Consider the following 114,199-nt stretch of genomic DNA (forward strand, 5'->3'; position numbering starts at 1 on the left):
GGACCGCCGCTCGTCACAAAGGACGGATGGCCGTCCCCCGGACGTGGCCGAACGCCCCCACCCCCCTGGCCCGCCGACGTTCGGGATGCGACGCCGGGCTTCCGATCAGTCTTCATGGACCTGCCCCTTGTCGTCCACCGCCCCTGTACCTGCCCCGTCATCCCGCCGCCATGACCTCGACTGGATCCGCGTCGGGGCCTTCTTCCTGCTGATCTTCTATCACGTGGGGATGCTTTATGTGTCGTGGGACTTCCACGTGAAGAGCCCGCGCATTGTCGAGGCCGTTCAGCCGGTCATGATGCTGACCAATCCTTGGCGGCTCACCCTTCTGTTCCTCGTGTCGGGGGCCGCGACGCGGTTCATGGCAGACCGCTTCGCGGCCGACGGCGGTCGGCCCGGTGCGCGGCTGGCCGGATCGCGAGTCCTGCGACTGGCCCCGGCGCTCGTGTTCGGCATGCTGGTGATCGTGCCCCCCCAGAGCTATTTCGAGATCTGGCATGGGCTGGCGGCTCTTGGCGTTGCCGATCCTGCTGCGTCCCCCGTGCTCCACGATTTCTGGATCCGATATGCCACCGGCTCGGGTGCCTGGTGCGACGCCGAGGGTTGCCTGACCACGCCGACCTGGAACCACCTCTGGTTCATTGCCTATCTGCTGCCTTACGGGCTGATCGTCGCCGCCCTGATCGCGCTCGCCGGCCCGGCCCTGAAGGGCCTGGAGAGGAGGATGGAAACGGTCCTGTCGGGATGGGGCCTGCTGATCTGGCCGGTCCTGTGGTTCGCGGTGCTGCGCTTCACCCTGGCCCCCCTGTTCGAGATCACCCATGCCCTGACCTACGACTGGTACAATCACGCCCTGTCGTTCAGCGCCTATCTGTTCGGCTTCCTGACGGCGCGCTCCGAGATCATGAAGGCCGCCTATGTGCGCCTGCGCCGGCCAGCCCTCGTCCTCGCCATCCTGAGCTGGGCCGGCTGGGCGACCTATGCCTGGATCTATCGCGCGGACGGCGCCGTGCCGCCGGATGCCCTGCGGCTTGCGATGCGCATGGTCTATGCCGTCAACCAATGGACCTGCATGGCCGCCATCCTGGGCTTCGCGGCCCGCCATCTGACGCGCGGAGGGCCGGTTCTGAGATACCTCAGCGTCGGGGTGTTTCCGTTCTACATCGTCCACCAGACGATCATCATCGCTGCGGCCCACTGGCTGATGCCCCTGTCCCTTCCCCTGGCCACAGAGGCGATCGCCATCCTCGGCGTGACCCTGGCATGCTGCTGGCTGACCTATGAAATCGCCCGGCGGCTTGGCTGGCTGGGCCTGTTCCTTGGCGTCAAAGCGCGCTCGCCGAAGAAGCGGTCGCCCGCATGACGACTTGCCACGATCCATGAATGAATCCAGTGTGATGTCGGTCAGGAGGGGTCGTGATGTCCAGAAAGCCTACCGCGTCGACGCTCCGCCTGCTGGTCGGGGTCATGATCGGCGCATCCCTGACACTGATCGGCATCTCCGTCTGGATGATCGCCAATGATGAGGGCTCGCCCGTCTTCGTCGCGCTCGGAGGGTCGATGCTGGGAGCGTTTGCGGCCATCATTGCGTCCCAGAGCAAGACGAAAACCTAGGACAGGCCATGAGCGATGGACCCCCCACCCTGAAGCGCCCCGATGTGCCCGGCGGAGCGGACGACCCCGCGGCGAGCGTGGGACTGGCCGAACCGGCGCTCGCCTATGACTATTTCAAGAGCATGGTCTCCCTCAGCGTGGCGACCCTGGGCGGCATCCTGACCCTGGCCGGCACCGTCTTCGGCGCACGGATCTCGCCTTTGCAGATGGGAATGGCGGCCCTGCCGGTCGCCATCTCGGGCCTGCTCGCGCTGCAGGGCCAGACCGACATCGTGCAACTGTGCCAGGGCGTCAAACCCCGGCTCAACAGTTCGCGGGCCGCCCTTCGGCTGGTGCCCTCGTTGTACGGGTTGGGCATAGGCATCTTCCTCGCATTCCTGCTTGTGTCCTATGTCGCGCCGGAGCTGGGCTGAGGACCGAGCGCGTTCCGGTCCGGGGCTTTGACGCACGCCGCAGGATCAGCGACCGATACGGCCGCTGCACGGGCGTCTGATCGAGCCTCGGCTTCGGGCCGATCTGCGACCAACGGATACTACGGAGAACCGGGGATCACCGGGGCGTCGCTCGCGATCCGGTGCCTTGCCCCCGGCGCTGAATCACCGCGTTATCGTCAGGCCTCGTGTCTCCGTGGATCGACGTTTGATTAAGCGTCTGCGAGGTACGCTGAGGAAACGGGGAGGCTTGCGGTGCTGGAAAAGACCCAATCGCATCCCGAGTATCCGCCAACTCGCGTTCAATCCGGCGGTCTGCCGGGGTCTGACCGAGCCGCTGCGACCGACACCGGAGCGGCACCCCCTCTTGAAGCCGACCGCCTGAACGACGTCCTGGATGCGGCGCGTCTGGGTGCGTGGGAGTGGAACATCCAGACCGGCGATTTGAGGCTGAACGCGCGCTGGGCCGAGATGCTGGGATACACGCTGGCCGAACTTCAGCCGATCTCCATCGAGACCTGTGCACGCCTGCGGCACCCGGCGGATCAGGCGGCCGCGCTCGTGAAGGCCGAAGCGCATCTCTCAGGCAAGGAACCCTATTTCGAAGCCGAAGTCAGGATGCGGCACAAGGCGGGCCACTGGGTCTGGATCCTGGATCGTGCCCGTCTCGTATCGCGCTCCGCAGACGGCCGGCCGCTCATCATGGTCGGGGCTCATCAGGACATCACCGCCCGCAAGGTCTTCGAAGCCGAACTCGCCCGGACATCGGAAAGACTTCGGCTGTGCATGGACCTCGCTGGTATCGGGGTGTGGGAGATGGATTTTTCCGAGGACGGCGGCTTCAGCTTCGATAACCGCGTGCGTGAAATCTATGGTTTTCAGGTTGATGGCGAATGGATTGCGCGCGAGCGCGCCATGGATCACGTCCATCCTGACGACCGCAAAAGCCTGCGCGCCGATGGCCAGCGGTCCCTGGAGACCGGGCTGCCCGTCCAGTCCTTCTTCCGGATCCAGCGAAACGACGGGACGGTACGCCATGTCAAGGCCCATGCCCTGGCCTCGAGGAATGCCGAGGGCCGATCCGTTCTGGTCGGTCTCAATCGCGACATCAGCGAGGACGTCGCCAGAACGGCCGAACTGGAGACCAAACGGGTCGAGGCTGAAGCCGCCGCGGTCGCCAAGGGCCAGTTCCTGGCCACGATGAGCCACGAGATCCGGACGCCGATGAACGGCGTCATCGGGATGCTGACCGTCCTGCAGCGTTCCAAACTGGCTCCGATGCATCAGGAGCATGCCGAAATCGCGCTGAAGTCTGCCACCCACCTGCTTCACATCCTCGACGATATCCTCGAGGTCTCGCGGCTGGAGGCGGGACAGGTCAGTCTTGTGCTTCGTGATTTCGACCCTCGCATCATGGCCAGGGAAGTCACCGACCTGTTTTCCCGAGGGGCCGTGCGGCCAGGCGTCGACCTCAAACTCGACATCGCGACCGACGTGCCGTCATGGGTGCGTGCGGACGAAGACAGGGTGCGCCAGATCCTGACCAATTTCGTCGGCAACGCGGTCAAGTTCACCGAGGCCGGCCGGATCGATGTCGAGATCGGTTACCGAACCGGGGACGGATGCCTGCTGATCGCCGTCAAGGACACGGGGATCGGGATTTCTCCGGAAACCTGCAAGCGCCTGTTCGGGCGCTTCATCCAGGCCGACGCATCGACGACCCGACGTTTTGGCGGGACCGGGCTCGGCCTGTCGATCTGCCGACAGTACGCCGACCTGATGGGCGGCCGTATCGGGGTTGAAAGTGAGGCGGACAGGGGAAGCCGCTTCTGGCTCGAAGTGCCGGCACCGACAGGAGACGGTGCCAGCCCCACGCCCGGTGAGCCGGAAATGGCGGATGGCCGCTGTCTGAGGCTGCTGGTCGCGGAAGACAACCTGACCAATCAGCGGGTCATCGCCGCCCTGCTCGACAGCTTCGGCCACAGCTTCACCATCGTTCCGGACGGAGAACAGGCCGTGGCGGCGGTATCGAGCGGCGATTTCGATGCCATCCTGATGGACATCCAGATGCCGGTCATGGATGGCCCGACGGCGACCCGCCACATCCGCGCCCTCGGCGGCCGGGCCAGCATGTTGCCGATCATCGCGCTGACCGCCAACGCCATGCCGGGTCAGAGGGCCGAATATCTGGCCGCCGGCATGACGGACTATGTGGCCAAGCCGATCGATCTGCGCGCGCTCCACGCAGCCCTGTTGAAGGTCGCGCAGTTCTAGCGTTCGACTGAGCGAGAGAGCGGCTGACCGACTACACCGAAAGCAGGCGGCCTGTACTCTAAGGCAGATCGGACAGGGTCTGGTGTCGGGGCCGATGCCAGGTCGCAGTCCGTCGCAGACCGGACGTCGCGGAAGCCGCCGAAAAGGTGTGTGCCGTCTCCCACCTTTCGCGACGAGCATATCCGCTCTCTTGCAGGCTGACGCGGCGCTGGTGCGTCAAAGAACCTTCGACTAGCGTATGCAATCAAAAGGAGAACGCGTCATGCCCCATGTCTCGGGACCTGCTCTGGCAGCGGCTTTCACACTGATCGCATCAGCGGCGGTCGCGCAGACTGTGCCACCCACCCCGACAATCGTTGTGCTGGGTCAGGGGCGCGCCGAGCGATTGCCCGACGCCTTCTTCATAGCCGGCCGCATTCGAGGCGATGGGCCAGATCAGATTGCTGCCCTTCGGGCGCTCGCCGAAACCCAGGGTTCGCTGAACCAGGCACTGACGCGGCTCGATGATCTGACGGGAGCACGGCTTCGGACAGACTCCGTGTCGGTCGAACCGGTCTATTCCGGCAATTGCAGGGACGAAGGCTCAGATCGCGATAGTGAAGGCGACGGCTGCAATATCAGCGGTTACGTCGCCAGCGTGCGGTTTCAGTTCAGGGGTGCGCCTGCCAACCTGGCCGGGAATGCCGTGTCTCTGGCCGCAGAGTTGGGGGCTCGCGATGTGGCGACGTCGGGGGTCGACATCGAAGACCGCGCCGCGCTCAAGACGGAAGCGAACCGTCTGGCGTTTGCCGATGCCTCCGCTCAGGCCGAGGCCCTTGCTGTAGCGAGCGGGCGGCGGATCGTGCGTATCCTTCGCGTCCAGGACGTCAACGCCCGCGGAACGGAATCTGAACTCGCCGTTGTCGATGACATTGTCGTCACCGGATCACGTATTCGTCCAAGCGTCGCCATTTCAGTCGATCTGCCTCCGGTGGTTGTCGAGGCACGTCTCAATGTGGTGTTCGAGATCGAATGAGCCAGACGGATTCTGGTTGAGCGGCGGGACCCGTTGAGGGCCTGCTTTTCGAACTCAACGCTGCGACCGATCTCGACGCGTTGCAGACGGCAACGGGCTTGGTCCGCAGGCGAAAGACAATGATCGCCCGAACCCGCAGAACGGCGGGGCCGATTTCATGCTCGGAACCGATCCAGACCTGACATTCCACACGTCCGCTTCCCGCCCTCGCCCGTCCAGGCTAGTCACTCCCGCATGAAGTCCGCTCGTCCTTCGATTCCCAAGGCCTTCCCGACCCTCGCGCTCGAGACCCTGGCCGCAGAGGCCTGCGGCGGGCAGCCGGTCTGTGGCGTGGACGAGGCCGGGCGCGGACCTTGGGCGGGTCCCGTGTCGGCGGCGGCGGTGATCCTGGATCCCGCCCGGCTGCCGCCCGGCATCGATGACTCCAAGGCCCTCAGCGCCGCCGCCCGCGAGCGGCTGGAGGCCGAGATCAAGATCCATGCGGTGGCCTGGGCCGTCGGGTTCGCCTCGGTCGAGGAGATCGACGATCTCAACATCCTTCATGCCACGGGGCTGGCCATGTGCCGGGCGATCGAGGGGCTGGCGGTGACCCCGGCCGTGGCCCTGGTGGACGGCAACTACCGCTTCAAACTGCCATGCGAGGTGACCACCGTGGTGGGGGGCGACGGTCTGTCGCTGTCGATCGCTGCGGCCTCGATCCTGGCCAAGACCGCCCGCGACCGGCGGATGGTGGCCCTGGACGCCGAGCATCCAGGGTACGGCTTTGCCGGCCACAAGGGCTATCATGCCCCCAGCCATGTGGCCGGCCTGGCTCGCCTTGGACCCTGTGCTGCCCACCGCCGCAGCTGGGCCCCGATCCGTGCGCTTCTGGAGGGGGCCGACAACGGTTGAGTTTTCGTGCTAGACTCGCCATCTGCCAGTCCTCCCCGTCGTCGAGCCGCCCTGTATGTACGAGACCCCCGAGCTGGATACCGAGACCTTCACCCGGTCCAGCGCCATTCGCATCTATCAGTCCGAAGCCTTCGAAGGCATGCGCGCTGCGGGCCGGCTGGTCGCCGATGCGCTGGACATGATCGCCCCGCATGTGGTGCCCGGCATCACGACCCAGGAGATCGACGACCGCATCCGGGACTTCACGACCGAGCGCGGCGGGCTGCCTGCCTGCCTGGGTTACAAGGGCTATATGAAGACCGTCTGCACCTCGATCAATCACGTGGTCTGCCACGGGATTCCGGGCGATCGGGTGCTGAAGGACGGCGACATCGTCAACATCGATCACACGGTCATCGTCGACGGCTGGCATGGCGACTCCAGCCGCATGTATGCGGTCGGCGAGATCAATGCCCGGTCCCGCAAGCTGATCGATGTCACCTATGAGTCGCTGGCGCTCGGTCTGGCCCAGGTGAAGCCCGGCAACACGTTCGGCGACATCGGCTTTGCCATCCAGCGCCACGTCGAGGCCGCCCGGATGAGCGTCGTGCGCGACTTCTGCGGCCACGGCATCGGCCGGCTGTTCCACGACAGCCCCAATGTCCTGCACTACGGCCGCAAGGGCGAAGGTGCGGTGCTGAAGCCCGGAATGTTCTTCACGATCGAACCGATGGTCAACATCGGCAAGCCGCATGTGAAGGTCCTTTCCGACGGCTGGACCGCCGTGACCCGCGACAAGTCCCTGTCGGCCCAGTGCGAGCACACCGTCGGCGTGACCGAGGACGGGGTGGAAATCTTCACCGCCAGCCCGGCCGGCCTGTTCCGCCCGAACTGATCCACCCATGATCGCCGCAGCGGCCCTGGCTCTTGCTCTGACCGCAAGCCCAGACCCGGCTTTCGTCCTGACCGGCGCGGGACGCTATGCCGTGTTGGCCGATGTGGCCTCGATCGCGCGTCAGGGAGACACCGTCCGGATGCGGGCCTTCCAGGCCGTCGAACCGGACTTTTCCGCCGGCGGCGAGGCCTACTGGGGTGGGTGGTCCTGGTGGGCGTTCGACTGCAGCACGCGGATGGCGGACCGGCTCGATTTCGCCTCGGTCCGCGAGGGCGGGCGAGAGGGCCCCTCGACCCCCGACCGCTCGCCCGCCTATCCCGCCGCGCCCGGCGGCGATGCGGCGGAACTGCTGGCCGTCGCCTGTTCCCCGCCCGTCACGATCGACGCCACGACGCTGGAGGACGCGGTCAGGCTTGGACGTGCGGCGCTGGCGCAATAGGCTGGGCATTGCGATCGGTCGCATACCGGTCGCGTGGCAAGGCCTCCGGACACTGGTCCCGCATGAAGGCCAGCATCTTCTCGCGGATCTCGCAACGCAGGTCGAAGGCCACCGGTGCCGACCGGGCACTGGCCAGGCACCGGACCTGGGCGACGCGGTCGGTGATGTCGGTGACCTGCAGATTGACCACATCCCCGTCCCACAGGGCCGAGGCGCGGCAGATCCGCTCCAGTTCGTCCCGCAACCGGTCCATCGGTGCGGCGTAGTCGACATACAGCATGGACGTGCCGATCAGGCGGCTGGTCTCGCGGGTCCAGTTCTGGAACGGCTTGGTGATGAAATAGGTCAGCGGCAGCACCATCCGCCGCCAATCCCACAGCTTGACCACCACATAGGTCGAGGTGATTTCCTCGATCGTGCCCCATTCGCCCTCGACAATGACGGCATCGTCCAGACGGATCGGCTGGGCGGTCGCGATCTGGATGCCCGCCACCATATTGGTCAGGAAGGGCTGCAGGGCCAAGCCGGCGACGATGCCCACCACGCCAGCCGAGGCCAGCAGCGACAGGCCCCACTGCCGCACGGCGCCGATCGTCATGAGCGCCAGCCCCAGGGTCACGACCCCGATCAGCAGGGTCGCCACCCGCTGCAGGATCCGCGCCTGGGTCACATGTTTGCGGGCCAGCAGATTGTCTTCGGCTGCCATGTTGAACCGGCGCAGATAGACCACGGCCCACATCTCGACCGCGCCATTGATGATCCAGCCGATGGTCAGGATGAAGCCGACCAGCAGGGCCTGGCGGATGACCAGCGACGGCTCGGGAGCCAGGGGCGAGACGGTCACGGCCAGGGCCATGGCAATGATCATGACCGCGATGCGAAGCTTCAGCCGTGCCCGGGCGACAACGCCCCGCCAGAAGACGTCCTTCTTGCGCACCGCGATCTTCAGCAGGCTGAAGACGATCTGGTTGGCGGCCCAGCCCACGAAGACGAACCCTGCGACGATGACCGTGATGACCACCCATTCAGGCAGCCACTGGAACTCGCGCCAGATGCGGTAGATCTCTCGGGTCAGGTCGGTGACAAAGCTTGGCATGACCGGTGCTAACGCGCAGGTCGCCGCATGGCTTCAATGCAGGCGGCTCACCAACCCCTTCGGGCCTTAACCCCTGAGGCCGAAACGTGACCCCCAAGCAGTCCACAGCCTGTTAATACTTGCAGTGTTCCGTGTATGTTCTCATCAACACTGGTGATTTGCCACGACGATTGACAAGACTTGGTTAAAAAGCGGCAACAGTTCCCATTGAGACCCACTCAATCCCATGCTATCCCACGACATCGAAACCGGGCGTACGCGGCGGGGGCCCTACCGGAGGCCGTAAAAGTCAGGGAGCGGGCCGAAGGGCTCGATGGGATCAGGCGTGTTTCTCTCGACCTACGAGAAACAGTTGGACGGCAAGCGCCGTCTCCTGATCCCTCAGGAATTCCGCACGGCCGAAAACGGCGCCGAGCATGGCGTATTCTGCTTTCCATCGATCGAGGCGGACTGCCTGGAGGCAGGCGGCGACGCCCTTTTCGCCGAATACCGCGCCGTCATCGAAAGCCTGCCCTTCGGCGATCCCTACCGCTCTGCCCTGGAAGCCTCGATCTTCGGCGAGCAGAAGCCCCTCGCCTATGACAGCGGCGGCCGGATCACCCTGCCCGAACACCTGTGCGAGGAAGTCGAGCTGGCCGACACCGTCGTCATCTATGGCGTCGGCGAACGGTTCCAGATCTGGAACAAGGCCAAATGGTCGGCCCACCGCGCCGAACAGCGCCGCGTCGCCCGCGACGGTCTGGCCAAGTTCGGAGAGATGCGCCGCGCCGCAGCGTCGGGAGGGGCCGCATGACCTCGCCCCACGCTCCTGTCCTGCTGGCCGAGGTGATCGAGGCCCTGTCGCCCGGCCCCGGCGACGTGATCATCGACGCGACCTTCGGTGCCGGCGGATACAGCCGCGCCATCCTTGAGACGGGTGCCAGCGTCATCGCCCTGGACCGCGACCCGACGGTCCAGCCCCATGCCGACGCCCTGGCCGCCGAGTATCCCGACCGCTTCCGGCTGGTTCACGCCGCCTTTTCCGACCTGTCGCAGGTCTTTGCCGCCAATGAGCATTCGGCCCTGCACGGCGTCGTCTTCGATATCGGCGTATCGTCCATGCAGCTGGACCAGGCCGAGCGCGGCTTCTCCTTCATGCGCGACGGACCGCTGGACATGCGGATGTCGGGCGAGGGCGACAGTGCTGCCGACATCGTCAACACCTGGGATCACGGCCCGCTGGCCCACATCCTGAAACAGTATGGCGACGAGCGGCAGTCCGGCCGGATTGCGACCGCCATCCTGCGTCGCCGGATCGAAACACCCTTTACCCGCACCCTCGACCTCGCCGCCGTGGTCGAGAAGGCGCTGGGCGGCCGGCGGGGCGAGAAGGTTCATCCCGCAACCCGGACCTTCCAAGCCCTGCGGATCGCGGTCAATGACGAGCTGGGCGAGCTGCAGTCCGGACTGGCCGCCGCCGAGGCCACCCTGTCGCCCGGCGGACGTCTGGTCGTCGTGACCTTCCACTCGCTGGAGGACCGGATCGTCAAGGCCTTCCTGACCGAGCGGACCGGCAATACGCCGGCGGGTTCGCGCCACGCCCCCCTCGCCATTGACAGCCGCAAGCCCAGCTTCGACCTGGTGTTCAAGGGCGCGCGAGAGGCCGGCGAGGCCGAGCTGGCGGTCAATCCCCGGTCGCGCTCGGCCAAGCTGCGTGCCGCCGTTCGCACCGAGGCCCCGGCCTGGGGGAGGATCGCGGCATGAATGCCCCCGTGGTCGTCAAACGCCTGTTTGACTGGAAGGTCCGCGGCTTCCGCTGGGTCGAGATCATCGGCGTCGTCATGGTCGCGGCCATGGTCTTCTCCGTCTATGTCGCCAAGGCTGGTGCCGCCCGCGAAAGCGCCCGGATCGGTGAGCTGGAGCGCCAGATCGCCGACAACCGCCAGCGCGTCCGCCTGCTGCGCGCCGAGTCCACACGCCTGGAACAACCCGGCCGTCTGGAGGCCCTGTCACGCGCCGCCGGCCTGGCCCCAGTCGATGTCGAGCGTCAGGCCGAGGCCGGTGCGCTGAACGGACTCAAGGCCGTGGATGCGCCGACCGAGGTGACGCCACGCGCCGTCTATGTCGCGCCGGCTCCGGTCGAGGACGAGCCGCCTGCCCTTCCGAACATGGAGGTCGCGCAATGAGCGTGCACGATCACCGCATGTATCGCCCGGCTCCGGGCTCGGGACGGGCTCCCCTGACCTCGACCGTCTCGCCCTGGCTGCGCTGGCTGACCGAGGCCGTCTGGTTCGTCGAACACGCCTTCGAGCGCGCCCGGACCGAAGGCAAGGCCGAGGAAGACACTCGCGTCCGCATCTTCGTCATCATGGCGGTCTTCTCCGGCGTGTTTGTCTGCCTTGCGCTCGGGGCGGCCTATGCAGCGCTGTTCGCCGATCATGGCCGGTTCCGCGGCGGCAGCACGGTCCATGCACTGGAGCGGGCCGATCTCGTCGATCGCAATGGCCTTCTGCTGGCGACCAATATCACCCACTACGGCCTCTATATCGATCCGAACGAGGTCTGGGATCGCGACGCCGCCTTCCGCCAGATCAAGTCGGTCCTGCCGTCGATCTCCGAGAAGCGGCTGCGGCGCGTTCTCGACGGTGACCGCCGACTGATCGCCCAGCCCGGCCTGACGCCGGCCGAGAAGGCTGCCGTGCACGGCCTGGCGCTTGGCGGCATCTCGTTTGAGCCCGAGGACCGCCGCGTCTATCCGCTGAACGGCTCGGCGGTTCACCTGATCGGCACGGCAGACACCGGCGGACAGGGCGTGTCCGGCACCGAACTGGCCTTCAACGACGAGATCCGTGCCGCCGGCCAGGCGGGCGAGGATTTCCAGATTTCGATCGACCTGCGCGTGCAGGGCGTGCTGGAAAACGAGCTTGCTGCCGCCGCCATGGAGAATGGCTCGAAAGGCGCGGTCGGGATCATCACCGACGTCCAGACGGGCGAGATCCTGGGGATGGCCAGCTATCCGAGCTATGACCCCAACCGACGCGGCGGGGTTCCGGACGGAGCCACCCTGAACCGCGCGACCTCGGCCCACTACGAGATGGGGTCGGTGTTCAAGACTTTCACCGTTGCCGCCGGGATCGACACCGGCCGGGCCGACATGGCCACCGTCTTCGACGCCAGTGTTCCCTTCATGATCGGCAATCGCCGCATCACCGACTTCCATGCCCAGAACCGCGCCATGACGCTGGAGGAGGTCTATCTGCACTCGTCCAACATCGGCACCTCGCGACTGGCGGTCGAGATGGGCGGCGATGTGATGCGCGACTATTTCAAGCGCATGGGCCTGCTGGACGCCGCCCCGATCGAGCTCAAGGAATCCGCCAAACCCATCGTCCCGCGCGAGTGGAGCGACACCACCCTGGCCTCGCTGTCGTTCGGCTACGGCATCTCGATCACCCCGGTGCAGATGGCCGCCGCCATGGGGGCCCTGACCAATGGCGGACGCTACATCCCGCTCAGCCTGCGCAAGGGCGGTGCCCCCCGCACGACCGAGCCGCGTCGCGTGGTCTCGGAACAGACATCGCTGACCCTTCTGGACCTGATGCGTCGCAACGTCGTGCGCGGCTCCGGCACCCGGGCGGATGCTCCCGGCCTGCGCGTCGGCGGCAAGACCGGATCGGCCAACAAGCTCGTCGGCGGCCGCTACAGCCCGGCCGCGGCGCTGGGCACCTTCGCTGCGGTCTTCCCGGCGGATGGTCCGGTGACGGCGCGCCGCTATTCCATCCTGATCCTGATGGACGAGCCGCAGACCTATCCCAAGACCGGCGGGTTCGTCTCGGCGCCTGCCGTCGGCCGCATCGCCGACCGTATCGCTCCCTTCCTGAACATCCCGCGCCGGGCCGATCGCTGGGCCACGGCGACGGGTGAGAAGATCCCGCAACCGGACGAGGTTGTGGAATGAGCGTGGTCCGTCTGTCCGACCTCCTGCGCCGCGACGTCCCCTCCGACCCCGTCATCACCGGCGTCACGGCCGACAGCCGCCGCGTCGCCCCGGGATCCTTGTTCGTGGCCCTGCCCGGCACGGCTGCGGATGGACGCGCCTTCATCTCCCAGGCCCTGGCGATGGGCGCGGCCGCCGTCCTGGCCCCGGCCGACACGCCCGACGGCGCCGCACCCGTGCTGGTCACCTCCGGCGATGTCCGTCGCGCCTATGCCCTGGCCGCCCGGACCTTCTACGGCACCCAGCCCAAGACCTGCGTCGCCGTCACCGGCACCAATGGCAAGACGTCCGTCGCTGCCTTCTGTCGCCAGATCTGGGCGACGCTGGGCCATCATTCCGCGAGCATGGGAACGCTGGGCGTGGTCGCCCAGCGCAGGACGCCATCGGGTAACCTTAACGAGGCCCTGACTCCTCCCGGCCTGACCAGCCCCGATGCCGGCGATGCGGCGCGTCTGCTGACCGATCTGGCCGTCCGCGGCGTCTCCCACCTGGCTCTGGAAGCCTCGTCGCACGGGATCGACCAGCGCCGGCTGGACGGGGTCACGCTGAAGGCTGCCGCCTTCACCAACCTCAGCCAGGACCACCTGGATTATCACGGCAGCATGGATGCCTATCGCGCGGCCAAGCTGCGCCTGTTCGAGACCCTGCTGCCGCGCGGTCGGACAGCCGTCCTGAATGCCGACTCCGACGCCTATTCCAGCTTCGCCGCCGCCAGCATCATGTCCGGCCTGTCGATCCTGGGTGTCGGCGAGCGCGGTCGCGATCTCAGCCTGATCGGGCGGGTCGCGACGCCCGAGGGGCAGCGGCTGACGATCGATGCGCGCGGCACCCAGCACGAGATCCTGCTGCCCCTCGCCGGAGCCTTCCAGGCCTCCAATGCCCTTGTCGCCGCCGGCCTTTGCATCGCCGGTGGCGAGAGCCCCGACCGGGTGCTGGCGGCCCTTGAGCGGATCGAGGGGGCCCAGGGCCGGCTGCAGCGGATCGCCGGGTCCCGTCGTGGCGAGGTCTATGTCGACTATGCCCACACCCCCGATGGTCTGGAGACGGTCCTGTCGGCGCTGCGGCCCCACGCGACGGGCCGCCTGATCGTGGTCTTCGGCGCGGGTGGCGACCGCGACCGGGGCAAGCGGCCCCTGATGGGCGAGATCGCCGGCCGACTGGCCGACGTCGCCATCGTCACCGACGACAATCCCCGCTCCGAGGACGCCGCCGCCATTCGCGCCCAGGTTCGCCAGGGGGTGCCGACGGCGCTCGACATCGGCGACCGCCGCGCCGCCATCCATCACGCCATCCGCCAGATGCGCGACGGAGATGTGGTCGTCATCGCCGGAAAAGGGCATGAACAGGGCCAGATCGTCGGAGGAATCACGCATCCCTTCGATGACGCCACCATCGCCACCGAGGCCCTGCGTATCGATGCCTGATCAAACGAAGCCGCTCTGGACTGCCGGGGCCGTCGCCCGGGCGGTGGGCGGGCGTCTGATCGGAGCCGATGCAGACATCTGCGGCCTGACCTACAACAGCCGCGAGATCGGACCCCACGACCTGTTCCTGGCGCTGAAAGGCGCGCGCGACGGACATGATTTCGCAAGTGCCGCCTTTGAGGCCGGCGCAGCCTGTGCACTCGTCGAACACGCGGTCGAGGGCGGGCCCTGTATCGTCGTCGAGGATACACTGGAGGCCCTCGAGGCGCTGGGTGTGGCGGCCCGCGAACGCGCGTCGCAGGTGCGTCGCGGGGCCGTGACCGGCAGTGTCGGCAAGACCAGCGTCACCCAGGCCATCCGCGCCGGACTGGACCTCGCCGGCCCGGCCCATGGCTCGATCAAGAGCTACAACAACCACATCGGCGTGCCCCTGACCCTTGCGCGCATGCCCGCAGGCGTCGAACGGGCGGTGTTCGAGATCGGCATGAACGCGCCCGGCGAGATCGCACCGCTGTCGCGGTTCGTCGCCCCGCACGCGGCCTGTGTCACGACCGTCGGACCGGTCCATATCGAGGGCTTTGTCGACGGCGAAACCGGGGTCGCGCGGGAAAAGGCTGCGATCTTCGAGGGTCTGGTGCCCGGCGGTCTGGCGGTCATCAATGGCGACATCGTCTGGGCCAACCTGCTGGTCGGCGCTGCCCGGGACGCGGGTGCCGAACCCGTCCTGTTCGGCTCGGCATCCGGTCATGACGCCCGTCTGGTCGACTTCCGCCCCGATTCCGAGGGGGCCACCGTCGTCGCCGACATCCGTGGTAACCGCCAGACCTTCCGTCTTGCCCAGTCCGGCCATCACTGGGGCCTGAACAGCCTGGCCGTCATCCTGATGCTCGAGGCGCTGGACGTGCCCCTGGACACTGCCCTTCACGCCCTGGCGGCCTTCCAGCCGCTCGCCGGCCGGGGACAGGAGCGCACCATTGCCGTGCCGGGCGGGGCCTTCACCCTGATCGACGAGAGCTACAACGCCAATCCCCTGTCGATGGCCGCAGGTTTCCGCAGCCTCGGGGCGCGGCCGGTCGCGGCCGGCGGCCGGCGGGTCGTGGTCCTGACCGACATGCTGGAGCTCGGCGACCAGTCCCAGGCCCTGCACGTCGGTCTGTCCGAAGCCATCGAGGCGGCAGGACTGGACATGGTCCACACCGCGGGGCCGCAGATGAAGCTGCTGAACGACACCCTGCCCGCCTCCCGCAAGGGCCTGTGGCGCGAGACCGCCAGCGAACTTGCCGCCGAGGCCGCCATGCTGGCCGGCCCGGGCGACATCGTGATGGTCAAGGGCTCCAACGGATCGAAGGCGTCGCTGATCGCGGCCGCCCTCGCCGAACTGAACACCGCTCCCAACGGGACCCCCTAGATGTTCTATCTGCTGTACCTTTACTACGCCGATGTGGCGCAGGATTACCCGCTGCTCAATCTGGTCCAGTACCAGACCGTGCGGGTGGCGCTGGCCATGGCGACGGCGATGATCGTGGCCGTGGCCATGGGCAGCCGGTTCATCAACTGGATCCGCGCCAAACAGGGCAAGGGCCAGCCGATCCGCTCCGACGGCCCGGTGTCCCACCTGTCCAAGGTCGGCACCCCGACCATGGGCGGACTGATGATCCTGGCGGGTATCGCCGCGGGCGTCTTCCTCTGGGGCGATCTGACCAACCCCTACATCTGGATCGTTTCGGGGGTCACCGCAGCCTTCGGTGTCCTCGGTTTTGTCGACGACTACGCCAAGGTGACGAAACAGACCTCGGCCGGCCTGACCTCGAAACAGAAACTGCTGGCCCAGGTCGTGGTGGCGGTCATCGCCGGGATCCTGACGGTGCTGTGGATGTGGCGCTCGCCAACCTCGCCCTTCCTCGAGACCTCGATCGCCTTCCCGTTCTTCAAGGACGTTCTGCTCAACATCGGCTGGTTCTACGTCGCGTTCGCGGCCTTCACCATTGTCGGCTTCTCCAATGCGGTGAACCTGACCGACGGTCTGGATGGCCTGGCGGTCGTGCCCGTGATGATGGCGGCTGCTGCGTTCGGGATCATCAGCTATCTGGTCGGAAACTTCGTCTTCTCGGACTATCTGCAGGTCCACCACGTGCCCGGTTCGGGCGAATTGGCCATCTTCTGCGCGGCCATGATCGGCGGGGGCACCGGCTTCCTCTGGTACAATGCGCCCCCTGCCAAGATCTTCATGGGCGACACCGGCTCGCTGGCCCTCGGCGGGGCTCTGGGTGCCATTGCCGTGGCCACCAAGCATGAACTCGTGCTCGGCATCGTCGGAGGCCTGTTCGTGGTCGAGGCGGCCTCGGTCATGATCCAGGTCGGCTACTTCAAGGCCACCGGGAAGCGGGTCTTCCTGATGGCCCCGGTACACCATCATTTCGAGAAGATGGGCTGGCCGGAATCGACCGTGGTCATCCGCTTCTGGATCGTCGCGGCCATGCTGGCGCTGGTCGGTCTCTCGACGTTGAAACTGCGGTGATCCGATCCCTTCCCTTGAAATCTCTTTTTCCTTCCGCTCATCCCGGCGCAACCCGGGACCCAGTGCTTTCACTAGAGCAGGTTGAACGAGATCAACGGACGACCTCTGGTCGTGCATCCATTGTCACAAAGCACTGGGTCCCGGCTTTCGCCGGGATGAGCGGTGAATTGGGATGATCCCCGTCCCCGGCTTTGAGGGCAAGCGGGTTGCGGTGTTCGGGCTTGGCCGATCGGGCATCACGGCGGCGCGTGCGCTGAAGGCTGGCGGGGCTCGCCCCGTACTCTGGGACGACGGCGTCTCGGGCCGCATGCAGGCCGAGGCCGAGGGGTTCCTGGTCGAGGACCTGACCGTCGCGGACTGGTCGGACTTTGCCGCCCTCGTCCTTTCGCCCGGCGCACCCCTGACTCACCCCCGTCCGCACTGGACGGTGGACCGTGCACGCGAAGCCAATGTGCCGGTCCTCGGCGATGTGGAACTGTTCGCCCGCGCACTCGAGGCCCTGCCCACGGAGGCTCGACCGGCCGTCATCGCCATCACCGGCACCAACGGCAAGTCCACGACCACCGCCCTGATCGGCTGGGTGCTGAAACAGGCGGGCCTGAAGGTCCACATCGGCGGCAATATCGGCATCGGCGTCCTGGCCCTGCCGGAGCCGACGGCTGGAGCCGTCTATGTGATCGAGGTGTCGAGCTATCAGCTGGACCTGACGACAAGCTTCGCGCCCGACGTCGCCATCCTGACCAATATCAGCCCCGACCATCTGGACCGTCACGGCGACATGGAGGGTTATGTCGCGGCCAAGATGCGGCTGTTCGCCCGGATGGAGCCCCAGCGACTGGCCCTGATCGGCGTCGATGACGACTGGGGCTGGCAGGCGGTCAATAAGCTGAACGCGAGGGGACTGCGCATCAGCACCATCACGACCCGCACCCCGCCTGAATACATCGATCCGACCGGCGGCGTGCCGGCTGACGATCTGGAGCAGACCCGACCGGATCAGTTTCCAGCCTTCGACCAGGGCCGGTTCATCATCGTCGATGCCACGGGCGGGCGGCTGGTGGCGGATGGGGTGGCCATCGCGGACCTGACCCGGGCCCGCTCCCTGCCCGGCCGGCACAATGCCCAGAACGCGGCCTTCGCCTATGCCGCTGCGCGCGCCGTTGGCATCGCTCACCAGCCTGCCGTCGAGGGTCTGATGACCTTCCCCGGCCTGGCGCACCGGATGGAGACCGTGGGCCATCTCGGCCCCGTCCGGTTCGTCAACGACTCCAAGGCCACCAACGCCGATGCGGCGCGACAGGCCCTGATGAGCTATCCGACCAGCTTCTGGATCGCGGGCGGCCGGGCCAAGGACGGCGGCATTGCCGAACTGGCCGACCTGTTTCCGCGCGTGACCCGCGCCTATCTGATCGGAGAAGCAGCCCCGGATTTTGCCGCTGCTCTCGGCACCACGCCCCACGTCGTCTGCGGCACGATGGAAGCCGCCGTCCAGGCAGCGGGGGCCGATGCCATGTCGACCGGCGGCGACGCCGTGGTTCTGTTGTCGCCGGCCTGCGCCAGTTTCGACCAGTATCCGGACTTCGAGGCCCGGGGCGAGGCCTTCCGCGCTGCCGTTCTTAACCTCGGAGCCATATCTGCCCGTCAGGATGGTTAGCGAATCATGACCGCGCCCACCTACAGCCATCCCTTCTCCCGCAACGACCAGGGAGCCATCGCCCAGTGGTTCTGGACGGTCGATCGCGGCCTGCTGGGCGCGGCGCTGGCGCTCGTCGGCCTTGGCGTGGCCCTCAGCTTCGCCTCGTCACCGGCGGCCATCCTTGCCGATGAGTCGATCAGCGACCCGTTCCATTACTCCTGGCGGATGATCGCCTTCGCGAGCGTGGGTGTCACGACCATGCTGGTGGCGTCGCTGCTGTCGCCCCGGGGGGTCCGCCGGATCGCCCTGCTGGCCCTCGTCGGAGCGATCGGTGTCATGGCCCTGCTTCCCTTCATCGGCGACGAGGTGAAGGGGGCGGCGCGCTGGATCAATCTCGGACCCTTCAGCCTCCAGCCCTCGGAATTCGCCAAGCCCGGCCTGATCGTCTTCGCTGCCTGGATGTTTGCGGAGGGACAGAAGGGTCAGGGCGTGCCGGGGGTCTCGATCGCCTTTGCCGCCTATCTGCTCAGCGTCGCCCTGCTGGTGATCCAGCCGGACATCGGCCAGACCCTGTTGATCACCACCACCTTCATGGCCGTCTTCTTCATGGCGGGCGTGCCGCTGAAATGGATGGCCGTCCTGGCCGGTCTGGTGGTCGCGGGGGTCACCTCGATCTATTTCCTGTTCGATCACGTGCAGTCGCGCGTCGCCAAATTCCTGTCGCCGGGCGCCGAGGATACCCATCAGATCGACCGCGCCTCCGAAGCCATCCGCGCCGGCGGTCTGGTCGGGCGCGGTGTCGGCGAGGGCGTCATGAAACGTTCGGTCCCCGACCTGCACACCGACTTCATCTATTCCGTCGGGGCCGAGGAGTTCGGCCTGGTCCTCAGCCTGATCCTGATCGGCCTGTATGCCTTCATCGTTATCCGCGGCATGAGCCGGGCCATGAAGCTGAACGACCCTTTCGAACAAACGGCAGCCGCCGGGCTGTTCATGCTGATCGGGCTTCAGGCCTGTATCAATGTGGCGGTGAACCTGAACCTGATCCCGACCAAGGGCATGACCCTGCCCTTCATCAGCTATGGCGGGTCGTCCATGGTGGCGATGGGTCTGACGATGGGATTTGCCCTCGCCCTGACCCGCCGACGCCCTGGGGCCTATGAGCCCGGAGCCAGTCTGCCCCAGCGACGGATACTGCGGTAACCACCTCTTGCGGTAGAAACACTTGCCCGCATCGGGCAAACAGCCTCCATGAAGAAGCTTTGTGTCGTCGCCGCCGGTGGAACCGGCGGTCACATGTTCCCGGCCGAGGCCCTGGCCCGGGAGATGACTGCGCGCGGCTGGCGCGTCGTGCTGGCGACGGACCGTCGAGGCGAACAGTATGCCCAGGCCTTTCCGGCCGAAGAGCGGCTGGCGCTGGACGCCGCGACCGGCTCGGGACCGGTCGCCCTGCTGAAGGCCGGCCTGACGATCCTGAAAGGCGTGCAGCAGGCGGGCTCGGCCTTCAACCGGCTGAAGGCGGACGTCGTCGTCGGATTCGGCGGCTACCCGTCGGCTCCGGCCCTGGTCGCGGCCCTGCTCCAGGGCCGCCCGACCGTCATCCATGAGCAGAACGCGGTCCTCGGTCGCACCAACCGCATGCTCAGCAGCCGGGTCCGGGCTGTCGCCTCATCCTTCCCCACGCTGGCGCACGCATCAGCCGCGGTGAAGGCCGGGACCAAGGTCGTCGGCGCCCCGGTGCGGGCCGATATCCGGGCCCTGTTCGACCGTGTCTATGCCTCGCCCAATGGCGGGCCGATCCGGGTGCTGGTCACGGGCGGCAGCCAGGGGGCCCGCATCCTGTCCGAGACCGCGCCCCGCGCGCTTGCGGCCCTGCCCGTCGACCTGCGGGCGCGGCTGCAGGTCCAGCAGCAGTCCCGGCCCGAGACTCTCGCAGCGGCCGAGGCCATCTATCGCGAGGCCGGGATCACTGCCGAGGTCGCGCCCTTCTTCAGCGACATGGCCGAGCGTCTGTCGGCGGCGCATCTGGTCATCGGACGGGCCGGAGCCTCGACCTGCGCCGAACTCGCCGTCGCATCCATGCCGTCGATCCTGATCCCGCTGAAGATCGCCACCGACGACCATCAGCGGCTGAATGCAAAACTGCTGACCGACGTCGGCGCGGCCGAAGTCATCCTGGAAAATGCCCTGACCGTCGACCGTCTGCGCGATGTCCTGGCGACGATCCTGAATGATCCGGCCCGCCTGCCCGCCATGAGCCGCGCCGCACGCTCCGTCGCCATCCCCGACGCCACCCAGCGCCTCGCCGACCTCGTCGAAGCCACGGCGCGGTAACGCAACACTGCGGCTGAAGAAGCCAGAAGGGCGGTAGCCACAAAAAACCTGGCTCAAGCAGCCCGAAGGGCGATAGCCACAAAAAACCTGGCTCAAGCAGCCCGAAGGGCGATAGCCACAGATAAAATGCCAGACGGTCTGTAAGCCGGGTTCTGTCCGCCCGAAGACGGTGACGATCATTCCTCTGGACCGCCCATTGCTGGACGGTTCTCGCGACCTACCCGGACGCCTCGGGCGGTGAACCCTGCGGAGCGAGCCCCGCGCGACGTCCCTATTCGGTCTTGCTCCAGGCGGGGCTTGCCATGCCGTCGCTGTTACCAGAGACGCGGTGGGCTCTTACCCCACCCTTTCACCCTTCCCCGCGTCGAGACGCGGGAGGTTTGCTTTCTGTGGCGCTATCCCTCGGGTCACCCCGGGCGGGCGTTACCCGCCGCCTTTTCACCGTGGAGCCCGGACTTTCCTCGACAGGAGCATAACCCCCGCCGCGACCGTCCGACCGTCTGGCGCGGGCGTGATGCGCGTTTGACAGGCCGGCGTCAACGCGGAGATGCGCAAGGGAAGTTTCGAAGCCTTCCGGAACGGCACGTGGCCCTAGTTGAGGACCCCGGTCACGCTCTCGACCGTTGCCAGTTGCAGCACCCCCATCAGCGTCGCCCGCGTCTCGCCATCCGCGATGCCGTCGACCTTCGACGGCCGCCAGTGGCGCTGGAAGGCTTCGACGGTGATGCGGGTGGTCTCGTCATACTGGCCCGTCGGTTGCGGCTCATAGCCCAGCCGGTGAAGCCCGGCCTGCAGCACATGTACCCCCAGGCCGTGATCCCCGATCCCCAGCGGTGGTCCCAGCGCTGCGATCCGCTCCTGCGCCGGCTCGAACCACAGTCCCTGGCGATGCTCCGCCAGCCGCTTCCACGGAAACCGCTCGCCGGGATCGGTCTTGCGGGTTGGAGCCACATCGGAATGACCGAGGATCCGCGCATCGGTCACCGACCAGCGCATCCGGATATCGTCGATCAGCGCGATGACCGAGGCGATCTGCGAATCGGGGAAATCTCGATATCCGAACTCATGGCCCGGATTGACGATCTCGATGCCGATCGAGACGGCATTGATGTCGGTCTCGCCGCGCCAGAAGCTGAGACCTGCATGCCAGGCCCGCCGCTCTTCCGGTACCAGACGCAGGATCGATCCGTCCTCGTCCACGACATAGTGGCTGGACACCTTGGCGGCCGGATCACGCAGGCGCGCAACTGCGGCCTCGCCGGTCTGCATTCCGGTGTAGTGCAGCAGAATCAGATCGGGCGGGCTACGCCGGGAATCGAAGTTCGGCGACGGTGCCTCGGTGAGGATCAGGCTCATGCCGCAGTCAGCGACCCGGCCGCTCCCAGCCATAGGTGACCCAGGTGTTGCCGACCTTGCGGGCCTCGATCACGTCGCCGTCGCGCTGTGCCTTGACCGAGACCGTCCCGCGAGCCCGCATGGCCAGACCCGCAAAGAACACCAGAACGCCGGCAAACAGGGCGATGAACGCCACAGCCGCTGCCGTGAACACGGCCAGGACGGCACCGACGGTCAGCGCCACGGCCGTCGCAATCATCCCGCCAAGCCACATGAGGGGTGCGAGCAGGCCCTGTGGCCGGCGACCCTGATGGCCGATAGGGGCGAAGCGGTCGTTGGTCATCGATCATCCTTCAAGGCGTCCATGACGAACGCACAATGTCCAATGTCGGTCCATAAGCATGAACCGTCAATGTACGGCAGCGTCACAGGGGCGTGATGGCCCTTATCGCAGGGGCTGGTCGGCCAGGACCGTCGCGCCCTGTCCGCGCATCCGCTCGGCCTGCACCTGGCGCATGACGGACTGGGCCTGCGGATCGCTCATGACGCCGCCGACCATGACCAGGGCCCGCGCGGCCTCGCTGGAAACCCCGAAGATATCCGACAGGGCCTCGAACGGGTTCTGCGGCGCAGGATAGCGCTTGAAGCGCACGCTGGTATCGGCAGGGATCTCGGCGAGGGCCTTGGCCTTGTTCACGGCCTCGTTCAGCCCGCCCAGCTGGTCGACCAGCCCCAGTCCCCTTGCCTGGGCCCCGGTCCAGACACGCCCACGCGCGATCTCGCGGACCCGCTCGACCGGCAGCTTGCGGCCCCGGGCGACACGGGTGACGAACTCCTCGTAGGTCTGGTCCATCGATGCCGCAAAGGTCGCCCGCTGTTCCGGCGTAAAGGGCTCGACGGGCGAATAGGCATTGGCGAACTCCCCGCCCACCGAGATCTCGCGCATGTCGACCCCGAACCTGCCCAGCGCATCCGACAGGACGAATTTCCCGCCGAACACGCCGATCGAACCGGTGATGGTCGACGGCTGGGCCACGATCCAGTCCGCTTCCGAACTGATCCAGTAACCGCCCGAGGCTGCATAATCGCCCATCGACACCACGACCGGCTTGCCCGCAGCCTTGGCTGCCCGCACGGCCGCCAGGATCTGCTCCGAAGCTGTCGGGGACCCGCCCGGCGAGGAGACGCGGAACACGATGGCCTTAACGCCATCGTCCTCGATGGCATCATAAAGGGCTTCGGCCGTCGCATCGGACGCGATGGCAGCCCCTGAACCGAAGCCCGTGTCCCCGGCTCCGGTCAGGATAGCGCCCTCCCCGCCGACGATGGCGATGGCGCCGCTGCCGGAGCCGTTCCGCTCTCCCTTGGTCGAGGCATAGTCGCTGAACGACACGATCTCGGCGTTGTCGCCTGCCAGTCGCTTCGCCTCGGCTTCGGCCTGTTCGACCTCGCCGATCTTGTCGATCAGCTTCAGCGAGAGGGCCTGCTGGGCCGAATAGGGCCCCGCCTCCAGCGTCGTCTTCAGCACTGCGGGCTGGATCCGTCGATCGCGTGCGATGTTTCCGACGGCACTGTCGTGCACCGAAAGCATCCACGCCGTCGCCGCCTCACGGTGGGCGGCCGTATAGTCGCTCTGGGTGTACTGGTTGACGGCGTTCTTGAACTCGTAGCGCTGCTCGAACTCGGGATCGACGCCGAAGCGTTCGAAGGCGCGGCCCAGGAACAGCGTCTCGCTGGACAGGCCCGTCGCCTCGAACCGTGCCGTCCCCTGCATCCAGAGTTCGCTGGCCGCCCCGCCGACCATATAGGTCGAGATGACCGCACCGACCGGGTTCAGGCCCTGGGAATGCGCGATCACACGCTTGTTGAAAGTCTTGAATCTCTGGACCGCCTGGCGGATCTCGTCGGCTGCGGCGGGTGTCATGCCGCCCTCCGGCAGGCGCAGCAGCAGCACCTTGACCGCATCGTCCTCCTGCGCCTGAGCCAGGGTGTCGACGATCTGGATGGTGGACAGGCCCGAGCCGCCGAACGACGCGAACGGATTGCTCGGCGTCTGGTCGGTGAGGCCCGCGCGCAGGTCCAGTTCCAGCACCGTATTGGACGGTGTCACCGGCTTGGACCCGACGGATGCCGCGACGATCATGATCAGCACAAAGGGGATCACGACGAAGAACAGCATCAGGCCGGCAAAGACCCCGGCCACGGTGATGAAGAACTGTTTCATGATCCCGCCCTACAAGGCGCGGCAAGCCTCGGTCAAATGAAGGCCCTGTAAGGGACGTTCGGCCGCAACCTCGTCCGAGCTTTCGCAGCTGCAGCAATACGATTGAAGGCTGCGACAGAAATCCCTATATCAGCGCCCTGCGAGCGGGGGCCGATTGCCCCGCGTGTGTTTAAGGACCGGGCTCATGCTGGTCACCCTGATGAAGGCCAAGCTTCACCGCGCCACGGTGACCCAGGCCGATCTGGACTATGAAGGCTCGATCGCGATTGACGGTGATCTGCTGGATGCAGCCGGAATTTTTCCGCACGAACAGGTGGATGTGCTGAACATTACCAACGGCGCTCGCTTCACGACCTACGCCATCGAGGCTCCGCGCGGCTCGAAGGTCATTGGCGTGAACGGCGCTGCCGCTCGGCTGGTGCAGAAGAATGACAAGGTCATCGTCGTGACCTACGGCCAGCTCCCGCAGGAGGAAGCCCGGCAGTGGTCGCCTACCGTCGTGCTGCTGGACGAGGGCAACGCGGTCAAGAAGGCCGCCTAGGCCCGTTATCACGTTCGACCATCACGCCTTGTAACAACCGCACTCGCCTTTCTCGGCGACGCGCGTTAGTCAGTACGCAATCGCGAGCGGGACCACCCGCCGCACTGCCTTCAAGACCAACTGGCTTTCTCAGGACGAATACATGACGCAGTGGGTGTACGGCTTCGGCGGAGGGTCCGCCGACGGCGACGCGTCGATGAAGAATCTTCTCGGGGGCAAGGGCGCGAACCTTGCCGAGATGTCGTCTCTGGGTCTCCCGGTGCCGCCCGGCTTCACCGTCACGACAGATGCCTGCGTCCACTACTATTCGAACGGCCAGCAATACCCCGACGGTCTGCGCGATCAGGTCGCCGCCGGTCTGGCCCGGGTCGAGGGCGTGGTCGGCAAGACGTTCGGTGATCCCTCCAACCCCCTGCTGGTCAGCGTCCGCTCCGGGGCTCGCGCCTCCATGCCGGGCATGATGGACACGGTGCTGAACCTCGGCCTCAACGATCAGACGGTCGAGGGCCTGGCAACACTGTCGGGGGACCGTCGCTTTGCCTTCGACAGCTACCGCCGCTTCATCACCATGTATTCCAGCGTCGTCCTGGGCCTGTCCCACGACGATTTCGAGGAGGTCCTGGACGATCACAAGGATCGTCTGGGCGTCACCGTCGACACCGACCTGGCCGCCGCGGACTGGGAAAAGGTCGTCGTCGAATACAAGGCCGTGGTCGAGCGCGAGCTGGGCACGCCCTTCCCCCAGGACCCTCACGAACAGCTGTGGGGCGCCATGTCGGCGGTCTTTGCCAGCTGGATGAACGACCGGGCCAAATTCTATCGCCGCATGCACGACATCCCCGAAAGCTGGGGCACGGCGGTCAATGTCCAGTCGATGGTCTTCGGCAACATGGGCGAGACCTCGGCCACGGGCGTGGCCTTCACCCGCAACCCCTCGACCGGCGAAGCCCGCCTGTATGGCGAGTTCCTGATCAATGCCCAGGGCGAGGACGTCGTCGCCGGCATCCGCACGCCGCAGTCCCTGACCCGCGCCGGGCGCGAGGAGATGGGCGAAACCGCGCCGTCGATGGAAGAGGCGATGCCGGTGGTGTTCGCCCAGTTCGTCGACGTGGTCGGCAAGCTCGAGACCCACTATTGCGACATGCAGGACATCGAGTTCACGGTCGAACAGGACCGGCTCTGGATGCTGCAGACCCGCAACGGCAAGCGCACCGCCAAGTCCGCGTTGAAGATCGCCGTCGATCTCGCCGCCGAAGGCGTGATCTCCCAGGAAGAAGCCATCAGCCGCGTGGAGCCCTCTGCGCTGGACCAGCTGCTGCATCCCACCCTCGACCCGTCGGCGACGCGGAGTGTCGTCGCTGCCGGCCTGCCCGCCTCGCCCGGTGCCGCTACCGGCAAGATCTGTTTCGACGCCGATGAGGCCGAGCGCCTGAATCAGCTGGGTGATGCGGTCATCCTGGTGCGCGAGGAGACCTCGCCCGAGGATATCCACGGCATGCATGCAGCACGCGGCATCGTCACCGCGCGCGGCGGCATGACCAGCCACGCCGCCGTCGTGGCGCGTGGCATGGGCCGCCCCTGCGTGTCCGGAGCCGGCGAGATCCATATCTCCGAAAAAGCCCAGACCTTCACCGCCCGCGGCCGGACCTTCAAAGCCGGGGAAATCATCACCATCGACGGGTCGAAGGGCGAGGTTCTGGACGGAGCCGTGGCCATGATCGAGCCCGAGCTGACTGGCGACTTCCAGACCCTGATGGCATGGGCCGATGCCGTGCGCCGGCTCAAGGTCCGCGCCAATGCCGAGACCCCGCTGGACGCCCGCACCGCCCGCGGGTTCGGGGCCGAAGGCATCGGCCTGTGCCGCACCGAACACATGTTCTTCGACGAGGCCCGCATCGCCGCCGTGCGCGAGATGATCCTGGCCGACGACGAGGCCGGTCGCCGCGCGGCGCTGGCCAAGATCGCCCCGTTCCAGAAGTCGGACTTCGTCGAACTGTTCACCATCATGGCCGGCCTGCCGGTGACGGTGCGCCTGCTCGACCCGCCGCTGCACGAGTTCATCCCGCACGACGAGGCCGACATCGACGCCCTGGCCGCGACCTCGGGTCTGGATGCCGAAAAGCTGAAGCGTCGGGCCAAGGAACTGCACGAGACCAACCCGATGCTCGGACACCGCGGCTGCCGCCTTGGCGTCGCCTATCCCGAGATCTACGAGATGCAGGTCCGTGCCATCATCGAGGCCGCCCTGCAGGTCAAGAAGACTGCCGCTGAGGCCCCCATCCCCGAGATCATGCACCCGCTGGTCGCCATGGGTCTGGAGATGAAATATCTCCGCGAACTCACCGATCGGACGGCCGAGGCCGTCTTCGCAGAAGCCGGCGACCGGGTCGACTATCTGGTCGGCACCATGATCGAACTGCCCCGCGCCGCCCTGCGCGCCGGGGACTTGGCCGAGCATGCCGAGTTCTTCAGCTTCGGCACCAACGACCTGACCCAGACCACCTTCGGCATCTCGCGCGATGACTCCGGTCGCTTCCTCCAGGCCTATATGGACAAGGGCATCTTCGAGACGGACCCCTTCGTCCGCCTCGATCAGGAAGGCGTGGGCGACCTGATCCGCATCGCCGCCGAACGGGGCGGCGCCGTGCGTCCCGAGATGAAGATGGGCATTTGCGGCGAGCATGGGGGCGACCCTGCGTCGATCGCCTTCTGCGAAACCGTCGGCCTGGACTACGTCAGCTGCTCGCCCTACCGCGTTCCCATCGCACGCCTGGCCGCAGCCCAGGCGGCTCTGGTCTCGCGTGGCGGCGCGGCCCGCGAGAAGGATCGCTAAACTGTCATAAAGTCGCCCGACTTGGGCTAACGCCGTCTGTGCCTGTAAGTGCACAGTTGCGGCCATGTATTCGCATGGCCTTGGAACGGCCTCATGGCCTGCCCATTTGAACGCTGCTGGATGGGGCCGGTGACTGATCCAGTCACCGCATCTAGGAGTATAAGAAACAATGCGTAATATTCTTTTGACGACCGCTGCTCTTGCTTTGCTGGCAGCGCCCGCGATGGCGCAATCGGTGCAGTCACCGACCTACTACGGCACGCTGGGCTACAGCCAGCTGGACGCCTCCGACGGCGACCTCGGCGCCATCACGGGCCGGGCCGGTGCCAGGCTGCATCCCAATTTTGGTGCCGAGGGTGAAGTCTCGGTCGGCGTGCGCGACGACGAATTCGACTTCGGCGGCGTGCCGGTGAAGATCGAGCACGAGTATGACGTCGCGGCCTATGCCGTCGGCTATCTTCCGGTGACGGAGCAGTTCGAACTGTTCGGCCGCGTCGGCTATGGCACGACCCAGATCAAGGCCTCGGCCGCAGGCGTATCCGACACCGAAGATGGCGAAAGCGTCAACTACGGCGCGGGTGCCAACTACTTCTTCGACGCACAGAACGGCGTGCGCGGGGACTGGACGCGTCGCGACTTCACCGATGACAACGGTGGCGAAGTGGACGTCTATTCGGTGAACTACGTCCGTCGCTTCTAGGACGTCTGACCTGGAGGCGGGGCCGCTCGGCGGTCCCGCCTACCGGATACGAAAACGGCGCGCTCCGCGAGGAGCGCGCCGTTTTTCCGTTCCGGATCGGATGGGGATCAGGCCGCGCCGGGAGCCAGCGCCCAGCGCATCGAACCTTCGCCGAATGGCCGGAAAAAGAGGTCGCGATAGCGTTCGAACACCTCGACGATCCGCGCCGCCAGATCGCCGGCAACGCTTTCACCCCGTTGGCGCTTCAGTGCCGCCACGCAATCGACGACGACAGCCTGATGCGCCGAACCGCCCATGCTCTTCAGCACGGCCGCCACGTCCTGCGCCAACTGTTCCAGAGGATCGTTTTTACGAACCGACCAGGGATTACGGGTCTGAGCCATGCCATCGCTCACTGTTCTTGACGGCCAAAGCCTCGCAAAACTGAGGCCTTGGCGCAACCCTCGAAGTGAAATCAGTGTTCGAGACTAAATCGTGGAACCAAACACAGTGTTAACAAAACAACGCGATGTCGGAGGCGTCATGGCATCGCTTCCTCACATCGGGCCGTCAGGCACGCTTCCTCACGAAGACCGTTCCGGCAGAATAGCCTGCACCAAAGCTGCAGATCAGCCCTGTATCCCCTGCACCCAGGCCCTGCTGGTGCAGATGAAAGGCAATGATCGATCCGGCCGATGAAGTGTTGGCATAGTCGTCCAGAATGATGACATTCTCTTCCGGCGACGGGTCGCGGCCCAGAACCTTGCGGCCGATCATGGCATTCATGTTGATATTGGCCTGGTGGAGCCAAAGCCGCTTGAGGCCGGTCGCTTCCAGCCCAAGGTCACCGGCATGATCGACAATCATGTCCGACACCATCGGCACCACGTCCTTGAACACCTTGCGGCCCTGCTGGACGAACAGCTTGTCAGCCGCCCCGATCCCGTCGGGCGCCGCATTGTTCAGGAAGCCGAAATTGTTGCGGATATTGTTCGAGAACACCGTCTTCAGCCGCGTCCCGAGCACATCCCAGCCCCCCGGCCCGGCGGTGTCCGAGGACTCGACGATTACGGCCGTGGCGACATCGCCAAAGATGAAATGGCTGTCGCGGTCCTTGAAGTTCAGGTGCGCCGAGCAGACCTCGGGGTTGACCATCAGCACGGCCTTGACCGAGCCACCGGTGACGAAGTCCGCCGCCGTCTTGATCCCGAAGGTTGCCGACGAACAGGCGACGTTCATGTCGAACGCAAAGCCCTCGATCCCAAGCGCCTGCTGCACCTCGATGGCCAGCGCCGGATAGGGCCGCGGCATGTTCGAAGCGGCACACAGGACCGCGCCGATCTCCGAGACGTCCTTGCCCCAGGCGGCGATGGCCTGACGGGCGGCGGCCACCGCCATCTCGGCCATGGTCGACAGGTCGTCGTTGCTGCGCTCGGGGATGTTCGGGGCCATCCGGGCGGGGTCGAGGATCCCGGCCTTGTCCAGGACGAACCGGCTCTTGATGCCCGAGGCCTTCTCGATGAACTCGACCGACGACGGCGTCAGGGCGGCGACATCGCCCTCGGCGATCTGCCCCGCGTGATCGGCGTTCCACTGCTCGGCCCAGGCATTGTAGGCCTCCACCAGCTCGGCGTTGGAGATCGACTGATCGGGAGTGAACAGTCCGGTGGCAGCAATGACGGCGTGGGGCACGAAGAGGTCCGTTTCGACTGGGGACGAACCTAATAGGCCGGTGGAGGCGTCCGGTCGAGACTGGCCATCATGCCTCGCCACCATCTGTTGATCCGGCCGCGCGGCGCGGCGGGCAAGGGCGTGTCCCGCGCCGCGATCAGCGCCTCGACCAGGTCCTCGGCCTCGCAGGGCCAGCCGTTCGGCATGACATAGATCGGATAGTCAATCAGCGCCCCGTGGACCACGGCATCCAGGCTGGCGGGACGCGTGCGCCGCTCGAACGGGCCGGTCCGGTCGTCGGTCAGCCCCCATCCGGCATAGAAGGGCCGGCCATAGGTCGTGACCGCCTTGCCCCGCATCAGGGCCTCGAACCCCGACAGCGACGTCAGGGTCGCCAGCCGGTCGCAGGCATTCAGGCAGTCGATGATGTCCAGGTCGTCGGCGACCGCATCGACCGCCTGCATTGCCCCCGCATCCAGCCGTCCCGGCCGGTTGCCGGCCATCACGTCCGGATGGTTGCGATAGATCAGGAAGGCGTCCGGAAAGTCCCGCCGCGCCGCCTCGACCAGCCCCGAGTTGGTGCGGATGTCGGTGCAGCCCAGGGCGATCGACTTGTCGTTCTCGACCTGTCCGACGACCAGCAGTCGCTCGCGATCGGTCGGCCAGCCTGCGGGGGGCTGGCCTTTCAGATTATATTTCGACAGCCCGGCCTCGACTATCCGCGACCGCAGCCGCCCGGCCCGCGCCAGCGCCTCGGGGGCCAGCTTGGACGTCCCGATCAGGGTCTCCAGCCGGCTCGGCCGGGTCGCGTCATAATAGACCCCCTGATCATCCAGCGCGACCGACAGGGCCCCGAAGAAGTCCGAGCCGAGCCCCCGCGACCGGATAAAGCCGTCCTCCATCCGCACGGTGGGGCCATGGAAATCCGCCGCCGCCACCCGGATCGGCTCGCTCTCCTTGCCGGCCCACCAGATCAGTCGCCCGCCCTTTTCGGCGGCTGCACGGGCGGCGTTCCTGGCAAACCAGAAATACCGCACCTCGCCTTTCGGGCTGTTCAGCAATCGCCGGATCGGGGGCCGCTTGGCGGGTGCAAATCCGGCCGCCCCCCAGAAGCCGCCCAGCCGCTCCGACCGGTCGCGCAGATGCACCAGCCGCTCCAGCGCCGCCTCGGCGTCGCAGGCCTGGCCCGTCACCGGATCGACATAGCGGCTGTAGGCGATCAGGGCGGCACCAGCGACCTGTTCGATCGACCGCGCCTGCCCCCGGCGCTCGACCGCCACCGCATCGGTGGTCAGCCCCCAGCCGGCATAGAAGGGGGCTCCGAAACACCGCACCGGCAGCCCGCGCAACAGGGCTTCGAACCCAAGGGCACTGGTCACCACATAGACCGCATCGACCACCGCCAGCAGATCGGCAGGCCGCACATCGGTGTCGATCAGGGTCACGCCCGCCAGGTCGGTGATACAGCCCTGCTTTCGCCCCGCGGCCACCGCCGGATGGCGCTTGACGATCAGTTGCGCCTCCGGCTCGTCCCGCCGCGCCGCCGCGATCATGGCGTCGAAGCTCTGTTCTATCGCCAGCCCATGCCGGATCGAGGCATCGCCGTGGGTCTGGTCCACGATCAGCACCCGCCGCCCGGGCTTCAGCACCGACGCATCCAGCGGCCCGCCCATATTCGTCTTGGACAGCCCCGTCGCCACGATCCGGTCGATCAGACGCCGCGCCTGCCCGGTCATCGCCGCATCGCACCAGTCCGGCGCCGTCGCGATCCACTGCTCCAGCCGCGAGGGCCGGGTCGCGTCGTAATAGATGCCCAGGTCGTCGACCACGACGCTCAGCGAAGTCGCCCCCGCCTCCCCCAGACCCACCGACCTCAGGAAGCCGTCCTCGAGCGCGATATACGGTTTGCCGTGACGGGCCGCCCACCGCCGCCCTGTCGCCGCCGTGGGCTTGAGCCCCCAGCCGATCACGGCCTCGACCTCTGATCCCGGCAGCGCGCGCAGATCATGTTCGGGAAGAAAGGCCGCCAGATGGGGCACCTTCAGGACCCCCGGCGCACAGACCCACGACACCGTCCGGGTCACGGCAGTCCCTGTTCGAGCGCATATCGCGCCAGCAGAGCCCTTGCCGCTTCCAGATGCAGCCGCTCGACCATGGCCCCGTTCAGCCGGATCGCCCCGCGTCCCTCGGCATCCGGATGGGCAAAGGCCCGGACGATGTCCTCGGCCTGACGGGCCGCATCTTCGGTGATGCCGAAGACGGCGTTTGCCACCTCGATCTGGGAGGGATGGATCAGGCTCTTGCCGTCAAACCCGTACAGCCGCCCCTGACGGCACTCGGCCCCCAGCCCGACACGATCGTCGATCCGGTTGTAGACCCCGTCCAGCGCCAGCAGCCCACAGGTCCGCGCCACCGCCACCGTCGCCGCCAGCCAGGGCTTCAGCGGCTCGCGATCGTCCGACGGCCCGGTCCCCAGCCCCGTCGCCAGGTCGTTGACCCCCAGCATCAGCCCCTTCAGTGGCCCACCGGCCCCGGCAATGGCCTCCATCCGGATCACGGCTGCCGGCGTTTCGATCATGGCCCAAAGCTCGGTCGCGCCGCGCATCCGGGCGGCGATCGCATGGACGGTAGCGGCGCCCTCGACCTTCGGCGCAACGATCAGGGAGACCCCGCTGTCGCCCAGGGCCGCCAGGTCTGCCGCCCCCCACTCGGTGTCCAGTGCATTGATCCGCACGCCCAGCCGGGGCCCGAACCCGCCCTCGCGCACAGCGGTCACGGCTGCGGCGCGCGCCGAGGCCTTGAGTTCCGGCGCGACGGCGTCCTCCAGATCCAGAACCGCCACATCGCAATCCAGTCCGCGCGCCTTCTCGATCGCCCGGGCATTGGACGCGGGCAGATACAGGACACTGCGGACAGGCCGGCTCACGCCGCCGAAACCCCGCTCGCGAACACCCGACCCAGCAGGCGCTCCAGCGCCTCCGCATCCACGGCATCGAAGGCGGCGGGCGTCGTGGCATCGACATCGAAGACAGCGATCAGATCTCCGGCGCTGTCCAGCACGGGCACCACGATCTCGCTGGCCGACCGGCCGTCGCAGGCGATATGGCCGGGAAAGGCATGGACGTCCTCGACGACCTGGGTCTGCCGCGTCGCCGCCGCTGTCCCGCAGACGCCGCGTCCGAACGGGATACGAAGACAGCCAAGGGTCCCCTGATAGGGCCCGACGACGAGCTCATCGCCCCTTGATGCATCGACGACATAGAAGCCGGTCCAGAAATAGGCCTCGAACGCATCGGCCAGCATCGATGCCACCGTGGCCATCCGCGCGACCCGGTCTGGCTCTCCATCCAGCACGGCCAGGATCTCGGCCTCGACCTCGGCATAGGCCGCAGCCTTGTCGGTCGGACGGTCGGGGCGGGGAACGTAGGCCATGGCGATTTCCGTATGCGGTGCCGCGATATAGGCGCGATCCGGGCGATCCGCCAACGCTCGCTGCGGCGATTCAGCAACAGTTTCAGGTCTGATTGGCAACGGCTGCGCATCCTTTGCCGCCTTGCCACGTAGTTGCTGTTCGTCGCGTCCGTAAGCGTACTTAACCGGAAAGAACCACCATGAAAACACGTACCTATCTGGCCCTGACCGTGGCCGCAGCCGTCCTTGGCGGTGCCGGTGCCGCGTCGGCACAGGACTGGCAAGGCTTCTATGCCGGCGGCTTCGCCGGCTACTCCAAGATCCAGGGCCAGGATGACGAGCGCGTCCTGTTCGACACCAATCTGGATGGCAATTTCGACGATACGGTCCGCGCGATGAACGCCACGACCGGTCCGGACGCCTTCTCCCCCGGTTTCTGCGACGGCTCGCCCAACGCGAACAACGCCGGCGCCGGCTGTTCGGACGACAAGGATGACGGTGGCGAGCTGGGTGGCCGCGTCGGCTACGACTTCCAGGCCGGCAATTTCGTGATCGGTGCCCTGGCCGAGTTCGGCCGTCCCGAAGGCGAAGACAGCGTCAGCGCCTTCAGCACCACCCCGGCCAACTACAGCTTCGAGCAGCAGCTCGACTACCTGGCCGCAGCCCGTGTGCGCCTCGGCTATGCCGTGGGCCGCTTCCTGCCCTACGTCACCGGCGGCTATGCCAGCGGCAACGTCAGCTCGACCTTCTCGAGCAGCAACACGGCCAACAGCTTCGATCCGATGAAGCGCGACGACACGGCCGAAGGCTTCCAGGTCGGCGGCGGCATCGAGACCAAGGTCGCGTCCAACATCAGCGTGGGTCTGGAATACATCTACACCGACCTGGACGTCGATGCGCACATCGTGCGCACGGGCCCGGGCACGGCACCCGCGACCAACCCCTTCCTGCTGCGCAACCCGCTCGGCACGGACCAGCGCCGCTCGGGCGACAGCCTGGAACTGCATTCGTTCCGCCTGACCGCCGCCCTGCGCTTCTAGAAACCGGCATCCGTTCCGACGGAAACAGGGGCCCCGGCGCACGTCGCCGGGGCCCTTATTGCTGAAGTCGTGTGTCGCTCCCGAGGAGGCGCAATCGCGGATGAAGGTCGGCCTCCACAACGACCGTATCGATCACGCCGCCGAACCCGCCGCTGCCCGCTCCCGAGGACTGCCGACGACACGGTGGAAAAGGCCGGCGGTCATTCGACCGTTGAGCGGATACGCTGAGTGTCCGCCACGGGTGGCAGGCGGACACGCCTCAAATGCAAATCTCTTAGGTCAGCAGCCACACAAAAGGAGAGCGGCGGGCTTGCGGGCATACACGCAGCGATGGCATGCGTATTATCCTATACACGGAGCCTCTGATACGATGCGCAACCTCATGATCGGTGCCACGGCTCTCCTATGCTGTGGCGGTGCGACTGCAGAGCGGGACGTTAGGCAGTGTTCCTCTTCAATCGACGGATACAACAACACCGTTAGCGGTGTTCGCTCGCAGTTGGTCGTCTTCAGCGCTTGCCTAAATGAAAGCCAAGGCAAGGATGATTGCACGTCAGAGTTTCGCAGCCTTCGGCGAGCGCAGTCCGATTTGGTGTTGGCGGTCTCAAACATTGAAGCTAACTGCGGAAAGCGCCTTTGATCACCAACGCTCTGGCAATCCAAATATATCTTCGCGATGCCAATGGGGTCCATTGTCCGCTATACCTGTGACGGGGAGCGTTTACGCGTCAATGCGGCCTCTGAAGCGGGTCTTTGATCTGCCCGGGCCTGCGAAGGCGACTTCGCCGGGTGCCCGGAAATCGACCTCAAGGGCGACGGGATCGTGTTAACTGAATGGGCGAGTTGAGCTGCGGCTTGCCGCCTGAAAACGGACATTCCGAACCGCCGCTACGCGTGGGAGCGGACTATAGCCCGCTCGTGGGATGATGCTCGGTTCCGGGCGAAGTGATGGCCACCCACGAATGCATGCCGTGTTCGTAGATCGAATAGGACGGTGCAGGCAGCGCCATTTCGGCTAACAGCCCAAGGGGAATGGCCAGGACCCCGGGCCAGGCATCGATCGCGTAAGCCACGTTCGTCCCGCACGTCGGACAGAACCGGTAGCTGACGCGGCGCCCGCTATCCGCTGTTCTCTCGAAGGTGCGGAAGTCGCCGTCGATCCGTACCGCCTCCGCCGGAAAGCGCGCCTGAGCAGAAAAGGCGCTACCGGTTCTGCGCTGACACGCAGAACAGTGACAGACCGAGACGCGAATGGGCGTGCCGGAACAGTGGGCACTCAGGGCACCACATCGGCATGCGGCTATTGGCAGGTCAGACCTTCCGAGGCCGGAGACCTTTCAGCGAGCAATCCCAGCACATAGGCCTGCACGTCCTCGGGCCAGTCCTGCATGTGTGTGGAGAGTCCAGAGGCATCCGAGCGATAAACCGCCCTCAAGGCCTCCTCATAGCCGGCCATATCTCCGCAAAGCGCCTGCATGAAACGGTAGGCGGCGTCCTGTCGATCGCGCAGTGTCCGTCCCTTCGCGCGGGCCTCGTCCACCAGCCGCCTCAGCGACGCTGACGCACCGCCACTCTGTTGACCGAGCCATTCCCAGTGACGCGGGAGAAGCGTCACTTCTCGCGCCTGAACCCCGAGCTTGGGGCGTCCTACGCCGCGCGGTGCCCCACTTTCGGGCGAGCTGAAGTCGAAGTCGGTAACGCGCCCCGTTTCGTCCGCGAAGATCAGCACGGATCCCTGTTCGCGTGGCGAGAGGCGCAGGACGTATTCCGCGATCCGCTCGCGAGGTCCGCTTGCGACCTGCCGGTGATTCAGAAAGGCCGTAAAAGTCGACATGATGTCCATCTCCGCGACCTCATTACGCCCGGGTAAAATCCATGTCAATCTACCCGGGTAGAATTATCGGCTCCTCGTGCTGAATGGCCTATACGGGCCGCTTCACGAAACCCAGGCACTTCAGATAGCGGAGCGCAACCGTCCCTCCCCGGTCAATTCAGGCTGCTCATGTCGATGACACAGCGGAACCGGGTCTCGCCATTCTCGACCTTCGTGTAGGTCTCGTTGACGTCCTTGATGTCGATCAGTTCGATCTCGGGGGCGATACCGTGCTCGGCGCACAGATCCAGGACTTCCTGGGTGTCCGCCAGGTTGCCGATCAGCGAACCCGCGATCCCCTGGCGGTGACCGGCCATCTGCATGTTGTCGACCCCGTCTAGAACATCCAGGTTGCCCACGACGATCAGCATCCGGTCACGCTTCAGCAGCGTCAGCATCGCCGTGACCTCGTGCTTGTCCGGGATTGTCGAGATGATGAAGTCAAAGCTGGAGGCCAGAGGCGCGAGTGCCGTCTTGTCGGTTTCGATATAGGCCGCGTCGGCACCGATCTTCTTCGCCTCGTCGATCTTCTCCGGTGTGGATGTGAAGACGGTGACCTCGGCCCCCAGGGCCTTGGCGATCTTGACCGCCATGTGGCCCAGCCCGCCGAGCCCCAGGACTCCCACCCTGTCGCCGGCCTTCACGTCCCAGTGCTTCATCGGCGAATAGACGGTGACACCGGCGCACAGGATCGGTGCCGCCGCCTTGATGTCGAGCGTTTCCGGGATGGACAGGCAGAAGTCCTCGGCAACGACCAGCGTGTCGGAATAGCCGCCGAAGGTGTTGTCCCGCCCGTAGGTGTTGACGCCGTCATCGGTCATGGCGGCGGGTTTCATGGGACCGTTGTAGGTGGCCAGCCAGCTGTTGTGGCCCTCGCAATAGTTCTGGTCGCCGCTCTGGCAGGGCTCGCAGGCGCGGCAGGAGTCGATCATGCAGCCAACGCCGACGATGTCGCCTTCCTTGAAGCGTCCGCCGTCCACGGCCTTCACGATCCGGCCCACAACCTCATGGCCAGGCACGCACGGATAGACAGTGTTCTTCCACTCGTTCTTCACCTGATGGATGTCGGAGTGGCAGACGCCCGTATACAGGACCTCGATCTGCACCTCGTTGGCCTTTGGCTCTTCGCGCTCGATCTCCATCCGCTCCAGCTTGGACGCGGCGGACTTGGCACCATAGGCGATGGACGAGATCATGGGACGCTCCTGCAGACTGAGCCCATGAAAGCCCGCCGCCGCCCGGGGGGTTCCGCCTGCCGAGGCCTATTGGGTCATGAGGGACAGGAAACAGGGTCTCGACCCTCGACAGGCAAGGCGACGAAACGAAGAAGATTTTCGTGCCGATGGACCGCCAGGCGCGGGCAGTCCCGTGACGATGAGATCGCCAAGGGCGGCTGCGCGTCAATAACGGACAGGGGTGCCAAGAGATTGCGCCCACCTGCCCTGTCCTTCCAACCCTGCGCAGAACGCCGCGAACGCAGGATTGTCGCAGGGGTGATCCCGTAGCGAACTCGCAACAGGTACCATGCCAGGATTGCAGAATGGTAGCGGTTGAACAATCTGGGATTGGCGGCGGCGGTCCGATCATTCTGTTCGATGCGGAATGCGTCCTCTGTTCTGCAAACGCCCAGTTTGTGCTGAAGAACGACCGGCGAGGCCATTTTCGGCTGGCGTCCATGCAGGGCGAGACAGGAGCTGCGCTCTATCGGCAGCACGGCATGGACCCCAGCGACCCGAGTACGATGCTGGTCGTGGACGGAAACAGGGTCAGACAGGACAGCGATGCGGTCCTGAGTATCTACGAAGCGCTGGGGTTCCCGTGGAAGGCGCTTGTGTTTCTGCGGATCGTGCCCACCCGCCTGCGCGATCCGCTCTATCGATGGGTCGCCCGGAACCGCTATCGGCTGTTCGGCAGGCGCTCGATCTGCTGGGTCGCCCCGTCCGAGTATCGCAACAGGATCCTGTGAGCGTTGCAGGGATCGCGTCTCAAGCGGCCGCCTGAACCCTCTGCTGAACCCAGAGCGCCAGAGTTGGTGAAGGGAGGTGCCTCATCGCCGGGCAGACAGGCGATGAACCCTGGACATGCTGGTTGCGAAAACCACCGACGAGGGCTCTCTGCATCCTTTGCCCGGCCCTGAACGCGATCCCATTAGCCTATCGATAGCGCCTTGCAGCCGCGTCCAGGCGCAGGTTGCCCGCCTCGACGTCGGAGACGGACCCGGGCACCTGCTGCGCCAGGTCCTGGCAGCGGGTCTTCAGGCGCGGGTACAGGTCGCGCAGATGTCGCCGCGCCGCCTGCCGGGTCACACCCGTTCGGTCCATGCTCACACCGACTTCGGCGCGCTCCAGGTCACGCCCGCGCGCATAGGCGCTGGCGCGACGCTGAGACGTCCAGCCCGCCTCGGTCGATCGCCGCACGAAATCGTCGGCAAGGCGGCGCCCCGCCGCGAGATCGACGGCGTAATAGGGCTCGCAGAGCGCGAACAGGGTCGAATACCGCCCGAGGCGTTCACCCTCGGGACTCAGGGCATCCTCCGCGACGGTCGGCGCAGCGTCGCGGTGCGGGGGACAGGTCGGGACGGTGTCGTCCGATCGCCGCAGCCCCCCGACCACGACCTGGATCACGGGCTCGGGCCAGTGTTCATAAGTGACCATGCCGGGAGGGACGGTACATACCGACGTAGCTTCGGGGCCACGGGCCTGTCCACCGACGTACCGCACGACGTACCCGGCGTAGCCCAGGCCCTGGGTCTGGCCATTCTCGACCTTGAGCACCGAACCAATATCCTGCCGCGCATGCAGGCCGAACCTCAGGGTTCCGGCCTCGGCGCCGTTGATCGTCCCCGTCGATCCCTCCGCCGGCGGCAGGACGTCTCCCACCGCGATCCGGTCGACACCCACCAGGTCATAGGTGCCATCGGCGTTCAGTCGCAGGGTGGCACGCTCGCCGGCGGCCACGTTCAGCGTCCCCTGAACGAAACCCGACGTCCGGCCGCGAAACTGCTGCGGCGTCGGCGGATAGGCGACCGGGGCGTCCTGAAGGATCACGGCGGAAACCAGGGCTAGGACAAGCATGGCGCGCTCCGGTTGCAAGATCCTCATCTAGCGCGCGCAAAAGGCCATCGGTCAAGCTGAGCCGCAGAACCATTTTCGGCGGTTCAGTGGGCATCCCAGCCGCGCCGGTTGGGCCGCACCCGGCCTTGGGCAAAGCCGAAAGCGGTGTCTCCGGATTGCCGCCGGGGGTGGGAAGCGGACCTTGAAACAGCCCCGCCATAGCCAGCGGGGCCGCCTGCATCACCTAGTCCGAAACCCCCGGGCTTTGAGGCAACGGCACTGGAAGTCGTGCGACATGAGGACTTTTTCTGAGGCGCTTCCGCTCGGAGCGATTCAAGGAACAACCGAAGGTCTTGGAAGTTCGACACCAGCAAGAACAGTCCTTCTGATCTGTCGCAGGGCGCTTATGTCGGCCGTCGGATCGGCTTCAAGCACCAAAAAATCCGCTTCACAGCCCGGTTCAAAACAGCCGATCCTTCGTTCGGGGAAAAGCACAGGCCCGGTATCGAAGACCATGGTCGCAACGGCGTGTGGCGACAGGCCATTTTCCCGAACAAGATGCTCGGCCTCGGTGAAAATCTGATTGAATCCGTCAGTCCCGATCAGAATTTGCACTCCGGCCTGGCGCAGTAACGCAAGATTTTCCGTCTGGATCTCGACCGTTCGTTGGACTTCATCGCTCAGGCTTGCGTTCGGTTGATCACCACCGTTCGCCAGGGCGTAAGTCGGGATCACCCTCATTCCTGACTGAGCAACCAAGCGCGCGATCTCCGGCGTTAGTCTCACTGCCTCGGGATCGGAGGGTAACCCGCCATAAGCGGGCAGGTGGCCAGCGTAATCCACGCCCGCCTCGGCAGCCACTTTCAAGTCGTGAGCGGTTTCCAGATGAGCGATGACTGGCAAGCCCATCGAATGAGCCTGTTGCACCAGGAATGGCACATTTGCGGGGTTCAGCCCTTTCGCTCCGTAAGCATTCGGGTCGTTCTGCAGGACAGCGTATTGTTCTGACCGGAGCAGGTAGATTTTCACGAAGTCTGCGCCCTGGCGCTTCAGCATCAACAGCGAGCTTTTGATCTCCGCCTCGGTCCGCCCGTAGTGGAAGGCATTGCCGAGGAACCATTCACGGGGTCGTCCGCCATAGATGACGGGTCCCAGCACATCGACATACAACTTTTCTGGATGGCCCCCGGGCTCCGTAATGCCGCCTTGAGCCACCTTCACACGGAACTGACCGGGGCTTCCAAAAAAGCTGCGGGTTCTTTCATCAAGCGTTACGGTGTTGGGGTTCCAGACATAGAAGACCCCGACGTCGGTGTAGCCGCTGGACGATGCCTGCGACGCCTGGGTCACATGCGCGTGTGCGTTGGCATAGGCGGGGGTGACATACTGGCCCCGAAGGGCGACACGCGATGCATCAGGCAGAACAGAGGCGGGGTCTATGAACCGTCCGTCCTGGACGACAAGTGTGCGTTCTTGAAAGCCTGTGCCGGTCCAGACCTGCCCACGCTCATAAACGGTCTGTTGAGGCTGCGCCATGGCAGGGGCAGCGGCCAGAGCAAAAGCTATTGCGACTGTGAATTTCATTCGAGTGTCTGATTTCTGACGTTGGGCGGCCGACCACACAGATGATGCTCAATCCGGCCGCCGATCTGGTCGGGCCAAATGTCGAAACATTGTATGGGATCGGTGCGAACTACGAAGGACTTGGGTCTGGCGGGTGACTGGAAGCGCCATCGCGCTAACCGGTTTGCCGTAGCCGATTCATCGAAATCGGCGAACGGACATGCCCCATCTGGCGAACGGTCGTCAGAGCGCTCTCTCTCGCAGAAGCCTCGCTCCAGTCCGGCTTACCGACAGGTTGGGTCCCGCAACCATGGACAGGCTCAATCGACCTCCGCCAACGGGCTCGGCCCTCACAACATGATCGAGATTTGCAATGGTCGAGCGGTGAACCCTCACAAACCGTCGGGGATCCAGAGCCGCTTCCAATGCCGCCAGTGTCGTGGGGACGAGGTGGTTGCCCTTCAGCGTGACGATTTCAGCATAGTCATCTGCGCCCATGACGCTGACGATGTCGCTCGCCATCAGTGACAAGACATCACCATTGGCCTTCAACAAGAAGCGCTCGCTGAAATCTGGAGCGGCATTGTCGATCACGAGCAAGGCCTGTCCTGGCCTGCATTCAAGGACGGTCAGGGCTGCGACTGCAGCGTATGCGAACAGACCCTGCATCATCTGCCAAAGCTGAGCGGGGCCTTGAAGGAAAGGCGTGACGCTGAAGCGGGTCGCTGAGCCTGACGTGGCTATTCCGGTGACGACGAAAAGGAGCCAGGCCCAAGTGACCGAGAAAGCTGCCGCGAGTGCAAGATGCGAAACCCAGAGCGCGGGTCCATCAAGCCCTATCAGCCAGCGTCGCAGCACAGCCCGTGCGGCGATAACGGAAGCCGCCAAGGAGGCACAGTTCAGTCCGGCTGCCCGCAAACTGTCTAAAATAGGCTGGTTGCGCGTCAGCGAAAATATCAGGGTGTAGGCCAGTCCGGTCAGCATCACCCCCGCAAACCAAAGGAGACGCGAATCCCATAGTGGCTTGGCACTCAGCGCCCTGCTGTCGGTCAATCCCCCGTTCTCCACTGGATGTGATTGTCACCGGACCGTGGCTCGCGGCTCGGTTCGGTGCAAGAGAGATGTCGGGGGCGTTGATCGCTACAACTTTGCGTCTGTTTTTTCGCTCAGGTTCTTCGGACTGCAACAATCGTCAAGTGGGCTGAAGCGGACATCGCCAATGAACGAAACGGGGCCCTGCGTTCCCTTACCGCGCGCTTGCCGGTATGAGCGTTTCCAGGCCATGGCGACCTGACGTGTTTCTGGCCTCATCGCAAAGCCATGGGGCATGTCATGACCTCTTTTCTGCCGGCCCTGCTGGTCTGGGCCGTATTCCCCGGCGTTCTTGCCGCGCAAGATCCGGTCGGCGAGGGCACGCTTCATGTCTGGAGCCAGCGCAGCGGCGGCGGTGTCTATGTGTCGCCCGGGGAAAGGGTCGGGGCCGCTCGGATTCGGGCCTGGTCGTGGGACGTGACATCCAATGCTGCGACCCCGGACGTCGCCTTCGGTTTTCACAACGAGTATGATTGCGCTCAGGGAACGTTTCGTCGGCTGCAGCGGGTCCGGCTGAACGATGGTCAGGTTGTCGAGCGCGTCGACGTCGCCGAACCGCACCGTTCGCCAACCCTGATGGAAGTCGAAAGCGACCTCCTGCCGGAGTTCTGCGCCGGCAAGATTGGCTCCCTGGTGACGGTGCCTTCGCTCGAGGCCGCGCGATCGCTGGCGCGTAATCCCCGCCATTAGTGAAGCTCGGCGGAGTCGGGAACGCGTGTGCGCGTTGCGCGACCGTCCTCAGCGGTCCGCATCCCCCGATCGTCTGAAAACGCGCTTCTATCCCCGTGCGCTTCTCGCCGAACCATCCTAGCGTTTGGCAACCGGGTTTCCACCGACAGGGTCACGACCGAGACGATGAGCAACCACCCGATTCCGACCGTCATCGTCACGGGTGCTTCGTCCGGCGTGGGTCTGTACAGCGCCCTGACCCTGGCCGAGCGGGGCTGGCACGTCGTCATGGCCTGCCGCGACCTGGCGAAGGCCACCCGTGCGGCCTCGGCCGTAGGGATTCCCGAGGGCCGGTTCTCGATCCTGCATCTGGATCTCGGGTCCCAGGCCAGCGTCCGGGCCTTCGTGACGGCCTTTCAGGCAACCGGACGGTCGCTGGAAGCCCTGGTTTGCAATGCCGCCGTCTATCTGCCGCTGCTGAAGGAACCGCAGCGGTCACCCGAGGGCTATGAGATCAGCGTCGCGACCAACCATCTGGGACATTTCCTGCTGTCGCATCTGCTCCTGCCGGAACTGCAGAAGGCCACCGGGGCCACGCCGCGCCTGATCACCCTGGGCACGGTGACCGCCAACTCCGAGGAATTCGGCGGCAAGGTGCCGATCCCCGCCCCCGCCGACCTTGGCACGCTCGACGGCCTCGCCGCCGGCTTCAAGGCCCCCGTCGCGATGATTGACGGCAAGCCGTTCAAGGCCGGCAAGGCCTACAAGGACAGCAAGCTGTGCAACATGATCATGAGCCGCGAGTTTCATCGCCGCTATCACGACAGCACGGGCATCGTGTTCAGCACCCTGTATCCCGGATGCGTGGCCGACACCGCCCTGTTTCGCGACACGCCCCCGCTGTTCCAGTCGATCTTTCCCTGGTTCCAGAAGACCATCACCAAGGGCTATGTCACCCAGGCGCTGTCCGGTGACCGGGTGGCCCAGGTCGTCATCGATCCGGCCTTCGCCGCTTCCGGCAACCACTGGAGCTGGGGCAACCGGCAGAGGGCCGACAGTCAGCCCTTCGCCCAGCCGCTGTCCTCGAAGGCGACGCGCCATGAGCTGGGCACGCGCCTCTGGGACTACAGCTGCGCCATGGTGGGCCTCCCAGCCTGATCGCGCGGCAAGGCGACGGAGCTCAGGGTCATTGATACGGGGCTTGTCTATCACGCCCCCGAAAAGGCCACCGTTCACACGGCACAGTTTGTCGGGAACCTGATGCCTCTCGGTGCGCTGTGCAGGGTGCCGATTTTTGGGGCGGTTGATCCAACCCCTTGGTCAACCTTACCTAAAGCGTAAACGAAGGTCGCAGATCCGCCGGCGTTTCGCTCGGTTATCGAGAGGATGCCGATGAAACAGAAAGACGACTGGCATCTGACCGATGTCGTGGAACACAAGGTGGGTCGCGGTGATCCCTTTGCCGCTGCGATCCGCGGCACCCGGATGGCCATGGTCATCACCAACCCCCGCCTGCCCGACAATCCCATCGTCTTCGCGAACAAGGCGTTCCAGGACCTGACTGGATACGAGCGTGACGAGATCATCGGGCAGAACTGCCGCTTTCTTCAGGGCCCGGACACCTCGCGCGAGGCTGTCGCGAACATCCGCAGCGCGCTGGCCGAGGAGCACGACATCCAGGTCGACCTGCTTAACTATCGCAAGGACGGTACGACCTTCTGGAATGCGCTCTTCATCAGCCCTGTCCGGAACGATGCCGGCCAGGTCGATTATTTCTTCGCATCCCAACTCGACGTGACCGACAGGGTCGAGGCCCAGAGGTTCGTCGAGAAGCAGAAGGCACTCGTGGACCGCGAGGTGGCCCTCCGCACCGCCGACCTGGAAGAAGCCCTCGCCTCCAAGACCCTGCTGCTTCACGAGGTGGACCACCGCGTGAAGAATAATCTGACCATGATCGGATCTCTTCTGCGGCTTCAGGCACGATCCCTGCCGGACCCGTCGCTGGGCCAGACGCTGAACTCGATGCTGGAGCGGGTCGATGCCTTGGCGACGGTCCACCGTCGTCTTTATCAGTCCAACGACATAACGACCTTCGATGCGGGGGCCTTTGTCGAAACCCTGGCCGCCGACGTCATCGGATCGTCCGGCCGGGCCAATATTGCCGTCGAGGTTGATGTCGAGCCGATCATGATCCCCTCGGCCCATGCTTCCGCCGTCGGCCTGGTCGTCAACGAATTGCTGACCAACGCCGTGAAGCACGGATTTCCGGATGGCCGGGAAGGGACACTGAAGGTGACCGCTACACAGTCGCAGCGACGGGGGCGGATCGTGATCCAGGACGACGGACCGGGTATCGTTGCCACCGCGAACAATGGCCTTGGCAAGACCCTGATCAGTCGCCTCGTCAGGCAGATCGACGGCGAGGCGCGCTGGCTTCCGGCCAATCCGGGCACGCGCGTGGTGCTGGAATTCCCGGTGAGCGGATAGATGCCCCGCCCTCAACGCCCGTTCGACGTGCTGATCGTAGAGGACGAAGCGTTGCTCGTGATGGACCTGGAGGCGATGATCGAGGATGCCGGGCACGCCGTCGTCGGCGAGGCCGCATCCCTGTCGGAGTTCGAAGCCCTGTCACAGACGCTGTGTCCGGACGTCGCCTTTGTGGACCTCCAGCTGGCGGAGAACTCCAGCGGACTGGACGTCTGCACGCGGCTCAAGGCTCGCTGGCCCGATACCGCCGTCGTGTTCGTGACAGCCAATCCGAGGATGATTCCCGACGACTTTCTGGGGGCCCATGGCGTCATCGCCAAACCCTTCTCACGATCCGGGCTCATGGCCGCGATGCAGTTCATCGAACAGGGCCTCTCGGACCCGCCCCCCACCATGGACAGACCGCTGAGCTTCTCTGCGTCGCCCCAGATCGGACAGGCCTGGAACATCGCCTGACCTGCGCCGCAAGGTGCCACCCGGTCGAACAGGGACCGCTGTACAAACGGCTGTAAGGATTCAGACACCGACACCGCCCTCGCCAAGCGCGAGAAAGACAACGATCGGGTCAGGCGAAGCCCGAACCTCAGGCCACGACCTGTCGCCGCCGGATAAGGAGCGCCGCGCTGCCGGCCAGCACGAGACCGAACAGGATCATGGCCCACTCCGAAAGGGTTGGGACGGCGGTGGGCGTGACCACTTCATAGATCTGGAAGACCGCATCGGCCGCAGGGATGGTTGTCGTACCGTTGGAGAACAGCACGCCATCCGGGTAGGGATCTGCGGCCTGGCTCGCCGCCAGACTCCCCGTGTTCACTGCGAAACTGTAGGTCTGTCCAGCCGTCACCGGAAGCGGAGTGTCCAGGGTGATGATCTGGAAATCGGGCGAAAGGGTCGTGACGAGGTTGACCGCCTGGGAAGAGACAGGGACCCCCGCCCCACCCGCAGCCCCCGTGCCCGTGCCGTCGTAGACGCTGAGGGTCGTCGCCACATCGGAGGTCGGCCTGACTGCAATCTGCGTGACCGTGCCTGTCAGGGTCGCCGTGAACGACTGACCTCCGAACACGGGGTTGAAGGTATCTGTCCCGACGGTCTGCGAAATGGTCTGGGCGGAAGCGGTCGTGGCCAGACCCAGCCCCACGCAGAGCGCGACAAGGATAATCCCCGCATTGACGCGGAAACGACGGCTCATGGTGGATGTCATTATGCCCCTCGACAGACATTCATGGAAAATCTATGCGTGTAGGACTGAACTAATTGAACCTGAGATGGCGTCAAGTATTTTTCTCTCCAGGGTAGATCGACAGGCCCGCTGCACACTCTGGGGTAGCTCATCCTTGCAGGGCGAGCGCCATGGCACCTGAGACAGCCAGAACGCTCATGTTCCAGGCTATGTCTCGGAGACAGCCGCTTCGATCCCCGGGCCTGAAGCCCTCTCCGCTTGTAATGATCTGCAGGGTGCCGGTCTGAGATCCAGGGTCCCGGCTGTCACCGACGGAGCCTGTCCCCTGCCCTGTCTCCTGCCGCACCGTAGGCCCGGAGGGACTCGAACCCCCAACCAGACCGTTATGAGCGGTCGGCTCTAACCATTGAGCTACGGGCCCCCGGTGGGGAAGAGGCGACGGCCTAGCAGGCCGTGCGCGCACGGGAAAGGGGCTGGTGCCCGTCCACCTGTCGGCGATGTCATCCCGATGAACGGAACCTGTCATCCCGCATGGCACGGCATTCAGCCGACAACCGTCACGGTGTCGCCATGGGTCCGGCGGCATAGACCGGACCGGATCGCCTGATGGAGACACGACAATGACCCGAACCCTTCCCGCCGTGATGCTTGGCTCGGCCCTGATGGCCCTGTCGGCGCCCGCTGCGCTGGCCCAGACCGCGCCCGCCCCGGCCCCCATGCCGATGCACGCCATGGCCCCCCTGCCCGCCCTGAACCTCAGCGCCTCGGGCGAGGTCCGGGTCAGCCCCGACATGGCCACCATCACCTTCGGCGTCGTGACCGAAGCCGCCACCGCCCGCGAGGCCATGGCCCTGAACGCCACCCGCATGACCGAGGTCGTCGCCGCCGTGCGCCGTGCAGGTATCGCCGAGCGCGACGTCCAGACCTCGGGCCTGAACCTGTCGGCCCAGTACGACTATGTGCAGAACGAGCCGCCGCGACTGCGCGGCTATCAGGCCAGCAACCGCGTGACCGTCCGCATCCTGGATCTCGCGAAGGTCGGTACCACGGCCGACGCCGTGGTCGCCGCCGGCGTCAACCAGATCGACGGCATCGCCTTTGGTCTGGTTGATCCCAAGGCCGCGGAGGACCGGGCGCGCGTGCTCGCCGTCCAGGCCCTGCAGTCGAAGGCACAGCTCTATGCCCAGGCGCTGGGCACTCCGCTGGGCTCGATCCGGTCGCTGAGCGAAGGTGGTGGCTATGCGCCTCAGCCGCCGATGCCGATGTATGCAATGCGTGCCGAGGCCATGGCGTCGGATGCCTCCACACCGGTCAGCGCCGGCGAGATGGTCGTCCGGATCGACATCACCGGCGTCTACGACATCGGCCGCTAGAGCCCGTCCGGCCCTTCTCCCGACCGGGGGAAGGGCCAACCGGCTCAGTCTTCTCCGACCATCGCCACCCAGGGATCGGCCGTGCCGGCCTCGACCTCGGCCACCTTCACGGCGGGCCAGCCGATCGAGACGTCCTTGGAAGCCCGCCACGCCAGGGTCGTCAGGTCCCGCAGTTCCGCTGCCCCGGCTGCGATCCTTTGCGTCGCGAAGGCCGCGCCGCGGGGATCGCTCTCCGAAAAGCCGCCCGCCTTCTCCAGCGCATAGAAGGGCGTCACCGTCGCCAGGGTCGCCTTCAGATAGGTCGCGGTGCGGACGCGAAGATCGAACCCGTCCAGCGACGGTCCGGGCATCGCCGCCACGACGCCATCCATCCGGACGGTCCTCGAAACGAAGGCCCCCTCGAACATGGCGTGGGTCTGGCGAGAGGTGGTGAACCCCTCGGGATTGGGGGTGTCGCGGTCCCAGCCGTTGTAGTGGATCGTGGTGTGGTGCGGCTGCGCGGCGTCACCGACATAGTGGCTCAGCACACCCAGGTCCCTAAGCAGCAGGGCCTCGCGCCGCGCCAGGTCCTCGGCATACCAGGCCCGCCTGCCCGGATCGGTCTCGCGCCCCGCGGCCGCATTCAGCACCCGCCAGTAGGCAAAGTCCCGCACCAGCTGCTGGTAGCCGTCCATGATGGCATAGGGCAGATAGCCCGCCGCATTGACGTTCGACCCTGCTGCCAGCAGAGCCGCGTCGAACTGCCATTTCAGCTCGGGCAGGGCATCGATCTTGGGTCCGCCCGGGACCATGACCGAGCCATCGTCCAGCATGTCGACGAAGTGGGCCGTGTCGCGCTCGCGATCGTGCGGCTGGCCGGCACCCTTCCAGCGGTCCGGCTCTCGCGACAGCTCACCGACCTCGGCCGCAGCCGCCGGCGTGCGAAGGAAGGCCGGCAGGTCGTCAGGCAGCGCCCGAACGGCTGCCACCCCGATCATCCGGTGCCCGGTATTTCCCCAGGCGGTGACCTGGCCACTGGACCCGGCCACGGCGGCCAGGGCGACGACGGCAACAACAAGACGCTTCATGGCACTGAACCTTCAGGAAACCGGAGACTGCCCGCCCGGTTAAATCCATGTGGCCGCGGCGTCGAGCGGCATTTCAACATCCGAATCACCAGCCCTCTCCCTGCGGGAGAGGGCTTGAGCGCCTGAGAGCGACAGCGATCAGTCTTGCGGGAAAGGGTTAGGGGCACCTGGCCATAAGTGAGCCCCTCACCCTTTCGGCTGGCGCATCGCTGCGCGCTGCGAGCCTCAAGCCCTCTCCCGACGGGAGGGACCCTGCCTTGCGTCCCGATTTTTCCGTTTGTCTTGAACGCGCTGCAGAGATGGACCACCATTGGGCCGGACGTATTACCTTTTATGGCTTGAGGATCCGCCACCCTTTTCTTCGGCGCCAAGACAACATGTGTACGAATATCGTATAGCGCTCTCAGCATCAGACCCAAGAAACGTAATCGACGACTGTGAATACAGCTTTCGCTCGTACCAGCGTTGCCACGTCATTTACCAATGTAACTGTTTCGAATGATGACGAAACTGTCCCGTCTGGGGACAAGACGCGGCATGACACCTTTTCGCCACAATGTTCAACGACACGCAGGGTGCTGGCAGCGTTCGTGGCCAGTGTCGCCACGAGCACACACATGCGCATCGCAGCCGCTGCCTTCGCCGCAATCATCGCCCTTGCCTATCCGGCCATGGGTGAACCGGTCGCCTACGAAACAGTCGTCGCGATAGAGCGGGCTGCTTCCGAAACTACCGTCGCAGCGAATGGTTCCAGCGGCACCGATGCCGAAACCGTGGAACTGGATGCCGAGCGCTCTGCCCTGATGAACGGCGACCCGGCCTGGCGCGCCTCGGCCCGGCTGTATCATGCAGGTGGTGGCGGCGCGACCGGCAACGATTCGCTCGGATGCCGTCCTGTGCCCATGCGCACGGTGGCCACCGATCCCCGTGTCATCCCTCGGCGCACCCGCCTGTTCATCCGCGAGACGGTCGGCCTGCGCATGGCCGATGGCTCGACGCATGATGGCTACTGGTACGCCTCCGATACCGGCGGCGCGATCAAGGGCAACAAGATCGACCTCTACACCGGCCACGGCCGCGGCTCGATGCAGCCCGCCATGCGCCTCAACATGCGCACGCTGAGCATCGCCGACGCCGGCCGCTTCGACGGCTGCCCGCCGTCCTGGCAGAACGCGTCCAACTGACGCTTTTGTCGCCGCGCCGTTAAGGCGCTAGCGTCTCCCCGATGGGGGATTTCGGACTGACCTTTGGCTGGCGAACAGCGCTTCTGCTGACGCTCAGCGTGCAGATGCTGGCCTTCGCCGTCGCTTTGTCGACCCAGGACGTCAATCGAACCGCAAACCGCCTGCTCGCGGCATTTCTCCTCGTGGCGACGGGGGTTGTGACGCCCTATACGATCGGCTTTGCCGGAGCCTATGACGCCTGGAAGGGCCTGACCTTTGCGCCCTTCGCGCTCCCGCTTTTCCTCGCCCCGCTGCTGTACGGCTATACCTATGCCCTGATCGAAGGGCGCCTGCCGGCCCGATGGCGATGGCATCTGGCCCCGGGATTTGCCCAGCTCGGCTACATGGCGATCGCCTTTCTGCTGCCGTTCGACACCAAGATGGCCTGGGCAGACGTGGTCGATGGACCCTGGGTCTCTCCCGTCTTCTCGATCGGAGTCTTGCTGGGCCTCGTCGCCTACTCCGCCGCCGCCCTCAGGCTGCTGCGGCGCTTCCGAGCTGGCCTGGCGGATGAGCGGAGCGATGATGAGCGATACGCCGCACGCTGGCTTGGCCGCATCCTTGCCGCGATGCTCGTCACCACGGTCTTCTGGGCGGGTTGGCAGGGATGGCACGCGCTGTCTGGCTTCGACTATTTCGAGTTCTTCGGCCTCCACATGGCGGTCGGTGTGATCGGCGTCTTGCTGGGGGTCGAGGGATGGCGTCACGCCGGGCTGCGATTCCGGCGGGGTCCTGTCACAGTCCGTTTTTCGGACCCCGAGGACGCCCGTGGATCGGCCGCGGCGGAACCGGACTGGCCTGCCATCGCCGCCGACTATGCGGGGCGGACGCGCGAAGCCGGGTGGTGGCGCGAGCCGGAGCTGAGCCTGCCCCGCCTCGCGCGATATCTGGGCACCAATACCGGCCGACTGTCCCGGGCGATCAACACGGGCCTCGGCGTCAATTTCTCTGTCTTCGTGAATGGGCTGAGAGCCGAGGCGGTGGCCCAGGCCCTGACCGCCCGGCCGTCGGCAGACCTCCTGGATCTGGCCTTCGAAATGGGATTTGCCTCCAAGGCCAGTTTCAACCGGGCCTTCCTCGCGCGCTACGGCACGGCACCGTCGCGCTACAGGCAGGAGGCCCGGTCCCGCGTCTCAGATCATGAATTTGAACACGCAGCCCCGAATCTGAGGCGCGCCGACGCGTGATCCCCTGCAACGTCGGGACCTTGATCCAGAGGAGCGTCCCGTTTGACCCTGTTACACCGCCGTCAGCTGTGCCAGCTTTCCGCAGCGTTCGTCGCGAGTGCCGCGATCCCCGGGTCAGCCCTCGCGCGGACCGACGACAACCTCGTGTCCGATGACTGGAGCGACGATGTCGCGATCCTGCGGTCGGCCTGGCAGACCCTGCACCCGGGCCTGTATCGCTACAGCACGCCGGACCAGATCACGGCCCGGCTCGATGACCTGGCCCTCGCCTGGACCGCGCCGGCGACCTTCCGCCAGCGCTTCCTGGCCCTCAGCCGGGTCACCGCATCGGTCCAGTGCGGTCACACCTATCCCAACCCCTACAATGCCCGTGCCGTGGTGCGGGACCGGCTGTATCCCGATCGCGCGCTAGTGCCCTTCCGGTTTCGCTGGATCGACAGCGCCATGGTCGTGACCCATGACGACGAGGGTCAGGGCCGGTTCGCTCCGGGCACGATCATCACCGCCATCGATGGCGTGCCGACCTCCGAGTTGCTGGCGCGACTGATCCCGCTGGCCCGTGCGGATGGCACCAGTATCGGCAAGCGGATCAGCCTCATGGAGGTCAGGGGCGAGGATCGATACGAAACCTTCGACATCCACCTGCCGCTTGTCCTGCCTGTCCGCGACAGCGCCCGCTTCACCCTGGCCGACGGCACCGTCGTCGCCGCGCCGCTGTTCACCCTGACCCAGCGCCAGGCCGGCCTGCCTGCATCGGCCAGCACCGCACCGGATGCCAATCCCTGGACCCTGGCCACGGGCGACGATGGCATTGCGCGCCTCACCATGCCGACCTGGGGCCTCTACAACTCCACCTTCGACTGGAAGGCCTGGCTGGCGGGCGTCATGGACGCTCTGGCGTCCAGCCAGAGCCGCGGCCTGATCGTCGATCTGCGTGGCAACGAGGGCGGCGCGGACTGCGGCGACATCATCCTGTCGCGACTGCTTGTGCGCGACCTCGCCCTGCCCCGCGATCCGTCGTGGGTCCGCTATCGCAAGGCCCCGGAGGCCCTGTTGCCCCATCTCGACACCTGGGATCGCAGCTTCTTCGACTGGGGCGATCAGGCGGTCGCTTCGGACGAGCGCCCCGGATTCTTCCGCCTCGTTCGCGATGGCGACGGGGCCAGCGACACGGTCATCCGGGCCGAAGGGCAGCGTTTCGCGGGCCCGGTTGCCGTCATCTGTGACGCCTCCACCAGCTCGGCCACTTTCGCCTTCTGCCGCACCGTGAAGGATAACGGTCTCGCGACCCTGATCGGCCAGACGACCGGGGGCAACCGGCGCGGCATCAACGGCGGGGCCTTTGCCTTTCTGCGGCTGCCGACATCGGGGATCGAGGTCGACCTGCCCCTGATCGCCGGTTTCCCGCTCACGCCCCAGCCGGATGCCGCCATCCTGCCCGATCTGGCCGTGTCCACGACGGCACGGGACATCGCCCGGGGCCTGGATCCCCAGATGGCCGCCGCCACCGCCCACATTCTCTCCCGCTGATCGGACACCCCCATGATCTTCCGCGCCCTGACCTGCCTCGCCGTCCTCGCTGTCCTCGGTACGGGACAGGCCCATGCATCCCCCGCCTCCGCTTCGAATGCCCGCGTCGAGGCGCAGGCCGACACCCCGTCTCCCACGGACCTGCGCCTGTCGCTGGTCGGGCGCTGGTCGGGCGCGCTGGGATACCGCGACTACCAGTCGAACCGGCTGTTCGAGATACCGGTCACCACGACCATCGAGGCCTTGCCGGACGGTCTGACCCTGATCCGCCGCTCCCTGTTCGATGACGGCCCGGACAAGCCGGTGTGGATCACCACGGTCAGTCTGGACGATCGCGCGGCGGCGACAGTGACCTCGGCCGCCTTCCGTGCCGGTCGCCCGGTGGAACCGCTGGTCGAGACCATGAGCGTCCACGATGTCCGCGACGGGACTCACTGGACGGTCGTTTATCGCACGGTCGGCATCGATGGTGATGCGCCCGCAGACATCCGGGTCACCGAGACCCTCGACGGCCTGACCCTGACATCGGTCAAGGATGTTCGTCCGGTCGGCGCCGACGACGCGGCCTGGGCCTTCCGCAACCAGACACGGCTGACCCGCGTTACCGAATGAAGGGTCAGAATTTCCTCTGGCCGGTGACCGTCTCGAAGAACATTCGCCAGTCGCCCATCAGGCTCCACAGCGGATATTTGAACGTCGCCGGCCGGTTCTTCTCGAAGAAGAAATGCCCGACCCAGGCAAAACCGTAGCCGATCACCGGCATCGCCAGGAACCACCAGGCGCTGACCAGGACCCCCAGCACTGCCGCCACGATGACCAGCCCCGACCCCACCACATGGATGCGGCGGCAGGTCCGGTTGGAATGCTCGTGGATGTAATAGGGGTAGAAGGCCGCAAAGCTCTGGAACCGGCCACTTTCGCTGGACGTCTGGGTCATGGCTGGATTAGCCCCCAGAACCGCAGAGCTGGCAAGGTGCGGCGTTCACCACATCCCTGCACCCCGGGTTAAGCCTGATGCACCAGACTGGCCCTCTCGCCACAGGAGCCGCCGCCATGTCGGCCATGTCCATCGCCGCCGTCGGCATCGCCGATGCCACTGCCCGCTTCGATGCCAGCGCCCGCCGCACCGCGAACGCGCCGCTGAACAATCTGGCCGAGGAAGCCGTTGAACGCATCAAGGCCGAGGTCGCCCTCAAGGCCAATGTCTCGGTCCTGCGCTCGGCCAGCGAGACCACCGGCACCCTGCTGGACCTGCTCGCCTAGGCTGGCCTGTCCGCCCGGGGTGGCAAAGTGAAGAAGGTCTGGAAGGCCAGGGCCGCAGACCGGTCTCCGGTGATCCTGATGGCCCCCGTCGCCTCCATCGCTTCGAGCGGTACCTTGCCGTAGACGAAGCCTGCCATGGCCTCCGGCGTGGTCGTGAACACGATGTTGGCAGACCCGACCCCGGTCCGTTCGGGGGTCAGGACCCCGTCCATGATGACGACCTGGAAGGTCTCCTCGCCCAGACGGAACCCGACGGTCATGGCCGTGTCGCCTGCAACATCGGCCTGGAACATGGTGCGGAACGACAGCATCAGTGACGTATTCGACAGCGGAAGGGTCGGGTCATGACCCGGCGACCGCGCGGCCCAGTTGCCCATGACCATCAGCAGCTGGTCGGCCTCATACCCCCAGGCGGTCAGCCCGTAGACCTGAACCGCAGCGGGGGGCGGCAGTTTCGACCGCACGACGATCCCGTGCTGCTCAAGCGTCTCCAGCCTCTGGGTCAGGATGTTGGCGCTCAGTCCCGGCAGGGCCGCGCGGATATCGCCGAACCGTCTTGGCCCGTACATCATCTCGCGCACGATCATCAGCGACCATCGCTCGCCGATCAGCTCCAGCGCATGGGCCGTCCCGCAGGCGTCGTCATACCAGCGCCGCGCTTTGGTTACTTTTTCTGACTTCATCGTTGACAAAGATAACCATCGAGGGCTTCACTGGCAAGAACGACGACGGAGACGACGGAGAGGACGCCAATGAGCCGCATGATCTTCATCAACCTGCCCGTCGCCGATCTGGCGACGTCGGTGGCCTTCTACGAGGCCGTCGGGGCCACCCGGAACCCTCAGTTCAGCGACGAAACCGCCGCCTGCATGGTCATTTCCGAGACCATCTACGTCATGCTGCTGACGCATCCGAAATTCGCCAGCTTCACCGCCCGCCCGATCGGCGACCGCTCCAGCGTCCACGCCCTGCTCTGCCTGTCCTGCGAGTCGAAGGACGCCGTCCTGGCGCAGCTCCAAGCGGCGGTCCAGGCGGGCGGCATCCCGGACCCGACCCCGGAACAGGACTATGGTGGCTTCATGTATGGCCGCTCCTACGAGGATCCCGATGGCCACATCTGGGAGATCATGTGGATGGACCCGGCCGCCGCTGCAGGTGCCACCGAAGCCGAAGGGACCGCCTGACCGCCATGACCGCCTCCAGCGAACTCTCCGTCACCCGCTTCATCGCCGCCCCGCCGGAGGCCGTCTGGACGGCCTGGACGAAGCGGACCGCCGACTGGTTCACCCCGCGCCCCTGGACGACGGAGGTGGATTTCGACTTGCGGCCCGGCGGGCGGGCGGACGTGGTCATGTCCTCGCCCGAGGGCGAGAAACACAGCTATCGCGGCGTCTTCCTCGAGATCGTGCCACACACCCGGATCGTCTCGACCGGGGCCATGACCGAAGGCTGGACGCCGCAGCCGGGCGAGATGAATTTCGTCCGCATCGACACCTTCGAGCCCGAGGGTGACGGTACCCGCTATACCGCCCGCGCCCGCCACTGGGACGAAAAGGCCGCTGCCACCCATCGCGACATGGGGTTCGAACAGGGGTGGGGCAAAGTCGCCGATCAACTGGCCGAGACTGCTATCGAGTCGAACGTCCCTGGCTGACGTTGCGAGCGTCAGCGCATCAAGAGAAAGCAGAATTAGATGGCCTATATCACCGGCTTCCTGACCCCCGTGAAGAACGAAGACCGGGCCCGCTACATCGCCTCGGCCGAAAAATCCTGGCCCCTGTTCCAGAAATACGGGGCCCTCGAACAGGTCGAGACCTGGGGTGAGGATATTCCCCCGGGCAAGGTCACCGGCTTCGACCTGGCGGTGAAGCTCGAGCCTGGCGAGGTGGTTGTCCTGTCCTGGGTGAAATGGCCCGACCGCGCCACGGCCGATGCCTGCTTTGCCATGATGCAGGACGACCCGGGCTTCGCCGACATGGACATGCCCTTCGACGGCAAGCGAATGATGTGGGGCGGGTTCGAGCCCATCTTCCAGAGCTGATCCGGCCGTCGGGAACACTTCGGACGAACGGCGGTTGTCTTGGGCAACCGCCGTCTGTTCCTGGAGCCACCGATGAAGTCCGCCCTGACCCTGACCGCCCTCGCCTGCGCCACCCTGACGCTCGCGGCCTGCAACAATGCCGAGACCCCGGAGCAGTCCGCCGCGCCCGAAACCCCCGCCACCATGCCCGAAGGCCAGAACGAGACCACCGGCGCGATCGAGCCCTCCATCGGCGACGTCACCACCCAGGGCGGCGGCATCCCCGGCGCCTCCACTGGCAACCCCGCTGCTGCCCCTGCCGCGACCGAACAGACACCGCAGTAGTCATTCAAGCCCAATCGTCATCCTCCGACCGCGAAGCGGAACCGGGGGACTCCTCGTCATCCTCCGGCCGGGCGAAATCCGGACCGGGGGAGGCGCGCGAGGGCGCGAAACTGTCGCCTCGGACTCGCTGAAACATTTCGCCTTCGCAGCGCTACGGCGCCGCTGGGTTCCGGGTCTCCGCTGCGCTGCGCCCGGAATGACGAAACCAGAAAAAAGGCCGCCCCTTCCGGAAGCGGCCCTGATCCCTGAGCTTTAAGGTCTCAATTAGCTGTCGAGGAAGCTGCGCAGCTTCCGCGATCGGCTGGGGTGTTTCAGCTTGCGCAGGGCCTTGGCCTCGATCTGACGGATGCGTTCGCGGGTCACGCTGAACTGCTGGCCGACTTCTTCCAGGGTGTGGTCGGTGTTCATGCCGATGCCGAAGCGCATCCGCAGGACCCGCTCCTCGCGCGGCGTCAGCGAGGCCAGCACGCGGGTCGTCGTCTCGCGCAGGTTGGACTGGATCGCTGCATCGATCGGCAGGATGGCGTTCTTGTCCTCGATGAAGTCGCCCAGGTGGCTGTCTTCCTCGTCGCCGATCGGGGTCTCGAGGCTGATGGGCTCCTTGGCGATCTTCAGGACCTTGCGGACCTTCTCCAGCGGCATGGCCAGCTTTTCGGCCAGTTCCTCGGGCGTCGGCTCGCGGCCGATCTCGTGCAGCATCTGGCGCGATGTCCGGACGATCTTGTTGATCGTCTCGATCATGTGGACCGGGATGCGGATGGTCCGCGCCTGGTCGGCGATCGAGCGAGTGATCGCCTGACGGATCCACCAGGTCGCATAGGTGCTGAATTTGTAGCCGCGGCGATACTCGAACTTGTCGACCGCCTTCATCAGGCCGATGTTGCCTTCCTGAATAAGATCAAGGAATTGCAGACCGCGATTGGTGTATTTCTTGGCGATGGAGATCACCAGGCGCAGGTTGGCCTCGACCATTTCCTTCTTGGCCTGACGGGCCTCGCGCTCGCCCTTCTGGACGGTCTGGACGATGCGGCGATAGTCGTCGATCGGCAGGCCCGCCTCGACGGCTACGGCGGCGACGTCATTGCGGATGCTGGCGATCTGGCCGGCTTCGTTCTCGCTGAACTTGGTCCAGCGCACGCCCATGGCCTTGACGTTCTCGGACCAGTTCGGGTCCAGTTCCTTGCTGAAATAGGCCTTGAGGAACTCGGGGCGGCTGATGCCGTAGCTGTCGGCCAGACGCAGCAGACGGCCTTCCAGACCGATCAGCCGCTTGTTGATCGCATACAACTGCTCGACCAGCGCCTCGATCCGGTTGTTGTTCAGCTTGACCGTCTTCAGACGGCCGGAGATGCCCGCCGACAGGGTTTCGTAGGCCTTGCGGTCCTTGGCGCTCAGGTCGACGCCCTGCAGCCGGGTCTCGACCAGCTTTTCCTGCAGCTTGCGGAAGGCGTCGAAATCGCCGGCAATGGCGTCCAGGATCTCCATGACCCCGTCGCGCAGCTCGGCTTCCAGTGCCGAGATCGACATCCCGCCGCCGTCGTCGAAATCCTCGTCCTCGTCGTCCTCGGCGTCCGGCTTCTCGGCCAGGCCCTCGGGCGAGGACGGCGCGGGCCCCGGCTCGGCGGCCGGAGGCTGGTTGTGCGGCAGCGACGCCGGATTGATCACGCCATAGGTGGCGTCCAGATCGATGATCTCGCGCAGCAGGATGCGGTTGTTCGCCAGCTCGTCGCGCCACACCATGATGGCCTCGAACGTCAGCGCGCTCTCGCACAGCCCGCTGATCATCGCATCGCGACCCGCCTCGATCCGCTTGGCGATGGCAATCTCGCCCTCGCGGCTCAGCAGTTCGACGGAGCCCATCTCCCGCAAATACATGCGAACGGGGTCATCGGTCCGATCGTAGGTAGGCTTTGCATTTTCATCAGAAATTTGCGTTTCTGCTCGCTCAGCAACCTCTCCGCCGGTGGTCTCGGCGGCGTCTTCCTCGGCCTCGACGACATTGACGCCCATCTCGGACAGCATCGCCAGCGTGTCCTCGATCGCGTCGGGCGTGACCTCTTCGGACGGCAGGACCTTGTTCAGTTCCTCCATCGTCACATAGCCACGCGCCTTGGCCTGTTTGATGAACTTTTTGACCCCGGCATCGGTCAGGTCGAGAAGCGGTCCGTCGGACTGGGCTTCGGTGTCCTGGGTCTCGGCTTGCGAACTCATCAAGTATGGTCTCCGTGTCGGCGGGGCGGGCAGGCCCTTCGACAATTTTGCAACGCATCAAAAAAAGACAACGCGGACCCGGTTCGTTCGTTACGAAACGGTCGCATCACCTCGATTTCGTGTCTTCTGGCTGACCCCGCTCCAAGGCTCCGCTCCCGCCTCCGAATCACCGGAAGCGGAGGCGGCACAGGCCGCGGGGTCCCGGATCTGCCTGGCGAGGGGCGCATTTGCGGCCAGGAACGGCGCGCCGGGCCATGCCGCCGCCGCCTATACCTCACGCTTTAAGCATCGTGATCCGATTGCCCGAAATGGCGGCGAGGACCCTCGAAGTCAAGGGCGCGACACGGGATGCGTTGAACCGGCGGCCTGTCAGGGCGTATGGCGGATCGCGATCCCGGCCGGATCGATGGCGCGAGGCGACTTCAATGTCCGAACCCAGACTGACGTCGCTGGCCCACGGCGGGGGCTGCGGATGCAAGCTTTCGCCTTCGGTGCTGCGCCAGATCCTGGCCGGCATGCCGCAGGCCGGGCTGTTCGCGAACCTGATGGTCGGAACCGAGACCTCGGACGATGCAGCCGTCTGGCGGCTGAACGACCATCAGGCCCTGGTGGCGACGACGGACTTCTTCATGCCCGTGGTCGACGACCCGTTCGATTTCGGACAGATCGCCGCGACCAATGCCCTGTCGGATGTCTATGCGATGGGCGCGACCCCGATATTGGCCCTCGCGCTGGTCGGGATGCCGGTCGGCCAGCTTTCGACCGCGACCATTGGCCGTATCCTCGAAGGCGGGGCCTCGGTCTGTGCGGCAGCGGGCATACCGGTCGCCGGCGGCCATTCGATTGACAGCGTCGAGCCCATCTATGGCCTGGTCGCGCTGGGCCTCGTCCATCCGGACCGGGTGCTGACCAACCGTGGAGCCCGGGCCGGCGACGTCCTGATCCTGACCAAGGGCCTGGGCGTCGGCATCTTCAGCGCGGCCCTGAAGCAGGAACGCCTGTCCCCCAAAGGCTACGCCGCCCTGATCACCTCGACGACGCAGCTGAACAGCATCGGTGCGGCGCTGTCGGGGATGGCGGGCGTCCATGCCGTGACCGATGTCACCGGCTTCGGTCTTGCCGGTCATGCGCTGGAGATGGCGCGCGGTTCGGGTCTGGCGATCGAGATCGACACCACCGCCCTGCCCCTTCTGGACGGTGTCGAGGCTCTCGCCCGCGACGGGGTCCGCACCGGGGCCTCGACCCGCAATCTCGACAGCTATGGCGAATTCCTCGACCTGCCGACGGCCTACGAGGCCTTTCGCCGCGACATCCTGACAGACCCCCAGACGTCGGGGGGCCTGCTGATCTCGGTCGCAGCCGAAAAGGCCGATGCGGTCCTGACCCTCGCCCGCGAGGCCGGGTTTCATCAGGCAGAGATCATCGGGCGGGTCGTCGACGGCCCCGTCGGCCTGCGCGTCCTGGGCGGATGATCCGGCGCACGACCGATCTGTCGGCCGCAGCCCGCGCCGGGTTTCACGCCATCATCGATGTGCGCAGCCCGTCCGAGTTCGCCCTCGATCACCTGCCCGGTGCCATCAACCTGCCGGTGCTCGACGACGCCCAGCGGATCGCCGTGGGCACCGAATATGTGCTGCGGTCCAAATTCCTCGCCCGACGCCATGGTGCTGCGATGGTAGCGCGCAACATCGCAACGCATCTGGAGACCGCGCTGGGCGACCGCGACGGATCGTTTCAGCCCCTGGTCTATTGCTGGCGCGGGGGCCAGCGGTCGGGAGCCATGGGCACAGTCATGGATCAGGTGGGCTGGCCCGTCACCGTGCTGGAAGGCGGCTACCAGACCTGGCGCCGGACGGTCGTGGCCGCCCTTTATGACCAGCCTGTGCCCGGACCGGTCGTGCTTCTGGACGGCCCGACGGGCTCGGGCAAGACGCCGATGCTGGCCCTTCTGGCCGAGCGCGGCATTCAGACCCTGGATGTCGAGGGCCTGGCCCGGCACCGCGGCTCGCTGTTCGGAGCCATACCGGGCGGCCAGCCGTCACAGAAACTGTTCGAAAGCCGCCTGTTCACGGCCATGGAGACCCTCGACCCCGCCCGCCCGGTCGTGGTCGAGGCCGAAAGCGCGCGTATCGGGGCCCGGACCATCCCGCCCATGCTGTGGGCCGCCATGGCTGCCGCGCCGGTGATCGATCTCGTGGTCCCGCCTGCCGCCCGCGTCGACCATATCGTCAGCGTCTATGCCGACATCGCCGCTGACCCTCAGGCGCTCGATACCGCCGTGTCGCGCCTGCCTCGTCACCACGCCCGCACCACCCTGAGCGAATGGCGGGCCCTGGCGGCGTCCGGCGACATCCCCGGCCTCGTCGCCGAACTGATCACCCATCACTATGACCCGGCCTATCGCAAGACCGCCGAGACGCGTGGCCGAGCCTGCCTCGCCGACATCCACCTGCCTGACGTGTCTGCGGCCGCCTCCGCGAAAGCCGCCGACGAAATCGCGGCGACCCTCTCCCGGCGGGAGAGGGCTTGAGGCTCGCAGAGCGGAGCGATGCGCCAAGCCGAAAGGGTGAGGGGCAAGTCGTGCCCGTGTCGCGCAAGACTGATCGCTGAGGCTCTCAGGCACTCAAGCCCTCTCCCGACGGGAGAGGGTCAGGCGCATTTCATCTGTTCGATCGGCCCGAGCCCCGCTAGCGTCACGGCATGAGTACCCGCTCCCGCACTGCCGCCGTCATGTCGTCGCTCAGTATCCGTGTCCTGCTGGCCCTGATGGCCGGGCTGGCGGCGGGGGCTGCGGCCCAGGCCTATGGCATTCCCGGTGGCACGGCGACCGTGGCGGGCATCGATGCCCTGGGCCAGCTCTGGCTCAATGCGCTCAGAATGACGATCATCCCGCTGGTCTTCGCGCTTCTGGTCACCGGCATCGCCTCCATCGCGGATGCCACGGCGACCGGGCGTCTCGCCATCCGGGCGCTGGTGGTCTTCGCCCTGCTGCTGGTCGCGGCCACGGCCTATGCGTTTGCGGCATCGCTGGGCCTGCATGCCCTGTGGCCGATCGATCTGGCCGAGGCCCAGGCCCTGATCGCCGGGTCTCCCGCCAGTTCCGCCGCCGCCGTCGCCGACGGTGCCAAGAGCGCAGGCTTCGGAGCCTTCATTGCCGGCCTCGCCCCCTCCAATCCGATCAAGGCCGCTGCGGACGACGCCATCCTGGGGATCGTGGTCTTCGCTATCGCCTTCGGCTTTGCCACCACCAAACTGCCCGGCCGCCTGCGCCAGCCGGTCGCCATCTTCTTCGAGGCCGTGGCCCAGGCCATGATCGTCATCGTCCAGTGGGTTTTGTGGGCCGCTCCGGTCGGGGTGTTCGCCCTGGCGCTGGGGGTCGGCCTGCGCGCGGGTCTGGGAGCGGCAGGCGTGCTGCTGCACTATATCGCTCTCGTGGTGCTGGCCTGTGTGGGCCTGATCCTGCTGATCTATGTCGTGGCTATCGCCTTTGGCCGGATCGACCTGCGCCGCTTCGCCCGCGCCGTGGCCCCGGCCCAGGTCGTGGCCTTCTCGACCCAGTCCTCTCTGGCCAGCCTGCCGATCATGGTCGAGCGCGCGGTGGGGCGTCTGGGCGTTTCCACGGCCACCGCCGGACTGGTCCTGCCACTGGCCGTGGCCGTGTTCCGGATCACCAGCCCGGTCGCGAACCTGGCCGTCGTGGTCTATTGCGCCATGCTGTTCGGGGTCGAGATCACGCTCCCGACCATGATCGCCGGAGGCCTGACTGCGATCGCCATCAGCATCGGCTCGGTCGGCCTGCCGGGGCAGATCTCCTTCTTCGCCTCGATCGCACCGATCTGTCTGGCGATGGGCGTGCCGATCCAGGTCCTGCCCCTGCTGCTGGCGGTCGAGGTCGTGCCCGACATCTTCCGCACGGTCGGCAACGTCACCGCCGACCTCGCCGCCGCCCGCATCGTCGAAGGCCGCGACGCCACCGCGGACCCGGACGCGGCAGCGGGGATTTAAGCCGCCCCTCCACCGCTTCGCGGTCCCCCTCCCCATTCTCCGAATGGGGAGGAAAACGCCTGTCCTCCCCGTCGCGCAGCGAGGGGGAGGGGGACCGCGAAGCGGGGGAGGGGCCCCGTCCGCATTCCCGCCCTGCCCGCGACCTGCCATAACCGATAACAGGTGCATCGCGGGGGAACGGACGTGAAGAAGCAGCTCAAGGGATCGGCGCCCGTGCGCCGGACGGCAGCACCGGGCCGGTCCGCCGAGACCGAACTGGTCTGCTATGTCCGCGAGGGCTGGACGCCCCGGATCGCCCCGGCCGAGCCGAAGCGCGACTGGATGAACGCCACCCAGGAAAAGTTCGCCTATCGCTGCCTGCCGCTCGCCATCGCCAATACCCACGGCTGGGAGGTGCTGAGCCCCTGTGGTTTTTCCGCCCGCTGGCACGGCGGGACGGACGTCAAGTCGGTCGAGATCGTGCTGGATGCCGGGGCCGATCCCAAGAAGGCTCCGGTCTCCTTCTTCGGCGGCGGTACCCTGACCTTCCATGTCGACGGGATCATGCGGACGTCGGAGGGCTGGAACCTGTGGGTCGGGGGTCCGCCCAATGCCATGAAGGATGCGATCGCCCCGATGTCGGGCGTCATCGAGACCGACTGGTCGCCCTACAGCTTCACAATGAACTGGCGTTTCACGCGGCCCGACACCTGGATCCGGTTCGAGGAAAACGAGGCGTTCTGCTTCTTCTTCCCCACCCCACGCGGCGTGCTGGAGCGACTCAAGCCCGAACTGCGCCCCATGGAAGACCAACCGGAGCTGCTGAAGTCCTACGACGCCTGGAGCATCGCCCGCCGCGACTTCCAGGAATGGGTCCGCACGGCCAAGCCCAAGGCCCCCGCCGACCAATGGCAGAAACTCTACTATCGCGGCCTCTATCCCGAAGGGCATCCCGGCCCCGACACCCATGAATCGCGCCTTCGACTGTCGCCCTTCCGCCAGACCGGATCGCGCCGCGTCTGCCCCGCCGGACGCAAGGGCGACTGAGCCTTGCGGCCCTGGACCGAGGCACGCAGTCGGGGGCGGGTGTGCCGGAGCAGAGGGCTCTGAACGTCACGCCATCAGCGTGGACGGCGGTCTATTGCCACCCGAAAACAGGCACCTCCCCACGCTTTTTTAAGCTTGACCATTCATCCTGACCCAAAGGCATGGATGTGCCTGATCCGGATCTATCACCGTGCCGTCTGTCGCCCTTGCTTCCGAACGCGCCCGAACGGAACTGCCACCGTTCAGCCAGGCGATCCTGGATCGCTACCTCGACGCGCACGGCCGCTACATTCGCGGCCAGCCTGGTGGCCGGCGTGCCCTGGTCAAATATCTCCAGGCTCCGCTACTTGATTTCAGAGGCCGCCAACTGGCCGAGGCCGACTTCACCGGGGCCAACCTCGAGCGCGCCAGCCTGTTGAAGGCCGGCTTCGAGCGGGCGTCCTTCTATTGCGCCAATCTGCGCGGGACGGATGCCCGGCATGCAGACTTCCGGCAGGCGGATTTTCGCGGTGCAAGCCTGCGGGGCGCGAACCTGGCCGGGGCCAAGCTCGACGCTGCCGACATGCGCCAGGCCATGCTGGCCCGCGCGGACATCGACGGCGGCTATCACCTTTGGCTGCAGGGCGATGGTGCGGATGGCGAGGAAATGCGGTTCTCGGTCGATCTCACGAACTGCTCGATGAAGGGTGTGAAACTGAACAGCGCCAAGCTGAAATGGGCCAATTTCAGTGGCGCCATTCTCCACGGTGCCGATCTGAGCGGGGCCGATCTGACCGGTGCCCAGTTCGCGGGGGCCGTCCTCACCAGTGCCCGGTTCGATCGGCTGAAGATCGATCCGTCTGCCTTTGACAAATGCGTTCTCGACCCTTCGCAGGCAGCCCTCGACCGGGTTCCGTTTCTGGAAAGCCTCGTCAACGACAACACGCGGTGGGTCGAGACGAATGGCAAGGTCGGTCAGCCTGCCACCCTCGACGGCGAAGATCTCCGCCCGCTGAACGCCCTGTTTGCCAAACGGGCCCTGACTGCCCTTTCCGCCAAAGGGTGTTGTGCCATCGGCGTCGATTTCTCCAGCGCCCAGCTGCAGGGGGCCTGTTTCGACCGTGCCGATCTGCGGGATGCCAATTTCTCATCGGCCGACCTTCGAGGGGCATCGTTCGACGGCGCGCTGCTGTGGCATGCAAGATTCGATGACGCCGACATCCGTCCGCTCGCGCTCGCGGGTGGCTCGGCCCGCGACTTCTCGTTCAAGGGAGCAAAGTTCGCGGCAGGCTGCTTCCAGAACAGCACGCGCTAGGTGCGATTTCCTTGCCAAGCGTTGGCGAGAAGGACCGCGAGGCGATAGACGGCGCGATCAGCAAATCGGGCGGTCACGCCTCCGGCGGTGGAGGAAGACTGGCCAGTTCGGCCTGCGCGCATTCCGCTTCGATGGCTTCGCGATGTCGCTGCGCCGCATCACTGAAGGCCGCAGCCAGGATGCCGGTCGGAGCGGCGATCAGACCGATCCCGGCCACGGCCGTCAGGGCCGCCACCAGCTTGCCCAGAGGCGTGACCGGAAACACATCGCCGTAGCCGATCGTGGTCATGGTGATGACCGCCCACCACAGGGAACGGGGAATACTGCCGAACTTGTCCGGCTGGGATTCGCCCTCGATCAGATAGAGCAGACAGGCCGACACCAGCATGACCATGCAGGCCGCTCCCAGCGTCAGCAGCAGTTCCGCGCGGCGCGATGCCACCGCCTCGGCCATCAGCGTCCACGCCCGACTGAACCGCCCCAGCTTGGCCAGCCGCAGGATGCGAAGAAGTCGGAACAGACGGAACAGATAGGCCGGCGTCGCCCCGGCAAAGATCAACGCGGGGGCCAGGGCCAGCAGGTCGATGATGGCCGCCGGCGAGACCATCCACCGCAACCGGCCCCACACCGGATGGGCGTATCGGGGGGTTTCCGGTGCCGTCCACAGCCTGGCGAGATACTCCACCCCGAACAGCACCAGGAACAGGATGTCCAGCCCGGTGAACAGCGTGGCCATGGGCCGGGCGATCGTGGCTTCGGTGTCCAGCACCGCGACCAGGACGGACAGCAGGATGGCAACGATCAGGGCCATATTCAGCGCCGAAAGCTTTCCGGTCCGGCCAACGTCCAGAGCGCAATGCAGGCGGGCCCGCAGCCCCTTCGGGGTTTCACTCATGACGACTGCAACGCTCCCCCTGTCGGCTGCACACGCTTAACCCGGCACCCGCTGACTGCCGCCCGACGGCCGCGACGATGCCAGCGAAAACAGTCCTCGTCGATCAGGCGTAGCCCTGCAGCGGACGAACCTCCAGCGCATCGGCCTGGATCGCCCCGATCGCCTGGGACGCCGCGAGCGCCCCGGCGGACGTCGTGTAATAGGGGATCTTCATCATCAGGGCCGTGCGGCGCAGGCTGAAGCTGTCCTGCAGCGACTGCTTGCCTTCAGTCGTGTTGAAGACCAGCTGGACGTCTCCGTTCTTCATGGCGTCGACGATGTTGGGACGCCCCTCCAGCACCTTCTTCACATAACCGACGGGCAGGCCCTGCTGAACCAGCCAGGCGTGGGTCCCGCCGGTCGCGATGACCTCGAAACCCTGTTTCAGCAACAGGCTGACAGCCTCGACGATGAAGGGCTTGTCGGCATCCTTGACCGAGACGAAGGCACAGCCAGCCGTCGGCAGGAGGGTCCCGCCGCCGATCTGGGACTTGGCAAAGGCGCGCGCAAAGGCCGGTGCCATGTCGGCTTCGTTGTCCCGTTTCCAGTCCAGACCCATGACCTCGCCCGTCGAGCGCATTTCGGGCCCCAGGATGGTGTCCACCCCGGCAAAGCGGGCGAACGGGAAGACGGCTTCCTTGACCGCGATATGGTCGTAGGGGCGGTCCGCCAGGCCGAAGCTGGCCAGTGGCACCCCGGCCATGACCTTGGCCGCGATCGCCGCGACCGGCTGGCCGATGGTCTTGGCCACGAAGGGCACGGTGCGGCTGGCGCGCGGATTGACCTCCAGCACGAAGATCCGGGGTTCGGCCGAGTGCGGCTCCTCGATCGCGAACTGCACGTTCATCAGGCCCCGAACCTTGAGCGCCCGGGCCATGGCCTCGGTCTGCCGCTTCAGCTCTGCGACGATGTCGGCCGACAGCGAGAAGGGCGGCATCGAACAGGCGCTGTCGCCGGAATGCACCCCGGCCTCCTCGATATGCTCCAGCACGCCAGCCACGAAGACCGTCTCGTCGTCGCACAGGGCATCGACGTCTACCTCGGTGGCGCGGTTCAGATAGTGGTCGATCAGCACGGGATCGTTGCCCGATACCCGCATCGCCTCACCGACATAACGGTCCAGCTGTTCGCGATCGTGGACGATCATCATGCCGCGTCCGCCCAGCACATAGGAGGGGCGCAGCACGACCGGGTAACCGACCTCGTCCGCCTTGTCCGCCGCTTCCTGGGCCGAACGGGCCAGGCCATTGGGCGGCTGCATCAGGCCGATGTCGTTCAGCATCACCTGGAACCGCTCGCGATCCTCGGCCAGGTCGATGGAGTCCAGCGAGGTGCCGAGGATCGGAATCCCGTCGGCATGCAGGGCATGGGCCAGCTTCAGCGGCGTCTGGCCGCCGAACTGCACGACGCAGCCGATCAGCTCGCCCTTCGAGCGTTCGACGTCGATCAGCTCGAGTACGTCCTCGGCCGTCAGCGGCTCGAAATACAGCCGGTCCGAGGTGTCATAGTCGGTCGACACCGTCTCGGGGTTGCAGTTGACCATGATGCTTTCGACGCCGATGTCGGCAAAGGCAAAGGCCGCGTGGCAGCAGCAATAGTCGAACTCGATCCCCTGCCCGATCCGGTTGGGACCGCCGCCCAGGATGATGGCCTTCTTGCGGTCACTCGGTTCGGACTCGCACTCCGGGATCTGGCCCAGGGCCCCGGTCTCGTAGGTCGAATACATATAGGCGGTGGCCGAGGCGAACTCGGCCGCGCAGGTGTCGATCCGCTTGAACACGGGCCGGACGTTCAGCGCGCGGCGCTGGGTGCGGACCTCGGTTTCGGTCTTGCCGGTCAGGTGGGCGAGGCGTGCATCCGAGAAGCCCTTGGCCTTCAGACGCCGGAACGCCGTCGCGCCCTCGGCTGCCCCCTCGACGCCCGGCAATCCCCGCACCCGGATGTGCCCCTCTTCGCGCACGATGTCGGCGATCTGGCGCAGGAACCAGGGCTCGTAGGAACAGGCGGCATTGACCTCCTCGACCGACAGGCCGTGGCGGAAGGCCTGGGCGATGACGCGGATGCGGTCCGGCGTCGGCATGCCCAGCGCCCGGACGACGGCGGCGCGGGCCGAGGCTTCGTCCTCGGCACCGGCCGTGCCCTCGATCTCGATCTCGTCGAAGCCGGTCAGGCCGGTCTCCAGCCCGCGCAGGGCCTTCTGCATCGATTCCTGGAAGGTCCGGCCGATGGCCATGACCTCGCCCACGGACTTCATGGCGGTCGTCAGCGACGGCTCGGCCCCGGGGTATTTCTCGAAGGCGAAGCGGGGGATCTTGGTGACGACATAGTCGATCGACGGCTCGAACGAGGCCGGCGTGACCATGGTGATGTCGTTGGTCAGCTCATCCAGGGTGTAGCCGACCGCCAGACGCGCCGCGACCTTGGCGATCGGGAAGCCGGTGGCCTTGGACGCCAGGGCCGAGGACCGCGACACCCGCGGGTTCATCTCGATAACCAGCATCCGGCCGTCGGCGGGATTGAGGGCGAACTGGACGTTTGATCCCCCGGTCTCGACGCCGATCTCGCGCAGCACCGCGATCGAGGCCGACCGCATCCGCTGGTATTCCTTGTCCGTCAGGGTCAGGGCCGGAGCGACCGTGATCGAATCGCCGGTGTGCACGCCCATCGGATCGATGTTCTCGATGGAGCAGATGATGATGCAGTTGTCCGCCTTGTCGCGGACCACCTCCATCTCGTACTCCTTCCAGCCCAGGACGCTTTCCTCGATCAGCACCTCGGTCGTGGGCGACAGGTCCAGGCCACGCTCGACGATCTCGCGGTATTCCTCGACATTGTAGGCGATGCCGCCGCCGGTCCCGGCCAGGGTGAAGGACGGCCGAACGATCGCGGGCAGGCCCACGAAGGCCAGGGCTTCATCGGCCTCGTCGATGTGGTGGATGGCCTTGGAGCGCGGGCTTTCCAGCCCGATCTTGTCCATGGCGTCGCGGAATTTCTGGCGGTCCTCGGCCTTGTCGATGACCTCGGCGCGGGCCCCGATCATCTCGACTCCGTATCTCGCCAGCACGCCCGAGGCATCCAGCGCCAGGGCCGTGTTCAGCGCCGTCTGGCCGCCCATGGTGGGCAGCAGGGCGTCAGGGCGTTCCTTCTCGATGATCTTCTCGACCATCTCGGGCGTGATCGGCTCGATATAGGTCGCGTCCGCCAGTTCGGGATCGGTCATGATCGTGGCAGGGTTGGAGTTGACCAGGATGACCCGGTAGCCCTCGGCCTTCAGCGCCTTGCAGGCCTGCACGCCGGAATAGTCGAACTCGCAGGCCTGGCCGATGACGATCGGTCCTGCACCGATGATCAGGATGGACTTCAGATCTGTGCGTTTGGGCATGGGGAGACCTAATTCGTCACGACCGCGCACTCCCAGCCGTCATAGTCCAGCTGGAAGGCCGCGGCCCAGGATTGCATCATGGCGGACACGGGCGCGAAGGATGCCTCGTCTACCGGAATGGTCGTTTCGAGAACCGTCGCGTCGTCCTGACCGGACGTCACGAACCCCGCGCGCCGGGCGACCTCGTTCAGGTCGTCGTGGTCCCCGTCGCCGTGGAAGTAGAACAGGGTGTGCCGCGGCGTGACGCCCGAATCGCCATGGGCCATCAAGGACGCGCGCACCATGGCGTCCCGCTCTTCGTGGCTGATGGCGTCGTCGTACAGGGTCGTCTCTCTCGCGCGAACGGTCGGCGACGCGGGACGCGGGCCGGTTCAGTTCGGGTTGTCGGTTAAGCGGTCCGTTTAGAGAGACGTTGACGCGGGCGCAAGGATCGCGAGGCCCGGCAGGAAGCGCGCATTGAAAAGGGCGGCCCGTCGCCGGACCGCCCCTTCACACGTTCTAGGGTCGGTGATCTCAGTAGCTCGCAGTCACGCGAAGGAAGAAGAACCGGCCGACGGGAGAGACCGGCGTGGCAACGTTCCCGAAATACGGCTGCTCGTCCGTGAGATTGTTGACACCGAAGGTCGCCGAGTATCCGTCCTTGAAAGCCCAGCGCACCGAAGCATTGTGGCTCCAGAACTCGTCTAGGAAGCCCGGATCGAACGTCTCGACATCCTCGATCGGGGTCGAGGCCAGGGTCTGCTTGGACTGGTAGTTCGAGAACCACGAGACCGTGAAGTCCTCGATTTCCCACTGCAGCGAGGCGTTGAGCGCCCACTCGGGGAAGCTCTGCTCCAGCTTGACCGGGTTGGCCAGGTTGGGGTCCGTGACGAAGGGATAGTTGTTCCGGTCCTCCAGATAGGTGCCGCTGACGCTGGCATAGACAGAACCCCAGGCCTCCTTGCCCAAGTCGGCCAGGTCCACCGCATAATTGATGTCGAAATCAATGCCAGAGGCTTCCAGCCGCGAGAAATTCAGCTGGGTCTGGAGCAGGTAGTTGAAGCCGAGGAAGGTCGGCGACGTGGCTGTCCGGTTGCGCGTGAACAGATCGCAGTACTGGTTGTTCAGGTCCGGCGCGTCGTAGCAGGAGTTCACGATGTCCTGGGCAGCCACAGCCGCGATGGCATTTTCGATCTCGATCGACCAGTAGTCGACGGTGGCCGAGAAGCCTTCGAGGAAGCGCGGCTTCAGCACGACGCCATAGGTGATCGAGACGGCCTCTTCTTCCTGGAGATTGGGGTTGCCGCCGGTCTGACCCGAGAAGCGCGCCGTCAGGGGATCCGAGAAGTTGTAGACCCCGGTGATCCCCAGATCTGCGCGGCAGTTTGCGAGACGGTTGGCGGGGTTCGGACCTGCGTTGACGTTGACCTGATCACAGGGATCGACAGGCCTGAACACGGCGGAACTGAGCGGCGAGAACAGTTCGGCGATGTTCGGCGCCCGGATGGCAACGGAATAGCCGCCGCGGAAACGGATGTCGTCCACCGGTGCCCAGATCGCGTCCGCTTTCCAGGTCGAGGTTTCCCCGATCGTCGAATACTCGCCGATGCGACCCGCAAGGCTGAGGCTCAGAACCTCGGCGAACGCGACATCTGCAAGGATCGGGAAATTCAGTTCGAGGAAGGCTTCGGAAACGTCGAAGCCGCCCTTGGTGATCGCGCTGGACTGATACTGGAAGGTGTAACCCAGCTGGTCGTAAAGGTCTGGCGTGAACTCCGAGTTCTCCTCGCGGTATTCGGCGCCGGTCGCAAAGCCGATCGGGCCGCCCGGCAGGCTGAACCACTGAGCGGTATCGCCGACCAGCGTCGCCGCGACGACCGTCTGGTCGATGGATGCCGTGTCCACGGATTCATAGCGGAGGAACTCCAGCCCTTCCGCACTGGACTGGCCGACACCGAACAGATTGATCGGGCGACAGGGCGAACCTGCCCCCGGCGTGAAGGTGGTGAAGCCGCCGAACTGCTGGATCGTGGCCCCGGGCCCGAAGTTCGCCGTATCGGTCAGATAGGAATAGCGGGGGAATGCCGCCGGGTTCAGTGTGGAGCGGCACACGATGTCGCCATTCGGGGCCCGAACGGCATCGATGGCGGCGAAATAGCGGTCTTCCAGCCTGGAAAAGCTGCGGGTTTCCTGGGTCGTCTGGCCGTAGTTCAGCGAGACGTCATAGGTCCAGCCATTGTCGAAGGCGCCGCCAAATCCGACCACACCGCGAAGGGTCTCGCGTTCATTCGTGGCCTGGGGGTCGAACAGGTCGATGTTGTCCCGGCCGATCGTGACCAGCGAAGACGCATCACCGTTGCCCGCCGCGATCTCGGCATTGACGATGTTCCGGATCGACGCGGGAATATAGGGGTTGTCCAGGGCGATCGGGATCGAGTCGTCGAAGGTGTTGTAGGGGTTGTAGGTCACCCCGCGGTTGAACGCGTACTTCAGGTCGGCATAGGGCTTGAACCGCGGCGAAACCTCATAGTTCAGCAGGATATTGAGGTTGAGAGCCGTCTCTTCGGGCAGCAAGGTCTGGTTGCTGAAGGTCTGCGGGCTTCCGTCTCCACCGAAATGCTCGGTGAAGGCACCGATCAGACCGTCGCGGAACGGCCGGATCGCGCCGGTAACCGGGTCGGCAACCCAGCACCCGACCGGGAACCCGCCGCCCGACCCCCGGCCACCGACGCTCTGCAGACAGTCGAACGTGCCGTTGCCGTCAAGGTCCGGCCGGGTCGAGAAGTCGCCGGGCCCGCCGGCAAAGCCGAAGCCATAGGGATCATAGCCGATCAGGCCGCCAATGCTGGCAATCGAGAAGGTCGGGAACTCCCCATAGAAGCGTGTGGGGGCTGCCTGGGCGCGCGCGATCAGCGCTGCCGGCGTGTTGGCAAAGCGGGGCGTCCCGTTGGCCAGCAGGATCGAACGGCCCTGTGCCTGGCTCAGTGTCACGCCCGGAGGCAGGGGGTCCCCGACCTGATAGATGGCCGCCGGGTTGCGCTTGTCGTCCGCCAGCCGGTTGTTCGCAGCCCAGTCCCGGTCGCCATAGTAAAGCTCTGCGGAATGACTGTACTGTGCGGCGACGGCGACATTGCCCCGCCCGTTGTCGAACGCCCGCCCCTGAAGGAACGATCCGTAGATCTCTTCGGTATCGCCCTGCCCGGACAGGCCCGTTTGCAGCTGCCACTCCGTCCCGACGAAATCCTTCTTCAGGATGAAGTTGACGACCCCTGTCACGGCGTCCGAGCCATAGACAGCCGAGGCCCCGCCCGTGAGAATTTCCACGCGTTCGATCAGGCCGGACGGAATGGTCGAGATATCGACTGCCGCGGAGCCTGGCTGGCCGGACACATGCCTGCGTCCATTCACCAGGACGAGGGTTCTGTTCGACCCCATGCCGCGCAGATCCAGCTGGACCGAGCCACCATTTGCCTGGGCGGTGCTCTCGGACGCCTGAAGGGCCGGGATTGTGTCGAGGGCGTCGGCGACCTCGGTGACGCCCTGCAGGGCCAGGGTCTCGGCCGTGACGACCTGGACCGGTTGTGGCGCATTTTCAGGCAGGGTCGAGATCCGCGACCCCGTGACCACGATCTCGTCAATGGTCGTCGTGTCCTCAGGATCCTGGGCAAACGCCATTGCGGGAATGGCAGACAGGGCAAACGCGGCTCCCCCCAGAAGCAGCTCCCGCAGGCGATTTGAATGGCGCATGACCCTGTTCCCTATGCCGGCCGTCGTGACCCTGAGGGAGCAGCATTTTGCTGCGGTGCAGCAAGGTCAAGTATCGGAGGTCACCGATCAAAATTCGGCAATGAGCCTGTCACTTTAAAGCCACATTCTGGAACCCGCTAGAGTTGTATCGCGTGACAAGAGAAAAGGGGCGGCCCTTTCGGACCGCCCCTCGTTTCAGCTTTCCAGGCTTGGCCTAGAACGCCTTGTAGTTCAGGCCGACGAAGAAGCGGCGGCCGTAGGGGTCGAAGTTCGAGTACAGCGTCTGGCCCAGGTAATCGGCTTGGTTGTCGTCGAAGGCGTTGACCACGCCGGCGCGGACCGACAGGTCGTCCCGCACGTTCCAGCGAACCGTGAAGTCGTGACGGGCGAAGTTGCCCGTATCGATCTGGTCGAAGTCACGGCTGTCGGCGTTCAGGACGAAGTCACGCGACTGGACGATCGTGTTGGCGGTCTGCCAGTCCGCAGTCCAGTTGATGCTGTAGGTCTCGTTCGGCGAGTAGGTGAGCGACGACGTGAAACGAACGCGCGGGTAGAACAGGTTGCCGGCATTGCTGACGAAGCTGTTCGGGTTCGTGGAGTCCAGGAAGTCGTTCTGGTCGATCAGCCACAGACCACCGATGCGGTAGTCCAGACGGCCCCAGTTGCGACCCAGCATCTCTTCGAAGTCGAAGCCGTAGTTGGCCGTGAAGTCGAGACCGCGGGTCTTGAGGGCTGCGTAGTTGATCGAACCTTCGATGAAGCCACCGACCGGATCACCCAGCGGCGCGCCAAGGCCGAACGGGATGTCCGGATTGTTGCGGAACAGGGTCGAACAGGCGGCGGGGTTCAGGGTCGGGCCGTTGACGCAGTTGTTGGCCACGGTCTGGGCCGACACGGCGGCGATCACGTTCTCGATCTCGATCTCGTAGTAGTCGAGAACGATGCTGAAGTTCGGGATGAACCGGGGCTCAAGCACGGCCGAGAAGGTGAAGGAGTTCGACTCTTCCGGCTGCAGGAAGGGGTTGCCGCCCGTCACGCCGGCGATGCCGCCGGTGTAGTTCGGGTTGAAGTCGTCGACGTTGGTGGCGGTGGCACCGGCAAAGTCGAACGTCAGACCGCGGGCCTGAGCCAGGGCCGTACAGTTGGCAATACGGTTGGTCCTGAACTCGGCGTTGCCGGCGGCATTGATGTTCAGGGTCGCGCAAGGGTCCACAAAGCCGTTGGCGAAGGTCTGGACGTTGGGCGCGAAATTCTCGCCCAGATCCGGCACCCGAACCGAGGTGTTGTAGCTGGTCTTGAACGTGATGTCCTGGACCGGACGGTAGACCAGGTTGACGCCGTAGACGTCGACGTTGCCGACCGTGGAGTAGTCCGCATAGCGGTACGATCCGCTCAGCTCGGCATACTCACCCAGGTAGGTGTCGCGGAACAGCGGCACCGACAGTTCAGCGAAGCCTTCGTTGCTGGTGTATTCGACGTTCGGGAAGTCCGGACCGGTGTTCAGGAACAGGATCCGGCCGGCCGTGTCGGCATCGCGGCCCACAGCTTCGGTCGATTCGCGACGGTATTCGTAGCCCAGGGCCACGCCGATCGGGCCGGCACCCCAGAAGTCCCAGAGCTGGCCGGAGACCGAGGCGATGCCCTGCTCCTGCTCGTTGCGCTCGCGAACATTGATTTCGGCACCGATGTAGTTGATCGCTTCCGCGCTCTGGTTTCCGACGCCGAAGACGTTCAGCGGCTGGCAGGCGTTCACGGCAGCAGCGCCGACTGCGCCATCACGCAGGTCGTTGTTGCCGAACCAGTAGTCGTCGACCACGCCGCCGCGGGCTGCGATCAGGCGCGAGCGACAGACGATGGCGTTTGGCGTGCCCAGGACACCGGCGGTGTCGCGGACAGCGTCAGCCGCCAGATTGACGCGAACCACGTCCGTGCCGGTCTCGGTGTTGACCGTTTCAGCCTCACCGTAGGTATAGGACAGATCCCAGTTCAGGTTCTTGACGAACGAAACCTGGTCGTAGGCGCCCTGGAGGCCAACGACGTAGCGCTGCAGTTCACGGGTGTTGAACTGGTTGCGGTCTTCACCGAACAGGGTGTGACGGGCGAAAGGAGCCGCGACGGTGCCGGTGGCAACGCTGGCAGCACCTGCGACCGGCGGTGCATAGGTCGTGAGGCGGTTGTTCTGGATGGCCGTGCGCAGGTTGGCCGGCAGATAGGCGTTGTCTGCCAGGCTGATGCCGAACACGTTGAAGCCATAGGCAGGCTGGACTTCGCCGGTCGTGACGGTGTCACGGATGATGAAGTCGTAGAAGTCCGGCTGCGACGAGAACGCCGTGTCTTCAGTGATGTATTTGGCTTCGGCATAGGCCGTGATGCTGTCCGAGACCTTGAAGTTGGCACCGACCTGGTAGCGCTGCGACTCGGATTCCGGGACGCGCGTGATGGTGCTGAAGGCTGCGGGCTGATCGCCGTCACCGTCGATGGTCAGAGGGCGGCTGGCACCGGTGTTACCGATGCGCTGACCGAAGTTCGCGAGACGCGCATTGGCCCCTTCGAACACATAGGTCAACGTCGGATCGACCGAATAGCACAGGCCGCTCGTGGCCGAGGCGCAGGTCTGGAACGGGACGTCCGGGTCGTTCAGGTCGCTGGCCTGCTGGTTGTTGGCCAGGGTGGTCTGACCCCAGCGCGGACGCTGCAGGGTGCGGTAGCCGGAGAAGACGCGCGAATCGAGATTGCCGTCGAAGCGGGCATTGGTCGGGTCGGCATCGATGCCGACGAGTCCCGAGGCGTTTTTCAGCCAGTCGATGTCGATCGACTGCACTTCGTCCAGCTTCTCGTATTCGGCAAAGGCGTACAGGTTCAGACGGTCGTCGAACAGGTTCACGCCGCCCAGAGCCGAGATGCGCTTGGTGGCTTCGCCATTGTCGTTGATCTGGCCATAGTTGGCGTCGATCTCGAGACCCTCGAAGTCCTTGCGCAGCACGAAGTTCAGAACGCCCGAAACAGCGTCCGAACCGTAGACCGAAGCGGCACCACCGGTGACGATCTCGATGTTCTGGATCAGCAGGCGCGGGATGGTGTCGACGTCAACCGCCAGCGAGCCGCCGAGCGAACCGACGTGGCGACGACCATCGACCAGGGTCAGGGTCCGGCCGGCACCCAGCGAGCGCAGGTTCGGCAGCGACAGACCACCGATGCCGAGCGAGCCGGTCGTGTCCGACGGAACCGTGGAGTTCGACAGGGCAGGAATTGTGGCCAGATAGTCGATGACGGTCGACTGACCGGTGGTCAGCAGTTCCTCACGGGAAACCTGGATCAGCGGGGTCGGAGCATTCGTCGGGTCGCGGCGAACGCGCGAACCCGTAACGACGATCTCGTCAACCGTCACGGCCTCTTCGGCAGGATCCTGGGACACGGGAGCCGCAGGAGCAGTCTGGGCGATCGCAGGCGCGGCGGCGACGGCCAGAAGGCCGGCCAGCATGGAGCTTGTAAGCAGGTTGATACGAACGGATTTCATGAAGCTGTACTATTCCCATTGAACAAGTGCAGACCTGCATCACGCAAGCCGGATGGCCGGCACAAGCTCTCTGAGATGCCCTCAGGTCAATCCATTTGTGTCAAAAACATTTTCATCGCGTCATTTTGTCGTCGCGTATGTGTTCTCAAAGCAATACATAAAAAATACATTGTTATCTTTGGAACAAAGCGTCGTTATACTAATTCAAGCTAGATTATGGCGATGAGAGATCAACTTTGTGTCCGGCAGGTTCGCTGGATCAGGCCACGCTCTCGTCGCGCTCCATGATCCAGACAGGCAGGGCCTCGATGGTTTCGAGCGCCCCATAGCGATCGTGCGCCGCTGGCGCTTCCGCCAGTTCGTGGGCCCAGGTGACGACGTAGGGGATGTGAACGGCATAGGCACCCGCCTCCAGCGCCGGCAGCACGTCCGACTTCATCGAATTGCCTGCCATCACCGCTTCGTGCGGGCCCGTGCCATGTCGGGCAAAGACCCGATCATAGGTGCCACGATCCTTTTCCGAGACGATCTCGACGGCCGCGAACAGATCACCGAGGCCCGAGGCGGCCAGCTTGCGCTCCTGGTCCAGCAGGTCGCCCTTGGTGATCAGCACCAGTCGGTAGCGCTCCGACAGCTGGGCAAGGGCGTCGTCGACGCCCGGCAGGGTCTCGACCGGATGCGCGATCATCTCGCGGCCCGCTGCGAGAATTTCCCGGATGATCCGTGGCGGGGCCTCGCCGTCGCACAGCTCCATGGCGGTCTCGATCATCGAGAGGGTGAAGCCCTTGATGCCATAACCATAGAGCCGCAGGTTTCGGCGCTCGACCTCGGCGAGACGAGCCTCGACAGCCGCCGTCTCGTGTTCCCCCAGCAGGTCGAGAAACCGGGCCTGGGTCAGTCGGAAGATCGTCTCGTTGTGCCAGAGGGTGTCGTCGGCATCGAGACCCACAGTCGTGATGGGCATGGGGCGGGCTTTCGGCGGGTCGAGGTGCCGGTCTGGAGCGGAGGACCACGGGGGTCAACGGGTCGCGTTGTCGGCGGGTGCGTTTCAGGGCATCCCGACCACCCCGAACTGGCGCGAGACAGGACCGACCGATGACAGATTCTGCCGCCGTCGTGATCGGTGCCTCTGGCGGCATCGGCTCCGCCCTGGCCGATCGACTCCAGACATCCGGCACCTACGCCGTCGTCCACCGCCTGTCCCGCTCGGGCAGCGGACTGGACCTCGAGGACGAGACCACGATCGCTGCCGCTGCCTCGAACGTGGCCGAAGGCCCACCGGTGCGCCTGATCTTCATCGCGACGGGGGTTCTGCACGACGGCCAGGAGCCCGAACGGTCGTATCGGGCCATGACCGCCGAGCATCTGTTGCGGGACTACCGGATCAACACCGTCGGACCGGCGCTGGTCGCCCGCCATTTCGCACCCCTCCTGCCGCGGGAGGGCCGCAGTGTCCTGGCGGCGCTTTCGGCCCGGGTCGGCTCGATCGGGGACAACCGGCTGGGTGGCTGGCACAGCTACCGGGCGTCAAAGGCGGCGCTGAACATGATCCTGCGCAACCTTTCGATCGAACTGGCCCGGACCCATCGCGAAGCGATCGTGGCAGGACTGCATCCCGGCACGGTCGATACGGCTCTCAGCGTGCCCTTCCAGAAGGGCGTCACGCCGGGAAAACTCTTCACCCCCGAACACTCGGCCACGCGAATGCTCGAGGTTCTGGACAGCCTGACCCCGGCGGACAGCGGCAACGTATTCGCCTTCGACGGAGTGCAAATTCCCGCGTAATGCGGTCGGATGAGCCAGACAGATGTCATCCCCGCCCCTGCCCGCAAGCTTGGCTGGGGTTTGGCCGCCCTGGTGGTGGCAGGCAATATGATCGGATCCGGCGTCTATCTGGCCCCCGTGGCGCTTGCCCCGACCGGGTCCTCCAGCGTGATCGGCTGGCTGATCTGCGGCGTCGGGGCCATGATCCTCGCGGCCGTGTTCGCCGGTCTCGGACGGTTCCAGCCCGATGCTGACGGGCTTTCGGACTTTACCCGGCGGGGTCTGGGGCGGTTCATCGGCTATCAGACCGCCATCGCCTACTGGGGCGTCTGTCTGACGGGCAATGTCGCGGTCGCGCTGGCCGGGACGGGCTACATGGCCTTCTTCTTTCCTCAACTGGCCGAGCCTTTACCTGCGGCCCTGTGCAATCTCGTCCTGATCGGGCTGACGACGGCAGCCTATGCCTCGGGTGCCCGCGTCGCGGCGCGGCTTGGCGCCGTCACGCTTGTGCTTGGCCTCCTTCCCCTGGTGCTCGCAATCGTCGCTGGTGCGCTCGCGTTCAGTGGGCAGACCTTCAGCGGGTCATGGAATCCGTCCGGCCTGCCGCTGGCGCAGAGCGTGCCGGCCTCGCTGGTCGTCATCTTCTGGTCGTTTCTCGGTCTGGAAAGCGCGGCGGCCCTGTCGCGGCTGGTCAGGGACCCCGCGCGCGACGTGGGTCGGGCCAGCGTCGGCGGGGTCGCACTGGCACTCGTCGTCTATGTCGCGGCCAGTGTGGCGGTGTTCGGCGTGATCCCTGCCGGCGAACTGGCGACCTCGACCAGCCCGTTCGCCGATCTGGCTGCGCGGGTGTTCGGCGCCTCGGTCGCCGGTCTGGTTGCGGCCTGCGCCGTGATCAAGGCCCTTGGCACGATCGCGGGCTGGACCATCCTGGGCGGAGAGACGGCGCGATCGGCGGGCGAGGCAGGGTATCTGCCCCGAGTGTTCGGTTCGGCGACGACGCCGGGCCGACTGCCGCTGACCAATCCCCTGATCAACGGCACGATCATGGCGGTGCTGGTTGTTGCGACGTCGCAACCGACCCTGGCCAGCCAGTTCGGCCTGCTGATCGGAGCCTGTACGGTCCTGACAATCTGTCTCTATGCCCTGTGCTGCATCAGCCTGTTCCGGTTCAGCACCAGCCCGGGCTGGCGTGCACTGGCCTGTGTCGGGCTGGTGTTTTCTGTCGGTGCGGTTGTTGCGGCCGCACCCGGAAACATCGTGCCGGCGATCGTCCTGTTCACCGTGGCCTCGATCGGCTGGATCCGGGTTCGCAAGGGGGCCGGGCCACGCGTTGACCCGGTGTCGACGACGCTTTAGCAACGCCGCCGTTTGCCCGCCGGGATTCGGTGGTATGGAGCGCCCCATGACCCAGACCCTCCTCCCCGGCTGCACCGGCGTGCTCGCCCTCGCCGATGGCACGATCCTGCAGGGCTTCGGCTGCGGCGCGACAGGCACGGCGCTGGGCGAAGTGGTCTTCAACACGGCCATGACGGGCTATCAGGAAATCCTGACCGACCCCTCCTACATGAGCCAGATCCTGGCCTTCACCTTCCCGCACGTCGGCAACACCGGCACCAATGTTGATGACATCGAACAGATGGGCGGGGGTTCGGACACCTCGGCGCGGGGCGCGATCTTTCGCGACCTGCCGACCGATCCGGCCAACTGGCGCAGCGATTCCGGTCTCGATGCCTGGATGAAGCGCCGTGGTGTCGTCGGTCTGGCCGGGGTCGATACCCGCGCCCTGACAAAGGCCATCCGCGACCGGGGGGCCCCGCACGCCGTCATCGCTCATGATCCCGACGGTCGGTTCGATCTCGAGGCCCTGGTGGCTCAGGCAAAGGCCTGGACAGGCCTGGTCGGTCTCGATCTGGCCAAGGATGCCTCGACCCTGCAGTCCTTCCAGTGGGATGAGGCGCTGTGGGACTGGCCCGAAGGTCACCCGCGCGTCGATGCGGCCAGCAAGTCGGTCGTGGTCATCGACTATGGCGTGAAGCGCAACATCCTGCGGGCACTGGCGTCGACGGGCTGCGCGATCACGGTCGTGCCCGCCACCACGAGCGCCGAGGACATTCTGGCCCGCAATCCGGATGGCGTGGTCCTGTCCAACGGACCGGGTGATCCCGCAGCGACCGGCGTCTATGCCGTGCCGGAAATCCGCAAACTGGTCGACAGCGGCAAGCCCCTGTTCGGCATCTGCCTCGGTCACCAGATGCTGGCGCTGGCGCTGGGCGGCAAGACGATCAAGATGGATCAGGGCCACCACGGAGCCAACCATCCGGTCAAGGACCTGACCACGGGCAAGGTCGAGATCGTGTCGATGAACCACGGCTTCACCGTCGACCGCGACAGCCTGCCCGACGCGGTCATGGAGACCCATGTCAGCCTGTTCGACGGGACCAACTGCGGCATCGCCCTGAAGGACCGCCCCGTGTTCAGCGTCCAGCACCATCCCGAGGCCTCGCCGGGCCCGTCCGACAGCCTGTATCTGTTCGACCGTTTCGCGGCCCTGATGGACGGCTAGGGGCCGTCATCGTCCCGTCGAGCAAGCTGTGGTATCGACGTTCTCCATGAGACTCGTATCCCTTCTCACCATCCTGCTCCTCATGCTGGGAGGCTGCGTCAGCGGCGCCCGTTCAAGCTTCGTGGTTCAGGACCGTGAAACGGCATTGCCAATGGGACTGGTGTCGGATGAACGCCACCCGATCCGGGTCTATCTGGACGATGAGCGTCGTATCGCGCTTTTTCGACAGGCCTTTCGTGAAGGCACCGGCTTCCGAGAGGGCGTTTCTGTCGGCCAGGACGGCGTTGTGGATTTCCTGACCCTTTCCGGCGGCGGCTCAAACGGGGCCTTCACTGCCGGGATCATGAAGGGCTGGACCGAGAGCGGGACACGACCGGATTTCGAAGTGGTGACCGGGGTCTCGACCGGAGCCCTGGCTGCCCCATTCATCTTCCTGGGTCCTGACTGGGACGACGAGCTTGAAGAGGCCTATGTCGGCGGGGCGGCTTCCTCGCTGTTGCAGACCCAGGGGCTGGGTGCCCTGGTTGGGTCCGGTGTCTACAAGGGTGAACCCTTGCGGGCCCTGGTCGAGCGCTATGTCGACAAGGCCATGCTGCAGGCCGTGGCCGCCGAATTTGCCAAGGGACGCGTCCTGCTGGTCGCGACCACCGACCTCGATAGCCAGCGCGGCGTCAGCTGGGATCTGGGCGCGATCGCTTCGGCCGGCACGCCGGAGGCGCTGGAGCTTTTCCGGTCCGTGCTCGTGGCCTCGGCCAGCATACCGGGGGCATTTCCGCCGGTCCTGATTGCCTCGAACAGTGGCGATCTTGCGTTCGAGGAAATGCATGTCGACGGTGGCGTCTCCACACCGATTCTGGCCATTCCGGAAGCCCTGTGGGCCTTTCGCGAGTCCTCGCAGATGCTGAAATCGGCGCGGTTTCGTGTCATCGTCAACGGGCGGATGGGGCCCAGTTTCGCAGTGACGAAGGACAGTCTGGGCGGGGTGCTGGCCCGGAGCATAGAGACCCTCCTGCGAGCCTCGCTGCTGACGACGCTGGAAGGCAACCGGGCGTTCGCCGATCGGAACGACGTCTTCTTCCGCTATGCGGCCCTTCCTGACGACTCCACGGCGTCCCCGCTGAACTTCAGTCCGGAGTCGATGCGGGCCGTCTTCGAGGTGGGCCGTACAGGAGCCTTGTCGGGCGAAATCTGGCGGTGACGCTCAGGGCAGCGGCGCAAAGCTGCGGGTCTCGCGCAGGGCACAGGCCTTTCTGACGGCGACCGGCGCAGCGTGCAGCCAGTAGTCCGCATCCTCGGGACGGTCAGCAAGCCTGCGCTCAAGACCCCGCAGGCGACGCTGGGCCGCGTTCTCGAGCAGGCGGGCGTGCAGGGCACGCGGTGTCAGGTCATGAATGACGGGGGAACCGGGGACGGCGACGGCGTCGGGGCCCGTGGGTTCCACTGCCGGGCGGGCAATGGCGATGAACATGGACAAGCTCTGGCGATTTCTGGGGATGGACACCTTCTGCGTCTCGTGGCTGTTAACCACAGGACCTGTGGATAGTTCCGCATTCAGACGAAAAAATGTCACATGATTCAGTAATTTAGCGCCGCCGTTTCGCCATCTTGGTTACCGAAATCTTAACGCACCCCTGTTGAGAACCCTCAGCCCAGACGGTCGAGATGGGTCGCCCATGCCGTGCGGCCCGTCTGCGTCAGCACCACCCGGGTGCGCGGCTTGCGGCCCAGGAACCCGCGACGCAACTCGATATAGCCCGCCGCCTCTAGCCGCTGCAGATGGCTGGACAGGGTATTGTTGGCCAGTTCCAGCACAGCGCCCAGCTCCGTGAAATCCGCAGCGCCGCGATCCGAAAGGAAGGCGAGGATACCGGCCCGCACCCGGCTGGAGATCAGGGGATCGACCTCCCCGTCCGGCAGGCTCACGCGCGGCGCTCGCGCATCAGCAGGACGGCGGGCAGGAAGGCGAGCCCCAGCAGGCAAGCGGCGCTGGCCAGGAGGAAGGGCGGCGTATTGCCAATCACGGCCATCATCACGGCCGCGAGGAAACTGGCCACAGCCACGACCAGCAGCCAGCGGCGCGCCCCCAGGATCGCCGTGACCCACCATGCACAGCCCCACAGCGCCAGCAGGACCGGGGGCATCATATAGGCCGTGTAGACCTGATCGGTCCCTGGCTCCCCCCGGGTGTAAAGATTGAATGCCGTGACGACGGTGATCAGGGCGATGAAGGCGGCAGACCAGACCGCAACGGCGGCCCGGCTCAGCTTGACCCGGTTGGGCCCGAATGTCCGCCAGGCCGTCCAGAGCAGGGCCAGCAGGAAGACGCCCTGCGACACGATCGGCGTCATGCCGGCAATCCTGAACAGGATCCCCGGATCCTCGCGCATGAAGGCCTCGGCTCCATAGACATGGATCAACAGCCCGATCGCGAGAAACGACAGACCGAAGCAGGCACCGAATGCGGCCATCAGCACCAGAAACGGCGCAGGCGCGCCCCGCCCGGCGCTCGCCATTCGCTTCAGATAGGCCAGGTCGCTCTCGGCGGAGGCCTCAGGGATATCGGTGGTCCGGGTCATGGCAGCGTCCTGATGGTGAGCTGACTACTTTCAATAACAAAGTTGTCGAGTCAACCCCCGCTTCGTTTGGGCCCCGATTGCCGCTAAGGCTGTCGGGTGCGTTTCGATGATCGTTTCCTGGAAGAACTGAAGGCCCGCCTTCGCCCGTCCGATGTCATCGGGCGGTCGGTGAAGCTCAAGCGTCAGGGACGGGAATGGGTCGGGCTCAGCCCCTTTTCCAAGGAGAAGTCGCCCTCGTTCTTCGTCAATGACGACAAGGGTTTCTTCCATGACTTCAGCTCCGGCAAGCATGGAGACATCATCAGCTTCCTGCAGGAGACCGAGCGGCTGTCCTTTCCCGAAGCGGTCGAACGGCTGGCCGCCGAGGCCGGGATGCAGCTCCCGGCCGAAGACCCCCAGGCGGCCGAGCGCGAACAGAAGCGTCAGGGCCTGTCGGACTGGATGGACCTGTCCCAGAAATGGTTCGCGGCCAATCTGCGCCGGTCGGTGGGCAAGGCGGCTCGGGACTATCTGGAGCGGCGCGGCCTGCCCGAGGACCAGTGGGAACGGTTCGGCCTGGGCTATGCGCCAAATGACCGCGAGGGTCTGAAGGCAGCGCTGGTGCAGCGCGGGGCCAAGCCGGGTGAGCTGGTCGAGACCGGGATGCTGATCGCGCCGGAGGGCGGCGGCTCTCCCTACGACCGGTTCCGCGACCGGTTGATGTTCCCGATCCTGGATGCGCGCGGCCGGATCGTCAGCTTCGGCGGGCGGGCCATGAACCCCGACGACCGGGCCAAATACCTGAACGGTCCGGAGAGCCCGCTCTTCCACAAGGGCGCGACCCTGTACGGGCTGCCCGAGGCCCGGCGCATCCTGGGGGCCGAGAGCAAGTCGACCCAGTCCATCATCGTCGTCGAAGGCTATATGGACGTCATCGCCTGCCAGAGGGCGGGCCTGCCAGCGGTCGCCCCCATGGGCACGGCCCTGACCGAGGAGCAGATGGCCCTGCTGTGGCGGGTGTCGTCGGAACCCGTGCTCTGCTTCGACGGCGACGGGGCGGGCCAGCGCGCCGCTTTCCGGTCGATCGAGCGGGCGCTACCGCTTCTGAAGCCCGGCCGATCGTTCCGCTTCGCCCTGCTGGACGGGGGTCAGGACCCGGACGACATACTGCGCGGCAAGGGGGCCCCGGCCCTGCGTCAGGCGATGTCGGAGACCCGCACGTTCTCGGACATGCTGTTCCGCCGCGAGGCCGAGGCCGAGCCGCTGGACACGCCCGAACGCAAGGCCGGGCTGAAGGGTCGGTTGCGCCAGGCCGCCCTGGCCATCCAGGACAAGGACCTGGCCGAACAGTACCGCCGCGACCTGTTCGAGCGGTTCGACGCCCTCTTCCCCGGTCGTCCGGCCCCGGCCGCCCGCGCGCCTTTCGTGCCCGGTGCTCGCTGGAAGCCCGGCGTGCCGCCCAAGCTCGGCCAGACGGCCGAAGGGGCCCAGGCCATGCAGGCCCTGAACCGCTCGATCGAACCCGTTGCCGCGGCGCTGGCGCACGGTGCCATCGATGACCCGGAGCGGATGGACGATCATCTGGAGGCAATCTCCAGTCACGGCTTTGGTGACCATGCGCTGGATGGCCTTGCGCAGGAACTGGTGCGGCTGCGGTTCTCCGGGGCATCGATGGACAGCGCGGCGCTCCGCCGCCACCTGTCGGGCTCCGGGCACGACGACCTCCTGCGCGAGGTCGAGCGGGCCGCGACGAAGTCCGGCGCGCCCTTCCTGAACGCCGCCCTCCCGATCACCGAGACCCGCCTGCGCTGGGCCCAGGCCTTCGATGCGCTGACCCGCGTCGCCGCGCTGGAGAAGGCCCTCGCTGCCGCCAAGTCCGGTGCCGATCAGGCTTTCGACGCGCCGACCTTCAGCCGCCTCAAGGCCGAACGCGATGCCCTGAAACGCGCCATCAAGACCGGGACTATCTGGGATCCGGGCGCGACCTAAAAGGGATGGCAACGGCTTGCCGCCTCGTGCCCCGACCGGCAGACTCCAAACGCCAGGCATCCCGTCGACAGCCCGCTGCAAACGCGCAATGTTCGACGAACACTCGGGGGAATGATCGATGCGGGTTTTGATGACGACGGCCATAGCGGCGCTGCTGACCTGCAGTCCTGCGCTCGCGCAGGACGGGCTCAAGGCCGCAGTGCAGAGCGACTACGACATGAACCTTGCGGCCCTGTTCGACCATTTCCATCGCAATCCGGAACTGTCGGGGCTCGAGATCCAGACCTCGGCCCGGATGGCGGCAGAGCTTTCGGCCCTCGGCTATGACGTGACCACCGGCATCGGCGGCACAGGCGTGGTCGCCGTCCTTAAGAATGGCGACGGACCGACCGTCATGATCCGCGCCGACATGGATGGACTGCCCCTGAACGAGCAGTCCGGCCTCGCCAACGCCTCGACCGCCCGCCAGACGGACAGTGACGGGATCGAGAAACCCGTCATGCATGCCTGTGGCCACGACGTGCACATCACGGCCCTGGTCGGAACCGCCCGGCAGATGATGGCGCGCAAGGCCAACTGGGCCGGCACCCTGGTCCTGATCGCCCAGCCGGCCGAGGAGCGCATCTTCGGAGCGCGTGCGATGGTCCAGGATGGGTTGTATTCGCGCTTTCCCAAGCCGGACTATGCCCTTGCCTTCCATGTCTCGGCGGATCTGGCGACCGGCAGCCTTGAGGTTCCGCTCGGCATCACGGCGTCCAGTTCCGACAGCATCGACATCGCGGTTCACGGTATCGGCACGCACGGAGCCTACCCGCACCTCGGCATCGACCCGATCGTCGTGGCTTCGGCCATCGTGATGAACCTGCAGACTCTGCCCAGCCGCAGCATCAATCCGCTGGAAGGCGCCATCGTCACCGTCGGATCGTTCCATGGCGGCATCAAGCACAACATCATCTCCGACCGCGTCGATCTGCAACTGACCGTCCGCTCCGACAATCCGGAGACTCGGACAGCCCTGCTGGACGGAATCGATCGTGTGGCGCGGGGCACGGCCCTGGCCATGGGCGTGCCGGAGGACAGGCTGCCGACCGTCGTCCGGTCCCCGACCGAGAACACCCCGCCGACCATCAATGACGCGGCAACTGCTCAGCGGGTCCGCGACGTTCTCAGGTCGTCCCTGGGTGCCGGCACCCTGACCGAAAGCTCGCGCACCGGCATGGGGGCAGAGGACTTCGCCTATTTCGTCACGCCCGAAAGCGGCGTGAAGGGGGTCTATTTCAGCGTCGGCGGCACGCCGGCCGACCAGCTCGCCGGCGCTCCAGGCCACCACTCGCCGCTGTTCAGGATCGAGCCGGAACCCTCGGTGACCCTGGGTGTCGAAGCCAGTGTCCTGGCCGCCGAGGCGCTGATGCCGCGCACGGCACTTTGAACGGTTCGGCATGACTGTGCGTTAGGTCCTGCTGAACATCGGAGATCGAACCATGGCCCTGTCCCGTATCGCTACCGCCATCGGCGGTCTGTTGCTGTCCAAGGGGGGCCGCAAATTTGCTGGTCGCCATGCGGGCAAGCTGGCGCTGGCAACCCTGGCCTGGGAGTTGCTCCAGCAGCGCAAGGCCCGCGCTGGCGGTCAGACCCAGTCCCAGGGCAAGCCCCGTCCCGCGTCACGCCAGCGGTGGAGCGGCCGGCGCGTCTGACCCCTTGCCGGACGCAGGGTCATCCGCGCTAGTCTGATGCCTTCACTCCGGAGCGTGCCATGATCACCGTCCATCACCTGAACAACTCCCGCTCCCAGCGCGTGCTCTGGCTGCTGGAGGAGATGGGCTTGGCCTATGAGGTCAAACACTACGAGCGGGATGCCGCCACGATGCTGGCCCCGCCGGAGCTTCGCGCTCTCCACCCCCTCGGCAAGTCGCCCGTGATCGATGATGGCGAAATCCGTGTTGCCGAGACGGGGGCCATTATCGAGCATCTGCTGGACGCCAACCCGGGCACGCCGCTGCGGCCCGCACCGGGCACGCCTGAGGCCAGAAGGCTGACGTACTGGCTGCATTATGCCGAAGGGTCAGCCATGACGCCGCTCCTGCTCAAGCTCGTCTTTGGCCAGTTGCCAAAACGGTCACCCGGACTGGTGAAGCCGATCGTGAATGCCATTTCGAGCAAGGCCCAGTCGGGCTTCATCGACCCGCAGATCGCGACCCACGTCGCCTACTGGGAAAGTGAACTGGGCAAATCGGCCTGGTTTGCCGGCGACACCTTCACGGCGGCCGACATCATGATGAGCTTTCCGCTCGAGGCCGCAGGCAGCCGCGCGCCCTATGTCGGCAAGCCCAACATCACGCGTTTCCTGAAAACGATCCACGCGCGTCCGGCCTATCAAAGGGCTCTGGACCGTGGCGGACCCTATGCCTACGCCTGAACGTCGCATTCCGGCGTTCCGCAACCGGGTCGCGAACTCGGCGTTGGTAAGGCCATGCGTATCCAGACCATCCAGATCGTCGCCGCGCTGATTGCCGCGATTGCCTTCACCCTGGCGTTCATAGCGGCAGGCGCGTTTCTACTGTCGCTGATGTTCGGTCTTGTCGGGGCGGCCGCAGTGGCCTGGCTGACCTATATGGTTGCAACACGATGGCTGTCGCGTCGCCGTCATCGCGACGTGACACCGTCTGGCTCCACCCGCTGAAGCGTGACTTTCAAGCTCCCTTGAGTTTCTCGCCTGCCTGCCCTACCTTCTTTGGCCGGTCGCGCGCGCCCTGCGACCGTCGCCAGTGCCGCTTTCCTGTCTTTTCCTGCTTTCGGGCGATCAACAGAAACTCACGACACCTATGGAAAAAGTCCCCATGACCGGCGAGGGCTATCGCTCCCTCGACGATCAACTGAAGCAATTGAAATCGGTCGAGCGGCCCAGCGTGATTGCGGCCATTTCGGAGGCCCGCGAACACGGCGACCTGTCCGAAAACGCCGAATATCACGCCGCCAAGGAGCGCCAGGGCTGGATCGAAGGCCAGATCGCCGAGATCGAGGACAAGATCAGCCGCGCACAGGTCATCGACGTTTCCAAGCTGTCGGGTTCACAGGTCAAATTCGGCGCGACGGTCACCGTCGTTGACGAGGATACCGAGGACGAGGGCTGCTACCAGATCGTCGGCGAGCACGAGGCCGACGTGAAACAGGGCAAGATCAGCATTTCGTCGCCGATCGCCCGCGCCATGATCTCCAAGGAGGTCGGCGACGTGGTCGAGGTCAACACGCCCGGTGGCGTCAAGGCCTACGAGATCCTCAAGGTCGAGTGGAAGTAGGCTCACCCCTTTCCATCCAGGTCGTCTCTGACGGCCGTGCCGGAATCGAGAATCAGGCGCTGGGTCTGGCGGAAGCCATCCAGCGCCTTGTTCCGGCTGACATATCCATCAAACGTATCCGCTGGCGGCCGATGTTCGACCGGCTTCCCAGCGCCCTCAAGACCGAGGCGATGCTGGACCCAGGGTCCGACGCCCCCTTCCCGTCACCGACAGAGCCCTGGCCCGATCTCTGGATCGCGACCGGGCGGGCCACGCTTCCATTGTCAGTCGCCGTCCGGCAGCGCTCCGGCGGCAGGACGTTCGTCGTCCAGACCCAGGACCCACGGTCCAATCCATCGCGTTTCGACATGGTCGTGGCCCCGGCCCACGATGGCCTGTCGGGCGATGCCGTGTTCGAGATCATCGGCTCGCCGCATCGCATCACGCCAGATCGTATCGCCGCTGCTGCGGTCGCTTTTGCAGAGCGGCTTGACCCCCTTCCCCACCCGCGGGTGGCTGTGCTGATCGGCGGACGATCCGCTGCGTTCGATCTGACCCCAGCACACGCCATCGGACTGGCAGACGACATAGCCGCCGCGATCGCTGCGGCGGGGGGCTCGCTCATGCTGACCTTCTCGCGTCGCACGCCGTCCGAGGCGCGCCGGATCATGACCGAGCGTCTCTCCATTCTCCCCGGCCTGATCTGGGACGAGACGGGCGAGAACCCGCTCTTTGCCTTCCTGCAGTCTGCCGACCACATCCTCGTGACCGAGGACAGTGCCAATATGGCGACCGAGGCGGCCTCGACCGGCAAGCCCGTCCGCATCCTGCCGATGGTCCCCCGGAAGCCGTCCGGCAAGTTCGCGCGCCTGCACGCCGATCTTGAAGCACACGGTGCGACCCGCCCCTTTGACGGTGACCTGACCCCCTGGACCTATGTCCCGCTCAACGAGACCGCGCGCGCGGCCCGGGCGGTGCTGGAAGCCATGGCGGCGCGCTGAGGGGGCTCAGCGTCCCTTGAAGTCCCCGGGGCGCTTTTCCAGAACAGCGGTGACGCCTTCGATATGATCATCGGTCAGATGGGCCAGGGCCTGCATGGCCGCCGACATCTCCAGCATCTGATCGAAATTCATGTCGCGGCCCTGGCGCAGGAGGGTCTTGGCCATCCGAAGCGCCTGTGGCGGCTGGGCGGCAATCTGCCGTGCGGTGATCATGGCCTCCTCCATGAGGCTGTCGTGCGGCACCACGCGGTTGACCAGTCCCCATGCGTCAGCCGTCACGGCATCGATCGTGCGCGCCGTGAACAGCATCTCCGCGGCCCGCGCATAGCCGACGTTGCGCGGCAGCAGCCACGAACCCCCATCGCCGGGGATGATGCCCAGCTTCAGGAAAGGCACGCCAAAGCTGGCGCGATCCGACGCGATGCGAATGTCGCCCAGCCCGGCAATGTCACACCCCAGGCCCATGGCGGGCCCGTTCACGGCCGTGATCAGCGGGACTTCGAGGCCATAGAGGGCCCGCACGATCCGGTGCACGACCCGGCGGTAACGCTCCCGGATCGACGCGCCCGATCCCTCGAACAGGTCTGAGCGGGCCTTCATGGCATTCAGATCACCACCCGCAGAGAACGCCCGGCCCGCTCCCGTCAGGACGACACACCGCACGGTCATGTCGGCATTCACGGCCTCGCAAATGGCCGCAACCTCGTCGCCGTCCCCGAGGTCCGGAAGGGCGTTCAGCCGGTCGGGCCGATCCAGCGTCAGCACCAGCACGCCATCGTGACGCATCTGTTCGATCAATCCGGTCATGCCAGTCTCCGCGCAGGAAAAACCCCGGCCTCTTTCGAGACCGGGGTGGGAATGCGCAAGTCGATAATGAGCGCCTTGCCTATCCGCGCGGCTTTCCAACCTGGATAGGCACAAAGTTCGAAGGGTGGCTGACCACGCGGTCGGACCCCGAATTCGTCGCCTTGGTATTCACCAGCATCCCGCCCCAGAGGGCAAAGGACATCATGGCGTGTTGCAGATTGCGCTGCCTGTCGTTCATCTGGCGTCTCCTTTCGTGAACGATGAAAAGAGACGCGGCGTGCTTGCAGGGGTTTTCACCCTCTTAGTCGTTTCGCGTCATGGTCTATATCGTTCGAAACCGGGTTTGGTTCAAGTTTTTTGCTCCGATATCGGAGCATATTTTGTGAGACTGTCATCTAAGTGACCCCTACGCCACACCGTCCGATCCCGAAGTCCATTGCCACGCCCTGTGTCCAGGTGTGCGTGGTCGACGGTGCATCGAGCCTCTGCCTCGGCTGTTTCCGCACACTTGCGGAGATCGGCGGCTGGAGCGCGCTGAGCGATGAACAGCGCGCTGCGATCATGGAAGACCTGCCCCTTCGCCGACAAAAAGCAGGGGGTTGAGACCTGGAGCCATTAAGGCTTCGTCAGCCATGCCGCTTCACGCCATGCCAACATCCCCGTGGCAGATTGCATCGACCGCAGAAGCGGGTCTGTCGCGTGAGGTCCGATGCGCTTTGATCTTCAGCCTGCCATCGTCTTGCTGGCCGCAGTGACGTCCTCGTTTGCGGCGGCATTCACCCTGGGAAACCTGTCGGATGACGGTCCGGCCCAGGCGCAGCCGATGCTGGCGACGGTCGCGGCGAGCCATAGCGCGCCCGCCAGCGGGACAGCGACGCAGATCGTCCGCAGTTCTGATGGCCACTACTGGGCCCAGGCCGACGTCGATGGCCGTGCCGTCAAGGTCCTCGTCGATACCGGTGCCAGTGTCGTGGCCCTGACGCGCGAGGATGCCGCCCGGCTGGGTTTGCGACTGAAGCCCGACGACTTTACCCGTGAAGTGCAGACGGCTTCCGGCTCTGCCCGCGCGGCGCCCGTGACGCTCGACCGGGTCGCCGTTGCTGGAGCCTCCGTCGACAATGTCGAGGCGCTCGTGGTCGAGGCCGGGCTGTCGCACTCCCTGCTTGGCATGAGCTACCTGGGGCGGCTGTCACGGTTCGAGGCGACGCCTTCTGGCCTGACCCTGCGCCCCTAGAGGGCCTTCAGCATCACCGACAGGGCCGTCGCCAGCAGATAGAGGGCAAAGGCCTTTCGCAGCACGCGCTTGTCCAGCCTGTGCGCCAGCCGGGCCCCGAACGGTGCCACCAGCGTCGTCAGCAAGCCCATCACGATCGCGGCAGGCACATTGACGTAGCCTAGCGACAGGGGGGGACGCCCGCCGGCATCCCAGCCGAAAACCACAAAACCCAGCATGGCGGCAGCCCCGATCGCCACACCAAAGCCCGAAGCCGTTGCCACGGCCTGATGGATCGGCCGCCCGCACAGGGTCAGCATCATCCCGCCGAAGCTCCCGCCCCCAATTCCCATCATCGCGGACAACAGGCCGATCCCGGTCCCGACACCGCGCCGGGTCCAGCCGGTCGGGACATCCTTCGCCAGGGTGAAGCGCTCGGGCATCAATCCCATCTGGGCGGCTATCCCCAGCAGGCAGACGCCATAGACGATCGCCAGCCCGCCCATGGAGGTGAAGCCGGCTACTCCGGCTCCCACCAGTGCCCCGAATGCCACCCAGGGCGTCCAGGTCTTCAGTACGACCTCATCCACGGCCCCATGGCTGCGGTGGGCTCCCAGCGACCGCCAGGACGTTGCCACGATGGTCATCAGGGAGGTGCCGATGGCGACGTGGAGATTGGCCTCGCCACCAAGACCCAGGACCTCGAACGCATAGAACAGGGCCGGGACGATCACTGTCCCGCCACCAACGCCGAAAAGGCCCGCGATTAGCCCGCCGGCCAGTCCCGCCGCCACAACGGCACCCATGAGCGCCAGGATCTCGCCGATCGGCAGGTCAGGCACTCAGGCGGCCTGGTCCGGGCGCTCGCGGCGGGCCTCGGCCTCGCGCACGGCCTCGGCCGCGCGATCGACGACCTCGAGCCCGGCATGGGGGGCGATCGCCTCCACCGTCAGGATGCGGCGGAAGGCGCGGGCCCCCGCCCGCCCATGCATCAGCCCCAGCATGTGCCGGGTCATCGAATGCAACCCCACGCCCTCGTCCAGCCGTGCCTGAAGGTAGGGCCGGTAGCGCTCGATGGCCTCGAAGGCGTCGACATCGGTGCCGGCTCCGAACAGCCGGCGGTCGACCTGACCCAGCAGGGCGGGCTCATGATAGGCGGCACGGCCCAGCATCACGCCATCAAGCGCAGGCTCATCCCCGGCCGGTTCCAGATGGGCCTCGACCTCGTCCAGCGAGGTGACGCCGCCATTGATGACGATCGTCAGATGAGGCCGCTCGCGCTTCAGCCGCCGCACCAGCCCATAGTCCAGCGGCGGGACATCGCGGTTTTCCTTGGGCGACAGGCCCTGCAGCCAGGCCTTGCGCGCATGGACGATGAAGGTCGTCACCCCCGCGGCGGCCGAGGCATCGACCGTGGCAAACAGGCTGACTTCGGGGTCCTGGTCGTCCACGCCGATCCGGCATTTGACGGTCGCGGGTACATCCACGGCGTCACGGATCGCTGCCATACAGTCCGCGACCAGCCCCGGCTCGCGCATCAGACAGGCCCCGAACCGGCCCGACTGGACCCGGTCGGACGGGCAGCCGACGTTCAGATTGATCTCGTCATAGCCCATCGCCGCGCCGATCCGGGCGGCCTGCGCCAGTTGCTGGGGATCCGACCCGCCCAGTTGCAGGGCGACGGGGTGTTCGACCGCGTCGAACCCCAGCAGCCGCGCCTGATCGCCGTGGATCACCGCCGGTGCCGTGACCATTTCCGTATACAGAAGCGCGCGCTTCGTCAGGGCCCGGTGAAAGGTGCGGCAGTGCCGGTCCGTCCAGTCCATCATCGGGGCGACGGAAAAACTGTGTGCCGGGATGGCGTGCATCGTCACTCGTCGTCAGAGGCTTCAAGGACTGACCGTGCGGCCCGGGTCATCGGGGGGATGCCCCTCCATATACGAGACGGAGAAGAAACGCGACGAAAGGCGCCGATCAGGCCCCCGCCTCGCTCGGGAGTCGATACTGGGCTGGCAGAAGCTGGTGACGGGCCATCTTGTCATAGAGCGTCTTGCGCGGGATCTGCAGCCGCTCCAGCACCTGGCGAATGTCGCCACGGCAGGCCACGAGCGCCTCCCGGATCAACTCGGCTTCATAGGCCTGGACCTGCTGGACCAGACCGGTCCCCGACACGACCGGCGCATCGGTCGCATCAAGACCCACGGCCACCTGGCTGGCGAAATTGGACAGCTCGCGCAGGTTGCCCGGCCAGTCGTACTCCAGCAGCCGACGACGGATTCCGTGGTCGATCGGCGGTGACGGCCGGTTCAGCTGGGCCGCCGCCCGCCCCAGGAAGCGCGCGAACAGCATCGGAATGTCCTCGCGCCGATCCCTCAACGGCGGAATCCGGAGCCGGACGACATTGAGCCGGTAGTACAGGTCCTCGCGAAGCTCGCCCCGGCGAACCGCCTCGGCCGGGTCCGACTTGGTGGCCGCGATGATGCGCAGATCCAGCCCCCTCGGCTCTGACGCCCCGAGCGGCAGCACCTCCCGTTCTTCGAGAACGCGCAGGAGGAGAAGCTGGGAGGCGCGAGGGGCGAGATCGATCTCGTCCAGAAACAGCGTGCCCTGATGTGAGCGCTCGATCTGGCCCACACGCTTGCGCGATGCCCCGGGAAAGGCCCCGAACTCATGTCCGGCCAGCAGGCCTTCACTGCCGCTTTCCGGCAAGGCTGCACTGGCGACGGCCACGAAGGGATGCAGCCGTCGACGGCCGGCATTGTGGATGGCGCGGGCGACGGCCTCCTTGCCAGCGCCGGTCTCGCCCTCGATCAGCACATCGACCGGAGCATCCGCCAACTGGCGGATGGCCGCCCGCACGCCTTCGATGGCCCGACTGCTGCCGCTGAGCGGGATGGCCCAGGTCTCGTCTGCAGCGAGGGATACAAGCCGGCGGTTGTCCAGCACGAGCGCGCGTTTCTCCAGCGCTCGCCGCAAGGTCTCGATCAGTCGCTCGGGGGCAAAGGGCTTGGCGAGGAAGTCGTAGGCCCCGCGCTTCATCGCATCGACCGCCTCGGCGACGTCGCCATGCCCGGTCATCATGATGACGGGCAGGCCCGGATCAAGCGCGGCCAGACGTTCGACCAGTTGCCGCCCGTCCAGTCCCGGCATCCGCAGGTCGGTCACGACGACGCCCTCGAAGTCCTCGCCGATCGCCTTGAGCGCAGCCTCGCCTCGGGAAAAGGCTGTCACGGTAAAGCCGGACAGTTCCAGCCGCTCTGCCAGGGCGAGCCGGAACGTCTCGTCATCCTCGATCAAAGCGACGCGGGACAGGATGACGAAACTCATGCCGCCCTCGGCAGGACGATGCTGAAGGTCGCCCCGGATGTGGTGGGGTCCAGGCGGAGATCGCCCCCGAAGCCGACGAGGATGTCGCGGCTGATGATTAGACCCAGCCCCATGCCGTCCGGCTTGTCCGTCGTGAACGGCGTGAAGAGCCGGTCGCGGATCTCGGCCGACACCCCGGGACCGTTGTCGGCGACCCGGACGATCACCTTGTCGTCCTCGGTCGCGACCGTCACGGTGATCTGCGGATCGGTCGTGCCATTCAGCGCCTCGGCGGCGTTCTGGATCAGGTTCAGGAGGACCTGTTCGAGCCGGTAGCGTTCGGCTTGCACGGAGATATCGGGCGAGAGCGGGCTGCGGACCAGCCGGATCTGGCGCTCGCGCAATCGGGGCCCGGCCAGGAGCAGGGCGCCATCCAGCGCCTTCGTGACCTCGACCGCGACGGCCTCGGACCGGGTCTTGCGCGAAAAGGCCCGCAACTCGTCGGTGATGGTGCCGATCCGCACCGTCAGGTCGCTGATGGTCGTCAGGGACCGGCCGAGGGACTCGCTGTCGGCCCGCTCGAGATAAAGCCCTGCGCTGTCGGCATGCATGCGAATGGCAGCCAGGGGCTGATTGACCTCATGCGCCACGCCAGCCGCGATCTGGCCCAGGGTCGCCAGCTTGTTCGCCTGGATCAGTTCGTCCTGAAGCAGCTGCCGGCTTTTCTCGAGCCGCTGGCGTTCGCTGATTTCCCGGTTCAGCAGGCTGTTGGCGTCACGCAGTTCCGTGGTGCGGCTGTCGATCTGCTGCTCCAGTTCGATACGCGCGCGCTGCGCCTCGATCTCACGGGACTGAACACGCTGGCGGCGACGCAGAAGGATGCCGGAAAGTCCCGCCAGCAGGGCAACGCTCAGGAGAGCCAGGGTCCGGGCCGTGAAGATCGCCCGGGTCGTCTGTGCCCCGACCGGTGACAACAGGTGCACGGTCCAGCCGAGATCGGGAATCGAAGCGGAAGCCCTGGCATAGAGATCCGGTGCGAGATCGCTGTCGATCCGCACCAGGTCGGACGTACCGGCCATGAATGGAAGATCAGCAAGGGATGCCGTGCCCGAGGTCTGGGTTTCAGACAGGCGGCGACGCTGGGCATTGGCGAGCGGGCTTGCGGCGCGGAACCGCCACTGGGGGACAGTGGTCAGCAGGACCACGCCATTGCTGTCGGTGACATAGGTGGGTTTTCCGGATCGTCGCCACTCCGCCTCCAGGTCGTCGAATTCGACCTTCGCCACGATGACACCCAGCGCCTGGCCCTGCGCATTGCTCAGTCGCCGGGCAAGGTAGAGCCCAGGTCGCCCACTGACCGTTCCCAGGGCGAAGAAGCTGGCCTCACCGGACTCCAGTGCGCCTCTGAAATAGGGGCGAAAGCGATAGTCCGAACCGACGAAACTCGTCGGTTCACGCCAATTGCTGGCCGAGACCGCAATCCCGCGCGAGTCGAGCAGATAGATCGCTGCGGCCCTCGTTTCCGTCGCAAGACCTTCGAGTTTCACATTGAGCCGGTCGGCTGCGGCCCCTGCAGGTGACGCGAGCGCAGCGAACAGATCGGCGTCCTGGGACAGGACCGTCGGGAGGGAACGGTGACGTTCAAGCTCGCTGCGCAACAAGGAGGCGTGGAGAGTCGAGGCGATGGAGGCCTGCCGGATCGCCACGTCGCGCGTGTCGCGACGCGCCCACTCCCCGCTCACCAGAACGGCCAGACACGCCAGCGCGAGCCAGATCACAGCGAACCCGCGCCAGACTGCAGATGACTTCGATTCCGACGGCCCCATCAGCGGACTATGCGGAAAATCACACAGATGTCGACTTTACATGTGCGGAATTTCGCACAGAAGAGCGCAGCGTGATATCGGACAGCCTTGATAATGTAATTATTACAACATCTTGAGGCGCAAACACCGGTGACTTGCACGGAACTCGACGACCCTTCGATACTGATCGCAACGCCGCATCAGCTGGCGACAGTCTTGACCGGGGCCTCTTCGCCCCAAGGGAGGTCACTTGGGTCCCATCGCTCAGTCTGCGGGCACGCCTGGCGTGAAGCCGCCGTTTTATCGCAGCCTCTATTTTATCGTCATCATGGCGATCGTGTCAGGCGGGCTGATCGGCCACTTCTTCCCGGAGTTCGGACAGAGCCTGAAGCCGCTCGGGGACGCCTTCATCAAACTGGTCAAGATGATCATCGCCCCGGTGATCTTCCTGACCATCGTCACCGGCATGTCCGGCATGCGCGACCTCGGTCAGGTCGGACGCGTCGCCGCCAAGGCCTTCGGCTATTTCTTCGTCTTCTCGACCCTGGCGCTGATCATCGGCCTCATCGTCGGGAACGTCATCCAGCCCGGCCGAGGGCTGAATATCGATCCGGCCACGCTCGACCCCGCCGCCGTGTCGCAATATGCCAGTGCGGCCCATGAAACGACGGTCATCGGCTTCCTGACCGGCATCATCCCGGACACGCTGGTCAGTGCGTTTGTCACCGGCAACATCCTTCAGGTGCTGTTCGTCTCGATCCTGTTCGGGATCGCCATGGCCATCATCGGCGAGCCGGCCGCGCCGGTCCGCCGCGCGCTGGAGTCGCTGAGCCAGATCGTCTTCAAACTGGTCGCCATCCTGATGAAGGCCGCACCGATCGGGGCGTTCGGGGCCTTCGCCTTCACCATCGGGGCCTATGGCCTGGGTGCCATCGCCAGCCTCGCGGCCCTGATCGCCACCTTCTATCTGACATCCCTGATCTTCGTGATCGGGGTGCTGGGCCTCGTCTGCCTCGCCAACGGCTTCTCGATCTTCCGGCTGATCAGCTATCTGAAGGAAGAGCTGCTGCTGGTGCTCGGCACCTCGTCTTCCGAGGCGGCCCTGCCAAGCCTGATGCAGAAGCTCGAGGCTGCGGGAGCCCCGAAGTCCGTCGTCGGACTGGTCGTCCCCACCGGATATTCGTTCAATCTGGACGGCACCAACATCTACATGACGATGGCGGCCCTGTTCATCGCCCAGGCGATGAACATCGAGCTGAGCCTGCAGGACCAGGTGCTGCTGCTGCTCGTGGCCATGCTCAGTTCGAAAGGCGCGGCCGGGATCACCGGCGCAGGCTTCATCACCCTGGCGGCAACCCTCGCGGTCGTGCCCACGGTGCCGATCGCCGGCATGGCGCTGATCCTCGGCATCGACCGCTTCATGAGCGAATGCCGGGCCCTGACGAATTTTGTCGGCAATGCCGTGGCTACGCTCGTGGTGGCTCGCTGGGAGGGCGAGCTCGACCGCGACGCGCTGAACGCCGCCCTGGGTTCCGGCCCGAAGGCACTGGCCGCGCCGCCGGATGTCGCGGCGGGGCCCGGCGACAAGGACACTTTAGCGGTCGACTGAGAGCGACCGAATAACAAAGGGAGGGAAACGAAAATGAAAACGATCAAACGCCTGTCACTGCTGGGCGGAACGGCCCTGGTCGCCGTCCTGGCAAGCTCGGGTCTGGCTCTGGCCCAGACCGCGCCTCAGGATCCTGCGCCAGGGGATGAGGCAACGGTCGACGAGATCATCGTCGTCGGCTCCCAGATCCGGGGGGCCTCGACCACGGCCGCCCTGCCCGTGACGGTTCTCGGCCAGGAAGAGATTCTGGCCACGGGTGCCGTCAACGGCGACGATCTGCTCCGCAGCATTCCCCAGATGGGCGACGTCCTGTTCAGCCCGGCCAACAACGCCCAGACCTCGAACGCGGCGCGCGGTGATGTGAACTCGGTCAACCTGCGCTCGCTCGGCGTCGGCAATACGCTGGTGCTGCTGAACGGACGCCGGATCGTCCAGCACCCGACCAGCCAGGGCACGTCAGACACCGGCACCGTGCCGGTGCTCAGCTACAACTCCAATGCCATCCCGGTCTCGGGCCTCGATCGTCTGGAAGTGCTGCTCGACGGCGCGGCGGCCATCTATGGCGCGGATGCCGTGGCCGGGGTCGTCAACACCGTCCTCGAGACCGACTTCGACGGACTGCGCATGACCACCCAGTACGGCGGGGCCGAAAGCACGAACCTGCGCGAGTTCGACCTCGGCATCTTTGCCGGCAAGGATTTCGATCGCGGCAACATCTCGGCCTTCATCGACTACACCGACCGCACCGCGCTTCGGGCCGAGGATCAGAATTTCACGGAAACGGACAATCTGCGGCCCCTGTTTGCCAATGAGCCGGACTATGCCGACAGCCTGACGCCCGACTTCCGCAACACGCGCGGAGCCTGGGCCAATCTGGCGGTCGTCGGCGCGACCACCGCCATCCGGCGCGGCACCACCGCCCTGACCACCGCCGCCGGTGCCTTTCATATCCAGCCGACGGCCCTGGCCGGATGCCTGGTTCCCAATGGCGATGTCTGCCTCGGTTCGGGGGCCCTCAATTTCAACGGCGTTCAGCGCGAGCTCAGGTTCGATACCGCACCCGGCACCACCGTCCTGCCGGACACCCAGCGGCTCAATCTGTTCGTAAGCGGCCATTACGAACTGAACAATGACATCACGGCCTTCGGCGAGCTGGGCTGGTACCAGGCCGACACCCAGCGCATCCAGCCGCCAGTCATCAACCTCAACACCCTGACGATCCCGGCCCAGAACTACTGGAATCCGTTTGGTCCGGTGACGTTCGCCGATGGCCGCGCCAACCCCAACCGCATCACGGGCCTGACCAATGTGCCGGTCACGGGTCTTGCCGTCACCCTGAACCAGTACCGGTTCGTCGATGCCGGCTACCAGACGGTCGACGTGTCGAACTATCAGGCGCGGGCCCTGGGGGGGCTGCGTGGCGAATGGCGCGGTTTCGACTGGGAAACGGCATTGCTGTACTCCGAGGCCGAGGCAATCGATGAGTCCGATGCGGTCAACACCACCGCCCTGCAAGCCTCGCTCGCCCTGTCCACGCCGGACGCCTACAATCCGTTCAACGGGGGCTGCGTCGCCCAGACCAGCTTTGGCGACTGCACGCCCAGTTCACAGACCGCCCTGGATGCGATCACCTTCCGCCTGAAACGGGAGTCGCGCACCACGCTGACCCAGTATGACTTCAAGGTCTCGCGCCCCGACCTGTTCTCGCTTCCGGGCGGTGACGTCGGCGTGGCCTTCGGCTTCGAGGCCCGCAAGGAAACCCAGCGCGACGACCGCGATGCGAATCTGGACGGGTCCAACCCCTTCCGCGACTCGGTCACCGGTGCCGTGCAGCTGTCGAACGTCATCGCGGTCAGCCAGAATCCCGACACCTCGGGAGAGCGCACCGTCACCTCGGCCTATGTCGAGTTCGCCGTGCCACTGGTTTCGCCGGAGATGAACATCCCCCTGGTGCGGGCGCTGAACGTCCAGATCGCCGGTCGCGCCGAGCACTATTCGGACTTCGGCGACGTGGCCAAGCCGAAGATCGCCGCTTCGTGGGACATCTTCGACGGCCTGCGTCTGAGGGGTTCGTATTCGGAGGGCTTCCGGGCTCCTAACCTCGAACAGGTCAATACGGCGACCTATGGCCGCCTCTCGACCAACCCCGACTATATCCGCTGCGAGGCCGATCTGCGCGCCCGTCGCATCGCCACCTTCGGGGCCTGCTCGCGCGCCGTGGGGGCATCCCTGCTGGTGTCGGGCAACCCCGACCTCGAGCCGGAGGAAAGCACCAACACCAACTATGGCGTCGTCTTCCAGCCGCAGTTCCTGCCGGAGTACTGGGGTGACTTCACCTTCACCGTCGATCGCTGGCGCATCCAGCAGGAGAAGATCGTCGGCCTGTTTGGCGGTCGTAACGCTGTGGTCCAGGACTATCTGGACCGGGTCCAGGGTCGCTCCAATCCGCTGGTCACGCGCGCCCCGGTCAATGCCGACGACATCGCCCTGTTTGCCGGGACCGGGATCACGCCCGTGGGTGTGATCACCTCGATCAGCGACCGGTTCGTCAACCTGCTGCCCCAGGACGTGGAGGGTATGGACCTGGGTCTGAACTGGCGTCTGCGGAACACGCCACTGGGCAGCTTCCGCGTGAACTTGAACGCGGCCAAGCTGATCTCCTTCGGACGCGAGGGTGGACCGGCCGTCGATGCGCTGTATGAGGCCCGGGCGGCCGGCATCATCAATGCGGCCACGCCCCTGCCCGAAACCAGTGAACTGGTGGCCCAGAACGGCCGTCCGGAATGGCGCTTCTCCGGCTCGCTGACCTGGTCCGAGGGCCCCTGGCAGGTCGGCGCGTTCACCCAGTACATCAGCGCGGTCGACGACAACGACCTGCTGTCCGCGACGGGCACGCCATGGGAAGTCGACAGCCAGGTCACCGGCAATCTCTATGTCCAGTACGAATGGGAGGAGAATTTCGGTCTCGCCTCGGACGCCCGGATCCGTGTCGGCGCGCGCAACATCACCAATGAAGCGCCGCCCCTGTCCTCGACGGGCTATCTGGGATCGTTGTACCGGCCTTACGGTCGCTACTGGTATGTCACCGTCTCCAAGACGTTCTAGGGATGAGCCTGATGGCACGGACGGCAGGGCGGACAGCGACAGGCCTCGCAATCGCGGCGTTTATCGCAACCGCCTTGCCGTCCGTGGCAGGGGCGGTGAGCACCGAGCCGGTGCCGATCGACTGCCCGGCGTCCGTCGGGCCTTCGACACGCTGTTCGTCTGCGCAGGATGAAAACGGGGCCTGGGTCGTCATCGCGATCCCGGACAATTGGAACCGTCGCCTCATCGTCCATGCCCACGGCGGCCCTCGAACAGACGCGCCGAAGGCTTCGGACGGGCTCGATGATCTCGACCGCTTCGCCGTCATGGTGCGACAGGGCTACGCCTGGATCGGTTCGACCTATCGCCGGGGCGGATATGGCGTGCGGATGGCGGCCGAGGACACCGACAACAGCCGCAAGCTGTTCTGGGACCGGTTCGGTCGTCCGGAACGCACCCTGCTTCATGGCCAGTCCTGGGGAGGCAATGTCGCGGCCAAGGCGGCCGAGCTACACGCGCTCGATATTGACGGACGGCCGAACTACGACGGGGTTCTGCTGACCAATGGCGTGCTGTCCGGAGGGACACGGGCCTACGGCTTTCGGGCCGACCTGCGGGCGGTCTACCAGTTCTATTGCCAGAACCATCCCAGGCCCGACGAACCCGCCTACCCCCTGTGGCAGGGACTGCCGGTCGACAGCCCCCTGACCCGGGCCCAGCTCCGGCAGCGTGTCGAGGCCTGCACCGGGATCGATCGCCCGGCCGACCAGCGCACCTCGGATCAGGCTGGTCGGTTGCAGAACATCACCCGCGTCATCGGCATCGGGGAAGGCGAACTGGTCAGCCATCTGTCCTGGGCCACATTCCTGTTCCGGGACCTGGTCCAGCAGCGTCTGGGTGGCCGCAACCCGTTCGACAACAGCGCCACTGTCTACAGCGGCTCCTCGGATGACGTGGCCCTGAACGCGGGCGTTCAGCGGTTCACGGCTGATCCCGATGGCCTTGCCCGGCTGGCCTATGACGCCGATCTGTCCGGCCTGATCGTGGTGCCGACGGTCAGCCTACACGCGCTGCATGACCCGACGGTGTCGCATACGGTCGAGGCCATCTACCGGGAGACCGTCAGCCATGCGGGCCGCGAGCACCTGCTGCTTCAGGTCGCCAGCGACGAAAGCGAGCACAGCAGGCTGGCCGATAGTGGATACCTGGCCATCCTCGCGGGACTTGAATCCTGGCTGGATACAGGCGTGCGACCGGGCTTCGAGGACCTGCGCAGGACCTGCGAGAAGGCCGAAAGGGATCCGGCGGCGTGTCGGCTGACGGAGTCGGTACCGGCCGGACCGGGCGGTCGCTTTCAGGCGGCTCGTTAGCGGGGCCTAGCCGACCACCGACAACGGACCGCGGGCGACGGAGGACGCTTCCAGCCAGGGCGGACTGGGCATCGCCCGATGGGCGTCCGCCAGAGCCTGTGACCAGCGCTGGCCCAGTTCCCGGAAATAGGGATCATCGGCCGCAATCCGGCGCTGCTCGCCAAACAGGCCGTCGCGCGGGATCACCACCATGTCGAACGGCGGCCCGACGGCGATGTTGGAGCGAATGGTCGAGTCGAACGAAATCAGCCCCAGCTTCACAGCCTCGGACATCGGGGTGTCGGGCCGCAGGGCGCGGTCCAGAATGGGCTTGCCGTATTTCAGCTCGCCGATCTGGAGATAGGGGGTGTCCGCACCGCACTCGATGAAATTGCCCTGCGAATAGACAAGATAGAGCCTCAGCAGCCCGCCCCGGACCTGGCCGCCGATCAGCATCGACGCGCTGAGCTTCAGCGAGTCCGCCTCCAGCGAATCCGTCAGATCGTGCCGGACCTGGTTCAGGGCATGGCCGACCAGTTGCGCGGCGCGGAACATGGACGGCGCGGTCTCAAGGGTTTCAAGGCCCTCATGCCCGGGCATCTGGATGCCCTTTGCCACCATCGACAGCGCCATCTGGGTCACGGACAGGTTGCCGGCGGTCGCGATCGCGATGATGCGATCCCCCGGAATCTGGGTGATGTGAAGCTTCTTGTAGGAGGAAATGTTGTCGACACCCGCGTTCGTGCGTGTGTCGGCGATCATCGCCAGACCGTCATTCACCAGCATACCGACGCAATAGGTCATCAGCTCAGTCCGGGCTCCGCCCTCAAAGAACAGCGAACGCTAACAGATTCGCGCGGCGATCCAGTCACGACCAGCCCTGTCTCTGCTGTTGTTGCTGGTTCTGTTGCATCTGGCGCACACGCAGGGCCACGGTCATGGTCTCGCGCCCCCCGCCATAGCTCGTGCCCCGGATCGGCGAGGACCCCAGCGCGTCGAGTCCGGTCGCCACGCGCACATAGTGTTCGGTCGGACAGATGCCGTTCGCCGGATCGAAGCCGATCCATCCCAGGTCCTCGACCCAGCCCTCGGCCCAGGCATGGGCCGCATCCTGATTGATCACGCCATCCGAGCGATGCAGATGCCCCGAGACATAGCGGGCCGGAATGCCCATGCGGCGCGCGCAGGCGATGAAGATCTGGGCATGATCCTGGCAGACCCCCTGCTTCTGGGCGAAGGCCTCTGCGGCGGTATGGTCTACCGTCGTCGAGCCGACCATGAAGGCCACGCTCTCGTTGATCGCGCCCATGAGCCGGTGCAGGCGATCCAGAGGCTGCCCTTCGCCGATTTCGGCGGCAAAGGCGCGCATGTCGGCATCGGCCTGCGTCAGGGGCGTGCTGCGCAGAAAGACGAGGGGCGACAGGCGTTCAGGCGTGCCTTTCAGGACCCCGCCGGTGTTGACCGTCGCCACTTCACCGGTGACCCGCACCATCAGGGAGTCTGTGGGGCGTTCTGTGTACAGGGTGTGGACAATATTGCCGAAGGCATCCTCCGACCGCCTGAGCCGGGTGTCGACGTCGGTCTCGATCCGCCAGTCGCGGACCTGCTGGCCTTCGGTGGACCGTGGCGTCAGACGCAGGGACTGGACGATGAACCGCGCAGCGCGCGCATAGCCATATCGGGTTTCGTGATCGATCCGGATGCGCATGCGTCAGACCAGGTACTGATCGTGGATGGCACTGGCGAGGCCATTGTTCTCGCTGAGGAACGTCAGGATGTACTCGTGCAGGCCCGACTGGAAGATATCCTCGATGTTCGTCTCGTTGAACTGGGTCAGACGGGCGGAAGCGATGCGCTGCGCCGGCCCCCGCCGACCGTAATCCGTGGCCAGCTTGTCCAGATAGCTCACGATCATGCCCTGACAGCTGGCCAGCGATCGCGGCATCTGGCGGTTCAGCACCAGCAGGTCCGCCACCAGCCAGGGCCGGACGCTCTCGCGGTAGACCCAGCGATAGGCCGTCAGCGCCGACACTTCGCGCAACAGGGTCGTCCACTGGAAATAGTCCAGCTGGCCACCGACCCGCTCTCCGGCGGGCAGCAGCAGATGGTATTTCACGTCGAGCAGACGGGCCGTGTTGTCCGCGCGCTCGATCGCCCCGCCCAGCCTCAGGAACCAGTAGGCGTCGTTCCGGAGCATCGTCCGCGACGAGGCCCCCTCGAATGCCAGGGACACGCCCTTCACGAACTCCAGATACCGGACGAAATCATCGCGACGCGTCGGCTCGCCCAGCTCGGCCAGCCCGTTGTAGGCCCCGTTGATGGCTTCCCAGAGCTCGATGGTCAGGGCGGTCCGGACCGAGCGGGCATTGGTGCGCGCCGAGGTGATGCAGGCCTTGATCGAGGACATGTTGTCCGGCGCAAACGCCAGATATTCCCGCACCGACTTCTCGTTCGGCGTCCGGGCCGAGGCGGCGAAGGCCCCCGATACACCGGCCGACGCGATGGCACTGGCCCAGGCCGTTGCGGCCGCGCCATCGCGCGCCGGCAGGGCAGCCAGTCGCACGGCCGCCTCCAGAATACGGGCCAGGAAGTCGGCCCGCTCCATGTAGCGGCCGGTCCAGTACAGGCTCTCTGCAGTGCGGCTCAGCATCCCGGGGCCCGCCGGTTCATGGATGGTCTTGTCCTAGTCATCCAGCACCCAGGTATCCTTGGTCCCACCGCCCTGGCTGGAGTTCACCACCAGCGACCCCGGCTTCAGCGCCACCCGTGTCAGACCGCCCGGCGCAACCTGCACACCGCGCGGGCTCGACAGGACGAAGGGCCTGAGGTCGACGTGGCGCGGCGACAGGCCCCCGCCGCTGTCCAGCGTCGGTGCCGTGGACAGGGCCAGGGTCGGCTGGGCGATGAAGTCGTCGGGGTCGGCGATCAGCTTGGCGCGGAAATCCTCGATCTCGGCCTTGGTCGAAGCCGGGCCGACCAGCATGCCGTAGCCGCCGGAGCCGCCGACTTCCTTGACGACCAGCTGATCCAGCTTGGACAGGACTTCCTTCAGGGCCTCCGGCTCGCGGCAGCGCCAGGTCGGGACATTGCCGAGGATCGGGTCCCCGCCGCTGAAGAAGCGGATGATGTCCGGCATGTAGGTATAGACGGCCTTGTCATCGGCCACGCCCGTTCCGACGGCGTTCGACAGCGTCACATTGCCCGCCATATAGGCCGACATCAGGCCGGGAATGCCGACCGCCGAGTCCGGCCGGAAGGTCAGGGGATCGAGGAACTCGTCGTCGATCCGGCGATAGATGACATCGACCCGCTGCGGGCCCTCGGTCGTGCGCATGAAGACGATGTCGTCATTGACGAACAGGTCTCCGCCCTCGACCAGCTCCACGCCCAGCTTGTCGGCCAGGAAGCTGTGCTCATAGTAGGCCGAGTTGAACGGTCCGGGCGTCAGGACCACCAGCTTCGGGTCCGAGCCCGCATGGGCCGGGGCCGAGGCTCTCAGGCTGGCCAGCAGCATGTCGGTATAGGTCTCGACAGGGCGGATGCGGTGTTCGGCAAACAGGTCCGGAAACAGCCGCATCATCATCTCGCGGTTTTCCAGCATGTAGGAGACCCCCGAAGGCGTGCGGACATTGTCCTCCAGCACGAGAAAGCCGTCCTCACCGGTCCGGACGAGGTCGACGCCACTGATATGGGTCCAGATGTCGCCGGGCGGCCGCCGCCCCTGCATCTCGGGCCGGTAATGCGGGTTGGTGAAGATCAGGTCCGCGGGGACGATGCCCGCCTTGATGCATTCCTGGGCTCCGTAGATGTCCTTCAGGAAAGCGTTGATCGCGGACACGCGCTGCTTCAGCCCGCGCTCGAGCTCATTCCATTCCGCCGCGCCAATGATGCGGGGCACGACGTCGAAGGGGATGAGGCGTTCGTTGGACTCGACATCACCGTAGACGGCGAAGGTCACCCCCATGCGGCGGAAGAACAGTTCGGCCTGACGCGACCGGGACTGCAGCAGATCGGGCGGCGCGGATTCCAGCCACCGGGCCAGGGTCCGGTAGCTCTTGCGGACCGTTCCCGATCCGGTCGTGCCTGACATCTCGTCGAACGTGGCCCTGCTCCCTCAGCTTGTTGCCCAACGTGGACCGGGCCGAACGTCCCGCGCAACAGAAATGTTGCAATGCGGGACATTTGGGAAAAGGCGGCGGGTTTTCGGGACCGGACCGCGTGTGTGGAAACTAACGCGTGACCGTATCCGGCCGCATCGGAGCCAGCTTGGCCAGAAAGCGGTTCTGGGTGCGGAACGGCACGCCCTCCGCCGTCATCGCCGTCTGAAGATGTTCGACCAGCGCACCGAAATCTGCGGGCTGGAGCCCGATCTCGTCATGGGCATCGGCCATGCTGCGGCCCGTGTAGCGGCATCCACCATTCAGGATGTAGCAGAACTGCTCGCGCAGGGTCCGCCGGAGCCGCACCATGTCCGTGGCTACAAAGATTCCGGCCGTCCGGGGATCCGCCGCGCTGAGGTCCAGCATCTGGTCGACGATCCGCCCGACGCCTTCGCCCTCGTTGAAGGCGGCCCACATCGCCTGCCCCTCGAAGGGCGTTGCGCCGGCATTGGCGTCAGAAACCACATAGGGGTCGACCGGCTCCTCGCCGGGGACTGCATGGGCATCCTGGGCCAGCGCGGGGCCGGTCGTCACGGCCATCAGGGCAAACAGAAGGGCGATGCGCATGGTCAGAACCCGACCTGGAGAGAGAGATAAAGGCCACGCTGATCTTCGAAGGTCGCGATGGACCCGAGATCCACGTAAGCGGCTGTCAGCGAGACGTTCTTGCTGAAGGCATAGGCCGCAAACAGGTCAAACGCATCATCCTCTGCGGCAAAGCCGAGATTGTCAGGCTTGGTCCGGTACTCGGCCCCGACAAGCAGGTTCCGGGTCAGGAGATAGCCGACCGACCCCTCGAATCGCGGCGCATAATCGTCATTCCGGTCGCCGCCGAACCCCAGCAGGCCCGTCTGGTTGGCCTTGGTCCAGCGGACCGTGCCGTTCACCAGCAGGCTCTCGGAAAGGAACAGCTTGGTCGCCGCGACATAGACGTCCGTGCCTTCATCATCGCGCCCGCCGACGGCCGAGATCACGGCCCCCTGATCATTGGACTTGTGCTGAACACCGATGGAAACCTGCGGCAACCAGCTGGCCTGGCCATAGACGGCATCACCGACCAGCTTCACCTTCACGCCCACGACATCCTGGGTGAAGGTGAAGCCTTCGCCCAGACCCAGCAGCGCTCCGGTGCTGCCGGTGTCGAATTCCTGGCGCGCCACCGACAGCTCGACCCGGTCCCAGAGGCCGACGGCTGCACCGACAGACCGGAGCTCATAGTCGGGCAGGCTGACATAGGTCGCGTGCACATTGCCGCCGATCCCGTCCTCGGCTCCATAGCCCGTGGTCACGGCCCAGGTCGCCAGACCGCCCCCGCCGGCACCTTCGACACTGGAGACCCCGCCCGTCAGCAACAGCTTGCCGCCCGTGCGGGAGTCTGGAACCCAGTCGAATACCTGCGCGGCTGCGGGCCCAGCCAGCAAGCAGGCCAACAGACAGGGAAAGATCGAACGTATCACCGAGGCACCCACTTCATGCGTCATGAAGTTTGCTAACCGGTCATCGTTAACGTCCGTTAAAAAGGTCCGCACAACACGGGATCGCCATCTGGGCGACGTCCGTGTCCCTGGGCGGATTTACGGCAAGTTCACGGGTGAGCCTTAATGTGGGGCCATGAAGTTTCTTCTCGCCCTTTGCTCCATTCTTCTGATCGCTACGGCAAGCCACGCCGGTGACCTGTCGGTGAGCGTGCGCGACGCCGCCGGGCGACCGGTCAAGGATGCCGTCGTTACGGTACACCCGGCATCGGGCGTCCCCCGCGGCCCCATACGCTTCAGCTGGCCGCTTCGCATGACCCAGCAGGACATCCAGTTCGACCCCTATGTTCTGGTGGTTCCGGTGGGCGGCACGGTGTCCTTCCCGAACCTCGATCGGGTCCGGCATCAGGTCTATTCCTTCTCGCGGGGCAACCGCTTCGAGATCGAACTCTTCGGGCGGGATCAGACACGAACCCACACCTTCGCTTCGGTCGGGATCGCAGCGCTCGGCTGCAATATCCACGACCAGATGCTGGCTTATATCCGGGTCGTCGACACGCCCTGGGCGGCCAAGACCGGGACCAATGGTGACGTGACCCTGAGCGCGGTGCCGGCCGGAGGAGCCACGCTCAGGGTCTGGCATCCTCGTCTTGCCGGACGTGGCAACGAGGGCTCGCGCGCCATCACTGTGACCAGCAGCGCTGGCCGGCAGACGTTCACCGGCGATTTCTCTGCCCGGGCTTCGGTGCGTTAGGGCCGTGACGTTCAAACGCCTCCAGACCAAGCTGACGGTTCTCTATATGGGGCTGTTCGGCGTGACCCTGCTGATGGTGGCTGTTGCCGTCGTCACGGCGGTGGCCAATAGCGCGCGGGGCGTGGTGCGCGACGAACTGGCTGCCTCGGGCGAGGTTTACGAACAGATCTGGGATTCCCGATCAGACCAGCTTCGCCAGGGGGCCTCGGTCCTGGCGCAGGACTATGGATTCCGCGAAGCCCTGGCCACAGGTGACGAAGCCACGGTGCGATCCGCGCTCGACAACCTCCGCAACCGGCAGGGTGTCGACGGGGCAATGATCCTGGCCACAGATGGATATCTGACGTCGACCGGCGTCAGCCCGGTCGATGCCGAGATCGATGTCCTGTGGAACGGCCTCGACCAGGCAGGCGTCGAAGCGGGGGTCCTGACCCTCGAAGGCCAGGCCTATCAGGCCGTGGCCGCGCCGATCATGGCCCCGGTTCTGATTGGCTGGGTCGTTTTCGTGGAGCGTCTGGACGACGCCCAGATGCGCAATCTGGAAAGCCTGTCCGCCATCCCGCTCTCGGCATCGGTCATGAGCCGCTCACCGTCCGGGTGGGGCAATGGCTCGGAAGCCCAGCCGATGCTGAGGGGGGCGATCGAGTCGGGTCTGGCGAGTGCGAACGCCGTGCCCGTGACCACGCGGACCGCGTCGGGCCCGGCGATGGTGCTCGCCAAGGCCCTGCCGAATTTCGATGACAACCAGCCGTCCGTGCTGGTGCTGACCTATCCGATGGCGGCGGCCATGAAACCCTATTCGCCCCTGTTCATCGCGCTTGGCGTCATTGCCCTGATCGGAGCGGCCATCCTGGCAGCCGGTACATATTTCCTGACCCGCGACATCACCCGTCCGATCAGCGTCCTCGACAACGCCGTCCAGCGGCTTCAGCAGGGGGACCACGTCGAGGTTGCGATCACGTCACAGGACGAGATCGGGCGACTGGCGCACAGTTTCAATGGCATGGCCGGGGACATCCGCGACCGCGAGGCCCGCCTGACGCACATGGCCCTGCACGATCAGGAATCCGGCCTTCCGAACAGGCTGTGGCTGGAGGGCGAGGCGTCGGCGGACACTGCGGCCTGGGTCATCCTCCTCGGCATCGACCGGTTCGAGGTGATGCGCAACGCCATCGGCTATGAGTCCATGGCCCAGATGATGACCGCTCTGGGGGCAAGACTTGTCGCCCTGTCCAATGGCTCGGCCATCGCCCGCGTCGGAGCGGGTGCGCTCGGACTGGTGGTCAAGGCCGCGGATGAAGACCAGGCCCTCACCATCGCCCAAACCCTGTGCGCCAGCGCGGAAGCACCGGTGAAGTTGAGCGGGACGACTGTGGATGTCAGCCTCACCGCCGGTGTGGCGTTCTGTGGCGCTCAGCCAGGCGGCGTCGACTCGGCCGTCGATCGCGCCGCGATTGCGCTCGACCAGGCCCGCACCTCGCGACAGCGCGCCAGTCTGTTCGACGCCGTCACCTATGGCGACCCGGGCGATAACCTGTCCTTGATCAGCAACCTGATGTCGGCCTTGAAGAATGGCGACGTCTGGGTGGCCTATCAGCCCAAATATGATCTTCGGGCGGGTGTCATCAACGGGGCAGAGGCGCTGATGCGCTGGCGGGACCCGGCACGCGGCTTCGTCTCGCCGGACCTGTTCATCGGCATGGCCGAGGAAACCGGCCAGATCCGGCCCTTGACGGAATGGGTCATCCGCCAGGCGATCAAGGACCAGCGCGTTCTTGCCAAGGCCGGATACGACATGACCCTTTCGGTCAATGTGTCGGGACGCCTGCTGTCGGACGAGAGCTTTGCCGCCTTCGCCCTGGGCAAGGTGGCGGCAGCCAATGCCAAGCTGTGTTTCGAGATCACCGAGACGGCCGTCATCGACAACCCGAAGGTGGCTCTGTCGATCATCGATCGCTTCGCCGCTGCCGGTATCGCCGTCTCCATTGACGACTATGGCTCGGGCCTGTCCTCGCTGGCCTATCTGAAACAGATCAGGGCCGATGAACTGAAGATCGACAAGAGCTTCGTGCTGCCGCTCGACACCTCTTCGCGAGACGGTCTGCTGGTGAAATCGACGATCGATCTGGCCCACAGCCTCGGGCTGAAGGTCACGGCCGAGGGCGTCGAGACCGCGACCGCGCTGGCCCTGCTGCAGGGCATGGGCTGTGACCTGGCCCAGGGCTACTTCATTGCCCGCCCCATGCCGATCGCCGACCTGATCGTGCGTCTGGGTGAACCTGCGGTTCCCGTCAGCGGACGGGACGAAACGCCCGGTGTGAAACCGGCTACCAGAGCGGCCTGAGACCCGGGGAATAGCCTGACCTCTCCGGCCCCCGTGATGCCGGAGCCCTTTCGACAGATCCCTTGGGCCTAGAGCCGGCCCATGCCGATGAAGGCCCGCCCGGCCGCGAAGTCGCCGGCCTGGAAGGTCGCCCGGGCGATGCTGTCGTCGCGAAACAGAAACTCGAGCACAAACGGTTCACGCGGATCCAGTCGGGCCAGGGCATCGGCGGTCGCATCCGGGAAGGCCCAGGCCTGTCCCTGTTTGCGATCGGTCGCCAGCAGGGTCGGCTGTGCATCCGCATTGGCAAGAGCCCAGAAGGCCTGACGCGAGGTCTCCGGTGGCAGGGCCGCAGGCAGGGGCCGAGGCAGTCGGCTGGCATCCCTGAGGACGATCCGCGCGGCATAGGGCCGGGGTTTTCCGACGAAGGACACCACGGCCTGAACCTGCTCTGTCCCATCCGGCGAGGCAGCCATGCCGAAACTGACCGGCGAGGCTCCGGTCACCGAAGCCTGCATCAACCGCCATGTCGGGCTGGAAAAGGACGAACGATCGGCCAGCCAGTCGTTCCGCCCGCCCGGGAAGGTCATCTTGGCCAGGGTCGCCCAGCCTTCAAACGCACTGTTCACCCGCGTCTGGACGAGCCGCAGTTGCGGATCGTTGCAGTCCGTCGCCGATGCCCGGGTCCGGGCACGTGCGGCCGTCGCGGCCAGCGCGACCTCGGTGACGCCGGCGCGCACCGCGGCACCGCGCGCCTGCAGAGACGATGCGGTCAGGGCAGACACGACACCCGGGCCGAACAGGGCGCATTGCCGATGCGCGGCCAGGACGAAACTGCGGTCGTAATAGGCCCCTGCCGCATTGGCCCAGGCCGTCAGCGGCGTGGACACAGCCGTCGCCGCAATCAGCGCAACGGTGGCATGGCGATGGAAATGGCCTATCCTCATGGCGCGACCCTAGGCCAGCCGGCGTTGTGGTCCCGTTTCCGAGCAGGGTTACCGAATTGCTTCTATCCAGCGACCTGTGGGTGGGTGCCCTGATCCGACGCGCCGAGATCGGCGGGGCCAACGCGGTCGTTGTCCGCAAGGGCGATGCCCGTGCCGGGACCGTCATCATCAAGGCCTATGATACCTCGACCCGCACCGCGCGCCTGTACAGCGAAGCCTTTGGCGCCGAGGGAGAACGCCTCTGGATTCAGCCGGTAACCAGTGATCTGGAGTCCGAACTGGATGCCTACATCCAGCGTCAGATCGGCTACGATGCCGACCTGTGGGTGGTCGAGATTGAGGACCGGCAGGGTCGTCACTTCCTGACCGAGACGGTTCAGGGCGAACGAAACGGCCCGTGAACCCGACCCGGACACAGAAGATCTCGTCCGTCCGCAGTCGCAAATCCTTAACCGCGTTCGTGAACCGGACTGCAAGTGACCGGGGCGTAAGGTCACGGTGTCGACGAGAAGCGTCGGCGTCGGTGAGTCCGCCCCATGCTGTTCCTGCTTAACGATGTTGTCTTCGATCTGGACGAGGCCTGCCCGGTCACGCCCGGCGACGCCCGTCGTTTCGAGAAACTCGGACTCGATTACGTTGTCGAACTCGGCTGCGAACTGTTCTCCGAAGAACCGCTGATGCATCGCAGCGACCCGGTCCGCGCACGGCGTCTGGCCTGGCTGATCGCCAATCGCTCGCCAGAGATCAACGCGGCCCTGTTCGCCGCTCCCGCCAAGGATTGCGCGCCCGAATTGGTCGAACCCCGTTTCTGCGCTTTGCCCGACCCTGTCATGCGCCAGCTCAAGAGCCGAGACCTCAAGGGCCGACTGAGCGCCGTCGAGGCCGACAAGGTGGTCTGGGGTCGCATGGCGGCCTGACCGGGCGACCGCTCGGGACATTTTGACCTGAAGGACAACCTTGAATCGCGCGTTTCCGATTGGTAGCGTCTAGCGAGCAGAAGGGTCCCCAATGTCACCAGCAACGATCGGCAAGAGCCTCCTTGCGGCAGCCGCCATAGCGCTCAGCCTGTCATCCCCCGCATCTGCCGAGTGGCTGCGTGCCGAGACACAGAATTTCATCATCTATGGCGACACGAACGAGCGCACGCTGCGCAACTATGCCCAGAAGGTGCAGCGGTTCGACAGCTTCCTGAGGACCTATTATCCGATCCCGACGGATTTCGAAGTTCCCAAGCTGGAGGTCTATCTGGCCGATGGACGGCGTGACATGCTCAAGGCCGAACCAAGTATCGGGGCATCGGTCGGGGGGTTCTATTCTCCCAACAGCGGCCGCATCCATGCGGTCGTCGACACGGACAGCGCTGCGGGCACGCTCGTTCTTTTTCACGAATACGCCCACCACTTCATGTTCCAGATGCGGGCCAATGCCTATCCGGCGTGGTTCGTCGAGGGGTTCGCAGAGTATTACGCCACGGCTGACGTCCGGCCGGACCGAATCGAGTTTGGCCGGCATGACAAGGACCGGATGAGCTTTTTCGTCCAGCTGTCGCCGAACAGCTGGGCCCCGATGGCCGATGTCCTGAAGTGGAAGGTTCTCGGCTCTGGGCGCTATCGCGCAGGGGACTACTATGCCCAGGCCTGGGGGCTGACGCATTATCTCCTCAGCACGCCGGAGCGTAAGCAGATGCTGGCGCAGTATCTGACCGCGGTCACCCAGGGCGAGGACTCCCTGGTTGCGATGGAGCGGGTGACCGGCAGGTCCGCAGCACAGCTGCAGACCGACATGCGCCTGTATCTCTCGGGCTCCATCCAGTCCTTTATCCCACAGGTCGAGTTCCCGACATCGGACGTCGAGATTTCGCGCCTTTCGCCCTCGCAGGCGGAGTTGATCTGGCTTGATCTGCGTCTGGACCGCGAACCCGTGAAGGTCGAGCCTGTCGAACCG

105 protein-coding genes, 1 tRNA gene and 1 other RNA gene (1 of these 107 running past the window's edge) are annotated in these 114,199 nt (G+C 65.7%); 63 read left to right on the forward strand and 44 right to left on the reverse strand.

Annotation, left to right across the window (positions count from 1 at the left end):
* The first annotated feature begins 127 nt into the window (after positions 1-127).
* From GGR13_RS00250 to GGR13_RS00285, 8 genes are all read left to right on the forward strand, one after another.
* On the forward strand, positions 128-1,363 hold the full coding sequence (locus GGR13_RS00250; protein ID WP_246347619.1) for an acyltransferase family protein: 1,236 nt from the start codon (positions 128-130) through the stop codon (positions 1,361-1,363).
* A 56-nt stretch (positions 1,364-1,419) separates the two neighbouring features.
* Complete coding sequence (locus GGR13_RS00255) at positions 1,420-1,614, forward strand: hypothetical protein (protein WP_183211464.1); 195 nt, start codon at positions 1,420-1,422, stop codon at positions 1,612-1,614.
* An 8-nt stretch (positions 1,615-1,622) separates the two neighbouring features.
* Positions 1,623-2,027 carry a hypothetical protein gene (locus GGR13_RS00260; RefSeq protein ID WP_183211465.1) on the forward strand — a complete coding sequence of 135 codons (405 nt, stop codon included), beginning with the start codon at positions 1,623-1,625 and terminating at the stop codon, positions 2,025-2,027.
* Positions 2,028-2,300: 273 nt separating this feature from the next.
* Positions 2,301-4,319, forward strand: a complete 2,019-nt coding sequence (locus GGR13_RS00265; protein WP_183211466.1) for a PAS domain-containing protein — start codon at positions 2,301-2,303, stop codon at positions 4,317-4,319.
* A gap of 262 nt (positions 4,320-4,581) precedes the next feature.
* Positions 4,582-5,334, forward strand: coding sequence for an SIMPL domain-containing protein (locus tag GGR13_RS00270; RefSeq protein ID WP_183211467.1), 753 nt, complete (start codon positions 4,582-4,584; stop codon positions 5,332-5,334).
* A 234-nt stretch (positions 5,335-5,568) separates the two neighbouring features.
* Positions 5,569-6,225, forward strand: a complete 657-nt coding sequence (locus GGR13_RS00275; protein ID WP_183211468.1) for a ribonuclease HII — start codon at positions 5,569-5,571, stop codon at positions 6,223-6,225.
* Positions 6,226-6,280: 55 nt separating this feature from the next.
* Positions 6,281-7,099 carry a type I methionyl aminopeptidase gene (gene map / locus GGR13_RS00280; RefSeq protein ID WP_183211469.1) on the forward strand — a complete coding sequence of 273 codons (819 nt, stop codon included), beginning with the start codon at positions 6,281-6,283 and terminating at the stop codon, positions 7,097-7,099.
* A 7-nt stretch (positions 7,100-7,106) separates the two neighbouring features.
* Positions 7,107-7,538, forward strand: coding sequence for a hypothetical protein (locus GGR13_RS00285; protein WP_183211470.1), 432 nt, complete (start codon positions 7,107-7,109; stop codon positions 7,536-7,538).
* On the opposite strand, the gene GGR13_RS00290 is transcribed toward GGR13_RS00285, so the two are convergent.
* Positions 7,507-8,634 carry a mechanosensitive ion channel family protein gene (locus tag GGR13_RS00290; protein WP_183211471.1) on the reverse strand — a complete coding sequence of 376 codons (1,128 nt, stop codon included), beginning with the start codon at positions 8,632-8,634 and terminating at the stop codon, positions 7,507-7,509. The two genes, GGR13_RS00285 and GGR13_RS00290, sit on opposite strands and share 32 nt — an antisense overlap.
* A gap of 325 nt (positions 8,635-8,959) precedes the next feature.
* Between GGR13_RS00290 and GGR13_RS00295 the strand changes: the two genes are divergently transcribed.
* The 10 genes from GGR13_RS00295 to murG all read left to right on the forward strand — a co-directional run bounded on the left by GGR13_RS00295 (position 8,960) and on the right by murG (position 20,522).
* Complete coding sequence (locus GGR13_RS00295) at positions 8,960-9,427, forward strand: division/cell wall cluster transcriptional repressor MraZ (protein ID WP_183212241.1); 468 nt, start codon at positions 8,960-8,962, stop codon at positions 9,425-9,427.
* Positions 9,424-10,377 carry a 16S rRNA (cytosine(1402)-N(4))-methyltransferase RsmH gene (gene rsmH, locus GGR13_RS00300; RefSeq protein WP_183211472.1) on the forward strand — a complete coding sequence of 318 codons (954 nt, stop codon included), beginning with the start codon at positions 9,424-9,426 and terminating at the stop codon, positions 10,375-10,377. The genes GGR13_RS00295 and rsmH overlap by 4 nt, the downstream gene beginning before the upstream one ends.
* Positions 10,374-10,799: a cell division protein FtsL gene (gene ftsL / locus GGR13_RS00305; protein WP_183211473.1), complete on the forward strand. Its 426-nt coding sequence runs from the start codon at positions 10,374-10,376 to the stop codon at positions 10,797-10,799. Before rsmH ends, ftsL begins: the two co-directional genes overlap by 4 nt.
* A 17-nt stretch (positions 10,800-10,816) precedes the next feature.
* Positions 10,817-12,571, forward strand: a complete 1,755-nt coding sequence (locus GGR13_RS00310) for a peptidoglycan D,D-transpeptidase FtsI family protein (RefSeq protein WP_246347663.1) — start codon at positions 10,817-10,819, stop codon at positions 12,569-12,571.
* Positions 12,568-14,034, forward strand: a complete 1,467-nt coding sequence (locus GGR13_RS00315) for a UDP-N-acetylmuramoyl-L-alanyl-D-glutamate--2,6-diaminopimelate ligase (RefSeq protein WP_183211475.1) — start codon at positions 12,568-12,570, stop codon at positions 14,032-14,034. Before GGR13_RS00310 ends, GGR13_RS00315 begins: the two co-directional genes overlap by 4 nt.
* Positions 14,027-15,442: a UDP-N-acetylmuramoyl-tripeptide--D-alanyl-D-alanine ligase gene (locus GGR13_RS00320; protein ID WP_183211476.1), complete on the forward strand. Its 1,416-nt coding sequence runs from the start codon at positions 14,027-14,029 to the stop codon at positions 15,440-15,442. Before GGR13_RS00315 ends, GGR13_RS00320 begins: the two co-directional genes overlap by 8 nt.
* Positions 15,443-16,552, forward strand: a complete 1,110-nt coding sequence (mraY, locus tag GGR13_RS00325; RefSeq protein WP_183211477.1) for a phospho-N-acetylmuramoyl-pentapeptide-transferase — start codon at positions 15,443-15,445, stop codon at positions 16,550-16,552.
* Positions 16,553-16,724: 172 nt separating this feature from the next.
* Entirely contained in the window at positions 16,725-18,206 is a 1,482-nt protein-coding gene (murD, locus tag GGR13_RS00330) for a UDP-N-acetylmuramoyl-L-alanine--D-glutamate ligase (RefSeq protein ID WP_183211478.1), read from the forward strand.
* Positions 18,207-18,212: 6 nt separating this feature from the next.
* Positions 18,213-19,391 (forward strand): putative lipid II flippase FtsW, encoded by a 1,179-nt coding sequence (gene ftsW, locus GGR13_RS00335; RefSeq protein ID WP_183211479.1) that lies wholly within the window; start codon positions 18,213-18,215, stop codon positions 19,389-19,391.
* Positions 19,392-19,439: 48 nt separating this feature from the next.
* Positions 19,440-20,522 carry an undecaprenyldiphospho-muramoylpentapeptide beta-N-acetylglucosaminyltransferase gene (murG, locus tag GGR13_RS00340; protein WP_183211480.1) on the forward strand — a complete coding sequence of 361 codons (1,083 nt, stop codon included), beginning with the start codon at positions 19,440-19,442 and terminating at the stop codon, positions 20,520-20,522.
* A gap of 125 nt (positions 20,523-20,647) precedes the next feature.
* On the opposite strand, the gene rnpB is transcribed toward murG, so the two are convergent.
* The 4 genes from rnpB to sppA all read right to left on the reverse strand — a co-directional run bounded on the left by rnpB (position 20,648) and on the right by sppA (position 24,081).
* An RNA gene (gene rnpB, locus GGR13_RS00345) (RNase P RNA component class A) lies at positions 20,648-21,026 on the reverse strand.
* An 87-nt stretch (positions 21,027-21,113) separates the two neighbouring features.
* The gene (locus GGR13_RS00350; RefSeq protein ID WP_183211481.1) at positions 21,114-21,878 is read right to left on the reverse strand and encodes an N-acetylmuramoyl-L-alanine amidase; all 765 of its coding nucleotides are present in this window, start codon (positions 21,876-21,878) and stop codon (positions 21,114-21,116) included.
* A gap of 7 nt (positions 21,879-21,885) precedes the next feature.
* Complete coding sequence (locus tag GGR13_RS00355; protein WP_183211482.1) at positions 21,886-22,200, reverse strand: hypothetical protein; 315 nt, start codon at positions 22,198-22,200, stop codon at positions 21,886-21,888.
* A 102-nt stretch (positions 22,201-22,302) separates the two neighbouring features.
* Positions 22,303-24,081, reverse strand: a complete 1,779-nt coding sequence (gene sppA, locus GGR13_RS00360) for a signal peptide peptidase SppA (protein ID WP_183211483.1) — start codon at positions 24,079-24,081, stop codon at positions 22,303-22,305.
* Positions 24,082-24,265: 184 nt separating this feature from the next.
* Here sppA and panD point away from each other — a divergent pair, with 184 nt between their 5' ends.
* The 3 genes from panD to GGR13_RS00375 all read left to right on the forward strand — a co-directional run bounded on the left by panD (position 24,266) and on the right by GGR13_RS00375 (position 28,155).
* Positions 24,266-24,622: an aspartate 1-decarboxylase gene (panD, locus tag GGR13_RS00365; protein ID WP_183211484.1), complete on the forward strand. Its 357-nt coding sequence runs from the start codon at positions 24,266-24,268 to the stop codon at positions 24,620-24,622.
* Between the two features lie 142 nt (positions 24,623-24,764).
* Positions 24,765-27,455 carry a pyruvate, phosphate dikinase gene (gene ppdK / locus GGR13_RS00370; protein ID WP_183211485.1) on the forward strand — a complete coding sequence of 897 codons (2,691 nt, stop codon included), beginning with the start codon at positions 24,765-24,767 and terminating at the stop codon, positions 27,453-27,455.
* 169 nt (positions 27,456-27,624) lie between these two features.
* The gene (locus GGR13_RS00375; RefSeq protein ID WP_183211486.1) at positions 27,625-28,155 is read left to right on the forward strand and encodes a porin family protein; all 531 of its coding nucleotides are present in this window, start codon (positions 27,625-27,627) and stop codon (positions 28,153-28,155) included.
* A gap of 107 nt (positions 28,156-28,262) precedes the next feature.
* Here the strand turns inward: GGR13_RS00375 and GGR13_RS00380 are convergent, their stop codons facing one another.
* The 5 genes from GGR13_RS00380 to GGR13_RS00400 all read right to left on the reverse strand — a co-directional run bounded on the left by GGR13_RS00380 (position 28,263) and on the right by GGR13_RS00400 (position 33,237).
* Positions 28,263-28,538, reverse strand: a complete 276-nt coding sequence (locus GGR13_RS00380; RefSeq protein ID WP_183211487.1) for a hypothetical protein — start codon at positions 28,536-28,538, stop codon at positions 28,263-28,265.
* Between the two features lie 166 nt (positions 28,539-28,704).
* Positions 28,705-29,826, reverse strand: coding sequence for a beta-ketoacyl-ACP synthase III (locus GGR13_RS00385; protein WP_183211488.1), 1,122 nt, complete (start codon positions 29,824-29,826; stop codon positions 28,705-28,707).
* Between the two features lie 29 nt (positions 29,827-29,855).
* Entirely contained in the window at positions 29,856-31,889 is a 2,034-nt protein-coding gene (locus tag GGR13_RS00390) for a capsular polysaccharide biosynthesis protein (protein WP_183211489.1), read from the reverse strand.
* On the reverse strand, positions 31,886-32,731 hold the full coding sequence (locus GGR13_RS00395; RefSeq protein ID WP_183211490.1) for an aldolase/citrate lyase family protein: 846 nt from the start codon (positions 32,729-32,731) through the stop codon (positions 31,886-31,888). Before GGR13_RS00395 ends, GGR13_RS00390 begins: the two co-directional genes overlap by 4 nt.
* Positions 32,728-33,237, reverse strand: coding sequence for a GAF domain-containing protein (locus tag GGR13_RS00400; RefSeq protein ID WP_183211491.1), 510 nt, complete (start codon positions 33,235-33,237; stop codon positions 32,728-32,730). Before GGR13_RS00400 ends, GGR13_RS00395 begins: the two co-directional genes overlap by 4 nt.
* A gap of 179 nt (positions 33,238-33,416) precedes the next feature.
* Between GGR13_RS00400 and GGR13_RS00405 the strand changes: the two genes are divergently transcribed.
* Entirely contained in the window at positions 33,417-34,256 is an 840-nt protein-coding gene (locus GGR13_RS00405; RefSeq protein ID WP_183211492.1) for an outer membrane protein, read from the forward strand.
* Positions 34,257-35,161: 905 nt separating this feature from the next.
* On the opposite strand, the gene GGR13_RS16900 is transcribed toward GGR13_RS00405, so the two are convergent.
* The 3 genes from GGR13_RS16900 to GGR13_RS00420 form a co-directional block, all read right to left on the reverse strand.
* Complete coding sequence (locus tag GGR13_RS16900) at positions 35,162-35,566, reverse strand: GFA family protein (RefSeq protein WP_183212242.1); 405 nt, start codon at positions 35,564-35,566, stop codon at positions 35,162-35,164.
* Positions 35,557-36,090 carry a DUF2239 family protein gene (locus GGR13_RS00415; protein ID WP_183211493.1) on the reverse strand — a complete coding sequence of 178 codons (534 nt, stop codon included), beginning with the start codon at positions 36,088-36,090 and terminating at the stop codon, positions 35,557-35,559. Before GGR13_RS00415 ends, GGR13_RS16900 begins: the two co-directional genes overlap by 10 nt.
* 152 nt (positions 36,091-36,242) lie before the next feature.
* Positions 36,243-37,325 (reverse strand): NAD(P)-dependent alcohol dehydrogenase, encoded by a 1,083-nt coding sequence (locus GGR13_RS00420; protein WP_183211494.1) that lies wholly within the window; start codon positions 37,323-37,325, stop codon positions 36,243-36,245.
* A gap of 344 nt (positions 37,326-37,669) precedes the next feature.
* Between GGR13_RS00420 and GGR13_RS00425 the strand changes: the two genes are divergently transcribed.
* Entirely contained in the window at positions 37,670-38,095 is a 426-nt protein-coding gene (locus tag GGR13_RS00425; protein WP_183211495.1) for a thiol-disulfide oxidoreductase DCC family protein, read from the forward strand.
* A 187-nt stretch (positions 38,096-38,282) separates the two neighbouring features.
* On the opposite strand, the gene GGR13_RS00430 is transcribed toward GGR13_RS00425, so the two are convergent.
* The 3 genes from GGR13_RS00430 to GGR13_RS00440 form a co-directional block, all read right to left on the reverse strand.
* A complete protein-coding gene (locus GGR13_RS00430) occupies positions 38,283-39,203 on the reverse strand; it encodes a hypothetical protein (protein WP_183211496.1) in 921 nt (306 codons plus the stop codon).
* A 312-nt stretch (positions 39,204-39,515) separates the two neighbouring features.
* Positions 39,516-40,766, reverse strand: coding sequence for an amidohydrolase family protein (locus tag GGR13_RS00435; protein WP_183211497.1), 1,251 nt, complete (start codon positions 40,764-40,766; stop codon positions 39,516-39,518).
* A 222-nt stretch (positions 40,767-40,988) separates the two neighbouring features.
* Positions 40,989-41,798 carry a LytR/AlgR family response regulator transcription factor gene (locus GGR13_RS00440; RefSeq protein ID WP_221230366.1) on the reverse strand — a complete coding sequence of 270 codons (810 nt, stop codon included), beginning with the start codon at positions 41,796-41,798 and terminating at the stop codon, positions 40,989-40,991.
* A 279-nt stretch (positions 41,799-42,077) separates the two neighbouring features.
* Between GGR13_RS00440 and GGR13_RS00445 the strand changes: the two genes are divergently transcribed.
* The 4 genes from GGR13_RS00445 (at position 42,078) to GGR13_RS00460 (ending at position 45,449) form a co-directional block, all read left to right on the forward strand.
* A complete protein-coding gene (locus GGR13_RS00445; RefSeq protein WP_183211498.1) occupies positions 42,078-42,527 on the forward strand; it encodes a hypothetical protein in 450 nt (149 codons plus the stop codon).
* A 165-nt stretch (positions 42,528-42,692) separates the two neighbouring features.
* A complete protein-coding gene (locus GGR13_RS00450) occupies positions 42,693-43,664 on the forward strand; it encodes a protochlorophyllide reductase (protein ID WP_183211499.1) in 972 nt (323 codons plus the stop codon).
* Between the two features lie 234 nt (positions 43,665-43,898).
* Complete coding sequence (locus GGR13_RS00455) at positions 43,899-44,993, forward strand: histidine kinase dimerization/phosphoacceptor domain -containing protein (RefSeq protein WP_183211500.1); 1,095 nt, start codon at positions 43,899-43,901, stop codon at positions 44,991-44,993.
* The gene (locus GGR13_RS00460; protein ID WP_183211501.1) at positions 44,994-45,449 is read left to right on the forward strand and encodes a response regulator; all 456 of its coding nucleotides are present in this window, start codon (positions 44,994-44,996) and stop codon (positions 45,447-45,449) included.
* Between the two features lie 127 nt (positions 45,450-45,576).
* Here the strand turns inward: GGR13_RS00460 and GGR13_RS00465 are convergent, their stop codons facing one another.
* Both GGR13_RS00465 and GGR13_RS00470 read right to left on the reverse strand, forming a co-directional pair.
* Positions 45,577-46,182 (reverse strand): IPTL-CTERM sorting domain-containing protein, encoded by a 606-nt coding sequence (locus GGR13_RS00465; protein WP_183211502.1) that lies wholly within the window; start codon positions 46,180-46,182, stop codon positions 45,577-45,579.
* A gap of 339 nt (positions 46,183-46,521) precedes the next feature.
* Positions 46,522-46,594, reverse strand: a tRNA-Ile gene (locus GGR13_RS00470).
* A gap of 199 nt (positions 46,595-46,793) precedes the next feature.
* Here GGR13_RS00470 and GGR13_RS00475 point away from each other — a divergent pair.
* A complete protein-coding gene (locus tag GGR13_RS00475; protein WP_183211503.1) occupies positions 46,794-47,546 on the forward strand; it encodes an SIMPL domain-containing protein in 753 nt (250 codons plus the stop codon).
* 44 nt (positions 47,547-47,590) lie between these two features.
* On the opposite strand, the gene GGR13_RS00480 is transcribed toward GGR13_RS00475, so the two are convergent.
* Positions 47,591-48,613, reverse strand: a complete 1,023-nt coding sequence (locus GGR13_RS00480) for a phospholipase C/P1 nuclease family protein (protein WP_183211504.1) — start codon at positions 48,611-48,613, stop codon at positions 47,591-47,593.
* A 617-nt stretch (positions 48,614-49,230) separates the two neighbouring features.
* Here GGR13_RS00480 and GGR13_RS00485 point away from each other — a divergent pair.
* From GGR13_RS00485 to GGR13_RS00500, 4 genes are read left to right on the forward strand one after another with little or no spacing between them, the layout of a single operon-like run.
* On the forward strand, positions 49,231-49,797 hold the full coding sequence (locus GGR13_RS00485; RefSeq protein WP_183211505.1) for a 3D domain-containing protein: 567 nt from the start codon (positions 49,231-49,233) through the stop codon (positions 49,795-49,797).
* A gap of 41 nt (positions 49,798-49,838) precedes the next feature.
* Entirely contained in the window at positions 49,839-51,023 is a 1,185-nt protein-coding gene (locus GGR13_RS00490; RefSeq protein WP_183211506.1) for an AraC family transcriptional regulator, read from the forward strand.
* A gap of 42 nt (positions 51,024-51,065) precedes the next feature.
* Entirely contained in the window at positions 51,066-52,553 is a 1,488-nt protein-coding gene (locus GGR13_RS00495; RefSeq protein ID WP_183211507.1) for a S41 family peptidase, read from the forward strand.
* Positions 52,554-52,565: 12 nt separating this feature from the next.
* Positions 52,566-53,165: a hypothetical protein gene (locus tag GGR13_RS00500; RefSeq protein WP_183211508.1), complete on the forward strand. Its 600-nt coding sequence runs from the start codon at positions 52,566-52,568 to the stop codon at positions 53,163-53,165.
* 4 nt (positions 53,166-53,169) lie between these two features.
* Here GGR13_RS00500 and GGR13_RS00505 read toward each other — a convergent pair whose 3' ends face one another.
* The gene (locus GGR13_RS00505; protein ID WP_183211509.1) at positions 53,170-53,490 is read right to left on the reverse strand and encodes an Mpo1-like protein; all 321 of its coding nucleotides are present in this window, start codon (positions 53,488-53,490) and stop codon (positions 53,170-53,172) included.
* Positions 53,491-53,606: 116 nt separating this feature from the next.
* On the opposite strand from GGR13_RS00505, the gene GGR13_RS00510 reads away from it, so the two are divergent.
* A complete protein-coding gene (locus GGR13_RS00510) occupies positions 53,607-53,816 on the forward strand; it encodes a flagellar hook protein FlgE (RefSeq protein ID WP_183211510.1) in 210 nt (69 codons plus the stop codon).
* On the opposite strand, the gene GGR13_RS00515 is transcribed toward GGR13_RS00510, so the two are convergent.
* Positions 53,813-54,499, reverse strand: coding sequence for a winged helix-turn-helix transcriptional regulator (locus GGR13_RS00515; protein ID WP_183211511.1), 687 nt, complete (start codon positions 54,497-54,499; stop codon positions 53,813-53,815). The two genes, GGR13_RS00510 and GGR13_RS00515, sit on opposite strands and share 4 nt — an antisense overlap.
* A gap of 69 nt (positions 54,500-54,568) precedes the next feature.
* On the opposite strand from GGR13_RS00515, the gene GGR13_RS00520 reads away from it, so the two are divergent.
* From GGR13_RS00520 to GGR13_RS00535, 4 genes are all read left to right on the forward strand, one after another.
* On the forward strand, positions 54,569-55,000 hold the full coding sequence (locus GGR13_RS00520) for a VOC family protein (RefSeq protein WP_183211512.1): 432 nt from the start codon (positions 54,569-54,571) through the stop codon (positions 54,998-55,000).
* Between the two features lie 5 nt (positions 55,001-55,005).
* Complete coding sequence (locus tag GGR13_RS00525) at positions 55,006-55,470, forward strand: SRPBCC domain-containing protein (RefSeq protein ID WP_183211513.1); 465 nt, start codon at positions 55,006-55,008, stop codon at positions 55,468-55,470.
* A gap of 39 nt (positions 55,471-55,509) precedes the next feature.
* Positions 55,510-55,857 (forward strand): DUF1428 domain-containing protein, encoded by a 348-nt coding sequence (locus GGR13_RS00530; protein ID WP_183211514.1) that lies wholly within the window; start codon positions 55,510-55,512, stop codon positions 55,855-55,857.
* Between the two features lie 72 nt (positions 55,858-55,929).
* Positions 55,930-56,181: a hypothetical protein gene (locus GGR13_RS00535; protein ID WP_183211515.1), complete on the forward strand. Its 252-nt coding sequence runs from the start codon at positions 55,930-55,932 to the stop codon at positions 56,179-56,181.
* Positions 56,182-56,445: 264 nt separating this feature from the next.
* Here GGR13_RS00535 and rpoD read toward each other — a convergent pair whose 3' ends face one another.
* Positions 56,446-58,392: an RNA polymerase sigma factor RpoD gene (gene rpoD / locus GGR13_RS00540; protein WP_183211516.1), complete on the reverse strand. Its 1,947-nt coding sequence runs from the start codon at positions 58,390-58,392 to the stop codon at positions 56,446-56,448.
* Between the two features lie 425 nt (positions 58,393-58,817).
* On the opposite strand from rpoD, the gene selD reads away from it, so the two are divergent.
* The 5 genes from selD (at position 58,818) to GGR13_RS00565 (ending at position 64,717) form a co-directional block, all read left to right on the forward strand.
* Complete coding sequence (selD, locus tag GGR13_RS00545; protein WP_183211517.1) at positions 58,818-59,864, forward strand: selenide, water dikinase SelD; 1,047 nt, start codon at positions 58,818-58,820, stop codon at positions 59,862-59,864.
* Positions 59,861-60,922: a tRNA 2-selenouridine(34) synthase MnmH gene (mnmH, locus tag GGR13_RS00550; protein WP_183211518.1), complete on the forward strand. Its 1,062-nt coding sequence runs from the start codon at positions 59,861-59,863 to the stop codon at positions 60,920-60,922. The genes selD and mnmH overlap by 4 nt, the downstream gene beginning before the upstream one ends.
* 170 nt (positions 60,923-61,092) lie before the next feature.
* Positions 61,093-62,397: a dicarboxylate/amino acid:cation symporter gene (locus GGR13_RS00555; RefSeq protein ID WP_183211519.1), complete on the forward strand. Its 1,305-nt coding sequence runs from the start codon at positions 61,093-61,095 to the stop codon at positions 62,395-62,397.
* Positions 62,398-62,580: 183 nt separating this feature from the next.
* Positions 62,581-63,423 (forward strand): DUF6065 family protein, encoded by an 843-nt coding sequence (locus GGR13_RS00560; protein ID WP_183211520.1) that lies wholly within the window; start codon positions 62,581-62,583, stop codon positions 63,421-63,423.
* 190 nt (positions 63,424-63,613) lie between these two features.
* Positions 63,614-64,717 (forward strand): pentapeptide repeat-containing protein, encoded by a 1,104-nt coding sequence (locus GGR13_RS00565; protein ID WP_183211521.1) that lies wholly within the window; start codon positions 63,614-63,616, stop codon positions 64,715-64,717.
* A gap of 73 nt (positions 64,718-64,790) precedes the next feature.
* Here the strand turns inward: GGR13_RS00565 and GGR13_RS00570 are convergent, their stop codons facing one another.
* The 6 genes from GGR13_RS00570 to GGR13_RS00595 form a co-directional block, all read right to left on the reverse strand.
* Positions 64,791-65,612 (reverse strand): ion transporter, encoded by an 822-nt coding sequence (locus GGR13_RS00570; RefSeq protein WP_183211522.1) that lies wholly within the window; start codon positions 65,610-65,612, stop codon positions 64,791-64,793.
* Between the two features lie 103 nt (positions 65,613-65,715).
* Positions 65,716-69,033, reverse strand: a complete 3,318-nt coding sequence (carB, locus tag GGR13_RS00575) for a carbamoyl-phosphate synthase large subunit (protein ID WP_183211523.1) — start codon at positions 69,031-69,033, stop codon at positions 65,716-65,718.
* Between the two features lie 8 nt (positions 69,034-69,041).
* The gene (locus GGR13_RS00580) at positions 69,042-69,317 is read right to left on the reverse strand and encodes a hypothetical protein (protein ID WP_183211524.1); all 276 of its coding nucleotides are present in this window, start codon (positions 69,315-69,317) and stop codon (positions 69,042-69,044) included.
* Positions 69,318-69,546: 229 nt separating this feature from the next.
* Positions 69,547-72,759 (reverse strand): TonB-dependent receptor domain-containing protein, encoded by a 3,213-nt coding sequence (locus GGR13_RS00585; RefSeq protein WP_183211525.1) that lies wholly within the window; start codon positions 72,757-72,759, stop codon positions 69,547-69,549.
* 214 nt (positions 72,760-72,973) lie between these two features.
* Positions 72,974-76,276, reverse strand: coding sequence for a TonB-dependent receptor domain-containing protein (locus GGR13_RS00590; RefSeq protein ID WP_183211526.1), 3,303 nt, complete (start codon positions 76,274-76,276; stop codon positions 72,974-72,976).
* Positions 76,277-76,535: 259 nt separating this feature from the next.
* Positions 76,536-77,240, reverse strand: a complete 705-nt coding sequence (locus tag GGR13_RS00595; protein WP_183211527.1) for an HAD family hydrolase — start codon at positions 77,238-77,240, stop codon at positions 76,536-76,538.
* 131 nt (positions 77,241-77,371) lie between these two features.
* On the opposite strand from GGR13_RS00595, the gene GGR13_RS00600 reads away from it, so the two are divergent.
* From GGR13_RS00600 to GGR13_RS00615, 4 genes are read left to right on the forward strand one after another with little or no spacing between them, the layout of a single operon-like run.
* Positions 77,372-78,061, forward strand: a complete 690-nt coding sequence (locus GGR13_RS00600) for an SDR family NAD(P)-dependent oxidoreductase (RefSeq protein WP_183211528.1) — start codon at positions 77,372-77,374, stop codon at positions 78,059-78,061.
* A 9-nt stretch (positions 78,062-78,070) separates the two neighbouring features.
* Entirely contained in the window at positions 78,071-79,396 is a 1,326-nt protein-coding gene (locus tag GGR13_RS00605) for an amino acid permease (protein ID WP_183211529.1), read from the forward strand.
* Positions 79,397-79,442: 46 nt separating this feature from the next.
* The gene (gene carA / locus GGR13_RS00610; RefSeq protein ID WP_183211530.1) at positions 79,443-80,603 is read left to right on the forward strand and encodes a glutamine-hydrolyzing carbamoyl-phosphate synthase small subunit; all 1,161 of its coding nucleotides are present in this window, start codon (positions 79,443-79,445) and stop codon (positions 80,601-80,603) included.
* A gap of 46 nt (positions 80,604-80,649) precedes the next feature.
* Positions 80,650-81,801, forward strand: coding sequence for a patatin-like phospholipase family protein (locus tag GGR13_RS00615; protein ID WP_183211531.1), 1,152 nt, complete (start codon positions 80,650-80,652; stop codon positions 81,799-81,801).
* 3 nt (positions 81,802-81,804) lie between these two features.
* Here the strand turns inward: GGR13_RS00615 and GGR13_RS00620 are convergent, their stop codons facing one another.
* From GGR13_RS00620 to GGR13_RS16545, 3 genes are all read right to left on the reverse strand, one after another.
* Positions 81,805-82,071, reverse strand: a complete 267-nt coding sequence (locus GGR13_RS00620) for a hypothetical protein (protein ID WP_183211532.1) — start codon at positions 82,069-82,071, stop codon at positions 81,805-81,807.
* A gap of 176 nt (positions 82,072-82,247) precedes the next feature.
* Entirely contained in the window at positions 82,248-82,526 is a 279-nt protein-coding gene (locus GGR13_RS16540) for a transcriptional regulator (RefSeq protein ID WP_343060265.1), read from the reverse strand.
* Positions 82,523-83,179 (reverse strand): hypothetical protein, encoded by a 657-nt coding sequence (locus GGR13_RS16545; protein ID WP_246347620.1) that lies wholly within the window; start codon positions 83,177-83,179, stop codon positions 82,523-82,525. Before GGR13_RS16545 ends, GGR13_RS16540 begins: the two co-directional genes overlap by 4 nt.
* Positions 83,180-83,275: 96 nt before the next feature.
* On the opposite strand from GGR13_RS16545, the gene dnaG reads away from it, so the two are divergent.
* From dnaG to GGR13_RS00660, 7 genes are all read left to right on the forward strand, one after another.
* Positions 83,276-85,147, forward strand: coding sequence for a DNA primase (gene dnaG, locus GGR13_RS00630; RefSeq protein ID WP_183211534.1), 1,872 nt, complete (start codon positions 83,276-83,278; stop codon positions 85,145-85,147).
* A gap of 118 nt (positions 85,148-85,265) precedes the next feature.
* The gene (locus GGR13_RS00635; protein ID WP_183211535.1) at positions 85,266-86,576 is read left to right on the forward strand and encodes an amidohydrolase; all 1,311 of its coding nucleotides are present in this window, start codon (positions 85,266-85,268) and stop codon (positions 86,574-86,576) included.
* A gap of 52 nt (positions 86,577-86,628) precedes the next feature.
* Positions 86,629-86,841 (forward strand): cysteine protease, encoded by a 213-nt coding sequence (locus GGR13_RS00640; protein WP_183211536.1) that lies wholly within the window; start codon positions 86,629-86,631, stop codon positions 86,839-86,841.
* A gap of 59 nt (positions 86,842-86,900) precedes the next feature.
* Positions 86,901-87,563, forward strand: a complete 663-nt coding sequence (locus GGR13_RS00645; RefSeq protein ID WP_183211537.1) for a glutathione S-transferase — start codon at positions 86,901-86,903, stop codon at positions 87,561-87,563.
* 54 nt (positions 87,564-87,617) lie between these two features.
* Entirely contained in the window at positions 87,618-87,827 is a 210-nt protein-coding gene (locus GGR13_RS00650; RefSeq protein WP_183211538.1) for a hypothetical protein, read from the forward strand.
* 142 nt (positions 87,828-87,969) lie between these two features.
* Complete coding sequence (greA, locus tag GGR13_RS00655; protein ID WP_183211539.1) at positions 87,970-88,443, forward strand: transcription elongation factor GreA; 474 nt, start codon at positions 87,970-87,972, stop codon at positions 88,441-88,443.
* Positions 88,434-89,423 carry an ELM1/GtrOC1 family putative glycosyltransferase gene (locus GGR13_RS00660; protein WP_183211540.1) on the forward strand — a complete coding sequence of 330 codons (990 nt, stop codon included), beginning with the start codon at positions 88,434-88,436 and terminating at the stop codon, positions 89,421-89,423. Before greA ends, GGR13_RS00660 begins: the two co-directional genes overlap by 10 nt.
* 6 nt (positions 89,424-89,429) lie before the next feature.
* Here GGR13_RS00660 and GGR13_RS00665 read toward each other — a convergent pair whose 3' ends face one another.
* Together GGR13_RS00665 and GGR13_RS00670 are read right to left on the reverse strand one after the other, a co-directional pair.
* Positions 89,430-90,230: a crotonase/enoyl-CoA hydratase family protein gene (locus tag GGR13_RS00665; RefSeq protein WP_183211541.1), complete on the reverse strand. Its 801-nt coding sequence runs from the start codon at positions 90,228-90,230 to the stop codon at positions 89,430-89,432.
* Positions 90,231-90,309: 79 nt separating this feature from the next.
* Complete coding sequence (locus GGR13_RS00670) at positions 90,310-90,468, reverse strand: hypothetical protein (protein ID WP_183211542.1); 159 nt, start codon at positions 90,466-90,468, stop codon at positions 90,310-90,312.
* A gap of 161 nt (positions 90,469-90,629) precedes the next feature.
* Here GGR13_RS00670 and GGR13_RS00675 point away from each other — a divergent pair, with 161 nt between their 5' ends.
* On the forward strand, positions 90,630-90,833 hold the full coding sequence (locus GGR13_RS00675; RefSeq protein ID WP_183211543.1) for a DUF1289 domain-containing protein: 204 nt from the start codon (positions 90,630-90,632) through the stop codon (positions 90,831-90,833).
* A 106-nt stretch (positions 90,834-90,939) separates the two neighbouring features.
* The gene (locus GGR13_RS00680; RefSeq protein WP_183211544.1) at positions 90,940-91,464 is read left to right on the forward strand and encodes a TIGR02281 family clan AA aspartic protease; all 525 of its coding nucleotides are present in this window, start codon (positions 90,940-90,942) and stop codon (positions 91,462-91,464) included.
* Here GGR13_RS00680 and GGR13_RS00685 read toward each other — a convergent pair.
* The 4 genes from GGR13_RS00685 to GGR13_RS00700 form a co-directional block, all read right to left on the reverse strand.
* Positions 91,461-92,285 (reverse strand): sulfite exporter TauE/SafE family protein, encoded by an 825-nt coding sequence (locus tag GGR13_RS00685; protein WP_343060267.1) that lies wholly within the window; start codon positions 92,283-92,285, stop codon positions 91,461-91,463. The genes GGR13_RS00680 and GGR13_RS00685 overlap by 4 nt on opposite strands.
* Entirely contained in the window at positions 92,286-93,311 is a 1,026-nt protein-coding gene (gene dusA / locus GGR13_RS00690; protein ID WP_183211545.1) for a tRNA dihydrouridine(20/20a) synthase DusA, read from the reverse strand.
* Positions 93,312-93,417: 106 nt separating this feature from the next.
* Entirely contained in the window at positions 93,418-94,770 is a 1,353-nt protein-coding gene (locus GGR13_RS00695; protein WP_183211546.1) for a sigma-54-dependent transcriptional regulator, read from the reverse strand.
* Positions 94,767-96,527 carry a sensor histidine kinase gene (locus tag GGR13_RS00700; protein ID WP_343060269.1) on the reverse strand — a complete coding sequence of 587 codons (1,761 nt, stop codon included), beginning with the start codon at positions 96,525-96,527 and terminating at the stop codon, positions 94,767-94,769. The genes GGR13_RS00695 and GGR13_RS00700 overlap by 4 nt, the downstream gene beginning before the upstream one ends.
* Positions 96,528-96,840: 313 nt before the next feature.
* Here GGR13_RS00700 and GGR13_RS00705 point away from each other — a divergent pair, with 313 nt between their 5' ends.
* The 3 genes from GGR13_RS00705 to GGR13_RS00715 are packed head-to-tail and all read left to right on the forward strand — an operon-like array spanning position 96,841 to position 102,617.
* Positions 96,841-98,163 (forward strand): C4-dicarboxylate transporter DctA, encoded by a 1,323-nt coding sequence (locus GGR13_RS00705; protein ID WP_183211548.1) that lies wholly within the window; start codon positions 96,841-96,843, stop codon positions 98,161-98,163.
* 33 nt (positions 98,164-98,196) lie between these two features.
* Positions 98,197-101,268, forward strand: a complete 3,072-nt coding sequence (locus GGR13_RS00710; protein ID WP_183211549.1) for a TonB-dependent receptor plug domain-containing protein — start codon at positions 98,197-98,199, stop codon at positions 101,266-101,268.
* 2 nt (positions 101,269-101,270) lie between these two features.
* Positions 101,271-102,617, forward strand: coding sequence for an alpha/beta hydrolase (locus tag GGR13_RS00715; protein ID WP_183211550.1), 1,347 nt, complete (start codon positions 101,271-101,273; stop codon positions 102,615-102,617).
* A gap of 6 nt (positions 102,618-102,623) precedes the next feature.
* On the opposite strand, the gene GGR13_RS00720 is transcribed toward GGR13_RS00715, so the two are convergent.
* From GGR13_RS00720 to GGR13_RS00745, 6 genes are all read right to left on the reverse strand, one after another.
* Positions 102,624-103,400: a proteasome-type protease gene (locus GGR13_RS00720; protein ID WP_183211551.1), complete on the reverse strand. Its 777-nt coding sequence runs from the start codon at positions 103,398-103,400 to the stop codon at positions 102,624-102,626.
* A gap of 64 nt (positions 103,401-103,464) precedes the next feature.
* Complete coding sequence (locus tag GGR13_RS00725; RefSeq protein ID WP_183211552.1) at positions 103,465-104,304, reverse strand: transglutaminase family protein; 840 nt, start codon at positions 104,302-104,304, stop codon at positions 103,465-103,467.
* A gap of 3 nt (positions 104,305-104,307) precedes the next feature.
* Entirely contained in the window at positions 104,308-105,246 is a 939-nt protein-coding gene (locus GGR13_RS00730; RefSeq protein WP_183211553.1) for an alpha-E domain-containing protein, read from the reverse strand.
* Positions 105,247-105,279: 33 nt separating this feature from the next.
* A complete protein-coding gene (locus tag GGR13_RS00735; protein ID WP_183211554.1) occupies positions 105,280-106,686 on the reverse strand; it encodes a circularly permuted type 2 ATP-grasp protein in 1,407 nt (468 codons plus the stop codon).
* A 139-nt stretch (positions 106,687-106,825) separates the two neighbouring features.
* Positions 106,826-107,323, reverse strand: coding sequence for a group I truncated hemoglobin (locus tag GGR13_RS00740; protein ID WP_183211555.1), 498 nt, complete (start codon positions 107,321-107,323; stop codon positions 106,826-106,828).
* A 2-nt stretch (positions 107,324-107,325) separates the two neighbouring features.
* Positions 107,326-108,237 carry a DUF3034 family protein gene (locus GGR13_RS00745; protein WP_183211556.1) on the reverse strand — a complete coding sequence of 304 codons (912 nt, stop codon included), beginning with the start codon at positions 108,235-108,237 and terminating at the stop codon, positions 107,326-107,328.
* 130 nt (positions 108,238-108,367) lie between these two features.
* On the opposite strand from GGR13_RS00745, the gene GGR13_RS00750 reads away from it, so the two are divergent.
* Both GGR13_RS00750 and GGR13_RS00755 read left to right on the forward strand, forming a co-directional pair.
* Entirely contained in the window at positions 108,368-108,985 is a 618-nt protein-coding gene (locus GGR13_RS00750; protein WP_183211557.1) for a cupredoxin domain-containing protein, read from the forward strand.
* Positions 108,986-108,989: 4 nt separating this feature from the next.
* Positions 108,990-111,329, forward strand: coding sequence for an EAL domain-containing protein (locus GGR13_RS00755; protein ID WP_183211558.1), 2,340 nt, complete (start codon positions 108,990-108,992; stop codon positions 111,327-111,329).
* 68 nt (positions 111,330-111,397) lie between these two features.
* Here GGR13_RS00755 and GGR13_RS00760 read toward each other — a convergent pair whose 3' ends face one another.
* A complete protein-coding gene (locus tag GGR13_RS00760) occupies positions 111,398-112,255 on the reverse strand; it encodes a hypothetical protein (RefSeq protein ID WP_183211559.1) in 858 nt (285 codons plus the stop codon).
* Positions 112,256-112,311: 56 nt separating this feature from the next.
* Between GGR13_RS00760 and GGR13_RS00765 the strand changes: the two genes are divergently transcribed.
* From GGR13_RS00765 to GGR13_RS00775, 3 genes are all read left to right on the forward strand, one after another.
* Positions 112,312-112,656, forward strand: a complete 345-nt coding sequence (locus GGR13_RS00765) for a DUF1491 family protein (RefSeq protein ID WP_183211560.1) — start codon at positions 112,312-112,314, stop codon at positions 112,654-112,656.
* A 135-nt stretch (positions 112,657-112,791) separates the two neighbouring features.
* Positions 112,792-113,172, forward strand: a complete 381-nt coding sequence (locus tag GGR13_RS00770; RefSeq protein WP_183211561.1) for a hypothetical protein — start codon at positions 112,792-112,794, stop codon at positions 113,170-113,172.
* Between the two features lie 91 nt (positions 113,173-113,263).
* A protein-coding gene (locus tag GGR13_RS00775) for a DUF1570 domain-containing protein (RefSeq protein ID WP_183211562.1) crosses the window boundary here: on the forward strand, positions 113,264-114,199 show its 5' portion. Its footprint extends 693 nt past the window's final position; the window shows 936 of its 1,629 coding nt (coding positions 1-936); the start codon lies at positions 113,264-113,266; its stop codon lies beyond the right edge, outside the window.

The sequence above is a fragment of the Brevundimonas variabilis genome, from assembly GCF_014199945.1.
GTDB classification, from domain to species: Bacteria; Pseudomonadota; Alphaproteobacteria; order Caulobacterales; family Caulobacteraceae; genus Brevundimonas; species Brevundimonas variabilis.

What these genes read in the sequence shown, in the direction of transcription:
- GGR13_RS00255 (WP_183211464.1), top strand. Translation starts at nt 1,420, where the DNA reads ATGTCCAGAAAGCCTACCGCGTCGACGCTCCGCCTGCTGGTCGGGGTC.
- GGR13_RS00260 (WP_183211465.1), top strand. Translation starts at nt 1,623, where the DNA reads ATGAGCGATGGACCCCCCACCCTGAAGCGCCCCGATGTGCCCGGCGGA.
- GGR13_RS00270 (WP_183211467.1), top strand. Translation starts at nt 4,582, where the DNA reads ATGCCCCATGTCTCGGGACCTGCTCTGGCAGCGGCTTTCACACTGATC.
- GGR13_RS00275 (WP_183211468.1), top strand. Translation starts at nt 5,569, where the DNA reads ATGAAGTCCGCTCGTCCTTCGATTCCCAAGGCCTTCCCGACCCTCGCG.
- map (WP_183211469.1), top strand. Translation starts at nt 6,281, where the DNA reads ATGTACGAGACCCCCGAGCTGGATACCGAGACCTTCACCCGGTCCAGC.
- GGR13_RS00285 (WP_183211470.1), top strand. Translation starts at nt 7,107, where the DNA reads ATGATCGCCGCAGCGGCCCTGGCTCTTGCTCTGACCGCAAGCCCAGAC.
- GGR13_RS00290 (WP_183211471.1), bottom strand. Translation starts at nt 8,634, where the DNA reads ATGCCAAGCTTTGTCACCGACCTGACCCGAGAGATCTACCGCATCTGG.
- rsmH (WP_183211472.1), top strand. Translation starts at nt 9,424, where the DNA reads ATGACCTCGCCCCACGCTCCTGTCCTGCTGGCCGAGGTGATCGAGGCC.
- ftsL (WP_183211473.1), top strand. Translation starts at nt 10,374, where the DNA reads ATGAATGCCCCCGTGGTCGTCAAACGCCTGTTTGACTGGAAGGTCCGC.
- GGR13_RS00310 (WP_246347663.1), top strand. Translation starts at nt 10,817, where the DNA reads ATGTATCGCCCGGCTCCGGGCTCGGGACGGGCTCCCCTGACCTCGACC.
- GGR13_RS00315 (WP_183211475.1), top strand. Translation starts at nt 12,568, where the DNA reads ATGAGCGTGGTCCGTCTGTCCGACCTCCTGCGCCGCGACGTCCCCTCC.
- GGR13_RS00320 (WP_183211476.1), top strand. Translation starts at nt 14,027, where the DNA reads ATGCCTGATCAAACGAAGCCGCTCTGGACTGCCGGGGCCGTCGCCCGG.
- mraY (WP_183211477.1), top strand. Translation starts at nt 15,443, where the DNA reads ATGTTCTATCTGCTGTACCTTTACTACGCCGATGTGGCGCAGGATTAC.
- murD (WP_183211478.1), top strand. Translation starts at nt 16,725, where the DNA reads ATGATCCCCGTCCCCGGCTTTGAGGGCAAGCGGGTTGCGGTGTTCGGG.
- ftsW (WP_183211479.1), top strand. Translation starts at nt 18,213, where the DNA reads ATGACCGCGCCCACCTACAGCCATCCCTTCTCCCGCAACGACCAGGGA.
- murG (WP_183211480.1), top strand. Translation starts at nt 19,440, where the DNA reads ATGAAGAAGCTTTGTGTCGTCGCCGCCGGTGGAACCGGCGGTCACATG.
- GGR13_RS00350 (WP_183211481.1), bottom strand. Translation starts at nt 21,878, where the DNA reads ATGAGCCTGATCCTCACCGAGGCACCGTCGCCGAACTTCGATTCCCGG.
- GGR13_RS00355 (WP_183211482.1), bottom strand. Translation starts at nt 22,200, where the DNA reads ATGACCAACGACCGCTTCGCCCCTATCGGCCATCAGGGTCGCCGGCCA.
- sppA (WP_183211483.1), bottom strand. Translation starts at nt 24,081, where the DNA reads ATGAAACAGTTCTTCATCACCGTGGCCGGGGTCTTTGCCGGCCTGATG.
- panD (WP_183211484.1), top strand. Translation starts at nt 24,266, where the DNA reads ATGCTGGTCACCCTGATGAAGGCCAAGCTTCACCGCGCCACGGTGACC.
- ppdK (WP_183211485.1), top strand. Translation starts at nt 24,765, where the DNA reads ATGACGCAGTGGGTGTACGGCTTCGGCGGAGGGTCCGCCGACGGCGAC.
- GGR13_RS00375 (WP_183211486.1), top strand. Translation starts at nt 27,625, where the DNA reads ATGCGTAATATTCTTTTGACGACCGCTGCTCTTGCTTTGCTGGCAGCG.
- GGR13_RS00380 (WP_183211487.1), bottom strand. Translation starts at nt 28,538, where the DNA reads ATGGCTCAGACCCGTAATCCCTGGTCGGTTCGTAAAAACGATCCTCTG.
- GGR13_RS00400 (WP_183211491.1), bottom strand. Translation starts at nt 33,237, where the DNA reads ATGGCCTACGTTCCCCGCCCCGACCGTCCGACCGACAAGGCTGCGGCC.
- GGR13_RS00405 (WP_183211492.1), top strand. Translation starts at nt 33,417, where the DNA reads ATGAAAACACGTACCTATCTGGCCCTGACCGTGGCCGCAGCCGTCCTT.
- GGR13_RS00415 (WP_183211493.1), bottom strand. Translation starts at nt 36,090, where the DNA reads ATGTCGACTTTTACGGCCTTTCTGAATCACCGGCAGGTCGCAAGCGGA.
- GGR13_RS00420 (WP_183211494.1), bottom strand. Translation starts at nt 37,325, where the DNA reads ATGATCTCGTCCATCGCCTATGGTGCCAAGTCCGCCGCGTCCAAGCTG.
- GGR13_RS00425 (WP_183211495.1), top strand. Translation starts at nt 37,670, where the DNA reads ATGGTAGCGGTTGAACAATCTGGGATTGGCGGCGGCGGTCCGATCATT.
- GGR13_RS00430 (WP_183211496.1), bottom strand. Translation starts at nt 39,203, where the DNA reads ATGCTTGTCCTAGCCCTGGTTTCCGCCGTGATCCTTCAGGACGCCCCG.
- GGR13_RS00435 (WP_183211497.1), bottom strand. Translation starts at nt 40,766, where the DNA reads ATGAAATTCACAGTCGCAATAGCTTTTGCTCTGGCCGCTGCCCCTGCC.
- GGR13_RS00445 (WP_183211498.1), top strand. Translation starts at nt 42,078, where the DNA reads ATGACCTCTTTTCTGCCGGCCCTGCTGGTCTGGGCCGTATTCCCCGGC.
- GGR13_RS00450 (WP_183211499.1), top strand. Translation starts at nt 42,693, where the DNA reads ATGAGCAACCACCCGATTCCGACCGTCATCGTCACGGGTGCTTCGTCC.
- GGR13_RS00455 (WP_183211500.1), top strand. Translation starts at nt 43,899, where the DNA reads ATGAAACAGAAAGACGACTGGCATCTGACCGATGTCGTGGAACACAAG.
- GGR13_RS00460 (WP_183211501.1), top strand. Translation starts at nt 44,994, where the DNA reads ATGCCCCGCCCTCAACGCCCGTTCGACGTGCTGATCGTAGAGGACGAA.
- GGR13_RS00465 (WP_183211502.1), bottom strand. Translation starts at nt 46,182, where the DNA reads ATGAGCCGTCGTTTCCGCGTCAATGCGGGGATTATCCTTGTCGCGCTC.
- GGR13_RS00475 (WP_183211503.1), top strand. Translation starts at nt 46,794, where the DNA reads ATGACCCGAACCCTTCCCGCCGTGATGCTTGGCTCGGCCCTGATGGCC.
- GGR13_RS00480 (WP_183211504.1), bottom strand. Translation starts at nt 48,613, where the DNA reads ATGAAGCGTCTTGTTGTTGCCGTCGTCGCCCTGGCCGCCGTGGCCGGG.
- GGR13_RS00485 (WP_183211505.1), top strand. Translation starts at nt 49,231, where the DNA reads ATGCGCATCGCAGCCGCTGCCTTCGCCGCAATCATCGCCCTTGCCTAT.
- GGR13_RS00490 (WP_183211506.1), top strand. Translation starts at nt 49,839, where the DNA reads ATGGGGGATTTCGGACTGACCTTTGGCTGGCGAACAGCGCTTCTGCTG.
- GGR13_RS00500 (WP_183211508.1), top strand. Translation starts at nt 52,566, where the DNA reads ATGATCTTCCGCGCCCTGACCTGCCTCGCCGTCCTCGCTGTCCTCGGT.
- GGR13_RS00505 (WP_183211509.1), bottom strand. Translation starts at nt 53,490, where the DNA reads ATGACCCAGACGTCCAGCGAAAGTGGCCGGTTCCAGAGCTTTGCGGCC.
- GGR13_RS00510 (WP_183211510.1), top strand. Translation starts at nt 53,607, where the DNA reads ATGTCGGCCATGTCCATCGCCGCCGTCGGCATCGCCGATGCCACTGCC.
- GGR13_RS00515 (WP_183211511.1), bottom strand. Translation starts at nt 54,499, where the DNA reads ATGAAGTCAGAAAAAGTAACCAAAGCGCGGCGCTGGTATGACGACGCC.
- GGR13_RS00520 (WP_183211512.1), top strand. Translation starts at nt 54,569, where the DNA reads ATGAGCCGCATGATCTTCATCAACCTGCCCGTCGCCGATCTGGCGACG.
- GGR13_RS00525 (WP_183211513.1), top strand. Translation starts at nt 55,006, where the DNA reads ATGACCGCCTCCAGCGAACTCTCCGTCACCCGCTTCATCGCCGCCCCG.
- GGR13_RS00530 (WP_183211514.1), top strand. Translation starts at nt 55,510, where the DNA reads ATGGCCTATATCACCGGCTTCCTGACCCCCGTGAAGAACGAAGACCGG.
- GGR13_RS00535 (WP_183211515.1), top strand. Translation starts at nt 55,930, where the DNA reads ATGAAGTCCGCCCTGACCCTGACCGCCCTCGCCTGCGCCACCCTGACG.
- rpoD (WP_183211516.1), bottom strand. Translation starts at nt 58,392, where the DNA reads ATGAGTTCGCAAGCCGAGACCCAGGACACCGAAGCCCAGTCCGACGGA.
- selD (WP_183211517.1), top strand. Translation starts at nt 58,818, where the DNA reads ATGTCCGAACCCAGACTGACGTCGCTGGCCCACGGCGGGGGCTGCGGA.
- mnmH (WP_183211518.1), top strand. Translation starts at nt 59,861, where the DNA reads ATGATCCGGCGCACGACCGATCTGTCGGCCGCAGCCCGCGCCGGGTTT.
- GGR13_RS00555 (WP_183211519.1), top strand. Translation starts at nt 61,093, where the DNA reads ATGAGTACCCGCTCCCGCACTGCCGCCGTCATGTCGTCGCTCAGTATC.
- GGR13_RS00570 (WP_183211522.1), bottom strand. Translation starts at nt 65,612, where the DNA reads ATGAGTGAAACCCCGAAGGGGCTGCGGGCCCGCCTGCATTGCGCTCTG.
- carB (WP_183211523.1), bottom strand. Translation starts at nt 69,033, where the DNA reads ATGCCCAAACGCACAGATCTGAAGTCCATCCTGATCATCGGTGCAGGA.
- GGR13_RS00580 (WP_183211524.1), bottom strand. Translation starts at nt 69,317, where the DNA reads ATGGTGCGCGCGTCCTTGATGGCCCATGGCGATTCGGGCGTCACGCCG.
- GGR13_RS00585 (WP_183211525.1), bottom strand. Translation starts at nt 72,759, where the DNA reads ATGCGCCATTCAAATCGCCTGCGGGAGCTGCTTCTGGGGGGAGCCGCG.
- GGR13_RS00590 (WP_183211526.1), bottom strand. Translation starts at nt 76,276, where the DNA reads ATGAAATCCGTTCGTATCAACCTGCTTACAAGCTCCATGCTGGCCGGC.
- GGR13_RS00595 (WP_183211527.1), bottom strand. Translation starts at nt 77,240, where the DNA reads ATGCCCATCACGACTGTGGGTCTCGATGCCGACGACACCCTCTGGCAC.
- GGR13_RS00600 (WP_183211528.1), top strand. Translation starts at nt 77,372, where the DNA reads ATGACAGATTCTGCCGCCGTCGTGATCGGTGCCTCTGGCGGCATCGGC.
- GGR13_RS00605 (WP_183211529.1), top strand. Translation starts at nt 78,071, where the DNA reads ATGAGCCAGACAGATGTCATCCCCGCCCCTGCCCGCAAGCTTGGCTGG.
- carA (WP_183211530.1), top strand. Translation starts at nt 79,443, where the DNA reads ATGACCCAGACCCTCCTCCCCGGCTGCACCGGCGTGCTCGCCCTCGCC.
- GGR13_RS00615 (WP_183211531.1), top strand. Translation starts at nt 80,650, where the DNA reads ATGAGACTCGTATCCCTTCTCACCATCCTGCTCCTCATGCTGGGAGGC.
- GGR13_RS00620 (WP_183211532.1), bottom strand. Translation starts at nt 82,071, where the DNA reads ATGTTCATCGCCATTGCCCGCCCGGCAGTGGAACCCACGGGCCCCGAC.
- GGR13_RS16545 (WP_246347620.1), bottom strand. Translation starts at nt 83,179, where the DNA reads ATGACCCGGACCACCGATATCCCTGAGGCCTCCGCCGAGAGCGACCTG.
- GGR13_RS00635 (WP_183211535.1), top strand. Translation starts at nt 85,266, where the DNA reads ATGCGGGTTTTGATGACGACGGCCATAGCGGCGCTGCTGACCTGCAGT.
- GGR13_RS00640 (WP_183211536.1), top strand. Translation starts at nt 86,629, where the DNA reads ATGGCCCTGTCCCGTATCGCTACCGCCATCGGCGGTCTGTTGCTGTCC.
- GGR13_RS00645 (WP_183211537.1), top strand. Translation starts at nt 86,901, where the DNA reads ATGATCACCGTCCATCACCTGAACAACTCCCGCTCCCAGCGCGTGCTC.
- GGR13_RS00650 (WP_183211538.1), top strand. Translation starts at nt 87,618, where the DNA reads ATGCGTATCCAGACCATCCAGATCGTCGCCGCGCTGATTGCCGCGATT.
- greA (WP_183211539.1), top strand. Translation starts at nt 87,970, where the DNA reads ATGGAAAAAGTCCCCATGACCGGCGAGGGCTATCGCTCCCTCGACGAT.
- GGR13_RS00665 (WP_183211541.1), bottom strand. Translation starts at nt 90,230, where the DNA reads ATGACCGGATTGATCGAACAGATGCGTCACGATGGCGTGCTGGTGCTG.
- GGR13_RS00670 (WP_183211542.1), bottom strand. Translation starts at nt 90,468, where the DNA reads ATGAACGACAGGCAGCGCAATCTGCAACACGCCATGATGTCCTTTGCC.
- GGR13_RS00680 (WP_183211544.1), top strand. Translation starts at nt 90,940, where the DNA reads ATGCGCTTTGATCTTCAGCCTGCCATCGTCTTGCTGGCCGCAGTGACG.
- dusA (WP_183211545.1), bottom strand. Translation starts at nt 93,311, where the DNA reads ATGCACGCCATCCCGGCACACAGTTTTTCCGTCGCCCCGATGATGGAC.
- GGR13_RS00695 (WP_183211546.1), bottom strand. Translation starts at nt 94,770, where the DNA reads ATGAGTTTCGTCATCCTGTCCCGCGTCGCTTTGATCGAGGATGACGAG.
- GGR13_RS00710 (WP_183211549.1), top strand. Translation starts at nt 98,197, where the DNA reads ATGAAAACGATCAAACGCCTGTCACTGCTGGGCGGAACGGCCCTGGTC.
- GGR13_RS00715 (WP_183211550.1), top strand. Translation starts at nt 101,271, where the DNA reads ATGAGCCTGATGGCACGGACGGCAGGGCGGACAGCGACAGGCCTCGCA.
- GGR13_RS00720 (WP_183211551.1), bottom strand. Translation starts at nt 103,400, where the DNA reads ATGACCTATTGCGTCGGTATGCTGGTGAATGACGGTCTGGCGATGATC.
- GGR13_RS00725 (WP_183211552.1), bottom strand. Translation starts at nt 104,304, where the DNA reads ATGCGCATCCGGATCGATCACGAAACCCGATATGGCTATGCGCGCGCT.
- GGR13_RS00730 (WP_183211553.1), bottom strand. Translation starts at nt 105,246, where the DNA reads ATGCTGAGCCGCACTGCAGAGAGCCTGTACTGGACCGGCCGCTACATG.
- GGR13_RS00735 (WP_183211554.1), bottom strand. Translation starts at nt 106,686, where the DNA reads ATGTCAGGCACGACCGGATCGGGAACGGTCCGCAAGAGCTACCGGACC.
- GGR13_RS00740 (WP_183211555.1), bottom strand. Translation starts at nt 107,323, where the DNA reads ATGCGCATCGCCCTTCTGTTTGCCCTGATGGCCGTGACGACCGGCCCC.
- GGR13_RS00745 (WP_183211556.1), bottom strand. Translation starts at nt 108,237, where the DNA reads ATGACGCATGAAGTGGGTGCCTCGGTGATACGTTCGATCTTTCCCTGT.
- GGR13_RS00750 (WP_183211557.1), top strand. Translation starts at nt 108,368, where the DNA reads ATGAAGTTTCTTCTCGCCCTTTGCTCCATTCTTCTGATCGCTACGGCA.
- GGR13_RS00760 (WP_183211559.1), bottom strand. Translation starts at nt 112,255, where the DNA reads ATGAGGATAGGCCATTTCCATCGCCATGCCACCGTTGCGCTGATTGCG.
- GGR13_RS00770 (WP_183211561.1), top strand. Translation starts at nt 112,792, where the DNA reads ATGCTGTTCCTGCTTAACGATGTTGTCTTCGATCTGGACGAGGCCTGC.